This is a genomic window from Enterobacter sp. Ap-867, from assembly GCF_011752855.1.
GTDB lineage: Bacteria > Pseudomonadota > Gammaproteobacteria > Enterobacterales > Enterobacteriaceae > Cedecea.
Genome location: NZ_VWWS01000001.1, coordinates 229,880 through 343,464, shown reverse-complemented (window position 1 = coordinate 343,464; position 113,585 = coordinate 229,880). Strand labels below are relative to the sequence as shown.

Genomic DNA, 113,585 nt, shown 5'->3' with positions numbered 1-113,585 from the left:
CCACCTACTATATGGACGACAACTGGACGTTCCGTACCGGTATCGCGTTCGATGACAGCCCGGTGCCGGCTAACAAGCGTTCTATCTCCATTCCGGACCAGGACCGCCTGTGGCTGAGCGCCGGTACCACCTATGCGTTCAACAAAGACGCGTCTGTGGACGTAGGCGTTTCCTACATGCACGGTCAGAAAGTGAACATTGAAGAGTACCCGTACTCCTTCAAATCTGAAGGTAAAGCCTGGCTGTACGGCGCTAACTTCAACTACGCGTTCTAAGTTACTGCCCCGAAAAGTAAAGCGCCTTCATCAGAAGGCGCTTTTTTTATGCCTGCTCGTTTAGCTTCTCTTCAAACCGCAGTAATCTTCCCGCATTGCCGAGCACCAGCAGCGTGCTGAGATTATGCAACAGCGCAGCGATAACTGCGCCAGAAGCGCCAAGCCAGCCAAAAGCCGCCATCGCGACAATGGCCAGCGTCCAGCCCAGGCCGATAAATACGTTGACCTGCAAAGTCCGGCGGCAGCGGCGGCTCAGGCGCACGCAGGTGCCCAGCCGGCGAAGATCGCTGCCGATCAAGACAATATCCGCCGAAGACATCGCGATGTCGGACCCACCGGCCCCCATTGCCACGCCCACCACGCCAGCCTTTAGTGCCAGCGAATCGTTGATACCATCGCCGATAACCATAGGCCGGTAGCCGCTGTCGATTTGCCGTTTCACCTGCGCCAGCTTGTCCGCGGGCAGCGCCCCGGCCACTACGTCAGCGATCCCCACCTGGTGCGCAATTTTGTCCGCAACCGACTGGCGATCGCCGGTCAGTAAAAGCTGTCGGTTTAGCCCAAGATCGCGCAGCTCGGCCATCGCCGTTGCCGCCTCACTTCGCAGACTATCGGCCAGCAGCAGCCAGCCAAGAAAACGGCCATCCAGCGCCAGCCCGACAATCGGGCCATCGTGCTCAGGGGCTGCAGGTAAGTCGCTCAGAGTGGAGGCTAACAGCTCACGCCTGCCAAGCACCGCTTCTCCCTGCGGTGTAGAGGCGGAAACGCCTAGCCCCTGATGCTCACGCACATTTTCGAGAGGCAGCCAGGCTTCCCGCGAAACAATCTCGCTTACCGCGCGGCTGACCGGGTGATTGCTGGTCGCGCCCAGGCTGGCCGCCAGGGTTTGCAGCAAAGTGGGATCGGTGTCGCCATAAGGCGCCACGGCCTGCAGGTGTAGCCTGCCGTGGGTTAGCGTACCGGTCTTGTCGACCACCACGGCGTTGATCTCCGCCAGCTCCTCAAGAAAGGCCGCGCCGCGAATTAAAATGCCGTGGCGGGCGGCCACCGTCAGCCCGGCAATAGATGATGCCGGGGCGGAAAGCACAAGCGCGCAGGGACAGGCTGCCACCAGGACGGCCAGCATCGCCTGGGCATCCTGCGTCAGGAACCAGGTGCTGGCGGCAATCATCAGCACCAAAAGCAAATAACGCGCCGCGTGGCGCTCGAGCAAACGCGTTATCGGCGGGCTTGCCTGTTCCGCGCTTTGCATCAGGGCGATCACGCGCCCCAGCGTCGAGGTCTCTCCGGTACGCGTAACCCGGATGCGCAGCAGACCATCCAGATTTATCGCCCCGCCAAAAACTTCCGCACCCGGCACAACTTCCTGCGGTACGGACTCCCCGGTAATCGGTGCCGTGTCCAGGCTGGCTTTGCCTTCCAGCACCAGGCCGTCGGCAGGAATATGGTCCCCGGCACGCACTTCAACCACATCGCCAGGTTCGAGATCGTGGTTGTCAATATCCTGTAATTCACCGTCCGCGCTTAAGCGCCGCGCCCGGCTGCGCGTGAGTTTGCTCAGCGCGGCAATAGCTTCCTGCGACCCAATCACGCTGCGCTCTTCGAGAATATGCCCGACGATCATGATCAGCGGCAGCAGCGCGGCGGTCAGAAGATCCCCGGTCGCCCAGGCACCCAGCAATGCCAGCGCGATAAGCTGGTCGGTCAATCCGTGCAGGCTGGGGTAGCGCAGGCTATGCAGCGCGTGACGCAGCACCGGAACAGCCACAACAACCGAGGCTGCGCCCAAAAGTAAATCGCCAACGGCAACCTGCTGAGGCGCCAGCCACCGCCAAAGCAGCCCCAGAATCAGCGCCCCGCTGGCCACCAGCGCCAGCATCAACTGGCGGGTAATATGCCGCTGCTCCTGGCGGGTCAGCGCCCCACCGGCTTGTACAGAAGAAGTCATGGTTTCGTCGCCTCTTGTTGCGCTACACCCTGCAGGATCAAATGCGCATCATCCTGCGGCGACACGGTGATTACCGACCCGGCCTGGGACAGGATCCCGGCTATTCTCTGGCGATAAATACGTCCCAGCAAATCAGGATCGTCATGGTTGCTGGCCAGACGGGCAATTGTCGCCGTGTCCGACTGCGCCTTCGCCACGCTCTCCTGCGCTTTTGCCTGGGCAGTTTGCAGCATCTGGTCGGCCTGTTGAACCGCCTTTTGCCGCGTTAATGAGGCATCGCTTTGCGCCGTCGCGATCGCTTTCGAGGCCTGCTGGCTGGCGGTTAAGACCGCATTGAATGCCGCCACGGTCGTCAGCGGTAAAGCAGACTGCACGGTCACCCGCTCAAGAGTAATCCCCGCATCGCTCCCCGACTGCTGAAGCCGCAGCAAATTCTGTTCGATATTCCGCTGCACGTCGCTCCGCAGCTGTTCGCGCTGCTGAGCCACGTTCATATCGTTGCCGGGCATTTCGGGCCGGGCAACCAGAATGGTATCCAGATCGCGGGAAGCACAAACCGCGACCGCCGCGCGCTCGACCAGCCGGTCCAGCAGCGGCAGGACATGCTTGTCCTGTAACACATAAGCGGTTGGCGTTCTGACCCGATAAAATACGCTAATATCCAGTTGCACAACGCCCGCATCACCGGTGAGCAAGAAACCAGAGCCCGAAACAGCATCATTGCCGGGGCCACCGTTGATATCCAGGCTTTGCGCTTCGGACGAGCGCAGCAGCGCGGTCACCCGGTGTTCAATCACCCGATCCGGTCCCGGCACCATCACTACTTCATTTACCGGCGCGGGCCAGGCAAGCAGCAAGCCAGGCTCGGCCACGCGCTGCTCAGCGCCGAAGCGCAGCACCACGGCCCTGCTGCCCGGCGGAATTTGCCGGACATTCGACAGCAACCACGCCCCGGCGGCAAACAGCGTCAGCACAAAGATCGCGATAAACGCCAGCCGAATCGACTGCGTCCACGGCCCACCGGGCTCAAGTTTTTGCCGTTCAGTCATGGTTTTTTATCCGCCGTTTTATCCATTTGCGGCCCGTCAACCAGCAGGCTGAACGGTTTGGCATCGGTACGCAGCACCAGTCGGGTTTGCGCATTCACCATGCCGCTAAGCGCGTCAATCTGGCGCAACAGGCTATAAAGCTGCGGGGCGCTGGCATAAGCTTTACCGTAAATGGACGCCGTTTGTACCTGGGCCTGGGCTTCGATATCCGCCGCTTTCACTGAGGCCTGAGCTTCGGTGATGCGAGCATCGCGATCGGCGGCGGAACGAATCTCTGCCGCCGCGCGCTTACCTTCCGCCGTGCGCTCAATCGCAATGGTTTCACGCTCTGCTCGCATACGGTCAACCGTGGCGTTGAGCGTCACGGCCGGCAACGTCAGGCGTTCGGTGCCCATCTGCACCAGCCTGATGCCGTAACTTTGCAGCAGCGGCTGGCTGATTTGCTGCTGAAGATGCGATTCAAACTCCGCCAGCTGAACCTGCTTGCCGTCGGTGTTCACCAGTTGAGAAAGCGTGAAGCCGCTGGCGGTGGTTTCCAGCGCTGAGCCTAAGTAGGTGCGAATTTGCCGGGCCGCTTCATCCGGCTGGTTTTGCACCGCCCGCATAAACCGCTGCACGTGTTCAGGCGTGCTGTCCACTTCCCATACCGCGTAGGACTGAACGATGATCCGCAGACCATCGCGCGTGCCGACATCCTGCAGCCCGCTGGACGTCGTCCGCAGGCGCAGATCCACCACCGTTGCCGTTTCAAAAGGGGCAGGCAGGCGCCAGGCAAGCCCCGGCTCCAGCAGCACGCGGACGGGTTTGCCGAAACGGGTGATCACCAGTGATTCACCGGATCTCACCTGCACGAGGCTCGCAGCCGCAAGCAGAATAACGACCAAAACAACGGCGGCGGTAATACGCTTCCAGGCGCCTTTTTTACCCCCTTCCGGGGCGGAAGAGTGGCCATGACTGCAGCCGTGGCCGTGGTGGTGATCATGATGTCCATGAGAGTGGGAATGGCTCACCGGGAAAGCTCCTGTGCGGGTTTAGCGGGCGCGTCACGCCGCGCCGCATCGGTAGAAGTAGGGAAATCACGCAGATCGAGCGTGGGCGGCGAACCGGCACCAATTCGCTGGTCAATGACCAATAATGGGCGGCCGCTGAGGGCCTGCTGAAGCTGTTTAAACCAAAGCTCGTCGATAAAGACCTGCCCTGCCTGCTGGTAAGCATTCTTCTGCGCGGCAAAGCGGATGGCCGTTGCCTGAGCTTCGCTTAGCGCTTCGGTAGCATTAACCTGCGCCGTGTTTTCGCGCACTGCAGCATTGGTCGCGGCAATCGCGGCTTTTTCTGCCGCACTTCCCTGCTCTCTCAGAATCAGCGACTGCGCGGCAATCTGCGCGGCCTGTACACCATGAAAAGCGTCGGCCGCCCCAGCAGGCGGATGAATCGCCTCCACGACGGTAGAAAGGATTTCCACGCCGCTGTGCAGGTTATCCAGTTGCTGCTGCACGGCCTGGTTAATCTGCCCGGCCAGGTCGTCACGCCGCTCGCTCAGGACATCATCCAGCGTTAAAGACGAGAACTGATGTACCAACACCTCATTTGCCGTGCTGCGCACCAGATCAGACAGGTTCACTGCCCGGTAGGTTGCCGCCAGCGCGGCGTTATCAGTCAAGCCAATACGCCACATAAAGCGCACGTCGCTGTTAACGATCTGCAGGCTTTGCCGATCCCCGCTCTGGCTGGCGATGATTTGTGCTTTGTCGAAGTTGTGGGTGGCATCCCAAAGCCTGTCGGCGCTGGCGGGCGCGGGGCCTTCGGCATCGGCGCGTTTTACAGGAGGTTGGCTGGCTGGGTCTTCCCCGGCAGCCAGCTCATGCACCTGCCCATTTTCGGTCAACTGCACCCGACCAAACGGCCAGGGCAGCCCCAGATGCAGCCCCGGCTCAAGCACTGCCACAGAGCGGCCAAAGCGCTCATACACGCCTCGTTCGGTGGCTGAGATTTGCTGCAGCCCGGTCAACAACCAGCCGCAGATCACCATCAGGGTCACCATCGGGATAAACGCGCGCTTCAGGACGCTGAAGGCCCAGACCTGGCGAAGATCGATGCCAAACCGCTGGTGCAGCTCCTGCTGTAAAAATCCGAGCGGGCGCGGCGGCCAGGTTAGCTGGGCGGCAAGCTGGCTTTTGGGGATAAGCCTGGGCTCTGTCGTGCCGTCTCCGGGGGGTGCGAACAGAGAAAACAGCCCGCGCAGCATAAACTCGACGGCAACCAACAGTACCAGTGCAGCGGGCAAGTTTATCGCCAGTGCACTGCTGAGCTGTGGCCAGACAAGTCCCGGTAAACTCAGCACCTGTACCGCCATCACCAGGCGCAGCAGCGGCGCTATCGACCCGGCTTCCGGGGAAGCTTCTTTCGATACCGCACTGAGATGCCGTTCGGCCACCAGCAGCACAAAGACGGATCCTGCCAGGCACGCTACAGCTATCCAGCGGTTATTATTGTCCAGCAGCGGAACGTAGCGGCTACTCCAGCCAGAAAACGCAATATAGAACGCCAGCGCGGCAAGCGCCCCGGACCAGATGCCTTCTGCCTTAAACAAAGCTTCAGCCCGGGCAAAATTTAACGGCACCAGGCCCGTAAGCCAGCTTAAAAGAGGATTCCTGGGCGCTTCTTCCTCCTGAACCGAAGGCTCAATCGGTGGGGAAAACTTAAAGCTTCGCCACTGGCAAATACGCTGCGTCGCGTGCAGCGAAACAACCAATAACAAAAGCGCTGCGGCATTGCTGCAGAGTAAAGCGACCCAGCGGGAAGCTGGCTCCAGAATACTGACCGTCAGCGCCAGCAGGAGCATCATAAACAGCAAGAAGGTTAAGGCGAACACCGCACGCGCGGCGAGTCGGGCCTGCGCGCCGGCCAGCGAATAGCGAGCGGGCAGCGCCTGAGGCAGCAGTTCAGCTTCGGGTAACCGGGTAGGTGGCATGATGTTTTAAGCGTGAGGTGCGCAAGAGTTGCGCAGTATTTTTGGATTGTTATTTTATAACATACCAACACAAAATGCTGGCGAGTAAAGATGTGTCATTTTATGTCAGTGTTATGACAATAAAAAAGCGAACATCAATGTTCGCTTTTTCACATCCAGGTAGCACTTACTGGGAGTCGATATCTTTCAGGTCATCCTGAATCGCGGCCGCGTTCGGGTTCGCCTCTGGCTTAAGCTGGCCGCCGTTAGCCAGGAAGTCATGGCGCTGGAAGTAGGCTTCACGCACGGTGATATAAGGATCGGCTGACTGGCGCAGCAGGCCGTCGGAATCCAGCAACTGGGCGCGCGTTTCGACACCTTCGACCGCCCATTTACCGATGGACATCGGCCAGGTCAGCCAGGAAAGCACCGGATACAGCGTATCGACAAAATCACCGCCGTCTTCGCGCAGCGTGAAGCTGCCATAGCCCGGTAACATCACATAAGGACCGTAGCCTACGTCGTAATGGCCCAGCGTGCTGCCGAAGCGGTGAGGCTCGACGCGCTGAAGTTTAGGGTTAGCCATCCCGGCCACGTCGATGAAGCCCCCCATCCCCAGCAGGGTGTTCAGGAAGAAGCGCGTAAAGTGCACCATCCCCTGGTACGGGTCGCCCTGCACGAAGTAGTTCACCATCGTGGCGGGCTCTTCGAGGTTGCTGGTGAAGTTGCTCAGGCCGTTGCGCGCGGGCACCGGCACATAGTCACGCCACGCTACGGCCACCGGACGTAATACATACGGGTCCAGCACGTTGTAGTTGAAGTTGAACATTGAACGGTTGAACCCTTCGAGCGGGTCCGAACGCCCCTGAGGCTGCTGGCTACCAGAACTGGCACATCCCACTAATACCGTTGTTGCCAGAGCAAGTCCGGTCAGGCGGAAATTCATTAGCGTCTCCCTATTATTGTTTGTCTGCGCTTTCAGTGGTGCCCGGTTCAAGCTGGGCCCTCGCCTGATCGATGCTGCGCTCAATGACGGCGCGGCGCTGGTCGTTTGCCGGTAAAATTTTCAGCATCATGTCCCACGCCCCAATCGCCTCACGGTAGTTCTGGCGCTCAAAAGCATTGAACGCCAGCAGGCTGAGCACGCGAATATTCGTGTGGTCATCTTTTAACATTTCGCGGAGCAGAAGCCCACCAAGCTGGTTATCCTGCGCGTCGGCAGAGCGGGTCAATACTTCAGCATAGCCCAGCTTTACTTCGCCGTTTGTGGGCGCAAGTTTATAGGCGTGAGCAAAAGCCTGTGTCGCCGTTGTGGCGTTATTCAGCACCATGCCAATGCGCCCAAGCATCATCCAGCCTTCAAGATTATCAGGCTGTTGCTGCAATCGCGTGCGTAATCCTAACCCAAGACGCGCCATCTCTTCCATAGTCAGCGGCGCGGCCTGCGGGTCAAGAACACGTTTTAACAACGCTGGCGTCTCGGCCGTCGCCTGCCGCCAGGCCTGCACCTGCGCCAGCCCGGACGTTTTCAGATAACTGCCAGCGCTGACCGCCAGCAGCAGCACGCCCCCCGGCAAAAAGACCCACAGCGAGATTTTCCCTGAGGTTATCCCGCCGTTCAGCGCCGGATTTTCTTCCGTGAGCGAAATCTTTTGCCGCCTGCGGCTGCGCAAGACAATCACCGCCGCACCACCGACAATAAACAGCCCCGGCAACACCCAGAGGATCACCGTGGCTGGCGTCAGCGGCGGCTCATAGGTCACAAAATGGCCGTAACGCTCCACCATATAGTCCACAATCTGTTGCTTGCTTTTGCCCTGCTGCATCAGCTCGTAAACTTTAAGCTTCATGTCTGAGGCAATCATTGCATTGGAATCCGCAATACTGTTGTTCTGGCATTTCGGGCAGCGCAGCGCCTCGGTTAGCTGACGGAACTGCTGCTCCTGCGCTTCATCTTTAAAGGTGAAGGTATCAATGGCCGCCGCCGCATTTAGGCTAAACAGCATCCCGAGCAAAAAGAACATTGCGCGCATCATGAGCCCGCCTCCTGGCTGTATTTCTCCCAAAGCGGCTTCAGCTCCTGCTGCCAGACGCGATCGTTCAGATCGCCCGCGTGGCGGTAGCGGATGATCCCCTTGCCGTCGATCAGGAAGGTTTCCGGCGCGCCGTACACGCCGAGATCCAGCCCCAGCATGCCGTTGCCGTCAAACAGGCTTAGCCTGTACGGGTTACCGAGATCGCGTAGCCAGGTAATCGCTTTATGGCGATCGTCTTTATAGTTCATGCCGACGACGCGGACGCCCTGCGCGGCAAGCCCGTTAAGAAACTTGTGCTCGGCGCGGCAGGTTGGGCACCAGGTCGCCCAGACATTCAGCAGCAGCGGCTTGCCGTCCGCCAGCACTTCCCGCCCCCACTCTTTACCCGGCTCATCGAGCGATTCCAGACGAAACACCGGCACAGGCTTACCAATCAGCGCCGACTCCAGATCCGTGGGCGCTTCGCCCTGGGCATTGCGCGCCAGCTGCCAGAGCAGCAGCGAGGCCAGCAGCAGAAACAGCGCCAGCGGAATAAACAGATAGCGGCGCTTCATGCTGCGGCCTCCGGCTTAACTTTACGGCTGCGATAACGCGGGTCACACAGGCAGCAAAGCCCGCCGAGGGCCATCAGCAGCCCGCCCGCCCAAATCCAGCGCACGAAAGGTTTGTAATACAGGCGTACCGCCCAGCTGCCATCGTCCAGCTCTTCGCCCAGCGCGGCATAAAGGTCACGAGTGAAACCGCCGTCGATGGCCGCCTCGGTCATCATCGCCCGGTTGCTGTTATAGAAACGCTTTTCGGCGTGCAGCGTGGCTTCCGGCTTGCCGTGGCGGGTGACGTCAATCACGCCCACACCGCCGCGGTAGTTAGGGCCGGTGATGTCCCGCACTTCCCGGAACACAAAGTGGTACTGATGAATATCAATGCTGTCGCCGGACTTCATACGCACATCGCGCTCGACGCTGTAGCTCTGGCTAAAGGCGATGCCAACCACCGTCACCGCCAGGCCCAAATGCGCGGAAACCATCCCCCAGTGGCTGGCAGGAATTTTGCGTACCCCATCCCAGAAGCCGTGGCGATGCGTGGCGCGCTGATAAACCTCCATCAGCGCCAGCACAAAGACCCAGATGGCCATCAGCAGGCCGACCACCGTCATCGCCTCTACGCGATCCTGCATCAGCCACGGTAAAAGCAGCGACAGCATCAGCGTGATAACCACCGCCGCCAGCAGATGCTTGCGCAGCTTGCCCGGCTCGTCGCGCCGCCAGCGAACCAGCGGCCCAATGCCGAGCATCAGCGCAAACGGGGCCATCAACGCAGTAAACATCGTATTGAAGAACGGCTCCCCGATGGAAATGCTGCCGAGGCCAAGCTGCTTATGCACCAGCGGCAGCAGCGTGCCCAGCAGAACCACCAGCATGGCGGCAATCAGCAGGACGTTGTTGCCGAGCAGGAAAGACTCGCGCGACCAGAGATCGTTGCTCACGCGGGAGCGGACTTTGCTGCCTTTGACCGCATACAGCAGCAGCGAACCGCCGATAACGACCACCAGGAAAGCCAGAATAAACATGCCGCGCGCCGGATCGGACGCAAAGGAATGCACCGACACTAGCACGCCGGAGCGAACCAGGAACGTCCCCAGCAGGCAAAGCGAGAAGGCGCTTATCGCCAGCAGCACCGTCCAGGCTTTAAAGCTGCCGCGTTTTTCGGTAACGGAAAGCGAGTGGATAAGCGCCGTGCCCGCCAGCCACGGCATAAACGAGGCGTTTTCTACCGGGTCCCAGAACCACCAGCCGCCCCAGCCCAGTTCGTAATAAGCCCACGCCGAACCCAGCACAATCCCCACGGTCAGGAAAGCCCATGCCGCCAGCGTCCACGGGCGAGTCCAGCGCGCCCAGGCGCTGTCCAGCCTGCCGCCCAGCAGCGCCGCAATCGAGAAAGCAAACGCCACAGAAAAACCTACATACCCCATATACAGCAGCGGCGGGTGCAGAATCAGGCCGATGTCCTGTAGCAGCGGGTTTAAATCTCGCCCTTCCAGCGGGTAGTCCGGCAGCGTGCGGATAAACGGATTGGAGGTGAAAATAATAAACAGCAGGAAGCCGAAGTTAATCATGCCCATGACAGCCAGCACGCGGGCGTGATCTTCTTTAGGCATGCTGCGCCCGGTGAGAGCAACGGCAAACGTCCAGCCGCTCATCATCAGCACCCACAGCATCAATGACCCTTCGTGCGCCCCCCAGGTGGCCGCCACGCGATACCAGACCGGCAGCTCGGTATTCGAGTTGTTGGCGACGTAAAGCACGCTGAAGTCGTTCACCACGAAGGCGTTAACCAGTATCAGGAATGATGCGCAAAGGGTGATAAACAGCGCCCAGCTAAACGGCCGCGCGGAGGCCATCAGCCGCTGGTCACCGCGCGCCACGCCCCAGAGTGGATAAACGCTTAATAGCAAAGACCAGCCGAGCGCCAGGCTTAGCAGGAACCCACCGATTTCCGGCATCATGAGGCGTTATCCTTATACACTTCCGGAGCCTGCTGGTGATTTTGCTCCATCGCCGCTTTCACCTCCGGCGGCGTGTAGTTTTCATCGTGTTTCGCCAGCACTTCTTTGGCGTGAATAAGCGTGGCACCTTCCATCACGCCCTGGGCAACCACGCCCTGCCCCTCGCGGAACAAATCCGGCAGAATGCCCTCGTAGGTCACGTCCACCACACCGCGCGCGTCATACAGCTTGAAGCTGACCTTCAGGCTTTGGCTGTCGCGCTTCACGCTGCCCGGCATCACCATGCCGCCGATCCTCAGGCGCTGCCCGGTTTCCGGCATTAAATGACTTTCGCCTTTGCCGTAGATAATTTCGCCGGGGGTATAAAACAGGTCGATATTGCTGCGTAGGGCGTACAGCACGAGCGTTATTGTCAGCCCAAGACCGGCCAGCACCGCCACGGCCAGATAAAGCCGGTTTTTACGACGCGGATTCACTTAAACTTCCTCCTGGCGCTGACGAGCGACACGAATACGCTGCTCTCTGGCCTGCTGGCGCGCCACCGCCCGCAGAATGGCGCGGTGCTGGTAGCGGGTATGAAAAATCAGCCCAAGCAGCGGCAGAAGCGTAAAAGCCACCGCCAGCCAGACGTAAAAGGCGTAGCCGCCCATGGCGAAAAACTCGCCCCAGTGTGTGAACGCCCACGTCATGATTTTGCTCCTTTGCCGTTAGCAAGCGCTAACACCCACGGACGGCGGCTTTCCTGTAACAGCAGCAGGTTACGAAGGCGCATCAGGGTGAGCGTGATAAACAGCGCGAGGAAGCCGAAGATAGTCCAGCGCAGCGGCGTACGCATGGAAGGGTCGATGGACTGCTGCATATTGGTCGAGCCCTGATGCAGCGTGTTCCACCACTCCACCGAGAAGTGAATAATCGGCAGGTTCACCACGCCGACCAGCACCAGAATCCCGGCGGCACGGCCCGCAAGACGGCGATCGTCAAACGCGCTGTACAGTGCGATGGCTCCCACGTAGAGGAACAGCAGCACCAGTTCGGAGGTCAGCCTCGCGTCCCAAATCCACCATGTGCCCCACATTGGCTTCCCCCAGGCGGAGCCGGTGACCAGGGCGATAAAGGTAAATGCCGCCCCGATGGGGGCCATCGCCATCACCGCCAGATCGGCGGTTTTTATCTGCCACACCAGGCCAATAAAGGCGGCAATCGCCATGCTGGCGTAAATGCCCATCGACCACATCGCCGCCGGGACGTGAAGGTACATGATCCGGTAGCTTTGCCCCTGTTGGTAGTCCGCCGGGGCAATACCAAAGCCCCAGACGCAGCCGACCACCAGCAATACCGCGCTGAGGATAGCCAGCCAGGGCAGCAGGCGGCCACAAAAGTGGTAGAGCCGCTCGGGTTTAGCCAGCTGATGTAATGTTTTCCACATAGGTTTTGCTCACAAAACAAAAAATAAAGTTATGCAACGCTTACCCGCAGCGCCGCCGCCGTAGCGAACGGGCTTAGCGTGGCGCTGCCGGCCAGCAGCGCGCCAAGAATTGCCATATAGCCCTCCACCGGCAGATGCATCGAGGCGGCATCCATCGCGGCGGTGGCAAAAATTAAGAGCGGGATAGTCAGCGGCAACACCAGCAGGCTGAGCAGCACCCCGCCCCGCTTCAGACCAACCGTTAACCCCACGCCGGGCGCGCCGAGAAAGCTCAGCGTCGGCGTCCCCAGCAGCAACGTGGTGGCCATCACCTGCCAGCCATAAAAATCCAGCCCGAGCAGCAGGGCCGCCAGCGGTGAAAGCAATAACAACGGCAGCCCGGTCACCACCCAGTGAGCGGTCACTTTCGCCAGCACCACCAGCGGCAAAGGCACCGGCAGCAGCATCAACTGTTCCAGCGAGCCGTCCTGAAAGTCATCCCGGAACAGCCTGTCCATCGCCATTAAAGAGGCCAGCAGAGCCGCCACCCAGATAACCCCCGGCGCAATGCGCGCCAGGAGCTGCGGCTCCGGGCCAATGCCGAGCGGAAACAGGGTTATCACAATCAGGAAGAACCACAGCGGGTTGGCGATTTCAGCCCCGCGACGAAACACGACCTGCAGTTCGCGCCAGAAAATGCGCCTAATCATAAACAGCTTCCTGCAAATGAATCTGCCGTATAGCGCAACTTAGTGGCTGATGGCTGGTGAGAATTACTATCCCGCCAGCTTCGGCGTGCTGCTGCAGGCGCCGGGTCAAGCGCTCAATGCCGGCGGCGTCCAGGGCGGTAAACGGTTCATCCAGAAGCCAAAGCTTTGCCGTGGAAAGCCACAGACGAGCGAGCGCGGCGCGGCGCTGCTGCCCGGCGGAAAGCTGGTTGACGGATAAATCTTCGAAGCCGAGCAGCCCGGTTTGCTCGAGCGCAGCCCACAGCTGTTCTTCAGCTAAATCGGCATGAAAAAAGGTGAGATTTTCAAAAGGGGTGAGAACGGATTTGATCCCCGGCTGATGGCCAATCCACAACAGGTCACCGTGGAAATTATCGCGTTGGCGGCGAAGTGGCTGATTTTGCCAGAAGACTTCGCCCTCATCGGCCTGCGCCAGTCCGGCCAGAATACGTAAAAGCGTGGTTTTCCCCGCGCCGTTTTTGCCCGCCACCTGCACCATTTCTCCCGGCTCAACGCTAAACGACAGCGCGTTGAACAGCGTGCGATCGTCACGCTGGCAGGTCAGTTGTCGGGCTTCTAGCATCAGGAGGCGCTCCTTGTCTCGGGTGACGCTAAGCATATCATATCGCCCTGTTTTCTTCAGGTTACCCCCGACGCCTTCGGCTACTCCATTAGGGTTAATTGGCTTATTCAGATCAAATCTTGGGCGATTATTCCCATTCGTCAAAAACGTGGGATAAAAACCGCTACGCTTAAGTGAACATTTTCCGACCTGGAACCGCCCTGATGGACAAGATCGAGCCCGGTGAAATAGCTAAGAACGATGAGCTGGCAGTGGACAGCGATGAGAAATTGAGCGGCAAGAGAATAGAAGTGGACGAGGATCGCCTGCCCTCCGGCGCGATGGCGATTCACGAGCACATTCGCCAGGACGGGCAAAAAGAGCTGGAGCGCGACGGCATGGCGCTGTTCTGGTCTGCCGTGGCGGCGGGTTTGTCGATGGGCGCCTCGCTGCTGGCGAAAGGGATTTTTCACGTTAACCTGGTCGGCGTGCCCGGCAATTTTCTGCTGGAAAATCTTGGCTACACCTTTGGTTTTATCATCGTCATTATGGCGCGCCAGCAGCTGTTTACTGAAAACACCGTCACCGCCGTGCTGCCGGTGATGCAGCACCCGACCACCAGCAATTTGGGGCTGCTGATGCGGCTGTGGGGCATTGTGCTGTTCGGGAATATCGTCGGCACCGCGATGGCGGCGCTGGCCTTTGAATTTATGCCGATATTCGACGAAGCCACTCGCAAAGCCTTCGACGATATCGGCATGAAGGTGATGGCAAACCCGCCCGGTGAGATGTTCGCCAATGCCATTATCTCCGGCTGGATCATCGCCACCATGGTGTGGATGTTCCCTGCCGCGGGTTCGGCAAAAATCTTTGTTATCGTGCTGATGACGTGGCTGGTTGCGCTGGGTGATTTAACCCATATCGTGGTCGGCTCGGTCGAAATTCTTTATCTGGTGTTCAACGGCACGCTGCACTGGAGCGAGTTCTTCTGGCCGTTTGCCCTGCCCACCTTAGCCGGAAACATTTGTGGCGGAACGTTCATTTTCGCGCTGATCAGCCACGCACAGATCCGCAATGATATGAGCAATAAGAAGAAGGCCGAGGCGAAGCGGAAGCAGGAGGAAATGAGCCGAAACTCAGCGAAGAGCGGAAAATGTGACGGGTAAATTGTTCATCTTCCAGGCAAACGGACCGCCAACCTCTTAACCTGCCTCGAAAAGCGGGTATACTACGCCCGCCGCGTTCCCTTAGTTAAATGGATATAACGAGCCCCTCCTAAGGGCTAGTTGCAGGTTCGATTCCTGCAGGGAACGCCATTTTGATACTCCTCGACGCATACCTCCACAGTCTTCCCTAAAAGATAATCTTGGAGCAATAGTTAGAATACTAAAGGCCCAGCAGTTCCCACCTGTCCATCCAATCAGCAATACGTTTTTTTGAAATGGCATGGTGAGTTGACTCGTCGTTTAGTGGACGACGTCCCCCATGCTTTTCCATAAATAAAGCATGGGCCTTATAAATATCATTTCTAATCCAGAATAACGGCGTCACATAGAAAGAATTTGGCTCTCGCTCAAGATCTATAAATACCCAGAACTCGTTGTCACTTTTGTCAATGGTGCATATGGAACCATAGTTAATTGATGTCTGCCATGTCCCTGATGTTTTCGCTCTAGTTGTCACTTTATATACATTCCCGTTCGGGGAAATGAATTCAATGAATGTTCTATTTCCTTGTTTACTGATGATTGAATTTCTTGCGCCAAGGTTAGTTATTTTTTCTAAAACATTTAACAGCCCTATCGTCGCTGTATTCATACCTATCTCCAATTACATTTAAACGCCCTCAAAAAAATATATTTTTAAATACCATTCAAAAAAAGAAAAAATTAGAATCAATATAAAAAGAGAACCTTTACATACAAAGACTCTCATGTGAATAATTGATTAGTAATTACTCCATTTCTCTTCAAGCCAAGAAGTAACATTTTTATGACTTCTTATTTCACCAGGCAATTTATTTCTAATTAACTTTTCAACCTTCAATCCAGATTCTTTATCTTTAAAGGAATGTTTTTCTGAAAATTTATTTATGAAATAAAGCATTTCATAACCTTCATGTCTATTAAGCAAGACACTATCAGGTTTACCTGTTTTTTTGGGATCGTCATCACCCAATACAGTCCAACTGTAGTTGTATTTCAGATCCGCTTTTGTTAAAAGTCCCATCAGTTCCTCTCTTTTTTATAGCTATAAACAGTGTGTCAATTAAAAAAACAGAAACATCATTTATCTTTTATATCATTAAAAACCAACCCGCACTCACTACTAGAAATAGTAGTTTCCCATATCTTAAATTGTAAAAAAACCATCAATTAACGACCTCATTCACGGACAGAATATAAAAATAGAAAAATCATAACATTACATCAATTATAAAAATAAATAACAGCCTTACATAAAATTATAACCACAGTGACGCATATCACATTGCTCATTGTTCTCAGGTGGTTCTAAAAAATTCAAATAACCATATAAAACAATCGTCATCCAGAGATGAATGAACCCTATAATTTTTTCATATTCATAAAATTAGGCGTGCTGAATTGGCATAAAAGTACAAAGAATATAGAACCTAAAGGCACCTATTAAAGTTATGTTTCATGGAAATGCCCCCCTTCACCAACGCAGTAGACTCTCTTAGAGACCTACTTATTCCATCTACAACACTCGATGGCCAAGGTTAGCTACATAGGAGCACACGTATCAGCAGTTATAACCAGATAAAACCAACTAAAAAATGCAACGAACTTCACTCTTTTCAATTTTCCTCGAAGCATCTCGCAATTAGGTAAACCCACAAAACATGGTTATTGATCCAGTGGTTTGGGTGGGGGATAATTGCTTCACATCCACAAAATTGGATGTTCCAGATTGGCGTCTGGCTTATTTAGAACGATAATACCCCGCCCACAGATAGCTGTGGGGGATCAGCATATTTCCACAATGGTGAGCTGATCGTGGAGTCCTTCGGGACGCCGGGTTCGTTCTTCACCGGTACGCCAATCTGCGATCAGTTCACCACCATTGGGTTGGCGTCTTTTGGTGGTGAGTAAAAATCCTCATTGAAGAACGGAAATATCATGGAAAATCACACCTCCCAAACAACCGTTACTGCTGTTAACTCCCTTAGCGATCTGCTTGTTTCGCCTTCCACATTAGACAACCACGCTTCTATGCAGGCAATCTGGTGGCTGCGCAAACACATTGATGGTTTGCTGTTTGGTTTAGAGTTTGTGGGTAACAGAGTGTTTGACTTGAGCGAAACTGAAGAGCATCCACTCACTCAGGAAGATGCCTTCAATGTCGGGCTGTTTGTTGAGAACACGGCTCAGGTGACTCAGGTACTGACCCAGTATCTATTCGAGTTCTACCTTAACAAATCGCTGGTAGCAGAAGAAAAGCACTAATGTCTTTCGGCGGGTGAATCACCCGCCTCTCTATTGCAACCTAAGCGATTTTTGGTGCTTTTTAACCACACCTAACCTTGCAACAGGTTACCTGGCACTGTTCAAGCGGTTAAGGATATAATCCCTTCAACGATCTCTCAGCCGTCGAAAAGAACATGACAAAACTTACGTTACAAGAGCAGATGCTCAAAGCAGGCCTGGTCAGCAGCAAAAAAGTGGCTAAAGTGCAGCGCACCGCGAAGAAATCACGCGTGCAGGCTCGTGAAGCTCGTGAAGCCGTGGAAGCCAACAAACAGGCTCAGGTTGAGCGCGATAAAGAACTCAGCGAACAGCAAAAGCAGGCCACTTTAGCCAAAGAATATAAAGCGCAGATCAAGCAGCTGATCGAAATGAACCGCATTGTTATTTCGAAGGGTGATATCGGCTATAACTTCACGGACAATAACTTAATTAAAAAAGTCTACGTCGATAAGGTAACCCAGACTCAGTTGATTAAAGGCCGCCTGGCCATCGCCCGCCTGATTTCAGATAAAAATCCCGAAGGTGAATACGCCATTATTCCCGCAGGCGTTGCCGATAAAATTAAACAGCGCGATGCCAGTTTTATTGTGCTGAGCAGCGACCTGGCGCCAGAAGACAAAGACGAAGACGATCCGTATGCGGACTTCGTGGTGCCTGATGATTTGATGTGGTAACGATTCATTGCGTTAAGTCGGCCTGGTTTTCTGGGCCGCCTGGTTAACTTTTTTCAATCATATTGAGGATCAAATCAAGCGGGAAGATGATTTCACTGGTCTGCCTGAGTTCTTCCGTTGTCCACCAGCGGTGCTCCCGAATGACTTTCTTTTCGTTGTCAGTCCACCTCGCACGGTCAATATCTGATTTATCCACATGAAGGGTAAAGAAACGCTCTGCCGCAAGAACCGTTTCACCGCTGGGCAGCATCATTTCGAAGTTTCTGGCTGCTACCTGCTGCCCTGCCGTGATTCTTGTTAACCCCGTTTCCTCAAAGAGTTCTCGCAAAGCGGCCTGTTCATATGATTCACCGTGTTCAAGTCCTCCGCCCGGCGTTGCCCAGTATGATTTTCCACGCAAAGCATCCTCTGTATGGCAGAAATTAAACAGCAAGACATGATTTTCTGGGGAAATAACTATCCAGCGAGAGGATGGTCGAATACGCACAAAACCCCCTGATACAGGTTATTCATCATTATTTGAAAGTGGACTTAGAATCGTGCATAGATTTACGGCAATATAATATCAGAAATGAGGAAGTTAGCCGGAAATCATCCCGCTCCCCCCGCCCTTACATATTTTTTATATCCAGTGATTTTACTGTTACGGCGGTCTGCTGACTGAATACCTCTTTCTGCATAAAGCGGGGGAAAGCACTGCCGGACGGAATCAAAGAGGCAGATCCGCACCCGGTCGTTTTAAAATTGACTACAAAACCTTATGGTTGAAGCGAGCAGGACGATAGCTTGCAGGAATCTCTTCGCGCCTGCCGTCGCGTATTTCTTCAGCAACCAGTCGTCCTATTGTCGCCGCGCAAGTCACCGCCGGATGCATAACAGCGACATACACTCCCCGGCTCTCGTCAGTAAAACCAAGCACTGGATTCCCATCCTGAGGCACAGGGCGCTCTCCCACCGAGTAATGCATCAAAGAGGCCGATTCTGCCCCCCGGAGATGCTTTCTGACTGAGGCCTGAGCGGCGCTCACGGTTTCTGTCACCAGGCCGCTTTCCGGATAATCCTCGGCGGCCAGGAGATCTCCGTTGTGGGCATGCCTGACTTCTATCTCGTCCCCGGCGATTAGCGTGTTGACTACCCGTTGAGGGACGGCAAACCGCAGCAATATAGCGGGGGATGTCAGAACGGGGACGGGAATTCCCACCCGCTGAGCCAGCGTGGGAATACCCGCTCCACAGGCCAGCACCACACAATCTGCCTCCCATTGTCCCTGACTGGTCTGAACGCCTGTGACTTTACCTTCGGTGGTGCAGATAGCCGTCACGGTCGTTTGCTTGTGCAGGACGACGCCCATCCTACAGGCATGTTCCAGTATGGCACGCGTCGCCTCGGCGGCATCCACGGTTCCGTCTTTTGCTGCATAGCGGGCTTCCGGGGGAGGACATACCATCGCAGGTTCAAGGCTGGCTATTTCAGACCTGTCGACCAGGCGTTCGCCCGGTAAGCAGGCCTGAGGGGCTGAGTCGTATTTCAACGAACCACTCCAGCTAATCTGCAGGTCAGGAATTTGGGCCTGCAGTCTGCGCCAGTCGGCAAATGCGGCTCGCCGGAGAAACACATCCGCCGCATCATCACTGACCGCACCGGTCAGCCAGCCAAACGCGCTGCCTGTCGCCCCGGAGGCAGGCTCATTTTGTTCAATCAGAGTGACGTCAAATTCAAGACGGGCCAAATGCCATGCGATTGAAGTCCCGACGATCCCGGCTCCCACTACAACTATTCTTTTTTTGCTTCTGACCAAGCCGGCCTTCTCCTGGGGGTAAGTAATTCAGGCCATGATGCGAAATTTAGGGGGTACGGGCAAGCTACCAGAATTGCGGCCCGTTATCCTCGAGATAAACCGGGCCTGAAAACAACAGCAGATTAAAGATTCGCGCTACGTAAAGCGGTGCAAAAAGCGCAGTTGCAGCCCGCAATCGGGATGATTTTGGTGATGTCGTAGTTGGCTTCGGAGGGAATCGCATGCCCATTGGCGGCGCTATTGTTCACACTAGCCGTCTGTTCAGGGTGAACCGAGGAATTAGAAACGAATGCCGAGGCATGGAATGAGGTCGCTAACAATGTCGCCCCCACGATACTTAATACTTTCATTTTGTCACCCACGCTAAAAACCAGACCATCACTCTAACGTGGGCAGATTTTGAACACCAGATGCCACGACTTAAATAAAGTGTGCATATTTATGTCTAAACGCCCAGCCCTGCACCAGGCCTATTAATGTCATTAATATCAATTAATTACTATAAAAAACAGCCCATCACATTTCTGCAAATAAGCGCTGTCAGCTGCGTAAATCCCGCCGCAGCAGGAGTTTTAATATCATGCTGTTTTTATTCGGCAAATTTCAATAATGCCTCACCATCCAGGCGGTAGCGAACCCATTCCGATTGCGGCAACGCCCCGATGCTCAGATAAAAATCAATCGCGGGCTGGTTCCAGTCCAGGACAGACCATTCCAGGCGGCCACACTGCCGCTGCACCGCGCACTGCGCGATATATTTCAGTAACGACCTTCCCGCTCCCCTGCCGCGATACTCAGGAGAGATGTATAAATCCTCCATGTAGATACCGTTCCTCCCAAGCCAGGTCGAGTAGCTGGTGAAGAAAACGGCGTAACCGATAATTTTGCCTTCTGTCTCGCAGATCAACGCTTCAGTTTTACTGCCTGCGTCAAACAGCGTCGCCCGGATCTCCTCTGGCGTGGTGATCACTTCCTGGGGGGCTTTTTCATACACGGCCAGCTCATAGATCATGTCGTAAATAGCCTGAGCGTCTTCCGGGCGGGCCTGACGAATCGTCATACTCATTGGTTTTCCTGTTATTTCTGGATGGCGTTAACGTTGCTGGCCCCAAGCATAAAGGTTATTGTCAGGCGAATTAAGTGCAATGAAATCACCAGATGATGAATATTATGCATCCAACCTTAAGGCGTCTCGATTTAAACCTTTTGCCTGTTTTTGACGCGATTTATCGCCATCGTTCCGTCCGCCTGGCGGCCGATGAACTGGCGATGAGCACCTCGGCGCTTAGCCACGCGCTGTCGAGACTGAGAGCCTCGCTCAATGACCCGCTGTTTTACCGGGAAGGGCACCGGATGTGTCCCAGCGTGTATGCCACGCAGCTCGCCCCTTCTATTGCTTCGACGTTGAAATACCTGGATCAAGAGCTGACTCAGCAGCCGGAGTTTGACGCATCCCGGACGACAGAGCGCCTGCAGATAGCGATTACGGATTTTACCGCTTTTTGTATTTTCCCTGCCCTGATGCACAAACTGCAGCATGAAGCGCCCGGCCTGAGCTTCGAGTTACTTTACTTGCCTCATACACCGGCACTGACGGAGCTTCTGGCGGGCGAAGTGGATTTGGCGCTGGGGTTCAGTACCTCAGAAGATATCCGGCATCCGGAGCTGGAAGAAATTGGCTGGTTTACAGATGAGTATGTCGTCATCAGTCACCCAAGCCGGACACGGCTGACATTTGAGGATTATCTCGCCGCAAGGCACATCGTTGTCACGCCGTGGAATGAGAAGCAAGGTGTGTTGGACAGGCAGCTTGAGCAAATGGGTTACACGCGGCAAATAGCCATCAAGACGCCATCTATGCTTAGCGCGCCGTTTATTGTGGCAGAAAGCAATCTGCTAATGGCGCTGCCGCGCTTTGCCGCTGAAAAACTGATGCCAGCCACGAATATAAAGATTTTTTCATTACCGTTCGAAATACGTCCGTTTGAAATAAAAATTTATTCACACAAACGAAGCGGGAAGCGGAGCGCGACCAACTGGCTGAAATCGAGGCTGCAAACGCTGGCGAAGGAGATAAACACCGGGCAGTGAAAGCTGTTCGGCGTTTAGCTCATCCCGCTTTACGCAGTCGGGTTACCAGGGCCTGAACCGCCGGGGATGTTTTTCCTGCCGAAGAACACACCAGGCCAAACTCGCGATAAAGCCCCGGCGTCAGCGGCACCACGCACAGGCCGCGCATATCTTCAGGCAGCGTGGACGCAGGCACTATCGCCACACCCATGTCTTCACGCACCAGCATACAGGCGCTGACCCAGTCCCGGACCGTGACGCGTACGTCAGACAAGCGCAAACCGGCCTCTGCCATTAAACTGCCGCCGTTTACCACACAGCCTCCAGTCGCCAGCACGAAGGGCTGCCCCGCCAACGCTTCAAGGGTTATTCCCCGGGATCTGGCCCCACGCGCCATGGCGTGGCTGGCAGGCAACACCGCCATCCAGGCATCCTGCCCGAGAATAACGTCAGCCCGGCCGGGAACGGGGTTCATCACCACACCCAGTTCGACGGTATCTGCGGCAATCCACTGCTCGACTTCTTCATCAATGCCTTCGAGTACCACGACCTCAATGCCGGGATGCAAACGCCTGAAGTCACGCAGCAGGCCGGGCAGCAGCGTCGATGTCACCGACGGGAAGCTGCCGAGGCGAATACGGCTCCCGCTTAAGTCCCGACACGACTCGGTCAGCGAGCGGATCGCCTCGAGATGCAGCTGCATACTCCTGGCATGAGCGATAACCTGCTCCCCCAGCGCGGTAACGCCAATGTTCCTGCGCTCGCGGGTAAAAACCGGGAACCCCAGGGAAGCTTCCAGCTGCGCGATGGCCTGGCTGGCGCCTGACTGAGTCATGCCCACCTCCTCCGCCGCACGGGAAATGTTGCGGGCATCGGCCACCGCGACCAGCAATCGCCAGTGCAAAAGGTTCATCATCGTTATCAGTAGATCAACTAATAGTTATTTAATGAATGATTAATTTTACAGAGATTCCGGGCTAAATCATAGTGCATCCAGGTGCCGGGTCGCGCACTGTACACCTGTTTCCCCATTTTTGGAGATGCCATGAAACTGTATTACGCCCCAAAAGCTTGTTCGCTCTCGCCTCACATTATCCTGCGTGAATTAGAGCTGGAATTCGAACTCATCAAAGTGGATAACAAAACTAAACTCACCGCCGACGGGCGAGACTTTTTCACCGTCACGCCCAAAGGCTATGTTGCCGCGCTGGAGCTGGACAACGGGGAGATCCTGACGGAAGGCACGGCTATCGTGCAATACCTGGCCGATCTCCAGCCGGAAAAAGGGCTAGCGCCTCTGGCAGGAAGCTGGGCGCGGGTGAGATTGCAGGAATGGCTGAACTTCATCACCAGCGAACTTCATACCGCGTCTGCCCCGCTGTTCAACGCCTCGCTGCCGGAAGAGGTTAAAACCATCTTCCGTGAAAAATTCTTCAAGCGGCTCGATTTTGTTCAGGATGCGCTCTCGAAAACTGTGTACCTGACCGGCTCTACTTTTAGCGTGGCTGATGCCTATCTTTATACCGTCCTGAGCTGGGGCAAAATGTTATCAATCGACCTTAACCAGTGGCCCGCTATTACCCGTTATATGACGGCGATAAACGCGCGGCCAGCGGTGCAGGAAGCGCTGCGTGTGGAAGAAACTCACTGATCCCTTTTGCCCGCTGAACAGTGTTATCATCCGGGCCAGGCTAACCAACCCAGAGATAACCATGAACAACGAAATCGACCTGAAATATTACGACATCGCGGACGAGTACTCGACGGAAGCGGCAAAGCCCGTTGCCGAGGATGAGCGTGATGCCGTGGCGCACTATTTCCAGCTGCTGATTACCCGCTTAATGAATAACGAGGAAATCAGCGAGGAAGCGCAGGGTGAGATGGCCGTTGAGGCTGGCCTTGCCGAACAGCGCATTGACGAAATCGCTGAGTTTCTGAATCAGTGGGGCAACGAGTAATGTCTGCCACAACACGTTTCCCCGTCAGAACGGGCTGTCGCACCTGGCCGCCACCGGTTCGCCGCTGACGGGGTGAACAAAATGCAGTTCGCTTGCATGCAGCATCAGCCGAGGCGCTCGTTCGGTGCACGGCAACGCCAGCCCGCCATACAGATCGCAGCCCAGAATCGGGTGGCCAAGATATTGCGCATGGATGCGCAGCTGGTGGGTCCGCCCGGTTTCAGGCGCAAGCTGTACCCTCGTTAACGGCAGCCGAGCACCATTTTCAAGTTCCCGATAAATCCGCTCAATCACCGTGTAACGCGAGCGAGCAGGTTTGCCGCTGACGGCGCAAATCGACATCAGTGGAAACAGCGCCGGATCTTTGGCAATCGCCGCGTCGATCATTCCTTCCTCTTTTTCAAGATGCCCGCACAGCAGCGCGGTATACACCTTGGCAACAGAACGCTGGCTGAACTGCTGGCAGAGCAACGCATTGATCGCCTTATTCAGCGCAATCACCATCAGCCCGGAGGTGCCGAAATCCAGGCGATGCACCAGCGTGCAGCCGGGGAATATCTTCACCAGCCGATGATGCACCGAGTCAAGATTCTGCGGGTTTTTCCCTGAAAGGCTGAGCAAGCCGGAAGGTTTATTGATCAACGCCAGATGCTCGTCCTGATAAAGAATTTCTATCTCATCAAAACAAGGCGGGGCAATAAACGTATCAATAATCGTAGACATTGGGCTGCCCGGCTGGAGAGTGGAGCCGGATGATAGCGAATTTCACGAGCCCAGGCGAATCTAACCCCGAAAAAGAGGGGCCATCAAGGCCCCTGTTTAAACTTATCTGGCTGAACTATTTGCCCTCGCCGGTTATCTTCTTCACCTCAGCTTCGGTTGCCGCAGGCGCACCGTTACCCCAGGAACCACGCACGTAGTTCACCACATCGGTCATCTCTTTGTCCGACAGCACGCCTTTATAGCCGGGCATCATGAACGGAATAGTGCCCTGGGTTTGCGGCGTGTGCGCCCCGTCGGCGATCACGCGGATAAGCGAGGACGGATCTTTCGCCATCACCGCCGAGTTGCCCACCAACGACGGCACGTTAAAGTCAGTCCCCTTCCCGTCCGGGCTGTGGCAGGTTGAGCAGTAGCGCATGTAGAGGGTTTTACCGTCGGACGGCTGAGAAACCACGGCAGCATTCACCGGCGTGGCGGCTGTTTTTTGCGGCTTGAAGTTGGCGATATACAGCGCGATAGCTTCCAGATCGGCATCCGTCAGGTACTGGGTACTTTGGGTGACCACTTCCCCCATTGGCCCGGCAATAGCGTGATGCTGGCTGCGGCCTTTGCTCAGCAAGTCTTTCACTTCCTGGGTGGACATATTCATGCCGCGCAGGGAAGGCGCATACCAGCCGTCGATCATCGCCCCGCTCAGGAATTCCGGGCTGGAATCATCGTAGCCTTTCTCCTGCATCGCCATGCCGCGTGGAGTATGGCAGGCGCCGCAGTGGCCCGGCCCCTGCACCAGATAAGCCCCACGTTTAATTTTCTCCGCGTTATCCCCGCGGGCCTCAACCACCACGCCGCCGGATTTCACGTCATCCACGAACAGGCCGTTCCACACGCGCAGCGGCCAGCGGGCCGACAGCAGCAGCGGAATATCATTCTCTTTATTGGCGATCGCCGCCGGGGCAACGTCCTTCATAAAGTAGTCGTACAGCGCCTTCACGTCTTCATCGGTCATTTTGGCGTAGGAAGGATAAGGCATCGCCGGGTAAAGGGCGTGGCCATCTTTGGCTATCCCCTGGCGAACCGCCTTCTCGAAATCTTCGTAGCTGTAATCGCCAATGCCGTGGGTTTTGTCCGGCGTGATGTTGGTGGAGTAGATATCCCCCACCGGCGTAGAAAACTTTTTGCCTCCGGCCATCGGCTGGCCGCCGTCTACGGTGTGGCAGGCGACGCAGTCTGACGCGCGCGCCACATACTCACCTTGCGATACGGCAGCGTAGCCGCTGGCAGAAAAGAGGATCGAGATAGCCGCTAAAATACCTTTCATTTCCTGGTTACCCCATCGCCACAAGTTCGTTGACCGCACGCCATGCCTGGTCGATAGCCGCGTGGGCGTAAGCGCTCCAGTCTGAGTCAGAGTTAGCAATCGTGATGCGGCCTATCGGCTGGCGGGCACGGTTGATAAGTTCCGGCATTTTCTCCATGTCATCGCTCAGGGCGTTAGCATAGTAGGCATAGCCGTGCGCCCAGCGGTTGACCGTGATGGCCGCAATATCGCGTTCGTGGTCAAAGCCGGTGTGGCCCAGCATCTCCTGCAGCTGAGAGCGGATCATCTGCTCGTGGGCTTCAAAGGTAGATCCCAGCAGGAATGCACGGCCCCGGCGGAACTGCTCGCGCGGAGACATGTTGCTGCCCGGATAAGTCGGCACATACACCATGTGGATACACATCGGGTCGTCCGGCGTTTGCGGGTGATGGTAGTCGCCCATGCTGACCGGGTAATCAAGCTTCACGCGGCTGTACGGCGCTGCCGGGGAATAGAATTCATGCACGCCGGTGTTTTTGAAAGCACGCCAGTTGTTGACCACCACGTTGGTGTAGACCAGCGGCGCTTTGACGTTGAGGCGCAGATCTTCTTTCTGCTGCTCCGGTGCCTCCGGCACGATGTACGGGATCATCATGTTGTAGCCCGCCATAATGGCGTTGCGGCTCTTCACGCGGCGCAGCTTGCCGCTCTGATTGTTGATATAGCTCACCACCACGCCGTTATCGGCATTGGCGGCGTTAATCACGCTGCTGTTGAGCCGAATGCGGGTACCGTTTTCCGGCCTGTCCAGCAGCTCGTAGTGCAGCCTTGCGGTGACGGAATCTTCCATCGTACTGCCCGGCAGCGCGTCAGGAATCAGTTTTCGCACCATCAGGCGCGTCAGCCCGGCGTTGCCGTCCGGGAAGTGGTAGGTGTACGGCTCTTCAAGGTCGGCCAGCGCTTCGCCATCCAGCGGCGGCAACCCCATTGCCTCCATGCCCGGCAGCGCACAGGCGCGCGCGTCGCTGCAGCTCACGCCTTCAATCCCGATGGCAAAAAAGTCGTTTGTACGCTGCTGGAAGTACATCAGCGCCATTTTGCTTAAGCCGACTTTCTGCTCGAGGAACTCATGATAGCTGTGGACATCCAGCCATTCACTTTTCTGCTCGACCGTCATGCCCGGCAGGTAATCGGCAGGGTTGACGTGCAGATCCAGCAGCGCCTTGCGGTCTGCCTCGCTCAGCGGGAAGTCATTGATAAAGGCTTCGATGCTGCGGCCATTGAGCCTGTCTGGCGGAATATCGTCCGACACCGCGCGACCCGGGTCGCCGCTGACGATTTTGGTTTCACCGAAGTTCTTTTTGTCGAAGAACACGCCGCGGCTCAGGTTCTGGTCCGGGTAGAAAGTAGCGTCAAAGCTGCTTTTCATTCGCGTGATGCTGACGCCCAGGGAATCCATCAGGCCGTGAACCACCGGGCTGAAGTTGCTGTTCGGCGACTGGAATGATTCGCTGCCGCCGTAACCCAGCAGCGTTTTGCCGCCGACGTTGAACTGGTTGCGCTTGGCGTGCCCGCCGAAGTCGTCATGGTTGTCGAGGATCAGGATTTTGGCCTTCTTCCCCATTTTTTCGCGCCAGAAGCAGGCTGCCGCCAGGCCGCTGATCCCGCCTCCAACCACCACCAGGTCGTACTCTTCTTCTACCGGCAGCTTACCGAAGTCGAATTTTTCGTGCTCGCGCCCAAGGGCGTGCGCCATTTCGAACGAGCCAGGGTGGTTGCCGCGCAGACCAGTTAGCCCCGGCGGGTAGTAATCTGCATTTATCACGGCGCTGCCGGGTGCTTTGCCGTTTGCCCTCACCAGTTCCAGAGGCGTTAAACCAGAGACAATTGCAATTGCCATCCCGTTAAGAAAGTCACGTCGGGTAATAGACATAGATAACCTTTTTTATCAGTCCTTTATACCCGTCATAATTCAAGTTGCATGTGCGTGACCTGCATCAGTCACATAGTTATCTATGCGCCTGAGGATTCACGGCCTTGGTGCCTTCCTGCAACTCGAATTATTTAGGGTATAGACATATTGTTAACCAAATGATAACAAACTCCCTGCCGCTTCGCTACGTGATAAGCCTGTTAACAATAGTGTCTTTTCTGGTAACGGGTTGCCGGTGCGGCCGCGGGTAACGACCAGTAAGCGGCGTGCTGCGGGCTATTGCCGAGGTTTGAGCTCTTCGTCGAGTTTCTTCGAGTCGTAGTAATCGCCCTGCCAGGTAATTTTGCCGTGGCTGACTTTGATAAAGCTCACGCCTTCAAACTTGATCGGGTTGTTGGTTGCCGGGCTGCCGCCCCACTCGCCGCTGTTGGTGCCGGTGAACGTCCAGCGGAAAGCGATAGTGTCGTGGTTATAAACCGGCTCGCTGGTCATCTGCCAGTGCAGGTCCGGCACCGCTTTAATAAACGCGCCAATCACCTCTTTCTCGGCTTTTTCTTTCCCTTCAACCGGTGTGCCGACGGCGGCGTCGTAATAAACCATATCGCTGGCAAGATACTGGGCCGCCTGCCCGGCCTGGTGGGCATTCCACGCGGCCATATAATTTTTCACGACGGAAAGCGGAGCGCTTTCGGCCAGCGCCAGGGTTGAAAAGAAAAACAGCGACAGCGCAACAGCATTAACTCTTTTCATCGCAGGGATCCTTATTCAGTGATATCGCACATAATGTGTTTGAGGCGGGTGTATTCGTCGAGGGAGTAAGACGAAAGGTCTTTGCCGTAGCCGGACTTTTTAAATCCGCCATGGGGCATTTCCGCGCACAGCGGGATATGGTTGTTGATCCACACGGTGCCGAAATCGAGACGGGTGCTAAAGCGCTGCGCCCGGCTGTGGCTGCTGGTCCAGACGCTTGCCGCCAGGCCGTATTCCACGTCGTTGGCTCTGCTGAGCGCCTCTTCTTCGCTGCTGAAAGACTGGATAGTCATCACCGGGCCAAAAACTTCATGCTGGATGGCTTCATCGCGCTGCTTCAGCCCGGAAATGATCGTCGGCTCAAAGTAGTAGCCGGGGCCCGCGCCCTTTTTGCCGCCGGTTTCAATTTTTGCATGGGCAGGCAGCCGTTCAATAAAGCCCGTCACCTGCTCCAGCTGGTTGCGGCTGTTGAGGGCGCCATACAAAGCCTCGCGATCGTCCGGCTCGCCGAAGGTGATTGATTTGGTTTTCTGAATCAGCTTTTCAAGGAAAGCGTCGTAGGCGGAGGCTTCAACGATGATACGCGTGGCAGCGGTGCAATCCTGCCCGGCATTAGAGAAACCGGCGGCGGTAATCACCTCGACCGCTTTGTTCATGTCCGCATCGGCAAACACCACCACCGGTGCCTTGCCGCCTAATTCGAGATGCGCTTTGGTCAGGTTGGCGGCAGCAGAGGCGGCAACCTGCAGCCCGGCGCGAACGGAACCGGTAATCGACACCAACGAGGCTTCCGGGTTGGATACCACCAGCGAGCCCGTCCCCGCTTTGCCCAGCACCACGTTGAATGCGCCCTGTGGGAACAAAGGTGCCGCAATTTCGGCCAGAATCAGCGTGCTGATAGGCGTCGTATCGCTCGGTTTCAGCACCACGGTGTTGCCCGCCGCAAGCGCCGGAGCGATTTTCCAAACGGCCATCATGAATGGGTAGTTCCACGGCGTCACCTGCCCGACAATCCCCAGCGGTTCACGGCGAATGGTTGAGGTAAACCCGGCGGCATATTCCCCGGAAGCTTTCCCCTCAAGGCAACGGGCCGCCCCGGCAAAGAAGCGGATAGCGTCGCAGGACGCCGCGATTTCATCGCGCTCGATAAAGTGTTTAAGCTGCCCCGTTTCCTGACTTTGCACCTCCACAATCCGCGCGGCATTACGTTCAATTTCATCGGCAAGTTTCAGCAAGGCACGCTGCCGCTCGGACGGCAGGGAATGCTTCCATACCGCGAACGCCGCTTTTGCCGCCGCGTAAGCCTGGTTAACTTCTTCCGCGCCGCCGTCAGGGGATTGCGCATAAACCTCGCCGTTGACCGGGCTGACCAGGTCAAACAATGTGGCTGGCTGGCCCGCCACATAGTGCCCGTTGATAAAATGCTTCAGGGTTTGCATCGCCTTTTCCTCAGATTAAACATAAACAATATTATGTAATATCTTTTGAGTGGCGACTTTTCAATCTGCGCTTGATAGCAACATGATCAACCCCACAATTTAACAATATTTTTACATTGCGATGCCGGGCAAGCGGTGAAAACCGCCGTTTCTGGTAGCCTGTCGATGCCTTTCTTAAAGGCCCGGGCTGTGCTATCAATAACCGTTGATTCAGGGAATTTTAATCAGAGAGCACTATGATTACTCACGCAGTAATATTCGCACCTATAGGACAGGCAAGTCGATCCGATCAAATTGTGCAGCGGCTTTCAAATGCAATTATTACTGGTTTGCTTGAGGCAAATGAGCAGCTTCCTAATGAAGCCGACCTTGCCAAAATGATGGGCGTTTCCCACATAACAATACGCGAAGCCTTAAATACTCTGCGGGCGAATAATTTAATCCACACCGTTCGTGGGCGAAATGGCGGCAGCTTTGTTTGCGAAAATAGCGGCGAATTTCAGACGCCACTCCACCCTTTTAAGACCATCAGCTCAGACTATATTTCTGACCTCGGCGAAATGCATTGCGCCATAATTAGCCACAGCGCCAAACTGGCCTCCAGACGCATGACCAGCGCGGATATCACCCGGCTGCGGGAGTTTGTTGCCGCACTGAAATCGGCCAGCACGCCGGAGCTAAAAACTCAGGCAGATATGCGCTGCCTGCTGGCACTTTCCGCCAGTTCTCAGTCCGCAAGGCTTGCCAACCAGGAACTGCTGCTGCAGGCCGAATGGGCTTCACTGGTGGCCATTCTTTACCGTGATGAAGCCATTCATCGGGAAATGATTGATGTTTATACCGAATTGATCGCCGCGCTAGAAACCCATCACGAGCAGGAGGCGGTGCGATTAGCCACGCAACTCATCGACACCTTCACCTTCTATCTCATTGAAAGCAAATTAAAATATAAATAAAACTGACACAACAACACGGGCATCGCCATGAATGTACCTGCAAGCCTCATCCCTTTTACCCGTAAGATTGACGACATCCTTACCACCACCATCCAGGCAACCATTGCGCTTGCCGGGCAGGTTGAGTCCACGCTGGCAGCGTTTCACGGCGGCGATCATAAATTGCTGCTGGATCCCGCGGTAAAGCGAGCCATCCAGGAACATATCAAAGAGACGCTGAACGAAACGCCTTATTGCTCAGGCTCTGGCTTTGCCAGCCACATTGCAGGCAGCACGGAAGAGAAAGAGTACTGGCTGCTGGAGTGGTGGTACAAAAAGGCCGACGGCGTGAAAAAGATGAATCTCGACCTGGATCAGGCCACCCAGCAGCGGCTGGATTTCAGGACCTTTGAGTGGTTTAAAGATGCTCAGGAAAACGGCCAGGCGTATATTCACGGCCCTTATGTCGATTACGTCTGTAATACGTCTTATACCTTAACCTCTGCGATGCCGGTTTATTTGCACCAGCGTTTTATTGGCGTGGCGGCAATTGATGTGCTGGTCAGCGAAGTAGAGGAAGAATTACTTCCGCTGTTCAATAACCACAGAGTTATGCTGACTAATTTAGATAAGCGGATTATTTTCTCTACTTATCCTAAATACCGCGTGGGTGAATTACTGAATACCGCTGAGGCGGCTGAAGTCTATAACACAGAATACTGCACGTTATATGAGCTGATTAAAAAAGGGTCATAAGACCCTTTAATAGTGTGGATAAATGCATACAAAAAAGGGCCATAAGGCCCTTTGGATTAATACTCGCGGGAAAGATTTAGCCGTTTGGCGTATTCAATGGCGTCATTTTCAGGCGCATCAGAATGGCCGAACGGTCTGGCAATCGTCATGTAAACCAGCCCCGAGCCGATGACCAACGCCAGGCCAATCAGCACCGTCCAGCGGTCAATAAAGGTTGCGCTGTCCGCAGGCTGGGCCAACAGCCAGATCCCGCCGATACCGTAGGCCAGCGCCAGCACATTCACCAGCGTGCCCCATGCCCCCAGCGTCCATTCTCCCGCAGGCTTCCAGCCCTTAAAGCGCTGGCGCAGCGCGGCCAGAATCACCATCTGGAAGGAGACGTATATCCCTATCACGGCAAACGCGGTGATGCGAGCAAGGTTATCCGGCTGGAAGTAGACCCAGACGCAAATCACCATCGGCAGCAGGCAGCTCACCAACATCGCGTTGTCCGGCACGCTATGCTTCGAGATCTTCGCCATCCACTCGCTGCCCGGCAGCATTTTGTCGCGTGAGAACGAGAAGATCAGACGGCTCAGCGCGGCCTGAAGCGACAGGATGCAGGAGAGCATCGCCACAATGGCAATCACGATAAACAGCGTGGCGCCCTTCTCGCCCAGCGCATCGTTCAGAATCGCCGGGATCGGATCGGCTATTTTGCCGTTCACAATGTTCATCAGATCCGGGGATGACAGCAGGTAACCCAGAATGGAGATCACCGCAGAGATCGCGCCGAAAACGATACTGAGGATCATCGCCACCGGGATCTTACGCCCCGGGTTTTTCACCTCTTCCGCCACGTTGCCGCAGGCTTCGAAGCCGAAGAACATAAACAGCCCCATCAGCGACGCCGACATAAAGGCCGTGCCGTAGCTGCCGTCTTTTGCCAGCGCGCCCATGGCGTCAAACACCACGGAGAAAGGCTGATTGCGGTGGAAAATCAGCAGGTAAATGCCGAGCGCAATCACGCTGATAATTTCGCACCAGAAGCCGAAGCGGGCGACCCTCGCCAGGTTTTTCGTCCCGGACATGTTGACGCCCATCATGATGGTGAGCAGCACCACGGAAGTGAGCAGCATCGCAATTGGCGTATCGCCGTAATGGAAAAGCGAGGCGACGAAGGTGGAGGTGTATTCCACGATAGACGTAATGGTCACCACCAGCGCCCAGAGGTAAATCCACGCGGCAATCCAGGCGTATTTCTTCCCCCACAGCCTTCTGGCCCACGGATATAGCCCGCCGGTGATGGGATACTGCGAAGCCACCTCGCCAAACACCAGGGCAACCAGCAGCTGCCCGCAGGCGGCAATCAGGATCCACCAGATGGCTGGCGGCCCGGCGAGGGTTATCGCCAGCGCAAACAGGGAATACACGGCGGTCAACGGCGAGAGGTAGGTAAAACCGAGCGCAAAGTTAGACACCAGGCCGATGGAGCGGTTGAACTGCTGGCCCTTCTCCGGCTGGGAATCGATACTTTTTGTAGCAGATGTCTGTTCCATATGTCTTTCTCTTTAGGGGGCATAGTTGCAGGCAATGGCTACATTTTATAAAACATATTAAGTTATATGTATATTGTGCTTTGTCACAATTTTGTTAGATATAATGTTATTGTATTGTTAACAACAAAAAGCAAAAGAAGAGCGAATGAAAGCAATTTCAGAGGAGGAAAAAACGCCAGCCACACTGTTCGCGGAGAGCCGGTCACCCCGCACTCCGCCTGCAGCGCAAAACGCGTTTATCTGGCAAAAGCCTGTACCTCTATTTCCTGAGAAATAAACAGATTGCGGATTGCCTGCGCCATAGCAAGCGCCCCCGCGCTATCGCCGTGCACACAAATGGAGTCGGCCTGGATGGGGGTAAATGCGCCTTCGATTGACTCCACGCCACCCTCAGTAATCAGCTGCAGCATACGTGCGGCAACCTGCCCGGCATCGTGTAACACGGCACCAGGTTCACGTCTTGACACCAGAGAACCATCAGCGTGATAGGCCCGGTCGGCAAAGGCTTCGCTGACGGTCGCCACCCCTTTTTGCTGCGCCCATGCCAGCAGGGGCGAGCCCGCCAGCACCACCAGCGGCAAGGAGGCGTCAAACGCCAGAATGGCATCCAGCACCGCTTCGGCCTGGCGCTTGTCATGCGCGATGGTGTTATACAGCGCCCCATGCGGTTTCACATACCGGACGCGCGTTCCCACTGCCTGTGCCAGCCCCTGTAGCGCGCCAATCTGGTAAATGACGTCCGCCGTCAGTTCGTCGCTGGCAATATCCATATTGCGCCGGCCAAACCCGACGAGATCCGGATACGCCACGTGCGCGCCCACGGCAACGCCCTGAGCTTTTGCGGCGCGAAGTGTTTCGAGCATGCCCGCAGGCGATCCGGCGTGAAAACCACAGGCCACGTTGGCACTGCTGACAATTTGCAGGATCGCGGCATCATCCCCCATTGTCCACTGCCCGAAGCTTTCACCTAAATCACTGTTTAAATCGATGTTTTTTTTCATAGTCAGCCTTTACGCAGCGGCTCATTTTTCATCAGCAGCGCGAGGACAAAGCCCAGCACCACAACGCTCGCCGAAATTATAAACACGGAATGAATCGCTGAGCCAAAAGCCTGCAGATAATCGTTACGGATCGCCACGGGCAGTTCGTGTACCGCCTGCGCGCCAGGCTGGCGCGGCAATTGAGTCCCCTCCGGGATCAGCGTCTCAAGATTACTGCGCAGCACGGAGGTAAAAACCGCGCCAAACGCAGCCACGCCAATTGAACCACCGATGGAGCGAAACAGCGTCGCGCTTGAGGTCGCTACCCCGATAAGTTTTATTTCCACGCTGTTCTGCACGGCCAGCACCAATACCTGCATCACCATGCCGAGTCCCAGCCCTAAAAGACCAACGTACAGATAAAGCGTGGTCAGCGGCGTCTCCAGCTTTAGCGTACCGAGCAGCGCCATCGCGATAAAACTTAACAGCGTTCCGATAATGGGAAAAATGCGGTAGCGGCCTATTTTACTGATGATGCGCCCGCTGATGATTGAGGTCAGGATAAGTCCCCCCATCAGCGGCAGCATTTGCATCCCCGCCTGGGACGGCGTTGAGAACTTTACCACCTGCAGATAAAGGGGCAAAAAGGTCATCGAGCCAAACAGCGACATGCCGATAATAAACCCAATCAGGCAGCTCAATAAAAAAGTACGGTTGCGGAACAGGTGCAGCGGGATCATCGGCTCAATCGCCAGTCGCTCTTCATAAATAAAGCCAATGAGCGCCACGACAAAGAACGCAAAGATGCACCACAGCTGCGGATCAGTCCACGCCATGACCGTGCCGCCTTCGCTGGTGAATAAAATCAGGCAGGTCAGAGAAATTGTCAGGTAGCCCGCGCCAAGAAAATCAATTTGATGCCTAATTCGCGCCGTCTGGGATTTCAGCACCGCGCCGATAACCAGCAGGGCAAAAATCCCCAGCGGCAGGTTGATATAGAAAATCCAACGCCAGGAAAAATGTTCAACCAGAAAACCGCCAATCAGCGGGCCAATGACCGTCGCCAGGCCGAAAACACCGCCAAAAAGCCCCTGATATTTACCGCGTTCGGCGGGCGGGATCACGTCGCCCACCGCCGCCATGGTGACCACCAGCAGCCCGCCGCCGCCCAGCCCCTGCAGCGCGCGCATTAAAATAAGCTGCGTCATATTTTGCGCGAGGCCGCACAGCGCGGAGCCAAGAAGAAAGACCACAATCGCCGTTTGCAATACAACTTTGCGCCCGAGCAGGTCGCCAAACTTGCCGTAGAGCGGCACGACTATCGTGGAAGCCAGTAGATACGCAGTGACAACCCAGGAAAGCCTGTCCAGGCCGCCCAGTTCACCCACGATAGTCGGCAAAGCCGTAGAAACGATGGTTTGGTCCAGCGCGGCCAGCAGCATGACTAGCATAAGCGCCGCGAACAGCAGGCGGACGGAGGTTGTTTGCGGCGAGCCAGATGAAGCAGTTTCGGTCGTTGTCATGGTCGTTTTCATTAAGGGGAATAAGTTCGCCCTGGCGATTTGCTGAGAGTGTAAAGATACCTGCTTAACCGCCGCCTGAATTGCATCCAAACTCTGAAAAGCGCGATTAATCCGTTACTGGCAAATTCACCCTGTCGCCTCGGGTCGTTGGCTGCGAGATAACAAGAAATTCAACCTCGTTATCGGAATCATTGCGAGCCTGATGTTTTGCCTGCGGCGGAATCGGGATCCCCTTCCCCGCGGGCACAACGTAGCGCTCGCCTTCCAGCTCCATCGTCAATGCCCCGGTTAACACAAAAAAGAATTGCTGCGCCACGGAATGGTAGTGCCTTTGTTCCGTCCGCCCCGGCGGCATACGTTCATGAATCACGCTCAAAGCAGGATCTTTTAACAGATGCCATCCATCACAGTCTGTTCCCCACAAATAGTGTTCCGCATTTTCTTTTGAAACGATCATCTTTCCCCCCTGTTTAGCGAAAAAAATTAATAAAATTTAGCGTAAGCAAAAATACTTATTTTTAGAAAAAAAATATCACTAAAAATGCGATATATCTTAATGTTTTTAATGAAGTAAATAAGGGATCACCCACACCTAATTAAAGTTCAAAAAACAGACAACTGTCACAATTTTGAGACACTTGTTTTCATTTTTAATTTGGGAGTACATTAGCGCCGTCCGGGTAAGGTTTTACCTCCGAATACCAGATGAAGCGGCACCCTAAAAACAGTTTGCGGCTTCAGCTTATTATGTACCTGTTGAGATGCGCGTCAGCGCGGAGCGATGTGAAGTGAAATATTTTCTGATGGGTATTTCTGTGATTGTTGTGTTGTGGGCCGGCACCTTCTTCCTGATGGTTGAATAAGCCTTCACAAACAGCAGCGCAAAAAGAACAGGAGCCAAAGGGCTCCTGTTTTCGTTTCATTATTCGGCGTTTTCCGCCGCGTTTTTCGGCAGCGGTGGCAGCAGCCCGTCAGCCCTGAACATCGCCTTAATACCGCGCACGGCCTGACGGATACGATCCCGGTTTTCAATCAGCGCGAAGCGAACGTGAGTGTCACCGTAGTCGCCGAAGCCAATCCCCGGTGAAACGCAAACTTTCGCTTCCTGCAGCAGCTTTTTGGCGAACTCCAGCGAACCCATCGCCGCGTAATGTTCAGGAATTTTTGCCCAGACGTACATGGACGCTTTCGGGCATTCCACCATCCAGCCTGCTTCATGTAACCCTTTTACCAGTACGTCCCGACGGCGTTTGTATTGCTCCGCGATATCACGCACGCACTGCTGATCGCCTTCAAGGGCAGCAATCGCCGCCACCTGCAGCGGCGTAAAGGTGCCGTAATCGTGGTAGCTCTTGATACGCGCCAGCGCGCTGACCAGTTCCTGGTTACCGACCATAAAGCCGATCCGCCAGCCCGCCATGTTGTAGCTTTTTGACAGCGTGAAGAACTCAACGGCCACGTCGCGCGCGCCGGGCACTTCCATAATGGAAGGCGCTTTCCAGCCGTCATAGACAATATCGGCGTAGGCCAGATCATGAATCACCAGCACGTCGTACTGCTTCGCCAGGGCAACAACCTTCTCGAAAAACGCCAGCTCCACGCACTGGGCGGTTGGGTTAGACGGAAAGCCGAGGATCATCATCTTCGGTTTCGGGTAACTTTCGCGAATCGCCCTCTCCAGCTCGGCAAAGAAGTCCACGCCTTCCACCAGCGGCACGGAGCGAACCTGCGCCCCGGCGATCACCGCCCCGTAAATATGAATCGGGTAGCTTGGGTTCGGCACCAGCACGGTATCCCCGTGATCCAGCGTCGCCAGCATCAGGTGCGCCAGCCCCTCCTTCGAGCCAATGGTCACAATGGCTTCGCTTTCCGGGTCGATATCCACGTCGTAGCGATCTTTGTACCAGCGAGAAATGGCGCGGCGCAGACGAGGAATGCCTCGCGAAGTGGAATACCCGTGCGTGTCTTCACGCTGGGCCACGGTGCAAAGTTTCTCGACGATGTGCGGCGGCGTCGCCCCGTCCGGGTTGCCCATGCTGAAATCAATAATGTCTTCGCCGCGGCGTCGCGCAGCCATTTTCAGCTCGGCAGTGATGTTAAAAACGTAAGGGGGTAAGCGATCGATACGTGAAAAACGACGTTTTGGACTGGAGTCAGCCATAAATTCCTCAGAGTAACGTGAGCGCCCGGACCGTCCGAGCGACGCTGCCACGTGATGTGGCCTGTTTTGAAAATAGCCTGAATAAAAATCGCCTGTCGAGGGGGAAATGAAAATATTTTTTCCGCGACACAAAACGGGAAGTTTCGAATGAAACACATCACTATTTCATTTAATAATTCAGGCATACATTAACCAGGTAGCAACAACTCAGTAACTTATTTTCTGAAAGAGGGCGTCACCTATGCACCTGGACATTAACGATCTGCCAAAAGCTATCCGCGAGATAAAACAAAAGCTGCGCCGCGATCTGCCCCACTATCAATCGGCGTTTACCGAACTTGAAACCAATATTCGCCAGCAAATCGAAACGATCCGCGAAGAAATGGCGCGCGGCGAGAACCCTGTTCCGCAGCTCGACGCCGACGACATTCTTCAGGGCCACGTGAGCGAGCAACAAAAAGCGCTGATTCGCCAGCGCGGCTGCTGCACGATCCGGGGCGTTTTCCCGCAGGAACAAGCTCGTGGCTGGAATGAAGAGATCGGCAATTATCTGGCACGAAATCATTTTGTCGAACGCCTGAAAAATGCGGCGGAAGACAACTATTTCGGCACGCTTGCCGACAGTAAGCCGCAGATTTACGGCATTTACTGGTCTAAACCACAAACCGAAGCCCGCCAGCATGAGCGTATGAAAGCGGTGCAGGTGTTCCTCAATAATCTGTGGCAAACGGAAAGCCACGGCAGGCAACACTTCGATCCAAATCGCGTCGTTTCTTACGCGGATCGCACTCGCCGTCGCCCGCCCCGCTCAAGCTCGCTGGGGCTTTCTCCGCACGTTGACGGCGGATCGGTTGAGCGCTGGCTGGACGAAAACTTCCGCCACGTTTACCGCCACGTATTTTCCGGTAACTGGAAAGATTACGATCCGTTTGCCGCCGAAGGCAGAACGGAAGTAAGGGAGTTCCCGTCCCCTGCGGTCTGTTCGATGTTCCGTACTTTCCAGGGCTGGACGGCGCTCACGCCCCAGCGCAAACACGGCGGCACGCTGAATTTGCTGCCGGTGGCGAATGCCATGGCCTGGATCCTGCTGCGGGCGCTGCAGGACGATGTACCAGAGGAATCGTTGTGCGAAGCTAAGCCAGGCAGAGCATTATCCATTAACAAAGAGTGGCATCCCCTTTTACTGACTGGGATTTCCTCAATTCCCGATATGGAGCCGGGCGATACCGTTTTCTGGCACTGCGATGTGATTCATGCCGTCGAGAACGAGCACCTCGGTGAGTTCGATAGCAACGTGATGTACATCGCCGCCGCGCCGTGGTGCGAGAAGAATGCCGGGTACCTGCCGCGCCAGTGGGACGCATTTGTTGAGGGTAAAACGCCGCCGGATTTCGCCGCCGATGATTTTGAGGTGGATTTTGCTGGTCGTGCGACCACGCAGGATTTGACGCCTGCTGGGCGGGAACAGCTTGGCGGGAAGTAATGATCCTCACCCAGGCCCTCTCCCTGGAAGGGAGAGGCAATCAACCATGTTCCTCGTCACCTATTTTCTCCCTGCCCCTTTGCGGGGAGGGAGTAGACTGCATGCTGTTGTGACCTGGTATTTTCGCCCTCGCCCCCCTGGGGAGAGGGTCGGGGTGAGGGGTGTCCTCAACTGGAAACCCCCGCCAAATTTCCTTATCATTGGCGCTTCCCCTCTGAGCCACGCGAGTGACCCGTGCACGAAATTTTTACTATGCTGCTGGCGGTGTTCGATCGCGCGGCGCTGATGCTTATTTGCCTTTTCTTCCTGATTCGAATTCGTCTGTTCCGCGAATTGCTGCACAAAAGCGCCCATACGCCTAAAGAGCTGCTGGCGGTCACCGCTATTTTCTCAATGTTTGCGTTGTTCAGTACCTGGTCAGGCGTGCCGGTTGAAGGCTCGCTGGTCAACGTGCGTATTATCGCGGTGATGTCCGGTGGGATCCTGTTTGGCCCCTGGGTGGGGATTATTACCGGGCTTATCGCCGGGACACACCGCTACCTGATTGATATCGGCGGCATCACCGCTATCCCCTGCTTTATCACCAGCATCCTGGCCGGTATAATGTCCGGCTGGATCAACCGCAAAGTGCCGAAAGAGAAGCACTGGCGAGTCGGTATCATCGGCGGCATGCTCTGTGAAACGATGACCATGATTCTGGTGGTGCTCTGGGCGCCAAGCACCGCGCTGGGCCTTGATATCGTGTCCAAAATCGGCGTGCCGATGATCCTCGGCTCGGTGTCAATCGGCTTTATTATCCTGCTGGTGCAAAGCGTCGAGGGCGAGAAAGAGGCCAGCGCCGCCCGCCAGGCCAAGCTAGCGCTGGATATCGCCAACAAAACGCTGCCGCTGTTCCGCAAGGTTAACAGCGAGTCGCTACGCCAGGTTTGCCAGATTATTCGCCACGATATCGATGCGGATGCGGTGGCCATTACCGATACCGAAAAAGTGCTGGCCTACGTCGGGCTGGGGGAAAATAACTATCACGAGAACGACCAGGCTTTCAGCCCGCGCACCCGTCAGGCACTGAAAGAGGGGCGCATCATCATTCGCAACGATGACGAAGCCTGGCGAACGCCGGAAATTCACTCCTTAATCATCATCCCGCTGTGGGAAAAAGGCGTGGTGACCGGCACCCTGAAAATCTATTACCGCCATGCCCACCAGATCACCTCCACGCTGCAGGAAATGGCGGTTGGCCTGTCGCAGATTATTTCTACCCAGCTTGAGGTTTCCCGCGCGGAGCAGCTGCGCGAAATGGCCAACAAAGCCGAACTCCGGGCGCTGCAAAGCAAGATAAACCCGCATTTCCTGTTCAATGCGCTGAATGCGATATCCTCCTCAATCCGTATGAACCCGGACACTGCCCGCCAGCTTATCGTCAACCTGTCACGCTACCTGCGCTATAACATCGAGCTGAACGACGACGAGCAGATTGATATCCGCAAGGAGCTGTATCAAATCAAGGATTACATTGCCATTGAGCAGGCGCGCTTTGGCGACAAGCTGACGGTGATTTATAACATTGATGAAGAGGTCAACTGCCGCATTCCCAGCCTGCTTATCCAGCCTCTGGTGGAAAATGCCATTGTGCACGGCATTCAGCCTTGTAAAGGTAAGGGTGTGGTGACGATAAGCATTGAAGAGAGCGGCAACCGGGTGCGCATTGCCGTGCGCGATACCGGCCACGGGATCGATCCTAAAGTGGTCGAGCGCGTGGAGAATAACGAAATGCCGGGGAATAAAATTGGCCTGCTGAACGTGCATCACCGAGTGCAGTTGCTCTACGGCGAAGGACTGATCATCCGCCGCCTGGAGCCGGGGACCGAAATCGCCTTTTACGTGCCGCGCTATGTCCCCACCGCCGCGCCGCGCCCACTGGAAGGGAGAGAAGCATGAAGGTCATTATCGTAGAGGATGAGTTTCTGGCGCAGCAGGAGCTGAGCTGGCTCATCAAAAACCACAGCGAAATGGAGATTGTCGCCTCTTTCGACGATGGTATGGATGTGCTGAAGTATTTGCAGCATCATGAAGTGGACGCCATTTTCCTCGACATCAATATTCCGTCGCTGGACGGCGTGCTGCTGGCGCAGAACATCAGCAAATTTGCCCACAGGCCGTTCATCGTGTTTATTACCGCCTGGAAAGAGCATGCGGTGGAAGCTTTTGAGCTGGAAGCGTTTGACTACATTCTGAAGCCGTATCAGGAGTCACGCATTATTGGCATGCTGCAAAAACTCGAGGTGGCTTATCAGCAGCAAACCTCTCAGCCTGCCGCCAGCCATGAAAACCGCGACGCCACGACGATTAACCTGATCAAAGACGAGCGAATTATCGTCACCGACATCAACGATATTTACTACGCGGAAGCTCACGAGAAGATGACCTTCGTCTATACGCGCCGTGAGTCTTACGTCATGCCGATGAACATCACCGAATTCTGCAGCCGCCTGCCGGAGAGCCATTTCTTCCGCTGCCACCGCTCTTATGTGGTGAACCTGAGCAAAATCCGTGAAATAGAGCCGTGGTTTAACAATACCTATATTCTTCGCCTGCGAGATCTCGATTTTCAGGTGCCGGTGAGCCGCAGTAAGGTGAAAGAGTTCCGGCAGCTAATGCGCCTGTAGAGAAGGGAAACTGGCGGGCGCAATCGCAGTGCGCCCGCGCGGTATTACAGGACGTGGCCCAGCGTCTGACGCAGGTGAGCCCCGGCGCCCAGCAGCCCAGGCTGATCGTGCACGATGAGATAAACGGGAATATCCTTCACGAACGCTTTGAAGCGGCCTTTGTCTTCAAACCCGCCGCGGAAGCCCGAAGCCTTAAAGAACTCCAGGAAGCGCGGCACGATACCGCCGGCGATATACACGCCGCCAAACGTACTCATGTTCAGCGCAAGGTTGCCGCCGAAACGCCCCAGGATCACGCAGAACAGCGACAGCGCGCGGCGGCAGTCGGTGCAGGTATCGTCCACGGCTTTTTCGGTGATGTCCTTCGGCTGGTAGTTTTCCGGTTCACGGCCATCGGCCTTAACGATGGCGCGGTAGAGATTCAGCAGACCTGGCCCGGAGAGAATGCGCTCGTTGGAGACGTGCCCAAGTTCATTGCGCAGCTGCTCCAGGATAATGCCCTCTTCTTCGCTGTTCGCCGCGAAATCTGAGTGGCCGCCTTCGCCCGGCAGACTGATCCAGCGTTTGTCGACGTGCACCAGGTGAGAAACGCCCAGCCCGGTGCCCGCACCGTACACCACCACCGGTTTGCCTGCCACAGGCTCGCCACCGCCGAACTGAATCAGATGCTCTTTTTTCAGCGCCGGGATGGCCATGGAAACGCCGGTAAAGTCGTTGATAATTTCCAGATGATCGAAGCCCAGGTTTTGCTTCATTTCGGCGGTGGAAAATGCCCAGGTGTGGTTGGTCATTTCCACCCAGTCCCCGTTTATCGGGCAGGCAATCGCCACGCAACCTGACTGCACGCTGATGTTATGTTCTTTGAGGTAGTGCTGAATCACCGCTTCCAGGCCTGGAAAATCAAGGCCGGAGTAAGTCTTTGCCTGTGAAATATCACCCGTGTTCAAATCGCATAGCGCCAGACGTGCATTGGTGCCGCCGACATCTCCCACCAAAGCATATTTTGTCATTCTCAAACAGCTCCGCTAAAGTCAGAATAAGTTCTGGCAACACTGTAAAATTAGCCAGCCGAAACAACAACGACCATCATCCAGGTGCGGCGCGATTGTTGAACCAGGTCACATTCTGGCTTTACCGTTTCAGCTCTATTTGCAATGCGGCTTAAGACTTTCCGTTTTTGCGCCGTGCGACTTCCTATTGTAAGGATTGACTATGCTCCATCCGCGAGCCAGAACCATGCTGGTACTTTCCATTCCGGCTCTGATTATCGGCGTCTTATCCAGCCTGGTATTAATTGTCGTGATGAAGGTTGCCGCTGCGCTGCAGGAATATCTGTGGGCCACGCTGCCAGCGGCGCGCGGGTACGATCCCCAGTCCCCATTTTGGATACTGCTTATTTTGACCCTGACCGGCGTCGCGGTTGGGCTGGTTATCCGCTATTTGCCTGGCCACGGCGGGCCCGATCCCGCGACCGAACCGCTTATCGGGGCGCCCGTGCCAACGATGGCTATTCCGGGCCTGGTGATGGCGCTGGTGATTGGCCTTGCCGGTGGCGTGAGCCTGGGGCCGGAGCACCCGATTATGGCGGTGAATATTGCGCTCGCGGTGGCGCTTGGCGCCCGCGTTTTGCCGAAGGTCAGCCCGCTTGACTGGACTATTCTCGCCGCGGCGGGCACCGTCGGCGCTTTATTCGGCACGCCGGTGGCCGCGGCGCTGATCTTTTCGCAAACCCTGGGCGGAAATAATGAAGTCCCGCTGTGGGACAGACTGTTCGCGCCATTGATGGCCGCATCCGCCGGGGCGCTGACCACCAGCATTTTCTTTCAGCCGCACTTTGCACTGCCGGTTGCCAGCTACCCCGAAATGCACATTGAAGACCTGTTCAGCGGGGCGGTTGTCGCGGCTATCGCCATTGCGATGGGCATGGTGGGCGTCTGGTGTCTGCCAAGGCTGCACCGCCTGATGCACCAGCTCAAACATCCGGTGCTTATACTCGGTGCAGGCGGTTTTTTGCTAGGCCTGCTGGGGGTAATCGGCGGTGAGGTGACAATGTTTAAAGGCCTGGATGAGATGCAGCAGCTGGCTATCGCCGATTTCTCCGTGTCGTCGCTGCTGCTGTTTGCCGTGGTGAAGCTGGCCGCGCTGATTATCGCTGCCGCCAGCGGTTTCCGGGGCGGGCGTATTTTCCCGGCGGTGTTTGTGGGCGTGGCGTTAGGCATGATGCTGCACCAGCACGTTGAGGCGGTCCCTGCCGCGATTACCCTCTCCTGCGCCGTCCTTGGCATGGTGCTGGTGGTCACGCGCGACGGTTGGCTGAGCCTGTTTATGGCGATGGCCGTGGTACCGGACGTCAAACTCCTGCCCTTGCTGTGCATCGTGATGTTGCCCGCCTGGCTCCTGCTGGCGGGTAAACCGTTGATGATGGCCGGGCGGCCAAACCGCTAATTAATGTTCCATTTCCGAGTTGCGTTTACCCAGCGAGGTGGTGACCGCTCTGAGCAGCTCGGGAATGTCCTGCTTAGGAAGCACCACTTCCACCAGCGCCAGCCTCTCCGGGCTGGCCAGCTTTTCCAGCACGGCAGCAAGCTGTGATGTTTCCGTGACACGCCAGCATTCGGCCAGGCTATCCACGTTCATTGCCTGCGGCAGGCGGGTCCAGTCCCACGCGGCAATGTCGTTGTAGCGCTGTTCCGGGCCATGGATCGCGCGCTCAACCGTGTAGCCATCGTTATTCAGCACCATGACCACCGGCTTCTGGCCGTCACGCTGCATGCTACCCAGTTCCTGAATAGTCAGCTGGGCGGAGCCGTCGCCTATCAGCAAAAGCACACGCCTGCTCGGCCATGCGGTTTGTGCGCCAAATGCAGCAGGCAGCGTAAAACCAATCGATCCCCACAGCGGCTGGACGATAAAGGTCACACCTGCGGGCAGCGTTAAGGCCGCGGCACCAAAGGCCGCCGTGCCCTGGTCGGCCAGAATGATATCGCCGGGCTGTAAGGCGTCCTGCAGGGTTTGCCAGAAAGCGTGCTGGTCCAGCCGGTCGCTGTCGCAAACGGGAAGCTGCGGTGGCCTTTGCGTGGCCTCCGGCCAGGACGCAGCCTGTTGAGCACACAGCGGCTGCAAAATGGCGATGGCCTGCGCCATCGAGATCCCGCTAAACCAGCGCTCGCCTACCCGCACCGCCTCCGGCTGAACCTCAATTGTCTGCTGCTGACTTAGCTTCTGGCTGAAACCGGCGGTGATGGTATCGGTAAACTTCACACCCACGCAGATAACCAGCTCCGCGCTCTCAATCCCCTGCTTCACCTGCGGCGGACTGGCCGCCCCACTGTAGGTGCCCAGAAAACCAGGCTGGCTTTCATCGAACAACCCTTTCCCCATCAGCAGTGAAGCGTGAGGGATGGGCGTGCTCGCCATCCACTGCTGGAGCGTTTTTTGCTGCCCATAACGCAGGGCCAGAAAATCGGCCAGCAGCGCTACGCTTCGGCTTTCGGCAATTTTTGCCTGCGCACAATGACGAAACGCTTCCAGCGTTGCCGGTTCAGCCACCGTTTCAGGAGCCATTAGCCGTTTTGAAGGCCGCGTTGCTGGCGCCTCCGCCACATCGCTCGGCAATAACAGGTAACCGGGGCGCTGCTGCTTGAGCGCTTCAAGAATTACGCGATCAATTTCGCTGCAGGCATTGGCGGGGGTGAGCGAAGCCTGAGCCACGGAAACTTCTTCGGCAATACGCAGGAAATGGCGGAAATCCCCGTCGCCTAATGTGTGATGAAGCAGTTCACCGCGCTGCTGGGCGCGGCTATTGGGCGCGCCAACAATATGAATGACAGGAAGATGTTCGGCATAGCTGCCCGCTACGCCATTCAGCGCGCTCAGTTCGCCCACGCCAAACGTGGTCAGCAGCGCCGCCGCGCCTTTGCAGCGGGCATACCCGTCGGCGGCGTAGGCCGCATTCAGCTCGTTAGCGCAGCCCACCCAGGCAAGCCTCGGATGCGCAATCACGTGATCCAGGAAAACAAGGTTGTAGTCACCGGGGACGCCGAAGAGGTGCTCGATCCCGCCTTCGTTAAGCCGGTCAACAAGATAGTCTGCCACACAGTAGCGCATAGGATTTTCCTTCTATGAGGGCTTGCTGTGAGTATTAAGTAACCGTGATCGGTGTCGAGAATATATCCGATTTAAGGGGTGGCACGTGGAATTTACAGTGAAATACGGCGTATTCTGAACTGTGAAAGCGTATACACTGATTTCTCTGTTACCTGTAAGGATGACAATAATGACCTGGCAGCCCCACCCTGAACGCTATTCGTCTATGGAGTACCGTCGCTGCGGCCGCAGCGGCCTGAAACTGCCCGCCATCTCCCTTGGCCTTTGGCATAATTTTGGTGATGAAACGCTGCTGGAAACCAGCCGCCAGCTGCTGAGAAAGGCTTTCGATCTGGGCATTACCCATTTTGACCTTGCCAATAATTACGGGCCACCGCCTGGGTCAGCTGAAGCCAACTTTGGGCGCATTTTGCGGGAAGATTTCCAGGCCTGGCGCGACGAGCTGATTATCTCCACCAAAGCGGGTTACACCATGTGGGACGGGCCTTACGGCGACTGGGGTTCACGCAAATATCTGATTTCAAGTCTCGACCAGAGTCTGAAGCGCACGGGGCTGGAGTATGTCGATATCTTTTATCACCACCGCCCGGATCCTGACACGCCGCTGGAGGAGACCATGCGCGCCCTCGACCATGTGGTACGCCAGGGCAAAGCGCTGTATGTCGGGATCTCAAACTACCCGGCCGATCGGGCGGAGAAAGCTATTGATATCCTGAACGATCTCGGTACGCCTTGCCTGATCCACCAGCCGCGTTATTCCCTGTTTGAGCGCTGGGTCGAAGGTGGCCTGCTGGATCTGCTGCAGGAAAAAGGCGTAGGCAGCATCGCTTTTTCCCCGCTTGCCGGGGGCCAGCTAACCGACCGCTATCTGAGCGGCATCCCTGGGGATTCACGCGCTGCCAGCGGCAGCCGTTTCCTGAACCCCGATCAGATTACGGCAGAGAAGCTGGCAAAAGTACGGCAGCTCAACGCGCTGGCGGAGAAACGCGTGCAAAAGCTGTCGCAGATGGCGCTGGCCTGGGTACTCCGCGATGAAAAAGTGACTTCGGTGCTTATTGGCGCGAGTAAAACCAGCCAGATAGAGGACGCCGTGGGTATGCTAAGCCAGCGCCATTTCAGCGAACAGGAACGAGCAGAAATCGAGGCGATCTTAGTGTAAACGTTTAACTTTCCCTCCGGGTTCACGCCAGTGACTTGTGCAATAAGTGCTATGGCCGATGATTTAGGAATTGTGTAATTCATCAGCCCGGTTGTCGGTTTGTAAGATTGTGTTAACAAGCCGCAACACGGCTCTGAGAACCAGGGAGAGAAAGTATGTTCAGGTCACTAATGCTTGCCCTTGCCTTACTGGCCGCGGCGCCGATGGTCGCAAACGCGGGTGAAATCACCCTGCTGCCGTCGGTGAAATTACAGATTGGCGATCAAGATTATCGCGGTAATTACTGGGACGGCGGCAGATGGCGCGACCGTGATTATTGGCACCGCAATTATGAATGGCGCGATCGCGGCTGGCATCGCCACCGTGGCTGGGATCGAGGCTGGGACCGCGGACGGAATAGCTATGAACGCGGCTATCGCGAAGGCTGGAACGACCGCGACGACCATCGCGGCAGAGGCCACGGACACCGTCATTAAATAAAAAAGGGCTGGATAATCCAGCCCTTCGCACTTTCTTTGGCAAGATTAGTTGCCAAACAGCGTACTAAAAATTAACCACAGGTTGAGCGCCACCACCACCGCGACTATCGCCCAGCCAACCAGCTTAACCCAGCGCACGTTAACCAAATCACCCATCAGCTTTTTGTCGCTGGTAAACACCAGCAGCGGCACCAGCGCCAGCGCAATCCCGAAGCTCAACAGCACCTGGCTCATGACCAGAATACGCGTTGGGTCGAGCCCCATCATGATGACCACGAAGGACGGCGCCATGGTAATCGCCCGGCGAACCCACAGCGGAATATAAAAACGGACAAACCCCTGCATCACCACCTGCCCGGCAAGCGTGCCCACCACCGTGGATGACAAACCGGCCGCCACCAGGCTAAGCCCGAAAATCGTGGCTGCGGCATGGCTCAACAGCGGTTCCAGCGTTTTATAGGCATCTTCCAGCTCGGCAACGCCGGTATGCCCGGTGAAGTGAAACGCCGCTGCGGCGGTGGCCATCATCGCCAGGTTGACGAAGCCGGCAATCGTCATCGCTATCGCCACGTCCCATTTAGTGGCGGAATAGCGCTCTGCCCGGTTGCCCGCATGCAGGTGCTGAGTCAGAGAAGAGTGCAGGTAAATCACGTGCGGCATGATTGTCGCGCCCAGAACGCCAGCAGCAAGGTAGACCGCCTCGGACGTCGGCAGACTTGGGATCAGCATCCCTTTGCCCAGCTCAGCTACCTTCGGCTGGGAAAAAATAAGCTCAACGATGTAGGCCGCCGCCACAAACAGCAGCAGCCCGCCGATAACTTTTTCCAGCGGCTTTTGCCCGCGGCTTTGCAGCATCAAAATCAGGAAAGTGGCTATCCCTGTCAGCACCGCTCCCTGGAGCAAAGAGACGCCCAGAATCAGCTTGAAGCCAATGGCCGCCCCGATAAACTCCGCGAGGTCCGTCGCCATGGCAATAATTTCCGCCTGAACCCAGTAAATCCACACCAGCGGGCGCGGGTAATGATCGCGGATTTGCTCGGCGAGGTTCTTGCCGGTAGCGATCCCCAGCTTGGCGGAGAGTACCTGAATCAGCGCCGCCATCAGGTTTGCCCACACCACCACCCACAGCAGTTGATAGCCATAACTCGCCCCGGCCTGGATATTGGTCGCGAAGTTACCGGGGTCGATGTAGCCGATAGCGGCGATAAACGCTGGCCCCATCAACGCCAGCCGCAGCTTACGCGCGGTACGTCCGGTATTGCTGTCAATGCGACTGCTTGTCATCTTCTGCCTCTGAGATATAGCCTTTGCTATGTTTTATGCTATCAAAATGAGAATGGTTATCAAGTTCATTTAGTGCGGGGAAATTGATTTCTCTGATAGCTGAAAACGATGTGCAGGAGGCGTGAGATAGTGAATCTGGATGCCGGTTAACGGATTAACATTTGGCCAACGTGTAAACTGTCGATGAGCCATCTTAACGTAACTTTTAGCTTCTTTACTTAACATAGCAGAAATGTATGGTGGATCACTATTTTTGCGTTCCGTCACAGCTCATCACTATAGTGTGGAATTGATCTCGTTTTCTTATTGCTTGTTACATAGAATGTGCAACGAAATTAAACCTGCCTCATATTTGGAGCAAATATGTCCCGCGTTTTGCACTTTGTTTTAGCGCTTGCTGTGGTCGCGCTGCTGGCTTTGCTGGTTAGCCCTAACCGCAAGCAAATTCGTATTCGCTTTGTCATTCAGCTGTTGGTGATCGAAGTGTTACTGGCCTGGTTCTTCCTGACCTCCGACGTCGGCCTGGGCTTCGTAAAAGGTTTCTCCGAAATGTTCGAGAAACTGCTCGGTTTCGCTAACGAAGGGACAAACTTTGTCTTCGGCAAAATGAACGATGAAGGCCTGGCTTTCTTCTTCCTGAAGGTGCTGTGCCCTATCGTGTTCATTTCTGCGCTGATCGGTATTCTGCAGCACATTCGCATTCTGCCGATTGTTATCCGCGCTATCGGTACCGTGCTTTCTAAAGTCAACGGTATGGGTAAGCTGGAATCCTTTAACGCCGTAAGCTCGCTGATTCTGGGACAGTCAGAAAACTTCATCGCCTATAAGGATATTCTCGGCAAGATGTCGCGCAACCGCATGTACACCATGGCGGCGACCGCTATGTCTACCGTGTCCATGTCAATCGTAGGTGCGTACATGACGATGCTGCAGCCAAAATACGTGGTTGCCGCGCTGGTACTGAACATGTTCAGTACCTTTATCGTGTTATCGCTGATCAACCCGTACCGCGTGGATGAGAAAGAAGAAAATCTGCAGATGACTAACCTGCATGAAGGTCAAAGCTTCTTCGAAATGCTCGGCGAGTACATTCTGGCAGGTTTCAAAGTGGCGATTATCGTTGCCGCCATGCTGATCGGCTTCATCGCCCTGATTTCTGGCCTGAACGCGCTGTTCGCTGCCGTGCTGGGTATCTCCTTCCAGGGCATTCTGGGCTATATCTTCTACCCGGTTGCCTGGGTGATGGGCGTGCCGTCCGCAGAAGCGCTGCAGGTCGGCAGTATCATGGCGACTAAACTGGTGTCTAACGAATTCGTTGCGATGATGGATCTGCAGAAGATTGCCGGCAGCCTGTCGCCGCGCGCGGAAGGCATCCTGTCCGTGTTCCTGGTCTCCTTCGCTAACTTCTCTTCTATCGGTATTATCGCCGGGGCCATTAAAGGCCTGAACGAAGAGCAAGGCAACGTGGTTTCCCGCTTCGGCCTGAAGCTGGTTTACGGCTCTACGCTGGTGAGTATCCTGTCGGCATCTATCGCCGCGCTGGTTATCTAATTTTTGCGTATTAAAAAGCCGGTGCTGGTCACCGGCTTTTTTTATGCCTGCGATTCAGCCTCGCCGCCCCAACACACTCTGTTTCTCCCCTGCTGTTTCGCCCTATACAGGCGAATATCCGCCTGACTCTGGATGTGTTCCAGGTCACCGTCTGGGGCTTCTTCATGGGAAGCCACGCCCAGCGAGGCCGTCACCAGCAGTTCAGACTCGTCCTCCAGCCTGAGCGGCGTGTTCACCAGCATTTTGCGCACCCGCTGCGCCACGGCAATCGCCGCATGCAGACCGGTATTAGGCAGGTAGACACAAAACTCTTCGCCGCCGATACGCCCGACAATGTCCTGGCTGCGGATCGCCTGCTGGATGCAGCGCGTGGCGTGAATAAGCACCCGGTCGCCAACCTGATGCCCGAAGCGGTCATTCACTTTTTTGAAATGATCGAGATCCAGCTGAATCAGAGAGTAATCCACATACTGCGGGCTGATACGCCCGGTTGTTTCAAAGAAGCCACGGCGATTTAGAACGCCGGTCAGATCATCGTGCAGCGCATGCCGGTGCATTTCCTGCTGCAAATGGCCCATGTTGCGAATCAGCCGGCAAATCATGCGGTGTGAACCAAACAGAATAAGGATCACCGTCAGCCACATCACTACCAGCAGCACGCTAAAACGCCCAAAGTCCTCGTGTAGCCCCTGCCGGATGGTCTGGACGCTGACAAGGATTGCCCCCGTCCCCGTGACATGGCCGAAAGTGGCATAAGCATAGCCAAAACGTAGGGTGCCCCGGGATTCATCGACCAACTTTTCAAGAATTGCCTGTCGCTGCTTCTCGCTGAGGCGATAGTCATTCTGCGAGCCAACGGGGCGAGTCAGCGGGTTCATCTGCTCATCAAAAAGCAGATAGGCGCTTTGCGTGTCCTCCGGCAAAGCGCTGGAGAGAAACAGCCGAAGCGTTTCGGTGGTGACCGCGATACCAAACAGCCCAATCCACCGATCGTCAAAGTCCACCGGAAGAGAGCCATTAATCAGCGTTTTGCCGGAATCTGCGATATTTTGCCGGGTCCAGAACGGATCGCGGCGCGGGTTCAACAGCGGAGAGCCAAGCACAAACGATCCCTGCATCGCCAGAGGGTTAGCACTTTCGATAAGCAGTTTGTTCACATCGGGGGAGAGCGACGCAATAAATGCCCCGGAGCGCGACATGTAATAAATGTTCGAAGAGAGACGGTTGCTCCCGCCTGCCAGCGGAAAGAGATCCTGAATGTCGCGCAGGGCCTGATATTCCCGCTGCGTGAGTTTTTCCCTTTCTTCTTTCGGCTTGTTTTTAAAAGGTTGCACGCTATCGGGGATCGGCAGGCTCTGGATATGCAGCGGCGACAGCGTCTCTTTATTGCTGGCCCGGGAAGCCAGCTGCGAGATCGGCGTGAACTGCGGCTCATTCAGCGTTTCAATGAACATGCGGCGGAGATAGCGCAGGTTGTCCATCTGATATTCAGATTTGCTTTCAAGCCTGGCGATCACGCTTTCGAGGTGGCTAAGCTGGCTGGTGCGATAGCCGTGGTTGAACAGCTCCCCCTGCTGCCAGAAAAGAAAGGTGATCAGCAAAAAGAGCGACAGAAAGCACACATGGGTGATGCGCAGTGTTTTTACCATCGGCAGACGAATATGGCTAATCAGCGACGTGCTCACGGTGATTCCTTTTTAGGGTGCAAAGGAGAGCGTCAGTGCTTAAGCTGCTGCAAAGGCTTGGGTCTCCCCACCAGATACCCCTGCAGGTATTGGACGCCAAGCTGCAGCAGGATGTCGCGCTGCTCTTCCGTTTCGACATACTCTGCGACGACGCTGAGCTCTCTGGCCGCCGCCAGTTCGCAAATGGACTTCACGATAAGCTTATCCATCACATCGCCGGTGATATCGCGGACAAAGCAACCATCTATCTTAATGATATCCGCCTGCAGCTTCTTCAGGCGCTCATAGTTAGCGTAGCCTGTTCCAAAGTCATCAATAGCAATCTTAAAACCTTTCTCACGCAGCAGGGCAATATTTTGGTTAGAGGTTTCTGAGTTTGAAAATGCCTGCTCTTCCGTCACTTCAATGACGACCGCGCTGGTCGGCACCTTGTAAACGTCAAACTGGGCAATAATCTGCTGGGCAATCTCTTTTTGCATTAGCGTGAGCGGCATCAGATTGACCGAAAAGCGCGTCTGCTGCACGTTGCCTGGGTGCTTTGCAAGCCAGGTCAGCAGCATCTTCATCACCATCATGTCAAAACGGGTGCTGAGGTTAAATTCGGCAACAATCGGAATAAATTTATCCGGGGTGATGTGCTGCCCATCAATCACCAGGCGGCTGAGGATTTCGTGATAGCCCTTCCCTTCGCAGTCGACAATGGGCTGTGCGTAGAGCTGAAAGGCTTCTTCGTCTATTGCCTGCTTAATCTTTTGCAGCAGCAGCACCCGCTCGGTTGTTTGCCCGGAGACCGCCTGCAGCCTGGCATCAAGGCCAAGTACGCGCTGCGTGTCGCTGGCTTTTTCAGCCAGATAGCTTAATTGCCCGAGCATGCGCTGCAGCTCTTTCGGTGAATCCACAATGCCCCAGGAAGCCCCATATTCAATTTCAAGGGTAACATTGTGCCAGGGGATTTTCTTATTATTCAGGTGTTCAACAAAATAGGTAAGCCGGGCTTCTGTTTCGCCTTCCCGTAAAAACAGAAGCAGCTCACTGCCCGGCAGCTGAAATATTTTTTCCCCTTCCAGCAGCCAGGGTTGTAATTCTCTGGCAATGGTTTTCTTGCAGTAAACACGCATCATCATGCCGTAATGTCGGCTAAGAAACTCAAAGTTCGCCATTCTCAGGCAGCAAAGTGCACCGGTTTGAAAGGTCTGAATATGTTCTTCAAGCGCGCGTAAATTAGGTAATTGCGTTAATGGATCTGTCTGCGCCTGGAGATGATAAACACGCTTCATCCATTCATTTTTATGGTATGAAGTGGCCATATACAACAGACATACGGTAAAGGAGATAAAAACTGACAGAATAAAGGAAAGAGCATATTGCGTATTTACGCCCTGCAAAAAACCCGTGTTGTAAGTCAATAATACCCATGCCGAAATCCCCCACAACAGAGAAACAGGCCTCGCACCAAGGCGACGGATCCCCAGGGTAAACAGCACAAAGACCAGCGGAACCAGATAGCCGGCAATCAGTTCGCTATGCCACGGCGAACACATCAGCAGCAAATACACCATCCAGACAACCAGCCAAAACGGCGTATAGAAACGGTTTTTATCCTGCCTGTAGTGCCGGACACAGCGCCGCCAGAAACCGACCGCAAAATGCGGGTTCAACAGCATACGCAGCGGGTAATAGAAAAGCGTGGTGAAGATAAGCGAGGCCACGACAAGGTTCAGCACATCAACAATCATGTAGATAACGGAACCGCCACCGAAGAATGGCGCCAGTTCAGGTGGGTACTCAATCAGATTGCCAGTGAGGTACATCAGCAGTTTGATGGTAAACGGGGCGACAAAACCAAGCCAAAAAATACGCTGCCCCATGCCTCTATTGGGCAGCCCAAAACGCCAGCGATGGCCTACGTAGTGGCGGGTAATTAAACTGGCAATCAATAAGGGGAATAGCAGACAGAAAATAAAAGCAACCAGCGGCACAACGGCTAAATCAAGCAGCCAGCTGTAAACAACCAGCGACCCTAGCGTGAGCGGAATAATCGCAGACCGGCCATAAATAATAATCATTGCCATTATAAAGCTGAGCGGCAGATAGGCGAGGTAGGTTTTATGTCCATCAACAACGGTTGTCGGTGAAATATAACGAGAAAAGGGAATGAGAAGTAAACACAGCGCCAGGGAAACCGCTATTTTTTTTATCATCTTGTAAATAATCATAGGCCCTGGTGTTAATTTTATGTGATTGCTTAAAAAGGGTTTTTCGCTGGCAAGGTTACGTTTATTTATTGAGCGAATCAAGTTTCAGGCCTGCACAAAAGCAGAACTTACCCTACAGCAGAAATAATAGAACAAGCGGACATAAGTTGAGGTTTTTTTACCGAGGGTAGCCAAAAGCAGGTGTGTTGGAGTCTGAAAAACAAAAACCCCCGCCGAAGCGAGGGTTCAAATTTTGGTGGAGCTAAGCGGGATCGAACCGCTGACCTCTTGCATGCCATGCAAGCGCTCTCCCAGCTGAGCTATAGCCCCACTGACAGGTGCTGATTTTACGGTACCAAATCTGCTGGTGAAGATTTGGTGGAGCTAAGCGGGATCGAACCGCTGACCTCTTGCATGCCATGCAAGCGCTCTCCCAGCTGAGCTATAGCCCCAAACCGTAAAGACCTTGTCGTGTTGACGGGCGGCATAATATGAAACCCCACATAGCGTGTCAACGGCAATTTGTTCTTCCGCGATCAATCGCCTAAAAAGCCATCGCCTTCGGCAATTCTCGGTTGCATATCATCCCGTTGTAGTTAATTCTGTCACAGTTTCGCGTTAGTCAGTTCAATAAAATGAACCACTAATAAAGCCGTTTCGGTCGCAATGAAAAGGAATCACTGTGCTCAAGGAAAGAATGACACCAGAAGAACTGGCCGTGATCACCGGCTACAGCCGCCAGACCATCAATAAGTGGGTGCGTAAAGAAAATTGGGAGACCTCACCTAAACCCGGCGTTCAGGGAGGAAAAGCGAGGCTTATCCATATAGATGAGCAGGTCAGGGAATTTATCAATAGCACCCGACGAGTGACGGAAAATACAGCCCGCTACAGCACAACGGACGCCACCCTGGAAAATCTACTGCTCAACTCAGTGCAGCAAATGTCCGACAGCGAACAGAAAAAGATGTCTGCCATGCTGCTGCGGGACGGGATTGCCGGTTTACTTGCGCGGTTGGGGATCAGCGATAACGAATAATTGCCCGGCTATTGTCCTGTCGGCGTCAGGAAAAATAAAGGATTACTGATGTTCAAGGAAAAAATGACCGCCGATGAACTGGCGGAGATGACGGGTTACACCCGCCAGACAATTAATAAATGGGTACTAAAACATAACTGGGAAACCAGTAAAAAACGAGGCGTACCGGGTGGTAAAGCAAGATTTGTTTATATCTCCGAGCCTGTGAAAACGTTTCTCTCCAACACCAGCAAAATGAGTGAGAGAGTGGCATCTTATAGCGTCCTTCGAACGCCGCTGGAACAGCTGATGCTAAACACCCTGCGTACCTTATCCGAAGAAGAACAGCATAAAATGACCGAGATCCTTGAGAGTGAAGGCAGCGAAGGTTTGCTCAAGCGACTCGGAATTCAAAAGAATAAGTAAATAAAAAAGCCGGTGACTGAGCACCGGCTTTTTGCATCTACATTTGCGATGTTTACTGCTGAGCTTCACGCTCGCTGATGAAATCGAGCGCTTTATTAATGCGCGCCACGGAGCGCTGTTTGCCAATGGCATGCACGGTGACATCAAGGCCAGGAGACTGACCAGCCCCGGTCACGGCGACACGCAGCGGCATCCCCACTTTCCCCATCCCAACTTCCAGTTCATCAGCAGTAGCCTGTATAGCGTGATGAACGTTTTCTGCAGTCCAGTCGCTCAGCGCTGCCAGCTTGTCTCGCACCACTTCCAGCGGCTGACGCGCTACCGGACGCAGGTGTTTCTTCGCCGCATCGGCATCAAACTCGCTGAAATCTTCGTAGAAGTAGCGGCAGGTCTGCGCCATCTCTTTCAGGGTTTTACAGCGTTCGCCCAGCAGTTTCACCAGCTCAGACAGCTGCGGGCCGTTACGGGTATCAATATTTTCCTGCTCGATGTGCCATTGCAGGTGCGTTGCCACGTACTCTGGCTCCAGCGTATTGATGTAATGGTGGTTCAGCCACTGCAGCTTTTCAGTATTGAAGGCGCTGGCAGACTTGCTTACCGCGTTCAGGCTGAACATCTCAATCATCTCTTCGCGAGAGAAGATTTCCTGGTCACCGTGGGACCAGCCCAGACGCACCAGATAATTGAGCAGCGCTTCCGGCAGATAGCCGTCGTCGCGGTACTGCATCACGCTCACCGCCCCGTGACGCTTAGACAGTTTTTTACCGTCGTCGCCGTTGATCATAGAAACGTGAGCATAAAGCGGAACCGGCGCGTTCAGCGCCTTCAGGATGTTGATCTGGCGCGGCGTGTTGTTGATATGGTCTTCACCACGGATCACGTGGGTGATCTCCATATCCCAGTCGTCCACCACTACGCAGAAGTTGTAAGTTGGGGAACCATCGGTACGGCGAATGATCAGGTCGTCCAGTTCCTGGTTACTGAATTCGATCGGGCCACGGATCTGATCATCAAAGATGACGGAACCTTCCTGCGGGTTGGCGAAACGCACAACGCAAGGTTCGTCATCAGCATGATGCTCATGGCTATGGCGGCAGCGACCGTCATAACGAGGTTTCTCGTTATTGGCCATTTGCTCTTCACGCAATGCCTCAAGGCGCTCTTTAGAGCAATAGCACTTATACGCCGTGCCCGCAGCAAGCATTTCGTCGATGGCCTGGTTGTAACGATCAAAACGCTTGGTCTGATAGTACGGGCCCTCATCCCACTGCAGGCTCAGCCAGTTCATCCCGTCCATAATCGCTTCGATGGCTTCCGGGGTTGAACGCTCGAGGTCGGTGTCTTCTATACGCAGCACGAACTCGCCTTTGTTATGACGAGCAAACAGCCAGGAGTAGAGAGCAGTACGGGCACCGCCAACGTGCAGATAGCCTGTTGGGCTTGGCGCAAAGCGAGTTTTGATTTTCATTAAACGGCCTTAGTTACACATATTTGCCGGCAAAGCGGCAATTGCCAGGGAAAATTAACAGGCAACATTCTATCACTGTGCGCTAATTCCTCAATGTTGATGCCTGTAGATAGCGGTAAAGCAGAGAATTTGATGATAAATCAAACGCCAATGCCTGTTTCTTGATCGCATCGTTTAATTTTAAGACGAACGAATAAAAACTTTAGAAAATGCGTTGACTCATTTTCAACTGTCCCTATAATGCGACTCCACAAACCGGGGGTGATTAGCTCAGTTGGTAGAGCATCTCCTTTACACGGAGGGGGTCGGCGGTTCGAGCCCGTCATCACCCACCACTCTTTAGAGTGACCCGGAATGTGAAGTAAGAGATTTAGAGATGGGTGATTAGCTCAGTTGGTAGAGCATCTCCTTTACACGGAGGGGGTCGGCGGTTCGAGCCCGTCATCACCCACCATCTCCTCTTATGAAATTAGCAGTACCGAAGTTTGGGTGATTAGCTCAGTTGGTAGAGCACCTCCTTTACACGGAGGGGGTCGGCGGTTCGAGCCCGTCATCACCCACCATCGGGTCGTTAGCTCAGTTGGTAGAGCAGTTGACTTTTAATCAATTGGTCGCAGGTTCGAATCCTGCACGACCCACCAATGTGGAAAGGCGCCCTAAAGGCGCCTTTTTGCTATCTGCGATTCGGGCAGGGTTCGAGCCTGCTGCAGGTTCGACAAAATCGCTTTTGATTTTGCGCGTCGCTTGCGACGAGCCCGAAGGGCAATACCATCCTGCACGACCCACCAATGTGGAAAGGCGCCCTAAAGGCGACTTTTTGCTATCTGCGATTCGGGCAGGGTTCGAGCCTGCAGCAGGTTCGACAAAATCGCTTTTGATTTTGCGCGTCGCTTGCGTCGAGCCCGAAGGGCAATACCATCCTGCACGACCCACCAATGTGGAAAGGCGCCCTAAAAGCGCCTTTTTGCTATCTGCAGTATCTGAGAATCCCATCGTCAAAAAATTATCAACTTCCTCGCCGCCAGGCCGATAACTCCCTTACCATTCCATCAAAGGAGTTATGATGACTACAATATCCAGTAATGCTCTTCAGGGCTCTCAGCTGACCACCGGCACAGCTACCGGGTCCTCTTCTGCCTCCGGCGGCACTGATAACAGCACAGCCTCGCAGATTGCCCAAATCAGCAAAAAAATTACCCAGCTGACGGAGAAACTGAGAGAAGTCTCCAGCACGCCGGATCGTCCAGCTGAAGAGAAAAAGAAACAGGTCGAGTTACTTCAGACCGAGATTAAAATGCTGCAGGCCCAGCTGGCTCAGCTTCAGCGCAAGCAGGCTGAGGAAGCCCAGCAGAAGCAGGAACAGCAGCAGATCAAGGCCACCGGCGTGAACAAACCTTCCGACGATCACCAGATTGATATTTATATCTAGTCGTCCATAAATAGCGGGTCGCCAATCCGGGCCAGGGTTAACAGCCTGGCCTGTTCCCGCACCTCCTGCCAGATAGCTTCAGCCGCACGGGAAAGCGATCGGTTCTTTCGCCTGACCAGCATCAGCTGTCGGTTTATGACCGGCGTTAACCGCTTCACCACCAGCGGTCTCCCTTGTGGCAAAGGCAGCGCCAACGCGGGCAACACGCTTAAACCAATCCCAGCTTCTACCATCGGGTACAGCGTTGCGGGGTGCCCAATCTGCTGAACAACGCTCACCTCTATCCCCTGCCGGACAAAAGCCTCATCAATCAACGGGCGGCTGCCCGAGGCATAATCTTGCAGCACCAGCTTTTGCCCCTGTAGCGCCAGCCAGTCAACCTGTTCCACTTTAGCAAACGGATGATCGCTGCGGCACAGCAGCAGAAAAGGCTCAGACAACACCGTTTCACACTCCAGATCGCTAGCCTGAACCGGATCGATAACTACGCCAAAATCAACTTCGCCCTGGCGGATACTCTGCAAAACCCACTGCTGGGAAGCATCATGCAGCATAAATCGAATATTCGGATAAGCCTCCGCACTGGCAGCGATAGATTGCGGCATCAGGTGCGCGGATAGCGTCTGGCTGGCGGCCACGCGAACCGTGCCGCTAAGCTGATGCCCAACCACGCGAGCATCCAGCAACGTTGTGGTCAGCTCTTCCAGCAGCCGCTCAAGGCGAGGAGCCAGCAACTCTCCCGCAGGCGTAAGCACCACTTCCCTGGTAGTACGGTCAAGCAGCTTCACGCCCAGCTCGGCTTCCAGCTCCTTCAGGCTGTGGCTTACGGCTGACTGGCTAAGACCAATACTCTCCCCTGCCCGACTGAAACTGCCGGCATGGGCTACGGCCACGAACACGCGAAGCTGACGCAGGGAATAATTCATCTATTTTCTTCATCAATGCATTTAATAAATCAATTTTATTTCTGAAATTAGCAGAAACACAATAGCGCCCTTCACCTTTGAGGAATGGCTATGAAATTGCTCCGCATTGTCGACCCCTTTACGTTAACGCTGGTTTGTACCGTCCTGCTGGCCTCTTTCTTCCCGGCACAAGGCAGTTTTGTCGGTTTCTTCGAGGGGCTGACCACCGCCGCCATTGCCTTATTGTTCTTTATGCATGGCGCCAAACTGTCTCGCGAGGCGGTGATCTCCGGCGGCGGCCACTGGCGGCTTCATCTGTGGGTGATGTGCAGCACATTCGTCCTGTTCCCGGTGCTTGGCGTGTTGTTTAGCTGGTGGAAACCGGTCAATGTCAGCCCCGAACTTTACAGCGGGTTCCTTTATCTTTGTATTTTGCCCGCCACGGTACAATCGGCCATCGCTTTTACCTCTATTGCCGGGGGCAACGTCGCGGCGGCTATTTGTTCAGCCTCGGCATCAAGCCTGCTGGGCATTTTTCTTTCGCCATTGCTGGTTGGCCTGGTGATGCACGTTCAGGGTGCAAGCGGCAGCCTGCATCAGGTGGGCAACATTATGCTACAACTCCTGGTGCCGTTCGTGGCCGGGCATCTGATGCGGCCCTGGATTGGTGCCTGGGTGGCAAAAAACAAGAAATGGATCGGCAAAACTGACCAGACTTCGATTCTTCTGGTGGTCTATTCCGCCTTTAGTGAAGCCGTGACGCACGGCATCTGGCATAAGGTTGGCGCGGGTTCGCTGCTGTTTATCGTAGCTTCCAGCCTCGTGCTGCTGGCCATTGTGATAGCGGTAAATATCTTTGTGGCGCGGCGCTTTGGCTTTAGCAAAGCGGATGAAATTACGATTGTTTTCTGCGGATCGAAAAAGAGCCTGGCCAACGGGATCCCGATGGCTAATATTCTATTTCCGGTTGCTGCCGTGGGAATGATGGTGCTGCCGCTGATGATCTTCCACCAGATCCAGCTGATGATATGCGCCGGTATGGCCCGGCGTTACCAAAGAAAAGCGGCTGCAGCCGGTGAAAAACAGGCCGCAGCCATCAGAACCTAGTGCCGCTTGAGGGGCCGGACCAGGTTGTCCAGCCCTTCCACTTTAATCAGCAGCGTCAGGGCCATCAGCTCACCGAGATGGCCCGCGGGGAACTCCCCTTTGCGGGAAAACCACAGCAAATACTCTTCCGGTAAATCAATCAGCATCCGGCCTTTGTATTTACCAAAGGGCATGGCCGTGTTGGCTATCTCAATGAGCTGTTCTTTGTCCATTTAGTCCCCCAGCAAACGAATCATTTCCGCTTCGTCAATAACCTGAATGCCCAGCTCCTGCGCCTTGACAAGCTTGGAGCCGGCCGCTTCCCCGGCTATGACAAGATCGGTTTTTTTCGACACGCTTCCGGCCACTTTTGCACCGAGCGCGGTCAACCGGTCTTTGGCTTCGTCACGGGAAAGAATGCTCAGCGAGCCGGTGAGCACCACGGTTTTCCCGGCAAACGGGCTGTCGATCTCTTCCGCTTTGACGACCACTGGCGCAGGCCAGTGGACCCCGGCCTCTTCGGTAAGCTGACGGATAACATCCCGGTTGCTCTCTTCGGCAAAGAAGTTAAAGGTATGCGTCGCCACAACAATGCCGACATCCGGCACTTTTTGCAGCTCCTCAATGCTGGCCGAGATAAGCGCATCCAGCGTGCCGAAGTGCGCGGCCAGCCCTGCGGCGGTGGCTTCTCCGACTTCACGAATACCTAAGGCATACAGGAAGCGAGCAAAAGTTGTCTCTTTGGCTTTTTCCAGCGCATCCACAACGTTTTGTGCCGATTTAGGCCCCATGCGATCCAGCCCGGTAAGCTTACCCGCCGTCAGCTTGAACAGATCGGCTGGCGTGTGAACGTACTCTTTCTCCACCAGTTGATCGATGATTTTGTCGCCCATGCCGTCAACGTCCATCGCACGGCGGGACACAAAGTGCTTCAGCGCCTCTTTGCGTTGGGCACCACAAATCAGGCCCCCGGTACAGCGGGCAACAGCTTCGCCTTCCACACGCTCAACGTCTGAACCGCAAACCGGGCACTGCGTTGGGAAGACGATTGCCTGAGTGTCTTCCGGGCGTTCAGACTCCACCACGCCAACAACCTGTGGGATAACATCCCCAGCGCGACGGATCACAACTCTGTCACCAATGCGCAGGCCAAGACGCTCTATCTCATCGGCATTGTGCAACGTCGCGTTGCTTACCAGTACCCCAGCAACCTGCACCGGTTCCAGACGAGCGACGGGCGTAATTGCGCCGGTACGCCCTACCTGGAACTCCACGTCTCGCACGGTGGTCATCTGTTCCTGCGCCGGAAACTTAAACGCAACGGCCCAGCGCGGCGCTCTCGCCACAAAGCCCAGCGTTTCCTGCAGCGCAAGCGAGTCAACTTTGATAACCACGCCGTCAATATCAAAGCCCAGCGTTGGGCGATCGGCCTCTACCTGATGATAAAACGCCAGCACTTCTTCCGGTGTGCTGCACAGACGGATGCGGTCGCTGACCGGCAATCCCCAGGCCTTAAACTGTTGCAAACGCGCCATGTGGCTGCCTGGCAGCTCACCGCCTTCGAGCAGCCCAACACCGTAGCAGAAGAAGGTCAGCGGGCGTTTAGCGGTAATGCGCGGATCTAACTGGCGCAGCGAGCCTGCCGCCGCATTGCGAGGGTTGGCAAACACTTTCCCGCCAGTACGGCGAGCTTCTTCGTTGATTTTTTCGAATCCTGCCTGCGGCAAGAAAACTTCGCCACGCACCTCAACACGACGAGGAATATTATCCCCGTGAAGTTTAAGCGGTATCGCGCGAATGGTTCGGACGTTAGACGTGATATTTTCACCGGTTGTGCCGTCACCGCGCGTTGCAGCCCGCACAAGCACCCCATCTTCATACAGCAGGCTTACCGCCAGACCATCCAGTTTTAGTTCACAGCAAAACGTCAAAGCATCGCTGCTTTTGAGCCTGTCCAGAACCCGCTTGTTAAACGCCAGGTAGCTTGCTTCATCGAAAACGTTATCGAGGGACAGCATCGGCACTTCATGGCGTACCTGGGTGAACTCGCTCAGCGGCGCAGCACCGACACGCTGGGTCGGTGAATCCTGGGTAATCAATTCCGGATGCGCTTCTTCAAGCGCACGGAGTTCGCGCATCAGCCTGTCGTATTCCGCATCGGGAATTTCGGGATTATCCTGCACATGGTACAGATATTCATGATGGCGAAGCGTGGTTCGCAGGTGGTTAAGTTGTTGTTCGATTGAGTCCATATCGCACCATCAATGATAAAAAACCCCCGACAGGCGGGGGTTTAGGGGGAAGATTCAGGCCGGGATTCAGGCGTTGGCTTCAACAACCTCGCGGATCCTGTCCTGGTACTCGCGCAGCTTTTGCGGAGTCATCATGCGACGCTGATCGTCGAGCACCACGCCACCGACTTCATCGGCGATGTGCTGCGCAGACTGCAGCATCAGCTTAAAGTTTTGCGCTGCATTGCCGTAGGACGGCACCTGCATAAAGATGGTCACGCCTGGCGTGGCGAAATCCGCCATGTTCTCAGGGTCGAAAGACCCAGGTTTAACCATATTCGCCAGGCTAAACAGAACTGGACCGCTGCCATCAGGGCTAAGATGGCGGTGGAAAATATTCATTTCACCAAACTTGAAACCGGCCTGCTGAATGCTGTTCAACAGCAACTCGCCGTTTAACATCGTGCCCGCGTGGGCAGCGACGTTCATCACGATCACCGTCTCTTTTTTCACCGGTGCAGGCTGCGGCACTGGTTCAGCAGCCACAGGCTCTGGCGTTGGTTCCGCAGTGAGCTGTGGTGCAGGCTGAACGGGAGCGACCGGCTGTGGCTCAGGCACTGCCGCCGGAGCTGGCGCAGGAGGTGCGACAGGACGCACTGGTTCAACATGCTGAGGCGCGGGCTCAACGTGGTGCGGAGTAACCGGCTCAGGCTGGCGCGATTGCGGGGCAGGACGAGGTTCTGCTGACGCATACGGCGGCTCATAGTTGTGCTGAGGTGCCTGAGGCTGACGTGACGCATTCGCTTCACGAGAGGCAGATTCCGGCACGGGCGCAGTACGACGCACGCGCACTTCACCGACGCCTTCTTCTTCCTCATCATCCTCTTCTTCGTATTCGTCACGCTTCGACTTCATACGTTTCAAAGGGCGATCGCGGAACACGGACGAGCGTTCCTTACGACTGGTCCACAGACCGTGAACCAGTAAGGCTATTATGGCGATTGCGCCAACAATGATTAATATCAGACGCAAATCCTGCATCATTATATTCTCTGTTGTTCTAACACCTTGCCACCGCGGCAAACATTTACTCACTAAGAGTATTTGCCCATCTGCTCAAGTGCAAGTGCGAGCACGGTTTTCTCACCATAAAGATAGCGTAAGCGCACCTTTTAGCTGATTTTTCGACCAATTCCTGGCAAGTTTTTCTGAATGCAGTCAGTTATGATAGCGAAGCAGCTAACTGCATTGACCTGATAAGGAGTCTGCTCAGATTATGGTTTCATCTTCCGGAACCCCGCCGCGCAGTGGCGTGTATTATTTTTCCCAGGGCTGGAAACTGGTCCGCGAACCCGGCATCAAGCGTTTCGTCGTGCTGCCGCTGTTGGTCAATATCATCTTGCTTGGTGGCGCTTTTTGGTGGTTATTCACGCGTCTTGATGTCTGGATCCCGTCGATGATGAGCCACGTGCCAGACTGGCTACAATGGCTGAGTTACGTACTCTGGCCACTGGTAACGCTCTCGGTGTTATTGGTGTTTGGTTACTTCTTTTCGACAATCGCAAACTTGATTGCCGCGCCGTTTAGCGGCCTGCTGGCAGAGCAGCTTGAAGCTCGCCTTACGGGCGCAACGCCGCCGGATACGGGCGTGCTCGATATAATGAAAGATCTGCCACGCATCATGAAGCGTGAGTGGCAAAAGCTAGCCTGGTATCTGCCGCGCGCGCTAGTCCTGCTTCTGCTCTACTTTATTCCCGGCATTGGCCAAACTGTCGCCCCGGTCTTGTGGTTCTTATTCAGCGCATGGATGTTGGCGATTCAATACTGCGACTATCCTTTTGATAACCATAAAGTGCCGTTCAAACAGATGCGAGTGGCGCTTCGCGAGCAAAAGATCGTCAACATGCAGTTTGGCGCGCTGGTGAGCCTGTTCACGCTGATCCCGGTTCTGAACCTGTTTATCATGCCGGTTGCCGTCTGCGGCGCGACGGCCATGTGGGTGGACTGCTATCGGGCAAAACACGCCATGTGGAAATAATGCTCTCAGGAAGGGAAGCGGCTTATGCCATGGCTTATTCCATGTTGCATTGGCTTATTTCCCTTCCACATATAGATATGCTATTTCCTTACTTCCGCATATTTCCTGAGCGGGTATGCTGGACCGGTATCCCAAAATTCAGACAGTTAAGGACGAGCCATGAGCAAAATTTATGAAGACAACTCCCTGACAATCGGCCACACGCCGCTGGTTCGCCTGAACCGTATCGGCAACGGACGCATTCTGGCTAAGGTGGAGTCCCGTAACCCAAGCTTTAGCGTCAAATGTCGTATTGGTGCCAACATGATTTGGGATGCCGAAAAACGCGGCGTGCTGAAGCCTGGCGTGGAGTTAGTCGAACCTACCAGTGGCAACACCGGTATCGCTCTGGCCTATGTCGCGGCAGCGCGCGGCTACAAGCTGACGCTGACCATGCCGGAAACCATGAGCATCGAACGCCGTAAGCTGTTAAAAGCGCTGGGTGCAAACCTGGTGCTGACCGAAGGCGCTAAAGGCATGAAAGGTGCCATCCAGAAAGCCGAAGAAATCGTCGCCAGCGACCCGGCTAAATACTTACTGCTTCAGCAGTTCAGCAACCCGGCAAACCCGGAAATTCACGAAAAAACCACCGGCCCGGAAATCTGGGAAGATACCGATGGTGAAGTGGATGTGTTTATCGCCGGCGTCGGTACCGGCGGTACGCTGACGGGCGTCAGCCGCTACATCAAAAATACCAAAGGCAAAACCTCGCTCATTAGCGTGGCGGTAGAGCCAACGGATTCTCCGGTAATTACTCAAGCGCTGGCGGGTGAAGAACTGAAGCCTGGTCCGCATAAAATTCAGGGTATCGGGGCCGGATTTATCCCTGGTAACCTCGATCTGAAGCTTATCGACAAAGTGGTCACTATCAGCAACGACGACGCCATTGCGACCGCTCGCCGCCTGATGGATGAGGAAGGTATTCTCGCGGGTATCTCTTCCGGTGCCGCCGTGGCCGCCGCGCTGAAACTTCAGGAAGACGAAGCCTTTACCAATAAGAATATTGTGGTTATCCTTCCGTCCTCCGGGGAGCGCTATTTGAGTACTGCTTTGTTTGCCGATCTGTTCACTGAGAAAGAACTGCAACAGTAATGCCAGTATTTGATATATGCTTAAAAAAGCACCCGTGAGGGTGCTTTTTTGTGGCCTGCATCAAACTTTCACCCTCATCGGCATTGCGCTTACCCCCGCAGGTCTGGTATTTAACCAGCAATTATTTTGATGCGCGAAATTAATCAAGCTGTGAGATGCGCTTGCTGAATCGATTTAACGATTTGGTGCCTATCTGGTTTTCACGGCATAATGATGAAGAATCTGTGAAACGCTGTTGGCGTTTTTTTCACGATTCCCATGCATCCAGTGCCTCGTTCCTTTGACGATGGCGCTAACGATACAGGCTAAAGTGTGGCCGCCAGGCTAGACTTTAGTTCCACAACACTAAACCTATAAGTTGGGGAAATACAATGTTCCAGCAAGAAGTAACTATTACCGCTCCGAACGGTCTGCATACCCGCCCTGCTGCTCAGTTTGTTAAAGAAGCTAAAGGCTTCACTTCCGAAATCACTGTGACTTCCAACGGCAAAAGCGCCAGCGCTAAGAGCCTGTTCAAACTGCAAACTCTGGGCCTGACTCAGGGTACCGTAGTGACGCTCTCCGCCGAAGGTGAAGATGAGCAGAAAGCCGTTGAGCATTTAGTAAAACTGATGGCTGAACTCGAGTAAGTTCTGGGTTCTTCGTAAATATCAGTCACAAGTAAGGTAGGGTTATGATTTCAGGCATTTTAGCATCCCCGGGTATCGCTTTCGGCAAAGCACTTTTGCTGAAAGAAGATGAAATTGTCATCGACCGGAAGAAAATTTCTGCCGACAAAGTTGAGCAGGAAGTTGAACGTTTCCTCAGCGGGCGCGCCAAAGCATCCGAGCAGTTAGAAGCGATCAAAATTAAAGCTGGCGAGACCTTCGGTGAAGAAAAGGAAGCTATCTTCGAAGGCCACATTATGTTGCTGGAAGACGAAGAGCTCGAGCAGGAAATCATAGCCCTTATCAAAGACAAGCTGGTCACGGCGGACGCTGCGGCGTACGAAGTGATTGAAGGCCAGGCAACGGCTCTGGAAGAGCTGGATGACGAATACCTGAAAGAACGTGCGGCTGACGTACGTGACATCGGTAAGCGTCTGCTGCAGAACATTCTCGGCCTGAACATTATCGATTTAAGCGCAATTAAGGATGAAGTTATCCTGGTTGCCAAAGATCTGACCCCGTCTGAAACCGCACAGCTGAACCTGAAAAAGGTGCTGGGTTTCATCACCGACATCGGCGGCCGTACCTCCCACACTTCCATCATGGCGCGCTCCCTTGAGCTGCCAGCGATTGTGGGCACCGGTAGCGTCACCTCCGACGTGAAAAACGACGACTATCTGATCCTCGACGCGGTTAACAACAAAGTTTACGTTAACCCAACCAACGAGCAGATCGAAGAGCTGCGCGCCGTTCAACAGCAGGTTGCCTCTGAAAAAGCAGAGCTGGCTAAGCTGAAAGACCTGCCAGCCATCACCCTCGACGGCCACCAGGTCGAAGTGTGTGCCAACATTGGTACCGTGCGTGACATCGACGGTGCTGAGCGTAACGGCGCTGAAGGTGTGGGTCTGTATCGTACCGAATTCCTGTTCATGGACCGTGACTCACTGCCAACCGAAGAAGAGCAGTTTGCCGCGTACAAAGCCGTGGCTGAAGCCTGTGGCTCTCAGGCGGTTATCGTCCGTACCATGGACATCGGCGGCGACAAAGAGCTGCCGTACATGAACTTCCCTAAAGAAGAGAACCCGTTCCTGGGCTGGCGTGCTATTCGTATCGCCATGGATCGCAAAGAGATCCTGCGTGACCAGGTTCGCGCTATCCTGCGCGCCTCTGCTTTTGGCAAGCTGCGCATTATGTTCCCGATGATCATCTCTGTTGAAGAAGTGCGTGCCCTGAGAAAAGAGATTGAGATCTTCAAGCAGGAACTGCGTGACGAAGGCAAAGCATTCGATGAATCTATCGAAATCGGCGTGATGGTCGAAACCCCTGCGGCCGCGACGATTGCTCGTCATCTGGCCAAAGAAGTCGACTTCTTCAGCATCGGCACCAACGATTTAACTCAGTACACCCTGGCAGTTGACCGCGGTAATGATATGATTTCACATCTTTACCAGCCGATGTCACCGTCCGTACTGACTCTGATTAAGCAAGTTATTGATGCTTCTCATGCAGAAGGTAAATGGACCGGTATGTGTGGTGAGCTTGCGGGCGACGAACGTGCTACACTTCTGTTGCTTGGGATGGGCCTGGACGAATTCAGTATGAGCGCCATTTCTATCCCACGTATCAAGAAGATTATTCGTAACACGAACTTCGAAGATGCGAAAGTGTTAGCAGAGCAGGCTCTTGCTCAACCGACAACGGACGAGTTAATGACGCTGGTTAACAAGTTCATTGAAGAAAAAACAATCTGCTAATTCACGAGATGCTGCCCAAATTACTGCTTAGGAGAGAAGGCTAATGGGGTTATTTAGTAAACTGTTCGGTGACAAAGGCAATAGCGACACCGGAACCATTGAGATCGTTGCTCCACTGTCTGGCGAAATCGTTAACATTGAAGACGTGCCGGACGTCGTGTTTGCTGAAAAAATCGTTGGTGATGGCATCGCTATCAAACCAACCGGCAACAAAATGGTTGCTCCGGTTGACGGCACCATCGGTAAAATCTTTGAAACCAACCATGCCTTCTCTATCGAATCCGATAGCGGCATTGAGCTGTTTGTTCACTTTGGTATCGACACCGTTGAGCTGAAAGGCGAAGGCTTTAAGCGCATCGCTGAAGAAGGCCAGCGCGTGAAGAAAGGCGACGTGGTTATTGAGTTCGACCTGCCGCTGCTGGAAGAGAAAGCCAAGTCTACCCTGACACCGGTTGTTATCTCCAACATGGACGAAATCAAAGAGCTGATCAAACTGACAGGTAGCGTGACCGTGGGCGAAACCCCGGTTATCCGCATCAAGAAGTAAGATTCATGCAGAGAAAAAGGCACCCTGGGGTGCCTTTTTTATTGGCTGCGATTCAGCGAGGAAGAATCAGTTCATCTGAGCGCTGCCCCTGAGTCCAGGTCATCACTTCAAACACCCGATGCGCAGCTTCTCCTGCGGCAACCGCCACCTGCTTGCCTGCAAGTATTCGGCTTACCAGCTCGGCGCAGAACAAATCCCCGGTGCCTTTCAGGTCGGTCATCACGCGAGCGTGGCTGGTCACATCGGCTTCATCAGCGGTCACCGTCACCACGGAAATAGTATCCGCGCAGTTCCCCGGCGCACTGGTTATTACCACCCAGCGCAGCGTTTCAGAGAGAAGACTTCTGGCCGCCATCACCGCCTGCTCCAGCGTATCGCAGGGCATTCCGGTCAGAATATGCAGTTCAAAGAGATTAGGCGTGATCCCCTGTGCATGAGGCAGCAGCGCCGTGCGATAAGCTTCAGGAATACCCGCCTTGACGTAAACACCGCTGTCGGTGTCCCCCATTACCGGGTCGACAAGTATCAACAGCTCAGGATGGCTTTTGCGTCTTTGACGCAGCCACTCCGCCAGCAGATGGATTTGCTCCGCACTGCCCATGTAACCCGTCGTCACGGCCTTCAGTTCGCGCAACGCATCCCGTTCTTCGAGCGCTCGCAGATAGCCGCTAAACCAGTCCGCCGGGATCACGCCGCCATAAAACGTATCGTAATGCGGCGTGTTGCTGAATAACACCGTTGGCACCGCCATCACCCGCCACCCATGCTGCTGAATCGCCGGAACCGCGATACTGTTCCCGACGCTGCCGTAAACGACCTGAGATTGTACCGCCACAATATCGGCCTGCAGCGCCCGGCCTGCATCGTGAAACAGTACAGACTGTATATCGTTATCCTGACTCATATTTTCCCCTTGCCCGCCAGACAGCTAAGGTCTGAACTGCGAAGCGGCCATTATAGCCAGACCCGGGCGGTACAACCATGCTAAGAGCGCCCTCTTTATTCCGGCAATAGCAGAGATACAGCTACCATCCTTCAGATTTATCAAATCAACGACAAAAGTAATATTTTCTTTCAGCCGTTACACCTTGAAAATGTATCACCTGAATGATGAAGAAAACATTATTACCGATTAGTGCTGGATACCTGGAAATTAATAACTACCACTTAAACATCACATCAACAAAATATCCATTACATCATAAGGATATATCTTCTCCACCCGCTGTTTACATTGTCGACTCATGCCTGTCTTACAATTCCACAAGGTCAAACTCCATAATTTCACCTATAACAAAAGTTCCCTCCGGAGAATAAACCTCACTCTGCATGAATATAAGGAAGCTATTATATGAAAGATATATCCAGAAGAAGCTTCATGGCTTTTGCCGCAGGCGGTACCGTCGTATTAGCCGCCGGGCAGGCCCATGCCCACGATGACAAAGTAAAATCCTATCCGGCAAGCGTGCGCGATCCGGGCCCTCACGACCCCATCCGGGAAGCTGAAAACCCTGACATTGTTAACCCGCCCGCTACCGACAGCGGCACGTTGCCGAACCTGCGCTACTCCTTCAGCGATGCCCATGTCAGAAAAGGCACCGGCGGCTGGACCCGACAAGTCACCAAGCGGGAGCTGGGGATTTCAACCACCATCGCCGGGGTAGACATGCGCCTGAATGCCGGAGGCATCCGCGAACTTCACTGGCACAAAGAGGGTGAATGGGCCTACATGACCTACGGCAATGCGCGGGTAACGGCCTTCGATGCAAAAGGAGGCTGGTTTGTGGATGATATCGGCGTCGGTGATTTATGGTATTTCCCGCCGGGTATTCCTCACTCCATTCAGGGTATCGGGCCTGACGGCTGTGAGTTTCTTTTGGCCTTCGACGACGGCGGATTTGATGAAGACAGTACGTTCCTGTTATCCGACTGGTTTAAACATATCCCTCCGGAGATATTAGCAAAAAACTTCCAGGTGCCCGTGTCTACATTTTCTAAACTGCCTTCACCTGCTGATGAATATATTTTCGCGGGTACAGTACCCGGCAGCCTTGCCTCAGACAGTATTAATGGCGCAGCTAAATCAGAGATTAATTTCACCCACCATATGCTGGCTCAGGATCCGATCAAAGCCCCTGGCGGCACCGTCAGAATAACGGATTCATCTAATTTCCCGGTGTCGAAGACTATTGCGGCAGCCCTGGTGGAAATAGAGCCCGGCGGGCTGAGAGAACTTCACTGGCACCCAAATAACGATGAATGGCAGTACTATCTTGAAGGGGAAGGCAGAATGGGCGTTTTCGCCTCTTCGGGTCAGGCCAGAACCTTTGATTACCGCGCCGGGGATGTCGGCTACGTTCCCTTTGCGATGGGGCATTATATCGAGAATACCGGCACCACAACCCTGCGTTTCCTGGAACTGTTTAAAAGCGACTATTACGCGGATATTTCGCTTAACCAGTGGCTGGCCAGCACGCCGCCTGAGCTGGTGAAACAGCATTTACAGCTTGATGATACCTTTATGAAGGCGTTGAGCCTGCATAAAAACCCGGTTGTGAAGTAAGCCTGTTCTCAGGAAAAGATCGCCTCAGGCGACCTTTTCCTGGCTTACAGCGTCAGATGCCAGCGCCCTGAACGTAGCTCTCTTCCCCGAACACGCCGGTAGAAAGATAGCGATCGCCTCTGTCGCAAATAATAGCGACCACTACGGCCCCCGGATTTGCTTTGGCTACGCGCAACGCACCCGCCACTGCCCCGCCGGAACTTACGCCGCAGAAAATCCCCTCTTCCATCGCCAGGCGGCGCATCGTCTGCTCGGCTTCGGTCTGCGCCATGTCGATGACTTCATCCACCAGTGTCGGGTTGAAAATTTTCGGCAACCACTCTTCTGGCCAACGGCGGATCCCCGGGATGCTGCTGCCCTCTTCCGGCTGCAGCCCGACAATTCTCACCGGCTTGCTTTGCTCGCGCATAAAACGACTCACGCCGGTTATCGTGCCCGTCGTGCCCATGCTGGAGACAAAATGCGTGATTCGCCCTTCGGTCTGCCGCCAGATCTCCGGCCCGGTCGTCGTGTAATGCGCCAGCGGGTTATCCGGGTTATTAAACTGATCGAGGATCTTGCCTTCGCCACGGTCGGCCATTTGCTGAGCCAGCTCACGCGCGCCTTCCATGCCCTGAGCTTTGCTGACCAGAATCAGCTCGGCGCCGTAAGCCTGCATCGCCGCCTTGCGCTCCATGCTCATGTTGTCCGGCATCAGCAGCTTAATACGGTAGCCTTTGAGCGCAGAGATCATCGCCAGCGCAATGCCGGTATTGCCGCTGGTTGCCTCAATCAGCGTATCGCCGGGTTGTATTTCCCCTCGCTTTTCCGCCTGAACAATCATCGACAGCGCCGCGCGATCTTTAACCGACCCTGCCGGGTTATTCCCTTCGAGTTTGACCCAAATCTCGCTGCCGTTCGTCAGCCCGCTGCGCTGCAGCCGGACCAGAGGAGTATTACCAATAGTGCTTTCTAAAGTGATCACTTGCCTGCCCGCAATAAATGAAAAAGCGGCCTCGGTGGGCCGCTAGTGCGTGTCCTGTCGGGGTAAATTATCAGGCGGACTGCGCCAGGTCTACACCCTGAATACGGTTGGCACCTTCATACAGGCGCGCGTTTTGTAATCCCACAAACAGACGCTCACCGCGCTGCGGAATTTGCTGTTCCTTCAGAACCACCGTCAGCGGTTCGTCATACCAGCCCAGCGGCTGCACAACCAGCTGCATGTAATGCCCGCGAGGGCTTACTTCCAGCACCTGCACCGGCAGAGGTGAATCTAGATTCGTGCGGCGGCTGACGTCCACTTCCCACGGACGCAGGAACAAATCAACATCCCCCTGATAGGCCGGCGTGAACCCCAGCGGCCAACGATGCGCGCCGACGTGGAACTGGCTCCCACGGATCACGCCTTTCAGGCGGTTAACTTCGCCGAGGAACTCCAGCACGAAGCGGGTCGCGGGCTCACGCCAGACCTGCTCAGGCGTATCGACCTGCTCGATATTGCCCTGGCTCATCACCACCACGCGGTCGGCAACTTCCATCGCTTCTTCCTGATCGTGCGTCACAAACACGCTGGTGAACTTTAACTCTTCGTGCAGCTCGCGCAGCCAGCGGCGCAGCTCTTTACGAACCTGTGCGTCCAGAGCGCCAAACGGTTCATCCAGCAGCAGGATTTGCGGCTCCACCGCCAGCGCACGCGCCAGGGCAACGCGCTGCTTCTGCCCGCCGGACAACTGCGCCGGGTAGCGGTCGGCCAGATGGGAAAGCTGCACCATTTCCAGCAGTTTCGTCACTTTCTGTTTGATCGCAGAGGCGGAAGGCCGTTCGCGACGCGGCAGCACCGTTAAGCCAAAGGCGATATTGTCGAATACCGACATATGGCGGAACAGCGCATAGTGCTGAAACACAAAGCCGACTTTGCGATCGCGGGCATGCATCCGGCTGACGTCGGTGCCGTGGAAGCTGATGCGACCGCTGTTCTGGTGCTCCAGCCCGGCAATAATACGCAGCAGCGTAGTTTTACCAGAGCCGGACGGACCAAGCAGCGCCACCATCTGACCAGAAGGGATATCCAGCGAGATATCGTTCAGCACCTGGGTGCGTCCAAATGACTTCTTAATATTGGCAATATCAATGCTCATGATTTTCCTCCTGCTTCAGGCGTTTTTCCTGATTATTCAGACGCCACTGCACCGCACTCTTTAAGAACAAGGTCAGGACTGCCATCAGGGTCAACAACGCCGCGGCGGTAAACGAACCAACGGTGTTGTAATCCTGCTGCAGTAACTCAATCTGTAACGGCAACGAGAACGTCTCGCCGCGAATCGAACCGGACACCACCGACACCGCGCCAAATTCACCGATGGCGCGGGCGTTGGTCAGCACCACGCCATAAAGCAGGGCCCAGCGAATATTGGGCAGCGTCACGCGGCGGAACATCTGCCAGCCGGAAGCGCCCAGTAAAATCGCGGCTTCATCTTCCTGGCTGCCCTGGCTTAGCATCACCGGCACCAGCTCACGCACCACAAACGGGCAGGTGACGAAGATAGTCACCAGCACCATGCCCGGCCAGGCAAACATGATTTGCAGGTTGTGGGCATCGAGGAACCCCGCCAGCGGGCCGTTAGAACCATAAAACAGCAGGTAAACCAGGCCCGCAACCACCGGGGAAACGGCAAATGGGATATCCAGCAGCGTCAGCAACAATTGGCGGCCAGGGAAGTTAAAACGCGTCACCAGCCAGGCCAGCAGCGTGCCGAACACCAGGTTTACCGGCACGGTAATCAGGGCAATCATCACCGTCAGCCAGATGGCGTGCAGCATGTCCGGGTTAGCGATATTTTGCAGCGCGGGCATCAGCCCTTTGGAAAAGGCTTCTACAAAAATAGACGCGACCGGCACCACCAGAATCAGGAAAGAGACGAGCACACCGATGGCGATCAGCGCCCATTTTCCCCAGTTAATGCGGGAGCGGGTATAGTTTTTCAAAGCAGTGACGTCCGTCATCAGTGACCTACCACGCGTCGACCAAAGCGACTCTGCAACGTGTTAATGGTGAACAGCAGCAGCAGCGACGCCGCCAGAATCACTGACGCAATGGCGCTGGCCGCCGGGTAATCAAACTCCTGCAGGCGCACGAAGATCATCAGCGAGGTCACTTCCGTCTTCCAGGCGATGTTTCCGGCGATAAAGATAACCGCGCCAAACTCCCCCAGGCTGCGGGTGAAGGAAAGCGCTACGCCCGCCATCAGTGCCGGAGAAAGCTCCGGCAGCACTACGCGGCGGAAACTCTGCCAGCGAGTCGCGCCGAGCGTTTCAGCGGCTTCCTCGTATTCTGGCCCCAATTCTTCCAGCACGGGCTGAACGGTGCGCACCACAAACGGAATGCTGGTAAACGCCATCGCGACGGCAATACCCAGCCAAGTGTAAGTCACCTTAATGCCAAACTGCGCCAGCCACTCGCCGTACCAGCCGTTGACAGAAAACAGCCCGGCGAGGGTTAAACCTGCCACCGCGGTGGGCAGCGCAAAGGGTAAATCCATCAGCGCATCTAGCAGGCTGCGCCCCGGAAACTGATAACGCGTCAGGATCCACGCCATTAACAGGCCGAACACGCCGTTAAACACGGAAGCCAGCGCGGCGGAAAGCAGCGTGACTTTATAGGCGGCCACCACCTGCGGGTTGGTAATCACGTCCCAGTACTGGGAGAACGACATTTGCGCCAGCTGCATCACCAGCGCGCTCAGCGGCAGCAGCAGGATCAGGCAAACAAACAGCAGGCTGGTGCCGAGGCTAAGCGTAAACCCCGGCAATACGCGTTTTGAACGGCTGGCAAACATTAACTACGCCCCGTCGCTAACAGCTTGTCCAGCTCCCCGCCGGTAGCAAAATGCGTTTTCATCACTTCCAGCCAGCCGCCGAACGCATCTTCCACGCGGAACAGCTCGGTCTGTGGGAATTTATCTTTCAGCTTATCCATTACCTGCGGGTTATTCACGCGGTAGTAGTAATCGGTAATGATGGTCTGCGCCTGAGGGCTATAGAGATAGTTCAGGTAGGCTTTGGCCGCTTTTTCCGTGCCGTTGGCCTTCACGTTTTTATCCACCCAGGCAACCGGGAACTCGGCCAGAATGTTGACCTTCGGCACTACGACTTCATAACCGTCTTTGGCGTACTGGTTGCGGATATTGTTCACTTCTGATTCAAAAGAGATCAGCACGTCGCCCAGCCCACGCTCGACAAAGGAGGTTGTCGCCCCGCGGCCGCCGGTATCAAACACTTCGACGTTTTTCAGGAATTGCGTCATGAACTGCTCGGTTTTGGCTTTATCGCCGCCGTCAGCTTTGTCTGCCGCCCCCCAGGCTGCCAGATAGGTATAACGAGCGTTACCAGAAGTTTTCGGATTCGGGAAAATGAGCTTCACGTCCGGGCGCACAAGATCGCTCCAGTCGTGGATGTTCTTTGGGTTGCCTTTGCGCACCAGGAAAGCCATGGTGGAGTAGAAAGGCGAGCTGTTGTTGCCCAGACGGCTCTGCCAGTCCGCCGGGATCAGGTTGCCTTTGTCGTGCAGGATCTGCACATCGGTCACCTGGTTATAAGTTACAACGTCAGCTTTTAAGCCCTGCAAAATGGCCAGTGCCTGTTTTGATGACCCGGCATGAGATTGTTTTATCGTCAGCTTGTCGCCGTTATTCTCCTGCGCCCACTGTTTTTCAAACGGCGGGTTAAGCGCGGCAAACAGCTCGCGGGACACATCATAAGAGCTATTCAGCAGCTCGGTTGCATGGGCAGAGCCTGCCAGCAGCAAAGAGACAGCGAGCGCGTTCCATACTTTTTTAACTGACCTGATTGCCATGCTTCGCCCTTATAAATGTGATGAATACCATAAAGTCATGACAGTCAGTGTATTTATAACGAGCGATAAAGCTGTAACGCTTTTATATACCGTTTGGCGATTTACAAGAAGAAAGGGATATAAGAAAGCGGCGTAGCAAACGCTACGCCGGAGGGTATTACAGGCTCAGTAATTTATCGAGCGACGGCGCAAAGTAGTAACCGCCGGTGACCGGCTTAGTGAAGCGCAGCATACCGTCACGCTTCCCGTCAGCGTCGCCAAACATGCTCAATAGCTGCTGTTCAATGTTATGCAAACGCGCGCAATAGGCGATGAAATAGAGACCGTGCACGCCGCTGGCGGTACCGTAAGGCAGGCTCTGACGCACAATTTTCAGCCCCTTGCCGTCTTCTTTCAGATCGACCCGGCTCAGGTGAGAAGTGGCTGGCCGCGCGTCGCCGTCAATCTCTTCGTTTTCCTGTTTGGTACGGCCGAAGATCATCTCCTGGTCGTGCACACTCAGGCGGTTAAGCTGCTTGAGGTTGTGTTCCCAGCGCTGAACCAGCACGTAGCTGCCCCCGGCATCCACGCCTTCGTTGATCACCGCCACCTGGCGACGATTTTCTTCGCCCTGTGGATTTTCGGTCCCGTCAACGAAGCCGCTGAGATCGCGCTCTTCTACCCAGCGGAAACCGTGAATCTCTTCTTCAATTTTCAGCGCATCGCCAAACGCGGCCAGCGCGGCCTGAGCCACGGAGAAGTTCACGTCATGGCGCAGAGAAAGAATGTGGATCATCACATCGTGCTGGGTCGCGGGCGCCAGGCCTTTGCCTAGTGGCGTAAAGTTTTTCAGCTCTGCGGCACCTTTGCCTTTGCTGAGGTCGCGCCACAGGTCGTGCCCGAAGCCAACGGTCGCCCCCAGCATCGCGTCAGGGAATTGTTCCTGGAAAGCATTCAACGCTTCAATAAAGGTTTTGCACCCTGCGCTCAGCGCGCTGAAGTCGCCCTGGACAGAAGCTTCCAGCCAAACGGCGGCACGACAATGTTCCGGCAGAATGCCGCTTTGAACCCGAGACATGATTCCTCCTGAAAAAAATGCCACCAAAGGTGGCACATAACTATGATGACTCCGAACGGAGGCATTTATCGGGCTATTCTAACCTGATTTATTCACGCCGACTTGCGACGGCGCAAACCCGGCGCAAATTTTATCGACGCCAGATAATTTTGTTAAGCGTCCATTTCTTCAGCGTATCATCCGACGGCATCAATCCTTCCGGCCCGTGCCACTCGCCTGTAAACAGATAGCTGATGTGCTGGCTGTTCGGCGCCTGGCAGAGAACGCCTGCCGCATCGTCGCTGGTCGCTTTTTCGCAGGCCCCAAACGCTTTCTGATACAGATCGCTGAAAGGCGTGCCGATTTTCACGCCGCTGGCGGTTTTGATGTCAGCATCCATCACATCTACGCGACTCACGGTGCCTTTTTCGCCGTTCACCACCAGCTTAACGTCTTTGTCTTTCATCGCCTCAAAGTAGCGCACGATGGTGCCGTTTTCAGTTTTCATGCCGCTGCGCAGACGATAATTGTCATTCAACCCCTCGCTCACGGCCTTCTCATCCATCGCGGTGGCTGAAGTCAGTTTCCCCACGCCCTGCTCGCTCACCTCAACGGAAGAGCCAAACCAGTTCCACGGATAAGCCGCAGACCAGTTAACGGAGGACAGCGTGGAACACCCGCTCAGAACCAGCGGCAGGCCTAGCATCATCAGGCGCAGAGATTTCATTGATCATTCCTTTTCAAAAAATGGTAACGGCCTTTGGAGTACGGGGACGTCAAAAAGTGCCGCTTAACTCGTTTTTCAGGGCAAAGTAATCCCGCAGCCGGCGGTTAGTCAGCAGCCACCAAAGCGCGAACAGATCGATAATCAGCAGAACAACGGTGGTACCGGTCAGCGTTTCATCCCCGGCCAGCAGCGCCAGTTGCCACGCCAGCAGCCCAACCTGGGCGGCAATCAATATCCAGCGAAACGCCCGCCAGAACCGGGGCCAAAGGTGGCGACGTCCGCTGAGCAAAAAGGCCAGCGCAGCCGGAATACCGGGGATCAGCCCCAGCCAGAAGTTATCGCGATCGGGATAAAACAGGCCCAGCAGCGCATCGCCCTGCTGACGAGAAGCCCCCGCCAGCACCAGCAAAACCCAGGTGCGGGCCTGTAACAACAACACCGCCCAGAACAGTAGCGGTGCTTTTAAGTTGCCCTGTGAATCATAATCAGCAGGCAAATACATGGCATGAACACATTTGAAAATTAATATTCCTGATCTTCTATCAGCCGTTTGCCGAGCAAAATGGTGTCCTGATGCTCGTAATCGAGCTTTTCATAAAGGCCGATAACCAGATCGTTCTCTTCGCGCACCATGATGTGGATCTTCGGGCAACCGCGGGCAATCAGCTTCTTTTCCAGCCGGTTCAGCAAGGCGTTAGCAATGCCGCGGCCCCGAAACTCCGGGTGCACGCCCAGGTAATAGGCTGACCCCCGATGGCCGTCATACCCGCCCATCAACGAACCGACGATCTCGCCGCCCACCTCCGCGACTAAAAACAGGTCCGCATCGTGATGCAGCTTACGTTCAATGTCCATTTCCGGGTCATTCCATGGGCGCAGTAAATCGCAGCGCTCCCAAAGGGTAATGACCTCTTCGAAATCTTCCTGGCGAAAAACGCGAATTTCCATGGTATTAGCCACCTTAAGCCGTAAAAGGTTGATTATGGCGTTAACCGTCCGTTAAGCCAATAACTGCCGCAAAAGCGCGAAAAAAATGGCATAATCTCCGACCAGTCATGAAATGAAACGAATGGATATACATTTCTGACGCCAGAGTGTCGTTTGCATGAAGCCGATACGTTATAACTTCCCATCTGGACTCCATAAGATAAATAATTCATCCGCATGAGCAAAATTAAATCGCTAACGCAACTTACGACGCGCCGCCAGGTCCTGCTCACGGGTTTAGCAGCGTTGACGCTAACCGGTATGAACCAAGCGCTGGCAAAGGAAGAAGCCAAATCGCTGAAAACCACCAATTCCCACAGTAAAGTGGCCAAAAAATCCGGGGCAAAACGCATTGTTATGCTCGACCCGGGCCACGGTGGGATTGATACCGGCGCCATCGGTCACAACGGCTCGAAAGAAAAACACGTGGTGCTGGCCATTGCCAAAAACGTGCGCAGCATCCTGCGCAGCAACGGGATCGATGCCAGGCTGACTCGCACCACGGACGAATTTATTCCGCTGTACGATCGCGTTGAAATCGCCCACCAGCACGGCGCAGATCTGTTTATGTCGATCCACGCGGATGGCTTCACCAGTCCAACCGCCGCAGGTGCCTCCGTATTCGCCCTGTCTAACCGAGGCGCAAGTAGCGCCATGGCGAAATATCTTTCAGACAGAGAGAACGCCGCGGATGACGTAGCGGGTAGCAAAGTGAAAGACAAAGATCACTACCTGCAGCAGGTGCTGTTTGACCTGGTGCAGACCGACACGATTAAAAACAGCCTGACGCTCGGCTCGCATATTCTGAAACAGATAAAGCCGGTGCATAAGCTGCACAGCCGCAACACGGAACAGGCAGCCTTCGTCGTTCTGAAGTCGCCGTCCATTCCGTCCGTGCTGGTTGAAACGTCGTTCATCACTAACCCGGGCGAAGAAAAGCTGCTCGGCACCACCGCCTTCCGCCAGAAGATTGCCACCGCCATCGCCTCCGGCGTGATGAGCTATTTCAACTGGTTTGATAACCATAAAGTCCACGGTAAGAAGCGTTAATTTTTATGACTGAGCCCGATATCCACGCCGTAAAACAGTTCCTGCTCTCCCTGCAGGATACGATATGCCAGCAGCTTTCCGCCCTTGATGGCGCCGTCTTCCAGGAAGACAACTGGCAGCGAGAAGGCGGCGGCGGCGGGCGCAGTCGAGTTTTGCGCGGCGGCGCGGTGTTCGAACAGGCTGGCGTGAACTTTTCTCACGTTCACGGTGACGCCATGCCGGCGTCTGCCACGGCCCACCGCCCGGAACTGGCGGGCAGAAGCTTTGAGGCCATGGGCGTTTCGCTGGTGGTACACCCGAACAACCCTTATGTGCCGACCAGCCACGCCAACGTGCGTTTCTTTATTGCCGAAAAACCTGGCGCCGATCCGGTCTGGTGGTTTGGCGGCGGCTTCGACTTAACGCCTTACTACGGCTTCGAAGAAGATGCGGTGCACTGGCACCGCACGGCGCGTGACCTGTGTCAGCCGTTTGGTGACGACGTTTTCCCGCGTTATAAAAAGTGGTGCGATGACTACTTCTTTATCAGACACCGCAACGAGCAGCGCGGCATCGGCGGGCTGTTTTTCGACGATCTGAACAAGCCAGACTTTGACTACGGCTTCCGCTTTATTCAGGCCGTCGGACAGGGATTCCTGGATGCTTATCTGCCGATTGTTGAACGCCGCAAGGATCATCCCTTCGGCGAGCGTGAGCGTGACTTCCAGCTGTATCGTCGTGGGCGCTACGTTGAGTTCAACCTGGTGTGGGATCGCGGCACGCTGTTTGGCCTGCAAACCGGCGGGCGCACCGAATCGATTTTAATGTCGATGCCGCCGCTGGTGCGCTGGGAGTATGACTATCAGCCTGAAAAAGGCAGCCCGGAGGCTGCGCTGTATCGTGATTTCCTGCCAGTGAAGGAGTGGGTGTAGCTTTCGCGTTTTTGCCCTCATCCTCTCCCTAAAAGGGAGAGGGGATTTTTAGTGCTCGCTGTCCCCCCTATCCCTTTGGGGAAAGATGACTCTATTATCCGCTTTACTCGGTTTTCCCCCTCGCCCCTTCGGAGAGAGGGCGAGGGGGAGTTCAATCACAGCGGTGCGGTTTGCGCCTCCACAACCGCCAGCGCCACCATATTCACAATGCGGCGCACAGAAGCAATCGGCGTCAACACGTGAACCGGCTTCGCCACGCCCATCAGGACCGGTCCAACGGTCACCCCTTCAGAACTCGACACGCGCAGCAGGTTGTAGCTAATACGCGCCGCCTCAACGTTCGGCATGATCAGGATATTGGCAGAGCCTTTCAGCGGGCTGTCCGGCATACGCTCATGGCGAATACTTTCAACCAGCGCGGCGTCTCCGTGCATCTCCCCGTCAATTTCCAGGTCAGGCGCACGCTCACGCACCAGATCCAGCGTTTTGCGCATTTTGCAGGCGGCTTTGCTGTTGGAAGAACCGTAGTTGGAGTGGGAAAGCAGCGCGACTTTCGGCTCAATGCCGAAGCGGCGCACCGTTTCCGCCGCCAGCAGCGTGATTTCCGTCAGTTCTTCCGGCGTAGGGTCATCGTTCACATAGGTATCCGCGATAAAGGTGTTGCCGCTCGGCAGCAGCAGCGCGTTCATCGCCCCGGCAGCCTTCACGCCTTCGCGGTAGCCAAACAGCTTCTCTACCACGTCAAAGTGCTCGTGATATTCGCCGATTGTCCCGCATATCAGCGCATCCGCTTCACCACGATGCACCATGATCGCCCCGATCACAGTCGTGTTGCTGATCACCGCCCGCTGCGCCTGCTCCTGAGTGATCCCACGGCGCTTCATGATGTTGTAGTACTCGTGCCAGTACTCTTTGAAACGCGGATCCGATTCGTTATTCACGATCTCAAAATCTTTGCCCGGCTGAATTTGCAGGCCCAGCTTTTTGATACGCATTTCGATAACGCTTGGGCGACCAATCAGGATAGGCTTCGCCAGCCCCAAAGTGATCAGCTCCTGTGTGGCATGCAGCACGCGCGCTTCTTCCCCTTCGCTTAACACCACGCGCTTCGGCTCTTTGCGCGCCTGGGAGAAGATCGGCTTCATAAACAGGTTGGTTTTGTAGACAAACTCTTCCAGCTTCTCGCTGTAAGCATTGAAATCCTGAATCGGGCGCGTGGCCACGCCGGAGTCCATCGCTGCTTTGGCTACCGCCGGGGCAATTTTCACGATCAGGCGCGGGTCAAATGGCTTAGGAATGATGTATTCCGGGCCGAACGTCAGTTCCTGCTCGCCGTAGGCGGAGGCCACCACGTCGCTTTGTTCAGCGTGAGCCAGTTCGGCTATCGCATGTACCGCAGCCAGCTTCATCTCTTCGTTAATTGCCGTGGCGCCCACGTCCAGCGCGCCACGGAAGATGAACGGGAAGCACAGCACGTTGTTCACCTGGTTCGGGTAGTCCGAACGGCCGGTACAGATAATGGCTTCCGGGCGCACCTCTTTCGCCAGCGGCGGCAGAATTTCAGGCTCAGGGTTAGCCAGCGCCAGAATCAGCGGCGCTTTGCCCATCTTCTTCACCATCTCCTGAGTCAGCACTTTCGGGCCGGAGCAGCCGAGGAAAATGTCCGCGCCTTCAATCACGTCGTCCAGCGTCCGCTTGCCGCTGTCTTCTACGGCATAGGCGGCTTTGGTTTCGGCCATGTTCTCTTCGCGGCCTTTATAAATAACGCCCTTCGAGTCGCAAACCACGATGTTGTGTTTTTGCATTCCCAGCGCGACCAGCAGGTTCATACAGGCGATTGCCGAAGCCCCCGCGCCGGAAACCACCAGCCGTACATCGGTAATGTTCTTTTCAACCACGCGCAGGCCGTTCAGCACCGCGGCGGTACAAATAATCGCGGTGCCGTGCTGGTCGTCGTGGAACACCGGAATGTTCATGCGCTCGCGCAGCTTCTGCTCTATGTAGAAACACTCCGGTGCCTTGATATCTTCCAGGTTAATGCCGCCGAAAGTGGGTTCCAGCGCGGCCACCACGTCGATAAGCTTGTCCGGATCCATCTCATCAATTTCGATATCGAAGACGTCGATACCGGCGAATTTTTTAAACAGGACGCCCTTACCTTCCATGACCGGCTTGCCTGCCAGCGCACCGATATTGCCTAGCCCGAGCACCGCGGTACCGTTAGAAACCACGCCCACAAGGTTGCCACGCGCGGTGTATTTGTAGGCGGCGAGCGGGTCCTTTTCAATTTCAAGGCAAGGTGCCGCTACGCCCGGCGAATACGCCAGCGCCAGGTCACGCTGGGTAGCAAGGGGTTTGGTCGGAGAAACCTGGATTTTCCCCGGAATTGGAAACTCATGGAAATCGAGGGCACTTTGCTTCAGTTGTTCATCCATTGCATCGTTCCTTTTTGGGTCTTCTTTATTGTTACGTCAGCCGCCTAGTATCACGCGGGCACGTTTCGCAAACTTTGAAGGTAGCCATACTATTAAGATTAGGCGTGATTATTGTTAGCTAACTATAGAACCGATGTTAGCGGCTGCCCCGTCATCGCCCCCATCTGCTATGCTTTTGGGTTATGCAAAGCGTAAGTTTTCACGGCGAGCGACACGGAACGCTCAGGTAAGACGTTGCTTTTTCAAGGAGATAGTAATGAATCAGTTAGACAGCATTAAACAGTACACCACCGTGGTTGCAGACAGCGGTGATATCGACTCTATTCGCCACTACCAGCCTGAAGACGCCACCACCAACCCTTCATTGTTGTTAAAAGCCGCGGGGCTTGAGCAATATCAGCCGCTGATTGATGACGCGCTGGCCTACGGCAAACAGCGCGGCGGCAGCAGGGAACACATTGTGGCCGAAGCCAGTGACAAACTGGCGGTCAATGTCGGTGCGGAAATTCTGAAAAGCATTCCAGGTCGCGTGTCTACCGAAGTGGATGCCCGCCTCTCCTACGACAAAGAAAAGAGCATCAGCAAGGCTCGTCGCCTGGTGGACCTGTACGCCGAACAGGGGATCGATAAATCCCGCATTCTCATCAAGCTGGCGTCAACCTGGGAAGGCATCCGCGCGGCGGAAGAGCTGCAAAAAGAAGGCATCAACTGCAACCTGACACTGCTGTTCTCTTTTGCTCAGGCGCGTGCCTGTGCGGAAGCGGGCGTTTTCCTGATTTCCCCGTTCGTGGGCCGTATTTACGACTGGTATCAGGCGCGTAAACCGATGGATCCGTATATCGTTGAAGAAGATCCGGGCGTGAAATCCGTGCGCAATATCTACGACTACTTCAAGCAACATAACTATGAAACCATCGTCATGGGCGCCAGCTTCCGTCGTAAGGAACAAATCCTCGCCCTGGCGGGCTGCGACCGGCTGACCATCGCCCCTAACCTGCTGCAGCAGCTGCAGGACAGTGAAGAAGAAGTTATCCGTAAACTGATCCCATTCTCACAGGGCTTCCGCCGTCCGGCCCCCATGAGCGAAGCGGAATTCCGTTGGGAACATAGCCAGGATGCTATGGCCGTGGAAAAACTGGCCGAAGGGATCCGCCTGTTCGCCATAGATCAACGCAAACTGGAAGACCTGCTCGCCGCCAAACTTTAACAAGACCTGGAGTGAAACATGTCATCACGTAAAGAGCTTGCCAACGCCATTCGCGCCCTCAGTATGGATGCGGTCCAGAAAGCCAATTCCGGCCACCCCGGAGCGCCCATGGGCATGGCCGATATCGCCGAGGTGCTGTGGAATGATTTCCTCAGCCATAACCCGTCTAACCCGCACTGGGCCAACCGCGACCGCTTTGTGCTGTCGAACGGCCATGCGTCGATGCTGCTTTACAGCCTGCTGCACCTGAGCGGCTATGACCTGCCGCTGGAGGAGTTGAAAAACTTCCGCCAGCTTCACTCCAAAACGCCCGGCCACCCGGAAGTGGGCTATACCCCCGGCGTGGAAACCACCACCGGCCCGCTGGGCCAGGGGTTAGCCAACGCCGTGGGGATGGCGATTGCCGAGCGCACGCTGGCCGCGCAGTTTAACCAGCCGGGCCATGACATCGTTGACCACTACACCTATGTGTTCATGGGCGACGGCTGCCTGATGGAGGGCATTTCCCATGAGGTATCTTCCCTTGCCGGGACGCTGGGTTTAGGCAAGCTGATCGGCTTCTATGACCATAACGGGATTTCCATCGACGGGGAAACCGATGGCTGGTTTACCGACGACACGGCCAAACGCTTCGAGGCCTATCACTGGCACGTGATCCATGAGATTGACGGCCACGATCCGGCAGCGCTGAAAAAAGCCATCAAAGAAGCCCAGAGCGTGAAGGACAAACCGTCCCTCATCATCTGCCGCACCGTGATCGGTTTTGGTTCGCCAAACAAAGCGGGCAAAGAAGAGGCTCACGGCGCACCGCTGGGTGAAGAAGAAGTCGCCCTGGCGCGCAAGCAGCTCGGCTGGAAATACTCGCCGTTTGAGATCCCAAAAGAGGTCTATCACGCCTGGGACGCCAAAGAGGCAGGCGAAAAAGCGGAGGCCGCCTGGAAAGAGAAGTTTGCCGCTTACGCAAAGGCTCACCCTACCCTGAGCGCCGAATTTAAACGCCGTACCGAAGGTAAACTGCCGGATAACTGGCAGAAAACAGCCCAAAGCTACATTGAACAACTGCAGGCGAACCCGGACAAAATCGCCACCCGCAAAGCTTCGCAGAATACCCTTAACGCCTTTGGTCCGTCGCTGCCGGAACTGCTTGGCGGCTCCGCAGACCTGGCCCCGAGTAACCTGACCATCTGGAAAGGCTCGAGATCGATTAAAGAGGACACCGCCGGGAATTATATCCACTACGGCGTACGCGAATTCGGTATGACCGCCATTGCCAACGGCATCGCGCTGCACGGCGGTTTTATCCCTTACACCGCCACCTTCCTGATGTTTGTGGAGTACGCCCGTAACGCGGCGCGTATGGCGGCGCTGATGAAAGCGCGGCAGATCATGGTTTATACCCATGATTCCATCGGCCTTGGGGAAGATGGCCCGACACACCAGGCCGTCGAGCAGTTAGCCAGCCTGCGCCTGACGCCCAACTTCAGCACCTGGCGGCCTTGCGATCAGGTTGAGGCCGCCGTGGCCTGGAAATCCGCACTTGAGCGCCAGACCGGCCCAACTGCGCTGATCCTGTCTCGCCAGAATCTGGCCCAGATGGACCGTACGCCCGAGCAACTGAAAGCGATCGGCCGAGGGGGTTATATTCTGAAGGACAGCGACGGCAAACCAGACCTCATCCTGATTGCCACAGGCTCTGAGATTGAAATCACCGTCGAGGCCGCGGCAGCATTGAGCAAAGAAGGGCATAAGGTTCGCGTCGTGTCTATGCCGTCCACCGACGTGTTTGATGCTCAGGATGAGGCGTATCAGGAGTCCGTCCTGCCTTATGCCGTGCGGGCTCGAGTGGCGGTAGAGGCCGGTATTGCCGACTACTGGTACAAATACGTCGGTCTCAAAGGCGGGATTGTGGGTATGACAACCTTCGGCGAATCCGCGCCTGCCGGGAAGCTGTTCCCGTTCTTTGGCTTCACGGTAGAAAACATCGTAGCCGTAGCGAAAAAATCACTCGGCAAGAAATAGCCCACGCTGCCAGCCCTCTCCTTGCGGGGAGAGGGTCTCTTTTATTCAGTGAATCCAACTATTTGGTGACCCACAGCGTCGGCCAGCCGCCCGCTTTATGCCAGCTATCACAGGCAGATTCAGCGGCATAACGCACAAGCCGGAAGCGCTGTCCGTCATAGCGCCAGCGCGTGGCCACGCCGCAGTCGCCAGGCCCACGCCCTTTCGCCAGGGTGGTTAACACTTTATCGTGCTCATCAAATCCCGCGTTCATTAGCTCCAGCTCAGCGCTGCCGCCGTCCGGTATAAAGGGTAATCGCAGGTGAATCGTCCTGGCGACAAACGGCTTTTGCCGGGAGATGACCCAGGCCAGATAAACCACGTTATAGGCACCTGCTTCACAGCTGGTAAGCATCAAGGCTTTATCGTCAGTCAGAGGGAAAACGCGCACTTCCCGGCGCTGCGGATCGAGCGAGCACTGGCTGTTATTCATCCGCCATGTGCCGTAATCCAACAGGTCGTTCAGTTCATCGTGTGAAAGTGGCGTTGTTGGTGCCGTAGCTGCAGCCACTTCTTTGAGCGGTGGAGCCGGAGGCACGCTGAGCGGAGGCCCGTCGCCTTTTTTAATCCATGCGGTTTCGCTGCCGATACGCTTTTGCTGGCTGTCGATAAAGAGTAGCGCCGCTTTGAGCCCGCTGAGTGAAATGATGCCCCTGCCGTCGGCAAGGGTAATTTTATCGCCGTTCATAACAGCGTCTAGCAGACCGTTAATCGCCTCCGGATTATTGGTCATCAAATGATGAGGCGACACTTTCCACTCGCTGGGCTGGATAGCAAGCGGCGCGTCGTCAAACCGCAGCCTCGGTGCTACAGGCGAGACTGTAACGTCCGCACTCTCCATATTCCCCAGGTCGATGCGCAAACTGGCGTCAGTGCGAGCCCCGGCACCCCGGGTAATCGTCATCACCAACCCCTGATGCAGTCCGGTATTACGGGTGCTGCAAAAGTTCTGGTTATTGCAGGTTACCTGCCAGTCGGAAAACTGCTTTTGCGCTGGCGCGGCAAATGCAGCATTGGCTACCAGCAATGCAAGCATAAGCAAGGAGGATGTCCGATAGAACATTGAAGGCTGCCCTAAAAAGCGAAGCGTGAAAAACGTACGATGGTGCGACGTATCTTCGGCCCACGAGACAGCCTGCTCAATCGGATTTGTCGGATAGCTTTATATCAATATTAAAAATCGCAATAACATGATTTTATGGAGTTTTACCCCATAATATTGCGCAACTGTAGCTGTTGAAGCAGTATCACTGTCTTCCCGTCGCGAATTTCCCCATTCTTCACCATCGCCATTGCCTGGCTAAACGGGATTTCCAGCACGTCGATATCTTCATCTTCCACGCCGCCGCCGGCCCCTTCTCGCTGAGAATCACTGTATTCTGCCAGATAGAAATAGACGATTTCGGTCACGCCGCCGGGAGACATATACAACTCAAAGACTTTCTCAATCTCTCCTACCTGAAAGCCCGTTTCTTCCATCGCCTCTTTGCGGGCGCAGACTTCCGGCTCGTCGGCATCCAGCAGCCCAGCACAGGCTTCTATCAGCATGCCGTCTTCATTCCCGTTAACCCAGGTCGCGACGCGGAACTGGCGTGTTAGCACCACACTTTTCTTTTCGCGGTTATAAAGCAGAATGGTCGCCCCGTTGCCCCGGTCATAAACTTCGCGCTTATGACGCACGCTTTCGGCCCCGTTACGAGACAGGTCATAGGTAATATTGCGCAGGATGAAGTAGTTATCAGACAGGACTTTATCTTTGATGACTTCGATACGTAACGACATACGGTCTCCACAAGGCGGTAAGGGAGCCGACAATCATATGCCGTTCTGTGAGCATTGTCGCGTGGCGTTAGGTGTGTTTGTTGGGTGTGTTTTTTGGGGGTGATTTTATTTATGTTAACCAGATAGTAGCTCCGTTCACTTCCAGCCCTTTTTTATATGTAACCCGGCATAGGTGAACGTCTTAGGGGAGTCACCGTCACTCCCCTAAGAACCCGGACTCCCGGCCAAATAAATCGACCGCTGAAGCGGCAGACCTCCGTTTTATCTCCCAGTCCTGGGTCGGCTGAGATGCGTTCCCGACGCTCTCAGCCTCCGGCCGTTCCCGACGGCCGGACCCTGGCCAGTCGGAGAGAAAACGCAGGCGATTTAAGCCGGAACCGTGCCTCGCTTTAAACCCGCAGCCACACGGAACGTTAACGTTGCTGCAAGTCCTACAAGCCACTCCCTTGTTCCCGGCTCTCATCGCCCCCGGCTATGACCCAACTCAGGCGGGGTTGAGCTGTCGGGAACAGCGAAAGAGAGCGATCGTCGGGAACGAATCGCGAACGACCCCGAATGTTTGGGTGATAGCCGGTGGGTTTACCGCTTCAGCGGCGATGAGCTCGCCGGGCGCCGGGGGGTGTCAGGGGGCATGGCGTAATGCCCCCTGACACGTTCACCGTGCTATGAGCGTACATGGGGAATCGATCTACGGGTGAACGGAAATATGCCTGGCTTACAGAAATAAGAAATCCAGAATATTAATCAAAACCCCGCCTCAACCTCTCGCATATCCGGCAGCTTATGCGCTATGCCTTTATGGCAATCAATACAGGTTTTTCCGTCTTTGATCGCCTCATCATGCATTTTGGCCGCCACGGTTTTCTGTGCGGTGAAATCCATATAGTCGAAGTTATGGCAGTTTCGACACTCCTGGGAGTTATTGTTTTTCATCCGCCGCCACTCGTTTTGCGCCATCGCCAGGCGGTGATCGTCAAACTTCTGCGGCGTGTCTATCAGCCCAAAGGCCTTAGCGTACAGCTCCTTGCTGGCCTGAATTTTACGGATCATTTTCGGCACCCATTCGTGCGGCACATGGCAATCCGGGCAAGTCGCACGCACGCCACTGCGGTTGTTGTAATGCACCGTGCCCATGTATTCCTCATACACGTTATTGCGCATTTCATGGCAGCCGATGCAGAACTCTTCACGGTTGGACATTTCCATCCCGGTGTTGAAACCGCCCCAAAAAATTATCCCGGCAGCAAAGCCAATCAGCAGCAACGTGCCTAGCGCTAACCGACTCGGCCTGCGCCACCACTGCCACACGCGTTTAATGATGCCGGGTTGACGAGTTGATTTATCCATAACTTATTTCCCAAACCCTTTGGATGGCTCGAAGGTATTTTCAACAATCGGGGCAACATCCGCCTGGGGCACGTGGCATTGCAGGCAGAAATAGCGGCGAGGCGCCACGTTCGAAAGCACCTTGCCGTCGCTATCCATAAAGTGCGTTGGGCTGACGCGCGGAGCCCCCGTGGTGCGGTAACTTTCAACGCCGTGGCACTGCAGGCAGCGGTTGCTGGTCGGCGTGACCTGGTAACCGTCCACGCTGTGCGGGATCATCGGCGGCTGGTTAACGTAGTTCAGCGCCATCCGCTGCTGCTGCTTTGGCATCAGCACAGCCCCTTCCGGGGTGCCGGACACTTCAGGCGATTGCTTAAGATCCACGCCAGTTGCCGCCCAAAGCGCACCGCTGACAACCAGAGTGAATGCCGCTCCCCATTGAAACAACGCCTTCATCAGGCCTTGGTTATTCATGATTTAGCTCCCAGGCTCCATCGAATTGTTATTCTGAAAATACCCTCCGGGCACTTAGCGATGCCGCGACCGAAGGGCATTGCACGTTACACCTTCGCCAGCTTTACGGCGCACTTCTTGAAATCCGCCTCTTTGGAGAGCGGGTCGGTGGCGTCGAGCGTCAGGTTATTCACAAGCTGCGCGGCGTCGAAGAACGGCATGTAGACCAGGCCTCGGGGCGGCTTATTGCGGCCACGGGTTTCGACGATGGAAACCACTTCACCACGGCGAGAAATCACCTTCACTTTGTCGCCACGGCGCAGACCGCGCGCCTGGGCATCCAGCGGATGCACAAACGTGACGGCCTCGGGGAAGGCACGATGCAGCTCCGGCACGCGGCGCGTCATGCTGCCGGTATGCCAGTGCTCGAGCACACGCCCGGTAGATAGCCACAGGTCGTACTCCTGGTCCGGGGCTTCTGCCGCCGGCTCGAACGGCAGCGCGAAGATCACCGCTTTCCCATCCGGTTTACCGTAGAACTTGAAGCCTTCCCCGGCCTTAACGTACGGATCGTGGCCCTCGCTGTAGCGCCACTGGGTTTCTTTCCCGTCGACCACCGGCCAGCGTAAGCCCCGGGCTTTGTGATACTCGTCAAACGGGGCCAGATCGTGCCCGTGCCCGCGGCCAAAGCTGGCGTATTCCTCAAACAGGCCTTTTTGCAGGTAGAAGCCCAGCTCGCGGGATTCGTCGTTTAGCTGCTCTGCTGCCAGTTCGGTCACCGGGAACTTGCGGACCGCATCGCTGGCAAACAGCACGTCGAACAGGGTTTTGCCCCGGTATTCTGGTTTTTTCTCGAGAAGCTCAGCAGGCCAGACATCCTCGACCTTGAAGCGTTTTGCGAAGGTCACAAGTTGCCAGAGATCGGACTTCGCCTCGCCCGGCGCGCTCACCTGCTGACGCCAGAACTGCGTACGGCGCTCGGCGTTACCGTAGGCGCCCTCTTTCTCAACCCACATTGCCGTCGGCAGGATCAGGTCCGCCGTTAACGCGCTGATGGTCGGATAAGGATCGGAGACGATGATGAAATTACGCGGATCGCGCCAGCCCGGCATACGCTCTTCGGTGATATTCGGCCCGGCCTGCATGTTGTTGTTGCACATCACCCAGTACACGTTGAGCTTGCCGTCTTTCAGCGCCCTGTCCTGCGCCACTGCGTGCAAACCCACTTTGGCTGGAATAGTGCCGGCGGGCAGCTGCCAGGTTTTTTCGACGATCTCCCGGTGCTTTTCGTTGGTGACGACCATGTCTGCCGGTAAGCGGTGTGCAAAAGTGCCCACTTCACGCGCGGTGCCGCAGGCGGACGGCTGCCCCGTCAGCGAGAATGGCCCGCAGCCTGGCTGAGAGATTTTCCCGGTCAGAAGATGCAGGTTGTAAACCAGGTTATTCGCCCAGACGCCGCGCACGTGCTGGTTAAAGCCCATCGTCCAGTAGGAAATCACTTTCTTATTCGGGTCAGCGTAGAGCTTCGCGAGCGCTTCAAGCTGGTCTTTCGGCACTCCGCTCATTGCAGCGGTTTTCTCCAGCGTGTACTCGGCGACAAACGTTTTGTATTCGTCGAAGCTCATCGGCTCGGAAGCGTCAGATCCCGGATTCTTCGCGGCCTTTTCCAGCGGGTGCGTCGGGCGCAGCCCATAGCCAATATCCGTCACGCCACGGCGCAGGTTTACGTGCTGCTTAAAGAACGACTCGTTCACCGCGTTGTTCTGAATGATGTAGTTGGCGATGTAGTTCAGGATCGCCAGATCGCTTTGCGGCGTGAAGACCATACCGTTGTCCGCCAGCTCGAAGCTGCGGTGCTGGAAGGTCGAAAGCACGGCAACCTTGACGTTTTCATCGGACAGGCGGCGGTTAGCGATGCGTGACCAGAGCACCGGATGCATCTCCGCCATGTTGGAGCCCCAAAGCACAAAGGCGTCCGCCTGCTCAATATCGTCATAGCAGCCCATCGGCTCATCCATGCCGAAGGTGCGCATAAAGCCCACGACGGCAGACGCCATGCAGTGACGCGCGTTCGGATCGATGTTGTTCGAACGGAAGCCTGCCTTGAACAGCTTCGCGGCGGCGTAGCCTTCCCACACCGTCCACTGGCCGGAGCCAAACATGCCGATGCCGTCCGGGCCTTTCTCTTTCAGGGCGTTCTTGAATTTATCTTCCATCACGTCGAAGGCTTTTTCCCAGCTTACCGGCTGGAACTCGCCCTCTTTGTGGTACTGCCCGTCTTTCATGCGCAGCAGCGGCTGGGTGAGACGATCTTTTCCGTACATGATTTTTGGCAGGAAGTAGCCCTTAATGCAATTCAGCCCTCGGTTGACCGGCGCTTCCGGGTCGCCCTGGCTTGCGACGACGCGGCCGTTTTGGGTCCCCACCAGCACGCCGCAGCCGGTACCGCAGAAGCGGCACGGCGCTTTGTCCCATTTAATGGCATCGGGTTTGCCGACCACCGCACGAGCCACGCCCGGTGCGCTGAGGCCCGCCGCCGCGGCAGCTGCGGCAACGGCATTCGCTTTCATAAAGCTACGACGACTGAGTTTCATGGTGCTTCCTCACCTTGTTCATTCTGCTGGTGATAAACCAGCGACACCGCCAGCACGCCGGAGATATTGCGTGCCCGCTCAATTTGTTCCAGCAGCGTGTTGCTTTCGGCGGCTTCAATAACCACCGCAAGTTTGCCGCTGTCGATATCGTCAACCGCAACCTCGCTGCCGGGCAGCGAGTTGATCGCGCTGCGTACGGCAGCAACATGTTCAGGTCTGGCCTGAACCACCAGGCCGCATACGTGCCAGTCAGTGTGCATTTTGTGGCCTCAGAGTGATGGCTGACGTTGGGCACCCGGCAACACAAGCGCCGCAGCCGTGACAGGCAGACAAAGAAATCTGTGGACGGGAAACGTCCTGCAAAGTGGGGATGAACCGGATGGCCTGCGGTTCACAGGCATCTTCGCAGCTGCGACATTCCACCTGATGCCAGGCCAGACAGGTTTCGGCGAGCTGTAAAGTCAGTGCCCAGGGTTGCGCTGATTGCGGGGCAAAAAGCCGCTGAGGGCAGGCGTCCGCGCACGCGTAGCAGAAAGTGCACTCCCCCCGGCTAAAGTCGATTTCGGGGTAGCCGCCCTGGCCACGGCGAAGCACCCGGCTCTGACAGGCGGTCACGCAGCTATCGCAGCGCGTGCAGTCCAGAAGAAAATGGTTTTCATCGCCGCTCCATGGAGGGCGAACAGCGGGAGTAGAACTGTGCCAGCCCCCGGTCAGCAGGCCGCGACGGGTCAGTTTAGCCATTGGGCAGATCCTTGCTCAAAATGCCCGGCCAGGTCGCCACCGGGTAGAAACGTTATTCTTTTTATCCGCGTATTCTCTGCGGTTTTTACGGCACTTAAGGTATGTGATGAGGGGTTACAAAAGCATCCCCATAAAGGGGTAAATGCCGTTGTCGGATCAAAGAGGTGTACGGTTTCGGCGTGACGAGGAGGAATCAGCAGATGTAAGGCAGACGTTATGCTGTCGCAAAGCTTGCGTTAAATACGGCTGCATTTTTCGCGCTGGGGCGAAAAAGTCACCGCCAGGCGTTTGCGTCTCAGGCAGATTCTGGTAGGTTTCGCTCCACCGCATACTTTAAAGGGTTATTCCCCCGTGACAGTCAAACGCTCGGTCTCCACCAGCCTTGCCCGCGCTTTCTTTTCGATTGTTTTGCTGTCATTGCTTTCCACCGGCATCGCAATGCTGACGCTCGCCAGCAGCCTGAAAGACGCAGAAGCGGTGAACATTGCGGGCTCGCTGCGTATGCAGAGCTACCGTCTGGGCTACGATCTTCAGAGTAACCCCAGGGCTATTCCGGCACATTTACAGCAGTTTCAACAGTCGCTGAACGCCCCAACATTGCTGCAGCTTAACCGGTTTTGGGTGCCTGCTGAGGTGCAAGCCCGCTATAACGCTCTGCAGCAGGCCTGGCAGCAAATGCAACAACATATTCAGAACGAAGACATCGACTGGTACCGCTATAACATTGCCGCCTACGTGGAACAAATCGACCTGTTTGTGCTGGCGCTGCAGCATTATGCCGAGCGAAAAATGATGCAGGTTGTCGCGGCTTCGGTGGTCGGTTTTATCGCTATTTTTACCCTGGTATTCTTCACTTTGCGCCGCATCCGCCAGCAGGTGGTCATGCCGCTCAATACCATGGTGGAAGCGAGTAAAGCTATTGAGCGCGGCGAATTTACCCTCCCGAACCTTGACCGCTCTCTGCCCAATGAGCTGGGCGCCCTGGCACAGGCTTTTATCCGCATGGCGGATGAGCTGCAAAAACTTTATCGTTCCTTAGAGCAGCAGGTGGAGCAAAAGACCCTGCGCCTGCAGGAAGCCAACCGCATGCTTGAAGTGCTGTACAGCTGCTCCCAGGCGCTGAACGTCAGCACCATCAATCGCGACTGTTTCATGCAGATCCTGCAAATCATCCACCAGCATGAGGCGGTCAGCGCCCTGGAAATGCAGGTGGGTGAAAACTGGCGGCTGACGGAAGGCTCCCCGGTCCCGGACGAAAAATGGCATACCCTGCCGCTGGTTCAGCAGGACAGCGCTTTTGGCACGCTGCGCTGGCAGTCACCGGATAAAGCCCCTTCCCAACAGCTGATGAAAAGCGTGGCCACCATGCTGGGGCGAGGTGTGTACTTTAATCAGGCACAAAAACACTACCAGCAACTGCTGTTAATGGAGGAACGGGCTACGATTGCCCGCGAGCTGCATGACTCTCTGGCCCAGGTGCTCTCATATCTTCGTATCCAACTGACGCTGCTCAAGCGCGCCGTTCCCGAGGAAAACCTGCCCGCACAGCGAATTGTCGGGGATTTTTCACAGGCCTTAAACGACGCCTATCGCCAGCTACGTGAGCTGCTCACCACCTTCCGCCTGACGCTGCAGCAGGCAGATTTACCCGCCGCGCTGCAGGAGCTGCTTGAACCGCTGCGCGAGCAAACCCAGGCAGACATTAGCCTGAAATGCAGCATGCCGACTCAGGTTCTGGACGCTTCGCAGCAAATCCACCTGCTGCAAATCATCCGGGAGGCGGTACTGAATGCGATTAAACACGCCAATGCGAGCCATATTGAGGTGGTTTGCCGCTCAGAAAGCGGCGGCGAGCATTTCGCTTCGGTATTTGACAACGGGCACGGGATCGCCAGCCTTGAAGAGCCGGAAGGTCACTACGGGCTGAATATCATGCACGAACGCGCAGGCCGACTTGGCGGCCAGCTGACAATATCCCGTCCGCCAGAGGGCGGAACGCGAGTAGAAGTCCACTTTACCTCTGCGCCTCCGGCTGACGCCGGGAGCCATAACAATAATTAGCTTTAGTCAGGAGTTAGCAATGTCTGAGAAAACGGTATACCAGGTTTTAATCGTGGACGATCACCCGCTGATGCGGCGCGGAGTGCGCCAGCTACTTGAGCTGGACAGCACGTTTACGGTCGTCGGTGAAGCCAGCAGCGGTGCGGAGGCCATCAGTTTAGCGAATCGCCTTTCGCCGGATTTGATTCTGCTCGACCTGAACATGAAGGGCCTGAGCGGCCTCGATACGCTCAACGCCCTGCGCCGGGACGGGATCAGCGCCCGTGTGGTTATCCTGACCGTGTCCGACGCCCGCAGCGATATCTTTACGCTGATTGATGCCGGGGCCGATGGTTACCTGCTGAAAGACAGCGATCCGGAGGTTTTATTACAGGACATTCACCGCTGCCTGACGGGTGAAAAAGCATTTAGCGAGCAGGTACGCGAGTATCTGACCAACCGTGGGAGTGAGCGGCAGAGCAGCGATCCGTTTGCTATTCTCACTGAGCGTGAGCTGGACGTGCTGTCAGAGGTGGCCCGTGGGCTGTCAAATAAGCAAATTGCCAGCGGGCTGCATATTTCAGAAGAGACGGTAAAAGTGCATATCCGTAACCTGCTTCGTAAGCTGCAGGTAAGGTCACGCGTCGCGGCCACGGTATTATTTTTGGAAAGCCGGGGTTAAAACGACCCAATAAACGGTATGGTTACAAATCCTGCCAATTCCAAAGCATATTTACACTATCTCCTAGATTTCTCCACGTTTGACTAAGCGGTTAAAGCTACAGTGATGCGGTTATTGATAACAATTAGAAGCTTTTAAGGGGTCCTGACCGCATGGCGAATTTTTTCATTTCTCGCCCCATTTTTGCCTGGGTGCTGGCAATTTTACTTTGCCTGACCGGGGCACTGGCTATTTTTTCACTGCCCGTCGAACAATATCCCGATCTTGCGCCACCCAACGTAAGGATCACCGCCAACTATCCAGGTGCTTCCGCGCAAACCCTGGAAAACACCGTCACGCAGGTGATAGAGCAAAGCATGACCGGCCTGGACAACATGATGTACATGTCGTCCCAAAGCAGCAGCGCCGGTCAGGCCACCATTACCCTGAGCTTTAAGGCCGGGACGGACCCGGACTCTGCGGTACAGCAGGTGCAAAACCAGCTGCAGTCTGCGGTAAGAAAGCTGCCGCAGGACGTGCAGACTCAGGGCGTCACGGTGAACAAGACCGGTGACACCAATATTCTGATGGTGGCCTTTGTTTCCACCGACGGCAGCATGGATAAGCAGGACATCGCTGACTACGTGGCCAGTAACGTACAGGACCCGATGAGCCGCGTGAACGGCGTCGGCAGCGTCGATGCTTACGGCTCGCAGTATTCCATGCGTATCTGGCTCGACCCGAATAAGCTCATCAACTACCAGATGACCACCCAGGACGTGGTCACCGCCATCAAATCCCAGAATGCGCAAATTGCCGTGGGCCAGCTTGGCGGCACGCCGTCGCTGGATAAACAGGCGCTGAACGCCACCATCAATGCCCAGTCGCTCCTGCAAACACCGCAGCAGTTCAAAGACATTACGCTGAGGGTGAATCAGGACGGTTCGCTGGTCACGCTGGGGGATGTGGCGGACGTTGAGATGGGGGCGGAGAAATATGACTTCCTGAGCACCTACAACGGGCAGCCCGCTTCCGGGCTTGGCATTAAGCTGGCTTCCGGTGCCAACGAAATGGAAACCGACAAGCTGGCCCGCGCCAAGATCGAAGAGCTTTCGCAGTTTTTCCCACACGGTCTGGAAGCTAAAATCGCCTACGAAACATCCCCGTTCGTTAAAGCCTCAATCACCGACGTGGTGAAAACGCTGCTGGAAGCGATTCTGCTGGTGTTCCTGGTGATGTACCTGTTCCTGCAAAACTTCCGCGCCACGCTTATCCCGACGATTGCCGTACCGGTGGTGCTGCTCGGCACCTTTGCCGTGCTGTATGTCTTCGGCTACAGCATTAACACGCTGACGATGTTCGCCACCGTGCTGGCTATCGGCCTGCTGGTGGATGACGCCATCGTGGTGGTAGAAAACGTCGAGCGAATTATGAGCGAGGAAGGCCTCTCCCCTCGGGAGGCGACACGCAAATCCATGGGCCAAATCCAGGGAGCGCTGGTCGGCATCGCCATGGTGCTCTCCGCCGTGTTCGTGCCGATGGCGTTCTTTGGCGGCACAACCGGGGCGATTTACCGCCAGTTCTCGGTCACTATCGTCGCCGCCATGGTGCTCTCGGTGCTGGTGGCGATGATCCTCACCCCAGCCCTGTGTGCAACCATTCTTAAGCCGCTGCATAAAGGTGAGCATCACGGCCAGAAAGGCTTCTTTGGCTGGTTTAACCGCACCTTCAACCGCAGTGCCGAACGCTACGAAAACGGCGTGGCAAGAATCCTCTCCCGTAGCCTACGCTGGATGCTGATTTATGCCCTGCTGCTTGGCGGCATGGTGTTCCTGTTCCTCAAACTGCCGACGTCATTCCTGCCCCAGGAAGACCGCGGCGTGTTCACCACGTCAGTACAGCTTCCGAGCGGCGCAACGCAGCAGCAGACAACCAAAGTAGTGCAGCAGGTGGAGCAGTATTACCTCACCAAAGAGAAAGACAACGTCGTGTCGGTGTTCTCCACCATTGGCGCAGGCCCGGGCGGGAACGGGCAAAACGTGGCGCGCATGTTTATTCGCCTGAAGGACTGGGACGAACGCAGCGCCGACGGCAGTTCGTTTGCCATCATTGAACGGGCCACCAAAGCCTTTAATAAGATCAAAGAAGCGCGCGTCATTGCCAGCAGCCCGCCCGCGATTAACGGTTTGGGCAACGCCGCAGGCTTTGATATGGAGCTGCAGGATCATGCCGGCGCGGGGCACGATGCGCTCATGCAGGCGCGTGACCAGCTGTTGGAAATGGCCGGCAATAACCCGCAGCTCACGCGAGTGCGCCACAACGGCCTGGACGACAGCCCGCAGCTGCAAATCGATATCGACCAGCGTAAGGCTCAGGCGCTGGGCGTCTCCATCGATGATATCAACAACACCCTGCAAACGGCCTGGGGCTCAAGCTATGTGAATGACTTTATGGATCGCGGGCGCGTGAAGAAAGTGTATGTCCAGGCTGCGGCCAAGTACCGCATGCTGCCGGACGATATCAATAGCTGGTACGTGCGTAATAAAACAGGCGGCATGGTGCCGTTCTCCGCCTTTGCCACTTCCCGGTGGGAAACAGGCTCGCCTCGCCTGGAGCGATACAACGGCTATTCCGCGCTGGAAATTGTCGGGGAAGCGGCACCTGGGTTAAGTACCGGTACCGCCATGGACATTATGGAAGATCTGGTCAGCAAGCTGCCGAACGGCTTTGGTCTCGAGTGGACGGGCATGTCCTACCAGGAACGCCTCTCCGGCGCGCAGGCACCTGCCCTGTATGCCATTTCATTGCTGGTCGTATTCCTGTGCCTTGCGGCGCTTTACGAGAGCTGGTCCGTGCCGTTCTCCGTCATGCTGGTGGTACCGCTTGGGGTGATTGGCGCCCTGCTCGCCACCTGGATGCGAGGCCTTGAGAATGACGTTTACTTCCAGGTCGGGCTGCTAACGGTGATCGGCCTTTCGGCGAAAAATGCCATTTTAATCGTCGAATTTGCCAACGACCTGAACGCCAAAGGCCAGGACCTGGTTGCCGCCACGCTTGAGGCCTGCCGCCAGCGACTGCGCCCGATATTAATGACGTCCCTGGCGTTTATTTTCGGGGTTCTGCCGATGGCGACCAGCACCGGGGCAGGCTCCGGCAGCCAGCATGCGGTAGGCACCGGCGTGATGGGCGGGATGATTTCCGCCACCGTGCTGGCCATCTTCTTTGTGCCGCTGTTCTTTGTCCTGGTGCGCAGACGCTTCCCGCTCAAAGAGCACCACGACTAAACTCTCGGGCAATAAGCCACAAAAAAGGCGGCCTTTTCAGGTCGCCTTTTTGCTGATGTTCGCAGAGTATTCAGTACCAGAATATCGCGCCGTTGCTTTTTATGCCGGAACGCTTATTTGCGCAACATACCTTCGATGAAGTCTTTCCACTGCCCTAATTCGTGCTCGATCATAACCGCCTCTCTTGATGTTGGCGCAAGTATACGCGGATATATCCTGCAGTTGAACCTTTTTTGAGCGGTCAACTATTGAGCGCCATCACAAATATATCGTTAGCAGAATAACGGTTTAGCACTGAATCGCGGCTCGATAATTCCCCTCACCTGCGGCAGAATGGTTGCCCTATGGCAAACTAAAACGGAACCGACCGCCACTATGATCACCATGTACGGCATTAAAAATTGCGACACCATCAAAAAGGCGCGCCGCTTTTTAGAAGCTCAGGGCGTGGATTACCAGTTTCACGACTATCGAGCTGACGGGCTGGATGCCGCGCTGCTGAACAGTTTTATCTCTGAGCTTGGTTGGGAAGCGCTACTAAATACGCGGGGCACAACCTGGCGCAAGCTGGATGAGGCCCATCGCGCATCCATTAATGACGCACAAAGCGCGGCGGCGCTGATGCTGGAGATGCCGGCAATCATCAAACGCCCATTGCTCTGCGCGCCCGGTCAGCCTATGCTGCTGGGTTTCAACGAAACTCATTATCAGCAGTTTATCAACGAGGTATAGTCCTATGTCCTGCCCGGTTATTGAGCTGACGCAACAGCTTATTCGTCGTCCTTCCCTGAGCCCCGATGATGCCGGTTGCCAGGCGCTGCTGATTGAGCGCCTGCGCGCGATTGGTTTTACCGTTGAACACATGGATTTTGGCGACACCCAGAACTTCTGGGCCTGGCGTGGGCAGGGTGAGACGCTGGCGTTTGCCGGGCACACCGACGTGGTGCCATCAGGGGATGCCGACCGTTGGATTAACCCGCCGTTTGAGCCCACGATTCGCGACGGAATGCTGTTTGGTCGTGGCGCGGCGGACATGAAAGGTTCGCTGGCGGCGATGGTAGTAGCGGCTGAACGTTTTGTCGCCCAGCACCCCAATCATAAAGGCCGTCTGGCATTCCTGATTACCTCCGACGAAGAAGCCAGCGCAACCAACGGCACCGTGAAGGTTGTTGAAGCGCTGATGGCGCGCCGCGAGCGTCTGGACTACTGCCTGGTTGGCGAGCCGTCCAGTACCGAAGTCGTTGGCGACGTGGTGAAAAATGGCCGTCGCGGCTCCCTGACCTGTAACCTGACCATTCACGGCGTCCAGGGCCACGTTGCCTACCCGCATCTGGCCGATAACCCGGTACATCGCGCAGCGCCAATGCTGGCAGAGCTGACGGATATTGAGTGGGATAAGGGCAACGAGTTCTTCCCGGCCACCAGCATGCAGATTGCCAACGTTAAAGCCGGCACCGGCAGCAACAACGTTATTCCGGGCGATATGTTTGTGCAGTTTAACTTCCGCTTCAGCACCGAGCTAACCGATGAAGACATCAAACAGCGCGTCGTCGCCCTGCTGGATAAGTACGAACTGCGCTACACCGTCGAGTGGTGGCTTTCCGGCCTGCCGTTCCTGACGTCACGCGGTAAGCTGGTGGATGCGGTAGTGAACGCCGTTGAGCACTATAATGAAATTAAACCGCAGCTGTTAACCACGGGCGGTACATCTGACGGGCGCTTTATCGCCCGCATGGGTGCTCAGGTTGTTGAGCTTGGGCCGGTGAATGCCACCATTCATAAAATCAATGAATGCGTTAACGCCGCCGACCTGCAGCTGCTGGCCCGGATGTATCAGCGCATTATGGAACAGCTTGTCGCCTGACGGGCAGCCAACTGAAGAGGTATCAGCATGGAATGGCTATCGCATTACTGGTGGATTATTGTCCTGGTGTTATTACTGGGGATTTTTATTAACGTCATTAAAGACCTGAACCGAATCGATCCGAAGAAGTACATGGCAGACAAGCCTGAGCTTCCGCCGCATCGTGACTTTAACGATAAGTGGGATGACGAGGACGACTGGCCTAAGAAGAAATAGCAGTCTGTCTCACTCCGGGCGATTCCGGAGTGAGACGGATATTTACAGCAGCTCAATCAGATCATCATCTTTCGGTGCCGCGCCGCCGCTCAAAGCCTCATCAAAATAGTGCTTCGGCACGGTGTAGCGCAGGTGATCCAGCGCCGCCTTCATGCTGCGGTCGTCTATCGCATGCCCCAGATCGTCAATCAAATCCAGCGTCACGTCCCCGCCCAGGCTAAGTAACTTCTCGGCGGCATCCACCGCGTGTGTCGCGTGGATCACTTTGTCGTTGTCGCCATGGATAAGATGGATTGTGGTGCTGGTGGAGGCCTGCTGCGGCAGCTCCGCATAACGCCCGCTAAAAGCAATGACCCGAGCCGCAAGACCCGGCTGAGCCTTAATGCTCTCCAGCGCCATAATAGCCCCCTGCGAGAAGCCAATCAGCGCCGTCGCCGTGGGCGGCACGCCGCTTTGCCGCTGCCAGTCACGCACAGCGTCAATAAACTCAGGCATCGCGGCATCCACGCGCTGCTGACGGTTTTCTTCCGTCACGCCTGCCACCGAAAACCACTCCCGGCCTGCGCCACTTTGATTCGGCCCGCTAATACTGACCACCAGAGCATCAGGAAACTCTGGTGCAAACCAGCTCCCGATTTCGCCCATGGCTTTAGCCGTGTCGCCTACGCCGTGGAACAGCAGTACCAGCTGGCTGGCTGGCGTTGCGGGGCTTTGGACAACAAAATGGTCATGTTTCATGGTTTTCTCCTGGTTAATGGAGACAACTATACGCCGCTGCATGGGGATGACCATGCCGTTTCATTGAACAAGTTAGTGGAATTTTTGCAATTGCATAATGCCGTGGTGCAGCTCAGCCGTGCGATTCCGATCGAGATTTTCCAACGCACTTTGGGCTTCCTCACGCATCAGTGCAAGCAGGGCTTTTTTGCCGGGAAGCCCCAGCCGCTGGCTGAGCGCCTCGTTGCTTTCATGTTGCTGCAGGCGCCCGCGAAGCGCATGCAGCGGTAAAACGGACGCCAGCAAAAGGCGATTCAACGCCCCCAGACAGGCTTCCAGCGGACGATGCGCGAAAGCAAAACCGGATAACTCTTCCCAGTCTTCGGAACGCAAAGCAAATGAAGCATTCTCGGGTAAAGACAAAGCCAGCTCGAGCCACGTTTTCTGCCACGGCCAGTCTCGCTGTAACCGCTGCTGCTCATTTTCCATCAGCGACTGGCCTTCTGGCGTCAGCGGCAATAACGCCATGGCGCTGTAGCAGCCGCTGCTGGCTTCTTTATGGCTGCCGATTCGCACCAGCTCAAAACCACAGCGTTGCCAGAAGCGCCACAGTTCATCGGTATAGCCGAAGCTGACCGAAAGATAATCACATTGATGATTCACCGCCTGCCGCGCATGTTCAATCATGCTGGCACCAATATGCTCGCGCTGACGCAGAGGATGAACCGCAATGCGGCTGACGCGCAATCCGCGAAGCGTAGCGGCCAGCGGGCTTCCACCGTGCGCCGCCAGCGATTGTGCCACCAGATTACCTCTCGGGCGCCGGAACCCGGCCCACACGCAACGGCTTAACGTTGCATCGAGTCCACCTTCTTCAACCAGCCACAAAGCGCCTGCACACTGCTCTTTGATAATGGCCGCGATAAAATGCTGGCCGGGCGCATCAAGCATTCGCCGCCAGTCGAGCGGCGAGGTACGGTAATGTGCGCCCGAAAGCAGCCGATACATCTGCTTTAATTGCTCAGGGTTACTAAGCCAGTCTGCCTGCTCAACAACCTGTAAAACGGGATTGCCTTGCGGGAATTGCGCCAGATCCGGCTCATCAAAAAGCATGATCTTGTCAATCACCTGCTCCAGCGGATCGTTCGGCGCCCAGCGGATCGGCGTATTCAGCGTGAAAAGCTTGAGGGACGGAAATGTCGCACAGAATTTCAGTAAAAATCCGCGCCCGGTTCCCTCGTACCCCTGCACCGTCGTGGTCAGTAACACGCGGGGGAAACGCTCTATTAGCTGGCGTAGCAGCGGGGTCGGAATAGCGGCGGCCTCGTCCACAATCAGCCAGTCATATGCCGCGAATTCACGCTCTGCGGCCAGCGCGTCCGGGGCCATAAACTGAAATGATTCGCCCGCATAGCTTGCCAGCACGTCGGTGGCGGCCTTCGCGGGCGCTGTCACGAGACAAGCACCTGGTGTCCGGTCAACGAGCATGCCCGCCAGCGCAGATTTCCCCCGGCCTCTGGCCGCCGTTACTACCGCCACGCCGCGCGCCATCCCGGACAAATTATCAAGGATAGCGGCCTGCTCTTGCTCCGGCGCACCGCTGGCGGGCTGCCAGACCGGGCGGTGAGCAAAAGGATTCAGGGTGAATGATTTATGCTGCTGCCACAGCACGGCTTCTGAATCTTGCCGTATGCAGCGCTGAAGATGGGAAACAAAATGGGGGGTCGGAATCGCCTGTGGCGCATCGCTCCAGCGGCCGGAATCTTCATCCGGAAGCGAAGCCCAGCGCGACCACTCAGGCGTCAATAGCAGCAACCAACTGCCCGCTTTGAGCATCCCGGAAAGCGCAGCGAAGGCGGCGGCATCCAGGCCTCGCCTGGCATCAAAAACGGCATGCTGAAACTCACGCCCAAGCATGCTGCGCACTGCCGAGGGCGCGCAATGCAAAGGCAACTCAGGGGAAGAGCCAACCCACAGCCAGTCTCCGGGTAAAGAAGTCGACAGCGTTGCAACCTGCTCGCTGCTCCACGGACTATCACCGGCCAGCACCATCAGCCGGCGGATGCCCGTCTGCCGCATATGCGCCGTTGCCTGCTGCATCGGCGCGATGAAAGTTGCTGCGGTCATCGATTAACGGAGCGTATTGCCGAAGGTGTTGCACTGGGCCGGATCGCCGCTGTCAAAACCCCGTTTGAACCAGGTATAGCGCTGCTCGGAAGTGCCGTGGGTAAAACTGTCCGGCACCACTCGGCCCTGGCTTTGCTGCTGCAGGCGGTCGTCCCCAATGGCTTCAGCAGCATTGAGCGCTTCTTTCAGGTCACCTGAATCAAGCACCTGCTGTTTCTGCATGCTGTTCCCCCAGACGCCGGCGAAGCAGTCGGCCTGAAGTTCCATTTTTACCGACAGGCGATTAGCTTCGGCCTGAGAAGCATTCTGCTGTAGCTGGCGCACTTTCGGTTCAATACCCAACAGCTTCTGCACGTGATGCCCCACTTCGTGAGCAATGACGTAGCCCTGGGCAAAGTCGCCGCCCGCCCCAAGTTTGTTGCGCATATCATCGTAGAAGGAGAGGTCGATATAAACGGTGCTGTCCGCCGGGCAATAGAACGGCCCCATCACGGACTGGCCGGTACCGCAGCCGGTGCGCGTTGCCCCGCGGTACATCACCAGCTTAGGCTGCTGGTAGGTACGCCCCATCTTCTGGAAAATTTCACCCCATGTATCTTCGGTTGTCGCCAAAATGACCGAGGTAAATTTGGCGGCTTCGTCGTCTTTCGGGCTGATGGAGCGCTGCTGGGAAGACTGCTGAGAAACCTGCGGCTCGCCGGACAGGAAGGAAGTAAGATCGACGCCGTAATAGCTTGCCACAATGACCACGACCAGCAGCACCAGCCCGCCTTTTCCGCGTGGGATGCGAAAACCGCCGCCGCCCATGCTCATTCCAGGGCCAGAGGCGTCATTGCGCCTGTCTTCTACATTGTCGCTTTCGCGACGTCCTTGCCAACGCATACGCTCGTCCTCATTAACAATCACAACATGTAATGGATAGATCGTAGGTGGTTACCGGCAGGATTACCATAAGAACAGACAGCGAAAAAACAGGGTGCGCAAAAACGCACCCCATTGCGCAACGTAAACGATTGCGTAGTTAGTCTAATTTAACGCCGAGACGGTGAGCAACTTCCTCGTACGCTTCAATCAGGCCACCCAGACTCTGGCGGAAACGGTCTTTGTCCATTTTATCAAGCGTTTGCTTGTCCCACAGGCGGCTGCCGTCCGGGGAGAATTCGTCACCCAGCACCACTTCGCCTTTGAACAGCCCAAACTCCAGCTTGAAGTCAACGAGGATCAGGCCAGCGTCATCAAACAGTTTGCTCAGTACGTCGTTAGCTTTGTAGCTCAGTTCACGCATGCGGGCCAGATTCTCTTTGCTCACCCAGCCAAAGGTTTCGCAGTAAGATTCATTGACCATCGGGTCATGCATGGCGTCGTTTTTCAGGAACAGATCGAACAGCGGCGGGTTCAGCTCAATACCTTCTTCAATACCAAGGCGCTTCACCAGTGAACCCGCGGCGCGGTTACGAATCACGCACTCTACCGGCACCATGTCGAGCTTCTTCACCAGCACTTCGTTGTCAGAAAGCAGCGCTTCCATCTGGGTCGGGATACCCGCTTCTTCCAGTTTGGCCATAATGAAATGGTTAAACTTGTTGTTTACCATGCCTTTACGGTCGAACTGCTCGATGCGCGCCCCGTCACCTGCTGACGTATCGTTACGGAATTCGAGCACCAACAGATCCGGATTTTCGGTACTGTAAACGGTCTTCGCTTTGCCGCGATACAACTCAGCTTGCTTTTGCATCTTTCTTACTCCAGGTATAGCGATCGCTTGCGCAATCGAGGGGGGTTAATACATAAGGCTTAAATAACAAGGGCCGGAATTAACCGGCCCTTGAGTATTACTTGCTGAATGCTGCCTGGAAGACAGCGACCAGTGCATCGTTCTGAGACTGCGTCAGCGGGTGCCCTTTCGGATCGATGAACTGCAGGCTGCTGCGGTTATCGAGGTCGCCAACCTGCAGCTTATAGTCGCCGTTGGTGAGCCCAGGATCTTTCGCCCCCAGATCACTCCAGCTGCTGTCAGACAGCGCTTTGTAGGTTACCGCGATATTGCCCTGAGAGCGGGTTGTATCGGTGACCTTCATGCCCACTTTTTCAAGCGCGGCCGGCAGGCGGTTCCACACGACGTTGAACGGCGCACGAACGACCAGCATTGGCAGCCCGGTATCATCCGCGGCACTCTGCACGTCAAGCTGTGCTGAGCTGCGGTTGTCCAGCGCATTCTGGCGGGTCGTTTCAGACTTATCGAGACCGGCACTGATGATGTTCAGCATTTGCGCGCTATAGCGCTGCAGAGATGAAGCATCCGCCACCGGCTTGCCGCCCTGCTCCAGGTTCAGCAGCTTAACGACGACTGACTGCTGGTAGCCCTGAGGCTGCACGCTAATCTGGTAGCGGCCACGATACTGGACGTCTTCGTCAGCGCGGTTCCACTGAACCCAGTCGGTTGTCAGGGTCTGGCTGGCATCGTTGCGCTGGGCAATAGCGTAGTTCCCGGCTTGCAGGATACTGACCACCTGAGGCCAAAGGCCGCTTGCCTTGTTAGCTTCAACCTGCAGCGTGGCGGTATCACCGGTGAACTGAGTACGAGCCCCGTTCACCAATGCCAGCGCCTGCGCCGGCGGGCGAATATCCAGCTGCTTGCCTACAGCACCGCTGCCGTTGGTGACCGGAATGTTGTAGTCGCCATTCTGAATCGGCAGGATCATCCCGGCCGGAGAGTGGATTTCCGCAAGTGGGGTCGCATCCAGGTAGGACTCATCGCCGCTAACCTGACGCTTGTAACGCTGATCGGAACTGCACGCCGCTAACAGCATGGCGAGCGAAACAACAGCAACTTTTGCCACCGTCGACTTCTGTACTGAGTAAGCCATCAAATCTCCCTAAGCTTTACAGCAGACCGGCATGCTTAAGCGCGCTGATAATCACCGGGCGACTGGCGTCGGTCAGCGGCGTCATCGGCAGGCGTAAGGTGTCGGTTGCCACAAGACCCAACTCCCTCGCGGCCCATTTCACCGGGATAGGGTTAGGTTCTACAAACAATTTATGGTGCAGCGGCATCAGACGCTGGTTAATTTCGCGAGCCTGTGCAAATTGCCCTGAGGTGGCAAGTTTACACATTTCTGCCATTTCACGCGCGGCTACGTTTGCCGTCACGGAAATCACGCCGTGGCCGCCAAGCTGAATGAAGTCCAGCGAGCTGGCGTCATCACCGCTCACCAGGATGAAGTCATCTTCAACCAGCTCTTTGATCTGGTTTACGCGGCTTAAGTTCCCGGTGGCTTCTTTGATACCGATAATATTTTTGATTTTCGCCAGGCGGCCAACGGTTTCCGGCAGCATGTCACAGCCGGTACGCGACGGCACGTTATACAGCATCTGCGGCAGATGGGTGCTTTCAGCAATCGCTTTAAAGTGCTGGAACAGGCCTTCCTGAGTAGGACGGTTGTAATACGGGGTGACCGTCAGGCAGCCCACAATGCCGCTGTCCTGCAGGTGATGCGTCAGGGAAATCGCTTCGGAAGTGGCGTTAGCCCCGGTACCGGCAATGATCGGGATACGCCCGTCCGCCAGTTCCACGGTAAGCTTCACTACGTCGACGTGTTCGTCGTGGCTTAAGGTAGCCGATTCGCCGGTAGTCCCTACCGAGACAATCGCCGATGTTCCGCTGGCGACATGGTAATCAATCAGTTTTTTCAGGCTGGACCGGCAGACATTACCTTTCTCATCCATCGGCGTAATTATCGCGACAACACTTCCCGTAAACATTAGCCACCCTCTGTGCAAACATGTTCTCCAATGTTACGTTTGGTGCCATAGCAAAAGCAAGCCGCCAGAAGGCGCTAAGCGGTTGGCAGCATACTTTTTTTATGCTTTCCTAATGTGAATCTCACCGATTGACAGGAAGAACACGTTTGACACCCTCATCACACCATTATTTGGTTATCACAGCCCTGGGGGCGGACCGTCCGGGTATCGTCAATACCATCACACGTCACGTAAGCAGCTGCGGCTGTAATATCGAAGACAGCCGGCTGGCGATGCTGGGTGAAGAGTTCACCTTTATCATGCTGCTTTCCGGCACCTGGAACGCGATAACCCTGATCGAATCCACTCTGCCGCTAAAGGGCGCCGAACTCGATCTGTTAATTGTGATGAAACGCACAACCGCGCAGGAAAGACCGGCCACGCCGGCCACGGTTTGGGTGCAGGTTGAAGTGGCAGACTCGCCGCACCTGATTGAGCGATTTACCCATCTGTTTGATACCCATCAAATGAACATTGCCGAGCTTGTTTCCCGCACTCAGCCCGCTGAAAACGGCGTGGGGCCACGTCTGTATATTCAGATCACGGCCCACAGCCCCGGTTCACAGGATGCGACAATTATCGAGCAAGCGTTTAAAGCCCTATGTACAGAACTGAAAGCAGAAGGCACTATTAACGTGGTTAACCCACAGCAAGATGATTAAAGACGGAGAGTAGTGATGAGCCCACTGAAAGCCGGTGATATTGCACCGAAATTTAGCTTGCCCGATCAGGACGGCGAACAAGTAAATTTAACCGACTTCCAGGGACAGAGAGTTCTGGTTTATTTCTATCCAAAAGCGATGACACCAGGCTGCACCGTGCAGGCATGTGGTTTGCGCGACAACATGGATGAGTTGAAAAAGCGTGGCGTGGAAGTGCTGGGCATCAGCACCGACAAGCCGGAAAAACTTTCCCGTTTTGCCGAGAAAGAGCTGCTTAACTTCACCCTGCTTTCTGATGAAGACCACGAGGTTTGCAATCAATTTGGCGTGTGGGGCGAGAAATCTTTTATGGGTAAAACCTACGACGGCATTCACCGCATCAGCTTCCTGCTGGACGGCGACGGTAAAGTGGAAAAGGTGTTTGACGATTTCAAAACCAGCAACCACCACGATATCGTTGTGAACTGGCTGACCGAAAACGCCTAAGTACAGATAAAGAACAGATAAAAAAGCCGACATCTTAGTCGGCTTTTTTCTTCCTGTTATTCCCGACTCGTCGCGTCATCCACCGCTGAAGCATCCGGCCAGGCGTGAACCACGGCTTTAATCAGCGTTGCCAGCGGGATTGCAAAGAACACGCCCCAGAATCCCCACAGCCCGCCAAAAATCACCACTGACAGAATAATCACCAGCGGATGAAGATTCACCGCCTCCGAGAACAGCACCGGCACCAGCAGGTTGCCGTCCAGCGCCTGAATAATGAGATACACGCCAAAGAGCGTCCAAAACTCAGTGCCCAGGCCAAACTGGAACAGCGCCACGCAAATCACCGGAATAGTGACCACAAACGCGCCGATGTAAGGAATTAGCACCGAGAAGCCAACCAGCACCGCCAGCAGCAGCGAGTAATTCAGCCCGAAAATAATAAAGCCGATATAGGTCGCCACGCCCACGACAATCATCTCCAGCACTTTGCCGCGAATATAGTTGGTGATTTGCTGGTTCATCTCCAGCCAGACTTGCCCGGCCAGACCACGGTTGCGCGGCAGAACACGGCGCACGGCATTCAGCATCTGCTCTTTGTCCTTCACCAGGAAGAACACCATCAGCGGCACCAGAATCAGGTAAATAGCCAATGTCAGCAGCCCAACCAACGACGCCAGCGAGAATTTCACCACCTGGTCGCCCATGCCGGAAAGCCGACTGCGAACGTTTTCGGCCATGGCGTCAATAATGCCCGCATCCACCAGCGCCGGATAACGCTTCGGCAATGTGGCGGCAAAATCGGAAAGTTTGTTGAGCATCCCCGGCATATCACGAATCAGGTTGATGCCCTGCTGCCAGGCGACGGGCGCCACAAACAGCACCATCAGCAGCAAAATGCCGACAAACAGCACCAGCACAATGGTGGTGGCCCACGTTCGGGAACAGCCAATACGCTCGAGGCGTACCGTAGGCCACTCAAGCAAATAGGCCAGAACGATGGCAACCAGCAGCGGTGCCAGCAGACCGTGCAGGAAGAACAGGATGCAAAAACCCGCCACCAGAATAACCAACAGGGCAATCGCCTCCGGGTCGCTGAAGCGACGGCGATACCACTGCAACAACATGTCGAGCATACATCCCTTCCGTGAAGTTTTTTTTGATGCCGAATTGTATCGAAATGTCACCGCAAAGACTTTGCTTTTTACGGCGGATTACAAAGGAGAATCCACCAAATAAAATCTTCGCAGCTTCAACGCCCTACAGTACACTTCTTTAAGCGAACAAACTTGTACTCATCGTGTCAAAATCTGACAACGACTAAACGGGACAGTAGTTATGGTTAGGCAGTTGAAAAAGACCCTGATTGCAACACTTACGGCCTCGCTGCTGGTAGGAACCCTACTGCCAGCGCGCGCGGATGTGACTGACCAACTCCCAGATATGGGAACATCCGCGGGCAGCACGCTGTCTATCGCGCAGGAAATGCAGATGGGCGATTTTTACGTCCGCCAGCTGCGCGGTAGCGCCCCGCTGATTAACGATCCGCTGCTGACGCAGTACATCAACTCACTGGGCATGAGGCTGGTTAGCCACGCCAATTCGGTGAAGACCCCGTTCCACTTCTTCCTGATCAACAACGACGAAATCAACGCCTTCGCCTTCTTCGGCGGCAATGTGGTACTGCACTCGGCGCTGTTCCGTTATGCCGATACGGAAAGCCAGCTGGCTTCTGTTATGGCTCACGAAATCTCCCACGTCACCCAGCGCCACCTCGCGCGTGCGATGGAAGATCAAAAGAAAAATGCGCCGCTGACCTGGGTGGGAGCCTTAGGCTCAATTCTGCTGGCGATGGCCAGCCCCCAGGCCGGGATGGCCGCCCTGTCCGGAACGCTGGCCGGGACGCAACAAGGCATGATCAGCTTTACGCAGCAGAATGAGCAGGAAGCTGACCGCATCGGTATTCAGGTACTCCAGCGTTCGGGGTTTGATCCTCAGGCGATGCCCGGCTTCCTCGAAAAGCTGCTCGATCAGGCCCGCTACTCCTCTCGTCCACCGGAAATTCTGCTGACCCACCCATTGCCGGAAAGCCGCCTGGCGGATGCCCGCAACCGCGCCAACCAAATGCGTCCGGTGGTGGTTCAGTCCTCGGAAAGTTTCTACATGGCAAAGGTTCGCACCCTGGGGATGTATAACTCGGGCCGCAATCAGCTAACCCCGGATCTGCTGGATGCCTGGTCAAAAGGCAACGTGCGTGAGCAAAACGCGGCGCAATATGGTCGCGCGCTGCAGGCTTTGCAGGCGGATAAATACGACGAGGCAAGAAAAACGCTTCAGCCACTGATTAACGCCCAGCCGGGCAACCCGTGGTATCTCGATCTGGCCACCGATATCGATCTCGGCCAGCACAAAGCCAACGACGCGATCAACCGGCTGAAAAACGCCCCGGACCTGAAGAATAACCCGGTGCTGCAGCTGAACCTCGCCAATGCTTATCTGGAAGGCGGGCAGACCGCCGAGGCAGCAACGCAGCTTAATCGCTACACGTTCGCTCACCCTGACGACACCAACGGCTGGGATTTATTGGCTCAGGCTCAGGGGAAACTGGGCAACCGCGATCAGGAGTTAGCGGCTCGCGCTGAAGTCATGGCGCTCAATGGCCGCCTGGATCAGGCCATTTCAATGCTCAGTAGCGCCAGCTCGCAGGTGAAACTCGGCAGTCTGCAGCAGGCGAGGTACGACGCCCGGATCGATCAGCTGCGCCAGCTTCAGCAGCGCTTTAAACCTTATATGAAGATGTAACAGGAGTCCGTATGTCCACGAAGGTCGAAATTTATCACAACCCGCGCTGCTCCAAGAGCCGTGAAACGCTGAACCTGTTGAAGGAAAAGGGCGTCGAGCCAGAAGTGGTGCTCTACCTTGAAACGCCGCCGGATGCAGCCACCGTCAAATCGCTGCTGAAGAAACTGGGCTTTACCAGCGCCCGGGAGCTGATGCGCCGCAAAGAAGACTTGTACAAAGCACTGAAGCTGGACGACGCCAGCCTCAGCGAAGAAGCGCTCATTCAGGCGATGATTGAGCACCCGAAACTTATCGAGCGCCCAATCGTACTGGCCAACGGCAAAGCCCGCATTGGCCGCCCGCCGGAACAGGTGCTCGAGATCCTCTGACCTGCCCCGCCCGTTCCCTCTCCGGGAACGGGTTAGCCGCTCACCGGCACAATTTTCAGCTCAGCCAGCCCCACGCCAATCTTACGCGGTTCATGCCCCAGAATATTGCCTTCGTTGGACAGCTGCGGCTTCGGCGGCTCAATAGTCAGCACTTTGCTGCCTGCCGGGTTATCAAAACGCAGCGTGACGGTAGAAAGCTGGTCGCCAAAAGTAATGGTTTGCTCTTCATCACCCACCTTAACCGAAACCGGCTCGCCGACGTTTGGCCCAAAGGCTTTGGCCACCAGCACCAGATCAAACGTGGTCGGCAGCGGATCCTGATACTCAATGGTCACCACGGGCGCCATATTGGCGTTCGACCAGCGGCCCCAGGCTTCCGGGCGTGAAATGCCGCTGTACTGCTTCACGCTCTGCGGTGCTCCGGCCACGTTAAAGATAAAGCTGTCCGCCTGGTAGCGAATGTTGTTCTCATCCGCCTTCAGCAGAGCCACATTATTTTTGAAACGATCGTTACTCAGCGTTTGCTCGTCAAACTGCACGTTGTATTCATCCAGCGGTTTGTCCACCAGCCGCACAGTTGGCTCTCCACCAAGCTGCCCCTGGGCCACGCACAGCCCGGTAGAAAGCGCGAGCTGCGGTTCCCACAGGCGCGCCATTTTGTAGCAGCGGTCAGCCCAGATAAACCGGTCATCGCTTTTAAAATCCGCCAGCTGATAGCGCAGCGGCGCGGAGTACTCGCTTTCCGGCAGCGGTTCAATTTTGCCTTTACCGATTTTCAGCAATAACGGCAGCTTGAAGTGCGCGCCAGAATAACTGAACGTGTTCTTCTTCTGATCGATGCTGTAGCGGCTGATGGTTTTCGGGAAGTTCCACAGATCGATCACGTCCGGTTTCCACTCGGTAACCTTCTCTTTCAGGTTGGTAAAGACCATCGACAGAGACTCGCCCGACAGGCTGCTGCGCCCCAGGCCGATGTAGTTCCCTCCGCCGAGGATATCCAGCACCGTCGCGCCGTTATCCATCGTGTTACGCTTCACGGCTTTTATTTCCGCCTGCGGTTTATCGCCGCGAATGACAAAGAA

At 55.5% G+C, this 113,585-nt stretch carries 108 protein-coding genes and 7 tRNA genes (2 of these 115 running past the window's edge); 46 read left to right on the top strand and 69 right to left on the bottom strand.

Going from position 1 to position 113,585, the window contains the following annotated elements:
• Positions 1-275: the 3' end of a long-chain fatty acid transporter FadL gene (fadL, locus tag F3J26_RS01630; protein WP_166990856.1), read on the top strand. It extends 1,066 nt beyond the left edge of the window; the window shows 275 of its 1,341 coding nt (coding positions 1,067-1,341); the start codon falls outside the window, past its left edge; the stop codon is at positions 273-275.
• Between the two features lie 46 nt (positions 276-321).
• Here fadL and F3J26_RS01625 read toward each other — a convergent pair whose 3' ends face one another.
• The 13 genes from F3J26_RS01625 to ccmA all read right to left on the bottom strand — a co-directional run bounded on the left by F3J26_RS01625 (position 322) and on the right by ccmA (position 13,480).
• Positions 322-2,223, bottom strand: a complete 1,902-nt coding sequence (locus tag F3J26_RS01625) for a heavy metal translocating P-type ATPase (RefSeq protein ID WP_166990852.1) — start codon at positions 2,221-2,223, stop codon at positions 322-324.
• Complete coding sequence (hflK, locus tag F3J26_RS01620; protein WP_008459674.1) at positions 2,220-3,272, bottom strand: protease modulator HflK; 1,053 nt, start codon at positions 3,270-3,272, stop codon at positions 2,220-2,222. Before hflK (F3J26_RS01620) ends, F3J26_RS01625 begins: the two co-directional genes overlap by 4 nt.
• The gene (gene hflC / locus F3J26_RS01615) at positions 3,269-4,282 is read right to left on the bottom strand and encodes a protease modulator HflC (protein WP_166990849.1); all 1,014 of its coding nucleotides are present in this window, start codon (positions 4,280-4,282) and stop codon (positions 3,269-3,271) included. Before hflC ends, hflK (F3J26_RS01620) begins: the two co-directional genes overlap by 4 nt.
• Positions 4,279-6,243, bottom strand: a complete 1,965-nt coding sequence (hflK, locus tag F3J26_RS01610) for a protease modulator HflK (RefSeq protein ID WP_166990846.1) — start codon at positions 6,241-6,243, stop codon at positions 4,279-4,281. The genes hflC and hflK (F3J26_RS01610) overlap by 4 nt, the downstream gene beginning before the upstream one ends.
• Positions 6,244-6,409: 166 nt before the next feature.
• Positions 6,410-7,168 (bottom strand): phospholipid-binding lipoprotein MlaA, encoded by a 759-nt coding sequence (gene mlaA / locus F3J26_RS01605; protein ID WP_008459669.1) that lies wholly within the window; start codon positions 7,166-7,168, stop codon positions 6,410-6,412.
• Between the two features lie 13 nt (positions 7,169-7,181).
• Positions 7,182-8,246, bottom strand: coding sequence for a cytochrome c-type biogenesis protein CcmH (locus F3J26_RS01600; protein ID WP_166992875.1), 1,065 nt, complete (start codon positions 8,244-8,246; stop codon positions 7,182-7,184).
• Positions 8,247-8,254: 8 nt separating this feature from the next.
• Positions 8,255-8,812: a DsbE family thiol:disulfide interchange protein gene (locus tag F3J26_RS01595; RefSeq protein WP_166872115.1), complete on the bottom strand. Its 558-nt coding sequence runs from the start codon at positions 8,810-8,812 to the stop codon at positions 8,255-8,257.
• Entirely contained in the window at positions 8,809-10,764 is a 1,956-nt protein-coding gene (locus F3J26_RS01590; protein WP_166990843.1) for a heme lyase CcmF/NrfE family subunit, read from the bottom strand. The genes F3J26_RS01595 and F3J26_RS01590 overlap by 4 nt, the downstream gene beginning before the upstream one ends.
• Positions 10,761-11,240 (bottom strand): cytochrome c maturation protein CcmE, encoded by a 480-nt coding sequence (ccmE, locus tag F3J26_RS01585; RefSeq protein WP_008459665.1) that lies wholly within the window; start codon positions 11,238-11,240, stop codon positions 10,761-10,763. Before ccmE ends, F3J26_RS01590 begins: the two co-directional genes overlap by 4 nt.
• Positions 11,241-11,453 (bottom strand): heme exporter protein CcmD, encoded by a 213-nt coding sequence (gene ccmD / locus F3J26_RS01580; RefSeq protein WP_008459664.1) that lies wholly within the window; start codon positions 11,451-11,453, stop codon positions 11,241-11,243.
• A complete protein-coding gene (locus F3J26_RS01575; protein ID WP_008459663.1) occupies positions 11,450-12,190 on the bottom strand; it encodes a heme ABC transporter permease in 741 nt (246 codons plus the stop codon). Before F3J26_RS01575 ends, ccmD begins: the two co-directional genes overlap by 4 nt.
• 29 nt (positions 12,191-12,219) lie before the next feature.
• Positions 12,220-12,879, bottom strand: coding sequence for a heme exporter protein CcmB (ccmB, locus tag F3J26_RS01570; protein ID WP_166990840.1), 660 nt, complete (start codon positions 12,877-12,879; stop codon positions 12,220-12,222).
• Positions 12,872-13,480 (bottom strand): cytochrome c biogenesis heme-transporting ATPase CcmA, encoded by a 609-nt coding sequence (gene ccmA, locus F3J26_RS01565; RefSeq protein WP_166990837.1) that lies wholly within the window; start codon positions 13,478-13,480, stop codon positions 12,872-12,874. The genes ccmB and ccmA overlap by 8 nt, the downstream gene beginning before the upstream one ends.
• Before the next feature lie 203 nt (positions 13,481-13,683).
• On the opposite strand from ccmA, the gene F3J26_RS01560 reads away from it, so the two are divergent.
• On the top strand, positions 13,684-14,625 hold the full coding sequence (locus F3J26_RS01560; protein WP_166990834.1) for a formate/nitrite transporter family protein: 942 nt from the start codon (positions 13,684-13,686) through the stop codon (positions 14,623-14,625).
• Between the two features lie 75 nt (positions 14,626-14,700).
• Positions 14,701-14,775, top strand: a tRNA-Arg gene (locus F3J26_RS01555).
• A 70-nt stretch (positions 14,776-14,845) separates the two neighbouring features.
• Here F3J26_RS01555 and F3J26_RS01550 read toward each other — a convergent pair.
• Entirely contained in the window at positions 14,846-15,277 is a 432-nt protein-coding gene (locus tag F3J26_RS01550) for a hypothetical protein (protein ID WP_166990831.1), read from the bottom strand.
• Between the two features lie 129 nt (positions 15,278-15,406).
• A complete protein-coding gene (locus F3J26_RS01545; protein ID WP_166990828.1) occupies positions 15,407-15,688 on the bottom strand; it encodes a hypothetical protein in 282 nt (93 codons plus the stop codon).
• 914 nt (positions 15,689-16,602) lie between these two features.
• On the opposite strand from F3J26_RS01545, the gene F3J26_RS01540 reads away from it, so the two are divergent.
• The gene (locus F3J26_RS01540) at positions 16,603-16,929 is read left to right on the top strand and encodes a hypothetical protein (protein WP_166990825.1); all 327 of its coding nucleotides are present in this window, start codon (positions 16,603-16,605) and stop codon (positions 16,927-16,929) included.
• 155 nt (positions 16,930-17,084) lie between these two features.
• Positions 17,085-17,624, top strand: coding sequence for a DUF2058 domain-containing protein (locus tag F3J26_RS01535; protein WP_166862509.1), 540 nt, complete (start codon positions 17,085-17,087; stop codon positions 17,622-17,624).
• A gap of 43 nt (positions 17,625-17,667) precedes the next feature.
• Here F3J26_RS01535 and F3J26_RS01530 read toward each other — a convergent pair whose 3' ends face one another.
• The 4 genes from F3J26_RS01530 to F3J26_RS01515 all read right to left on the bottom strand — a co-directional run bounded on the left by F3J26_RS01530 (position 17,668) and on the right by F3J26_RS01515 (position 20,488).
• Positions 17,668-18,111, bottom strand: coding sequence for an NUDIX domain-containing protein (locus tag F3J26_RS01530; RefSeq protein WP_166990821.1), 444 nt, complete (start codon positions 18,109-18,111; stop codon positions 17,668-17,670).
• Positions 18,112-18,372: 261 nt separating this feature from the next.
• Complete coding sequence (locus F3J26_RS01525) at positions 18,373-19,422, bottom strand: NAD(P)/FAD-dependent oxidoreductase (protein WP_166990818.1); 1,050 nt, start codon at positions 19,420-19,422, stop codon at positions 18,373-18,375.
• 122 nt (positions 19,423-19,544) lie between these two features.
• Positions 19,545-19,772 carry a hypothetical protein gene (locus F3J26_RS01520; RefSeq protein ID WP_166990815.1) on the bottom strand — a complete coding sequence of 76 codons (228 nt, stop codon included), beginning with the start codon at positions 19,770-19,772 and terminating at the stop codon, positions 19,545-19,547.
• Positions 19,773-20,011: 239 nt separating this feature from the next.
• On the bottom strand, positions 20,012-20,488 hold the full coding sequence (locus tag F3J26_RS01515; RefSeq protein ID WP_166872092.1) for a GNAT family N-acetyltransferase: 477 nt from the start codon (positions 20,486-20,488) through the stop codon (positions 20,012-20,014).
• A gap of 92 nt (positions 20,489-20,580) precedes the next feature.
• Here F3J26_RS01515 and F3J26_RS01510 point away from each other — a divergent pair, with 92 nt between their 5' ends.
• Positions 20,581-21,513 carry a LysR family transcriptional regulator gene (locus F3J26_RS01510; protein WP_166990811.1) on the top strand — a complete coding sequence of 311 codons (933 nt, stop codon included), beginning with the start codon at positions 20,581-20,583 and terminating at the stop codon, positions 21,511-21,513.
• Between the two features lie 19 nt (positions 21,514-21,532).
• Here F3J26_RS01510 and F3J26_RS01505 read toward each other — a convergent pair whose 3' ends face one another.
• Positions 21,533-22,408, bottom strand: coding sequence for a LysR family transcriptional regulator (locus F3J26_RS01505; RefSeq protein ID WP_166990808.1), 876 nt, complete (start codon positions 22,406-22,408; stop codon positions 21,533-21,535).
• Positions 22,409-22,537: 129 nt separating this feature from the next.
• On the opposite strand from F3J26_RS01505, the gene gstA reads away from it, so the two are divergent.
• On the top strand, positions 22,538-23,143 hold the full coding sequence (gstA, locus tag F3J26_RS01500) for a glutathione transferase GstA (RefSeq protein WP_166990805.1): 606 nt from the start codon (positions 22,538-22,540) through the stop codon (positions 23,141-23,143).
• Positions 23,144-23,204: 61 nt separating this feature from the next.
• A complete protein-coding gene (locus F3J26_RS01495; RefSeq protein ID WP_008459646.1) occupies positions 23,205-23,450 on the top strand; it encodes a DUF2543 family protein in 246 nt (81 codons plus the stop codon).
• A gap of 24 nt (positions 23,451-23,474) precedes the next feature.
• Here the strand turns inward: F3J26_RS01495 and F3J26_RS01490 are convergent, their stop codons facing one another.
• The 5 genes from F3J26_RS01490 to F3J26_RS01470 all read right to left on the bottom strand — a co-directional run bounded on the left by F3J26_RS01490 (position 23,475) and on the right by F3J26_RS01470 (position 29,592).
• The gene (locus F3J26_RS01490) at positions 23,475-24,173 is read right to left on the bottom strand and encodes a pseudouridine synthase (protein ID WP_166990803.1); all 699 of its coding nucleotides are present in this window, start codon (positions 24,171-24,173) and stop codon (positions 23,475-23,477) included.
• 115 nt (positions 24,174-24,288) lie between these two features.
• The gene (locus tag F3J26_RS01485) at positions 24,289-25,491 is read right to left on the bottom strand and encodes a c-type cytochrome (protein ID WP_166990800.1); all 1,203 of its coding nucleotides are present in this window, start codon (positions 25,489-25,491) and stop codon (positions 24,289-24,291) included.
• Positions 25,492-25,498: 7 nt separating this feature from the next.
• A complete protein-coding gene (locus F3J26_RS01480) occupies positions 25,499-27,403 on the bottom strand; it encodes an NAD(P)-binding protein (RefSeq protein WP_166990797.1) in 1,905 nt (634 codons plus the stop codon).
• Between the two features lie 276 nt (positions 27,404-27,679).
• A complete protein-coding gene (locus tag F3J26_RS01475) occupies positions 27,680-28,153 on the bottom strand; it encodes an ester cyclase (protein WP_008459641.1) in 474 nt (157 codons plus the stop codon).
• Between the two features lie 11 nt (positions 28,154-28,164).
• Complete coding sequence (locus F3J26_RS01470; RefSeq protein ID WP_166990794.1) at positions 28,165-29,592, bottom strand: aminobutyraldehyde dehydrogenase; 1,428 nt, start codon at positions 29,590-29,592, stop codon at positions 28,165-28,167.
• Positions 29,593-29,828: 236 nt separating this feature from the next.
• Between F3J26_RS01470 and F3J26_RS01465 the strand changes: the two genes are divergently transcribed.
• Complete coding sequence (locus tag F3J26_RS01465; protein WP_166990791.1) at positions 29,829-30,548, top strand: FadR/GntR family transcriptional regulator; 720 nt, start codon at positions 29,829-29,831, stop codon at positions 30,546-30,548.
• A gap of 27 nt (positions 30,549-30,575) precedes the next feature.
• Positions 30,576-31,283 (top strand): cache domain-containing protein, encoded by a 708-nt coding sequence (locus F3J26_RS01460; protein ID WP_166990788.1) that lies wholly within the window; start codon positions 30,576-30,578, stop codon positions 31,281-31,283.
• Between the two features lie 56 nt (positions 31,284-31,339).
• Here the strand turns inward: F3J26_RS01460 and F3J26_RS01455 are convergent, their stop codons facing one another.
• The 4 genes from F3J26_RS01455 to F3J26_RS01440 all read right to left on the bottom strand — a co-directional run bounded on the left by F3J26_RS01455 (position 31,340) and on the right by F3J26_RS01440 (position 35,781).
• Positions 31,340-32,821: an APC family permease gene (locus F3J26_RS01455; RefSeq protein WP_166990785.1), complete on the bottom strand. Its 1,482-nt coding sequence runs from the start codon at positions 32,819-32,821 to the stop codon at positions 31,340-31,342.
• Positions 32,822-33,057: 236 nt separating this feature from the next.
• Positions 33,058-33,822, bottom strand: a complete 765-nt coding sequence (locus F3J26_RS01450) for a LamB/YcsF family protein (protein WP_166990782.1) — start codon at positions 33,820-33,822, stop codon at positions 33,058-33,060.
• Positions 33,823-33,824: 2 nt separating this feature from the next.
• Positions 33,825-35,324, bottom strand: coding sequence for an MDR family MFS transporter (locus F3J26_RS01445; RefSeq protein ID WP_166990779.1), 1,500 nt, complete (start codon positions 35,322-35,324; stop codon positions 33,825-33,827).
• Positions 35,325-35,430: 106 nt separating this feature from the next.
• Positions 35,431-35,781, bottom strand: coding sequence for a cupin domain-containing protein (locus F3J26_RS01440; protein WP_008459634.1), 351 nt, complete (start codon positions 35,779-35,781; stop codon positions 35,431-35,433).
• A 304-nt stretch (positions 35,782-36,085) separates the two neighbouring features.
• Here F3J26_RS01440 and ypdK point away from each other — a divergent pair, with 304 nt between their 5' ends.
• On the top strand, positions 36,086-36,187 hold the full coding sequence (ypdK, locus tag F3J26_RS22755; RefSeq protein WP_034809579.1) for a membrane protein YpdK: 102 nt from the start codon (positions 36,086-36,088) through the stop codon (positions 36,185-36,187).
• A 59-nt stretch (positions 36,188-36,246) separates the two neighbouring features.
• On the opposite strand, the gene alaC is transcribed toward ypdK, so the two are convergent.
• A complete protein-coding gene (gene alaC / locus F3J26_RS01430; protein ID WP_008459632.1) occupies positions 36,247-37,485 on the bottom strand; it encodes an alanine transaminase in 1,239 nt (412 codons plus the stop codon).
• A gap of 241 nt (positions 37,486-37,726) precedes the next feature.
• Here alaC and F3J26_RS01425 point away from each other — a divergent pair, with 241 nt between their 5' ends.
• The 3 genes from F3J26_RS01425 (at position 37,727) to F3J26_RS01415 (ending at position 41,634) form a co-directional block, all read left to right on the top strand.
• Positions 37,727-38,968: a DUF1479 domain-containing protein gene (locus F3J26_RS01425; protein WP_166990776.1), complete on the top strand. Its 1,242-nt coding sequence runs from the start codon at positions 37,727-37,729 to the stop codon at positions 38,966-38,968.
• Positions 38,969-39,202: 234 nt separating this feature from the next.
• Entirely contained in the window at positions 39,203-40,906 is a 1,704-nt protein-coding gene (locus F3J26_RS01420) for a sensor histidine kinase (RefSeq protein WP_034809573.1), read from the top strand.
• Positions 40,903-41,634: a LytR/AlgR family response regulator transcription factor gene (locus F3J26_RS01415; protein WP_166990773.1), complete on the top strand. Its 732-nt coding sequence runs from the start codon at positions 40,903-40,905 to the stop codon at positions 41,632-41,634. Before F3J26_RS01420 ends, F3J26_RS01415 begins: the two co-directional genes overlap by 4 nt.
• A 44-nt stretch (positions 41,635-41,678) precedes the next feature.
• Here F3J26_RS01415 and glk read toward each other — a convergent pair whose 3' ends face one another.
• Positions 41,679-42,644: a glucokinase gene (gene glk, locus F3J26_RS01410; RefSeq protein ID WP_166990770.1), complete on the bottom strand. Its 966-nt coding sequence runs from the start codon at positions 42,642-42,644 to the stop codon at positions 41,679-41,681.
• A gap of 202 nt (positions 42,645-42,846) precedes the next feature.
• Here glk and F3J26_RS01405 point away from each other — a divergent pair, with 202 nt between their 5' ends.
• Positions 42,847-44,079: an ion channel protein gene (locus F3J26_RS01405; protein ID WP_166990767.1), complete on the top strand. Its 1,233-nt coding sequence runs from the start codon at positions 42,847-42,849 to the stop codon at positions 44,077-44,079.
• On the opposite strand, the gene F3J26_RS01400 is transcribed toward F3J26_RS01405, so the two are convergent.
• Positions 44,080-45,741, bottom strand: a complete 1,662-nt coding sequence (locus tag F3J26_RS01400) for an alpha-keto acid decarboxylase family protein (RefSeq protein ID WP_166990764.1) — start codon at positions 45,739-45,741, stop codon at positions 44,080-44,082. It abuts the gene before it with no gap.
• Positions 45,742-45,910: 169 nt separating this feature from the next.
• Between F3J26_RS01400 and mgrA the strand changes: the two genes are divergently transcribed.
• Positions 45,911-46,900, top strand: a complete 990-nt coding sequence (gene mgrA / locus F3J26_RS01395) for an L-glyceraldehyde 3-phosphate reductase (protein ID WP_166990760.1) — start codon at positions 45,911-45,913, stop codon at positions 46,898-46,900.
• A gap of 155 nt (positions 46,901-47,055) precedes the next feature.
• Entirely contained in the window at positions 47,056-47,376 is a 321-nt protein-coding gene (locus F3J26_RS01390; protein WP_008459618.1) for a DUF2502 domain-containing protein, read from the top strand.
• A gap of 48 nt (positions 47,377-47,424) precedes the next feature.
• Here the strand turns inward: F3J26_RS01390 and F3J26_RS01385 are convergent, their stop codons facing one another.
• Entirely contained in the window at positions 47,425-48,681 is a 1,257-nt protein-coding gene (locus tag F3J26_RS01385; RefSeq protein WP_286130863.1) for an Nramp family divalent metal transporter, read from the bottom strand.
• A gap of 345 nt (positions 48,682-49,026) precedes the next feature.
• On the opposite strand from F3J26_RS01385, the gene F3J26_RS01380 reads away from it, so the two are divergent.
• Positions 49,027-50,214 (top strand): NupC/NupG family nucleoside CNT transporter, encoded by a 1,188-nt coding sequence (locus tag F3J26_RS01380; protein WP_008459614.1) that lies wholly within the window; start codon positions 49,027-49,029, stop codon positions 50,212-50,214.
• Positions 50,215-50,255: 41 nt separating this feature from the next.
• Here the strand turns inward: F3J26_RS01380 and F3J26_RS01375 are convergent, their stop codons facing one another.
• The 4 genes from F3J26_RS01375 to F3J26_RS01360 all read right to left on the bottom strand — a co-directional run bounded on the left by F3J26_RS01375 (position 50,256) and on the right by F3J26_RS01360 (position 54,546).
• Positions 50,256-51,899 carry a diguanylate cyclase gene (locus F3J26_RS01375; protein ID WP_166990757.1) on the bottom strand — a complete coding sequence of 548 codons (1,644 nt, stop codon included), beginning with the start codon at positions 51,897-51,899 and terminating at the stop codon, positions 50,256-50,258.
• A 32-nt stretch (positions 51,900-51,931) separates the two neighbouring features.
• Positions 51,932-54,100 carry a sensor domain-containing phosphodiesterase gene (locus F3J26_RS01370; RefSeq protein WP_502706576.1) on the bottom strand — a complete coding sequence of 723 codons (2,169 nt, stop codon included), beginning with the start codon at positions 54,098-54,100 and terminating at the stop codon, positions 51,932-51,934.
• A 248-nt stretch (positions 54,101-54,348) separates the two neighbouring features.
• Positions 54,349-54,424, bottom strand: a tRNA-Ala gene (locus tag F3J26_RS01365).
• 46 nt (positions 54,425-54,470) lie between these two features.
• Positions 54,471-54,546, bottom strand: a tRNA-Ala gene (locus F3J26_RS01360).
• Between the two features lie 230 nt (positions 54,547-54,776).
• Between F3J26_RS01360 and F3J26_RS01355 the strand changes: the two genes are divergently transcribed.
• Positions 54,777-55,133, top strand: coding sequence for a YfeC-like transcriptional regulator (locus F3J26_RS01355; protein ID WP_166990751.1), 357 nt, complete (start codon positions 54,777-54,779; stop codon positions 55,131-55,133).
• Between the two features lie 48 nt (positions 55,134-55,181).
• The gene (locus tag F3J26_RS01350) at positions 55,182-55,538 is read left to right on the top strand and encodes a YfeC-like transcriptional regulator (RefSeq protein WP_008459606.1); all 357 of its coding nucleotides are present in this window, start codon (positions 55,182-55,184) and stop codon (positions 55,536-55,538) included.
• 52 nt (positions 55,539-55,590) lie between these two features.
• Here F3J26_RS01350 and gltX read toward each other — a convergent pair whose 3' ends face one another.
• The gene (gene gltX / locus F3J26_RS01345) at positions 55,591-57,006 is read right to left on the bottom strand and encodes a glutamate--tRNA ligase (protein WP_008459604.1); all 1,416 of its coding nucleotides are present in this window, start codon (positions 57,004-57,006) and stop codon (positions 55,591-55,593) included.
• 259 nt (positions 57,007-57,265) lie between these two features.
• On the opposite strand from gltX, the gene F3J26_RS01340 reads away from it, so the two are divergent.
• From F3J26_RS01340 to F3J26_RS01320, 5 genes are all read left to right on the top strand, one after another.
• A tRNA-Val gene (locus tag F3J26_RS01340) sits at positions 57,266-57,341 on the top strand.
• A gap of 43 nt (positions 57,342-57,384) precedes the next feature.
• Positions 57,385-57,460 (top strand) — tRNA-Val (locus F3J26_RS01335).
• Positions 57,461-57,493: 33 nt separating this feature from the next.
• Positions 57,494-57,569 (top strand) — tRNA-Val (locus F3J26_RS01330).
• Between the two features lie 2 nt (positions 57,570-57,571).
• Positions 57,572-57,647 (top strand) — tRNA-Lys (locus tag F3J26_RS01325).
• A gap of 422 nt (positions 57,648-58,069) precedes the next feature.
• On the top strand, positions 58,070-58,435 hold the full coding sequence (locus tag F3J26_RS01320; protein WP_008459602.1) for a FlxA-like family protein: 366 nt from the start codon (positions 58,070-58,072) through the stop codon (positions 58,433-58,435).
• On the opposite strand, the gene F3J26_RS01315 is transcribed toward F3J26_RS01320, so the two are convergent.
• On the bottom strand, positions 58,432-59,361 hold the full coding sequence (locus F3J26_RS01315) for a LysR substrate-binding domain-containing protein (RefSeq protein ID WP_166990748.1): 930 nt from the start codon (positions 59,359-59,361) through the stop codon (positions 58,432-58,434). The genes F3J26_RS01320 and F3J26_RS01315 overlap by 4 nt on opposite strands.
• Before the next feature lie 90 nt (positions 59,362-59,451).
• Between F3J26_RS01315 and F3J26_RS01310 the strand changes: the two genes are divergently transcribed.
• Positions 59,452-60,447, top strand: a complete 996-nt coding sequence (locus F3J26_RS01310) for a bile acid:sodium symporter (RefSeq protein ID WP_166990745.1) — start codon at positions 59,452-59,454, stop codon at positions 60,445-60,447.
• Here the strand turns inward: F3J26_RS01310 and F3J26_RS01305 are convergent.
• The 3 genes from F3J26_RS01305 to zipA form a co-directional block, all read right to left on the bottom strand.
• On the bottom strand, positions 60,444-60,659 hold the full coding sequence (locus F3J26_RS01305; protein WP_039295779.1) for a DUF3820 family protein: 216 nt from the start codon (positions 60,657-60,659) through the stop codon (positions 60,444-60,446). The two genes, F3J26_RS01310 and F3J26_RS01305, sit on opposite strands and share 4 nt — an antisense overlap.
• A complete protein-coding gene (ligA, locus tag F3J26_RS01300) occupies positions 60,660-62,678 on the bottom strand; it encodes an NAD-dependent DNA ligase LigA (protein ID WP_166990742.1) in 2,019 nt (672 codons plus the stop codon).
• 66 nt (positions 62,679-62,744) lie between these two features.
• Positions 62,745-63,701 carry a cell division protein ZipA gene (gene zipA, locus F3J26_RS01295; protein ID WP_205246335.1) on the bottom strand — a complete coding sequence of 319 codons (957 nt, stop codon included), beginning with the start codon at positions 63,699-63,701 and terminating at the stop codon, positions 62,745-62,747.
• A gap of 232 nt (positions 63,702-63,933) precedes the next feature.
• On the opposite strand from zipA, the gene cysZ reads away from it, so the two are divergent.
• From cysZ to crr, 5 genes are all read left to right on the top strand, one after another.
• On the top strand, positions 63,934-64,695 hold the full coding sequence (gene cysZ / locus F3J26_RS01290) for a sulfate transporter CysZ (RefSeq protein WP_008459591.1): 762 nt from the start codon (positions 63,934-63,936) through the stop codon (positions 64,693-64,695).
• A 159-nt stretch (positions 64,696-64,854) separates the two neighbouring features.
• Positions 64,855-65,826 carry a cysteine synthase A gene (cysK, locus tag F3J26_RS01285; RefSeq protein ID WP_008459590.1) on the top strand — a complete coding sequence of 324 codons (972 nt, stop codon included), beginning with the start codon at positions 64,855-64,857 and terminating at the stop codon, positions 65,824-65,826.
• Positions 65,827-66,197: 371 nt separating this feature from the next.
• Positions 66,198-66,455, top strand: a complete 258-nt coding sequence (gene ptsH / locus F3J26_RS01280) for a phosphocarrier protein Hpr (RefSeq protein ID WP_002913505.1) — start codon at positions 66,198-66,200, stop codon at positions 66,453-66,455.
• A 44-nt stretch (positions 66,456-66,499) separates the two neighbouring features.
• Positions 66,500-68,227: a phosphoenolpyruvate-protein phosphotransferase PtsI gene (gene ptsI / locus F3J26_RS01275; RefSeq protein WP_045783391.1), complete on the top strand. Its 1,728-nt coding sequence runs from the start codon at positions 66,500-66,502 to the stop codon at positions 68,225-68,227.
• A 43-nt stretch (positions 68,228-68,270) separates the two neighbouring features.
• Entirely contained in the window at positions 68,271-68,774 is a 504-nt protein-coding gene (crr, locus tag F3J26_RS01270; protein ID WP_008459580.1) for a PTS glucose transporter subunit IIA, read from the top strand.
• Between the two features lie 52 nt (positions 68,775-68,826).
• Here crr and pdxK read toward each other — a convergent pair whose 3' ends face one another.
• Positions 68,827-69,678 carry a pyridoxine/pyridoxal/pyridoxamine kinase gene (pdxK, locus tag F3J26_RS01265; protein ID WP_166990736.1) on the bottom strand — a complete coding sequence of 284 codons (852 nt, stop codon included), beginning with the start codon at positions 69,676-69,678 and terminating at the stop codon, positions 68,827-68,829.
• 447 nt (positions 69,679-70,125) lie between these two features.
• Here pdxK and F3J26_RS01260 point away from each other — a divergent pair, with 447 nt between their 5' ends.
• Positions 70,126-71,337, top strand: a complete 1,212-nt coding sequence (locus F3J26_RS01260; RefSeq protein WP_034809565.1) for an oxalate decarboxylase family bicupin — start codon at positions 70,126-70,128, stop codon at positions 71,335-71,337.
• A 52-nt stretch (positions 71,338-71,389) separates the two neighbouring features.
• On the opposite strand, the gene cysM is transcribed toward F3J26_RS01260, so the two are convergent.
• The 9 genes from cysM to F3J26_RS01215 form a co-directional block, all read right to left on the bottom strand.
• Complete coding sequence (gene cysM / locus F3J26_RS01255; RefSeq protein WP_039295805.1) at positions 71,390-72,301, bottom strand: cysteine synthase CysM; 912 nt, start codon at positions 72,299-72,301, stop codon at positions 71,390-71,392.
• A gap of 70 nt (positions 72,302-72,371) precedes the next feature.
• Positions 72,372-73,457, bottom strand: a complete 1,086-nt coding sequence (gene cysA / locus F3J26_RS01250; protein ID WP_166990733.1) for a sulfate/thiosulfate ABC transporter ATP-binding protein CysA — start codon at positions 73,455-73,457, stop codon at positions 72,372-72,374.
• A complete protein-coding gene (gene cysW / locus F3J26_RS01245; RefSeq protein WP_008459574.1) occupies positions 73,447-74,322 on the bottom strand; it encodes a sulfate/thiosulfate ABC transporter permease CysW in 876 nt (291 codons plus the stop codon). The genes cysA and cysW overlap by 11 nt, the downstream gene beginning before the upstream one ends.
• Positions 74,322-75,155 carry a sulfate/thiosulfate ABC transporter permease CysT gene (gene cysT, locus F3J26_RS01240; RefSeq protein ID WP_008459572.1) on the bottom strand — a complete coding sequence of 278 codons (834 nt, stop codon included), beginning with the start codon at positions 75,153-75,155 and terminating at the stop codon, positions 74,322-74,324. Before cysT ends, cysW begins: the two co-directional genes overlap by 1 nt.
• Positions 75,155-76,171 (bottom strand): sulfate ABC transporter substrate-binding protein, encoded by a 1,017-nt coding sequence (locus F3J26_RS01235; RefSeq protein WP_166990730.1) that lies wholly within the window; start codon positions 76,169-76,171, stop codon positions 75,155-75,157. Before F3J26_RS01235 ends, cysT begins: the two co-directional genes overlap by 1 nt.
• A 157-nt stretch (positions 76,172-76,328) precedes the next feature.
• Positions 76,329-77,228 carry a Dyp-type peroxidase gene (locus F3J26_RS01230; protein WP_166990727.1) on the bottom strand — a complete coding sequence of 300 codons (900 nt, stop codon included), beginning with the start codon at positions 77,226-77,228 and terminating at the stop codon, positions 76,329-76,331.
• Between the two features lie 130 nt (positions 77,229-77,358).
• Complete coding sequence (locus F3J26_RS01225) at positions 77,359-77,934, bottom strand: RpoE-regulated lipoprotein (RefSeq protein WP_166990723.1); 576 nt, start codon at positions 77,932-77,934, stop codon at positions 77,359-77,361.
• Positions 77,935-77,983: 49 nt separating this feature from the next.
• Positions 77,984-78,436 carry a DUF2919 family protein gene (locus F3J26_RS01220; protein WP_166990720.1) on the bottom strand — a complete coding sequence of 151 codons (453 nt, stop codon included), beginning with the start codon at positions 78,434-78,436 and terminating at the stop codon, positions 77,984-77,986.
• 20 nt (positions 78,437-78,456) lie between these two features.
• Positions 78,457-78,882: a GNAT family acetyltransferase gene (locus tag F3J26_RS01215; RefSeq protein WP_008459564.1), complete on the bottom strand. Its 426-nt coding sequence runs from the start codon at positions 78,880-78,882 to the stop codon at positions 78,457-78,459.
• Between the two features lie 216 nt (positions 78,883-79,098).
• On the opposite strand from F3J26_RS01215, the gene amiA reads away from it, so the two are divergent.
• Both amiA and hemF read left to right on the top strand, forming a co-directional pair.
• Positions 79,099-79,971 carry an N-acetylmuramoyl-L-alanine amidase AmiA gene (gene amiA / locus F3J26_RS01210; protein WP_008459562.1) on the top strand — a complete coding sequence of 291 codons (873 nt, stop codon included), beginning with the start codon at positions 79,099-79,101 and terminating at the stop codon, positions 79,969-79,971.
• Positions 79,972-79,976: 5 nt separating this feature from the next.
• Positions 79,977-80,882 (top strand): oxygen-dependent coproporphyrinogen oxidase, encoded by a 906-nt coding sequence (gene hemF, locus F3J26_RS01205; RefSeq protein ID WP_166990717.1) that lies wholly within the window; start codon positions 79,977-79,979, stop codon positions 80,880-80,882.
• 155 nt (positions 80,883-81,037) lie between these two features.
• Here the strand turns inward: hemF and maeB are convergent, their stop codons facing one another.
• The gene (gene maeB, locus F3J26_RS01200) at positions 81,038-83,317 is read right to left on the bottom strand and encodes an NADP-dependent oxaloacetate-decarboxylating malate dehydrogenase (protein ID WP_008459558.1); all 2,280 of its coding nucleotides are present in this window, start codon (positions 83,315-83,317) and stop codon (positions 81,038-81,040) included.
• 256 nt (positions 83,318-83,573) lie between these two features.
• On the opposite strand from maeB, the gene tal reads away from it, so the two are divergent.
• Positions 83,574-84,524 (top strand): transaldolase, encoded by a 951-nt coding sequence (gene tal, locus F3J26_RS01195; RefSeq protein WP_008459557.1) that lies wholly within the window; start codon positions 83,574-83,576, stop codon positions 84,522-84,524.
• A gap of 18 nt (positions 84,525-84,542) precedes the next feature.
• Positions 84,543-86,543 carry a transketolase gene (gene tkt / locus F3J26_RS01190; protein WP_166990714.1) on the top strand — a complete coding sequence of 667 codons (2,001 nt, stop codon included), beginning with the start codon at positions 84,543-84,545 and terminating at the stop codon, positions 86,541-86,543.
• A 58-nt stretch (positions 86,544-86,601) separates the two neighbouring features.
• Here the strand turns inward: tkt and F3J26_RS01185 are convergent, their stop codons facing one another.
• The 7 genes from F3J26_RS01185 to napF all read right to left on the bottom strand — a co-directional run bounded on the left by F3J26_RS01185 (position 86,602) and on the right by napF (position 93,478).
• A complete protein-coding gene (locus tag F3J26_RS01185; protein WP_166990711.1) occupies positions 86,602-87,645 on the bottom strand; it encodes a DUF1176 domain-containing protein in 1,044 nt (347 codons plus the stop codon).
• Between the two features lie 143 nt (positions 87,646-87,788).
• Positions 87,789-88,364, bottom strand: coding sequence for a GDP-mannose pyrophosphatase NudK (gene nudK / locus F3J26_RS01180; protein ID WP_166990705.1), 576 nt, complete (start codon positions 88,362-88,364; stop codon positions 87,789-87,791).
• A 744-nt stretch (positions 88,365-89,108) separates the two neighbouring features.
• Entirely contained in the window at positions 89,109-89,711 is a 603-nt protein-coding gene (gene napC, locus F3J26_RS01175; protein ID WP_008460173.1) for a cytochrome c-type protein NapC, read from the bottom strand.
• 3 nt (positions 89,712-89,714) lie between these two features.
• Entirely contained in the window at positions 89,715-90,164 is a 450-nt protein-coding gene (gene napB / locus F3J26_RS01170; RefSeq protein ID WP_166990701.1) for a nitrate reductase cytochrome c-type subunit, read from the bottom strand.
• A gap of 86 nt (positions 90,165-90,250) precedes the next feature.
• A complete protein-coding gene (napA, locus tag F3J26_RS01165; RefSeq protein ID WP_166990697.1) occupies positions 90,251-92,737 on the bottom strand; it encodes a nitrate reductase catalytic subunit NapA in 2,487 nt (828 codons plus the stop codon).
• On the bottom strand, positions 92,734-92,997 hold the full coding sequence (gene napD, locus F3J26_RS01160; RefSeq protein WP_039295845.1) for a chaperone NapD: 264 nt from the start codon (positions 92,995-92,997) through the stop codon (positions 92,734-92,736). Before napD ends, napA begins: the two co-directional genes overlap by 4 nt.
• Positions 92,987-93,478 (bottom strand): ferredoxin-type protein NapF, encoded by a 492-nt coding sequence (napF, locus tag F3J26_RS01155; RefSeq protein WP_008460180.1) that lies wholly within the window; start codon positions 93,476-93,478, stop codon positions 92,987-92,989. The genes napD and napF overlap by 11 nt, the downstream gene beginning before the upstream one ends.
• A 351-nt stretch (positions 93,479-93,829) precedes the next feature.
• On the opposite strand from napF, the gene narQ reads away from it, so the two are divergent.
• The 3 genes from narQ (at position 93,830) to acrD (ending at position 99,463) form a co-directional block, all read left to right on the top strand.
• Positions 93,830-95,539: a nitrate/nitrite two-component system sensor histidine kinase NarQ gene (gene narQ / locus F3J26_RS01150; RefSeq protein WP_166990694.1), complete on the top strand. Its 1,710-nt coding sequence runs from the start codon at positions 93,830-93,832 to the stop codon at positions 95,537-95,539.
• A 19-nt stretch (positions 95,540-95,558) separates the two neighbouring features.
• Positions 95,559-96,200, top strand: coding sequence for a nitrate/nitrite response regulator protein NarP (gene narP / locus F3J26_RS01145; protein ID WP_166871949.1), 642 nt, complete (start codon positions 95,559-95,561; stop codon positions 96,198-96,200).
• A gap of 152 nt (positions 96,201-96,352) precedes the next feature.
• Positions 96,353-99,463 carry a multidrug efflux RND transporter permease AcrD gene (gene acrD, locus F3J26_RS01140; RefSeq protein ID WP_008460186.1) on the top strand — a complete coding sequence of 1,037 codons (3,111 nt, stop codon included), beginning with the start codon at positions 96,353-96,355 and terminating at the stop codon, positions 99,461-99,463.
• 113 nt (positions 99,464-99,576) lie between these two features.
• Here the strand turns inward: acrD and ypfM are convergent, their stop codons facing one another.
• The gene (ypfM, locus tag F3J26_RS01135; protein WP_139827443.1) at positions 99,577-99,636 is read right to left on the bottom strand and encodes a protein YpfM; all 60 of its coding nucleotides are present in this window, start codon (positions 99,634-99,636) and stop codon (positions 99,577-99,579) included.
• Between the two features lie 202 nt (positions 99,637-99,838).
• Here ypfM and F3J26_RS01130 point away from each other — a divergent pair, with 202 nt between their 5' ends.
• Genes F3J26_RS01130 through F3J26_RS01120 form a run of 3 tightly spaced genes read left to right on the top strand, consistent with a single transcriptional unit; the run spans position 99,839 to position 101,543 of the window.
• The gene (locus F3J26_RS01130; protein ID WP_166990691.1) at positions 99,839-100,195 is read left to right on the top strand and encodes an ArsC family reductase; all 357 of its coding nucleotides are present in this window, start codon (positions 99,839-99,841) and stop codon (positions 100,193-100,195) included.
• Positions 100,196-100,199: 4 nt separating this feature from the next.
• On the top strand, positions 100,200-101,327 hold the full coding sequence (dapE, locus tag F3J26_RS01125; RefSeq protein ID WP_166990688.1) for a succinyl-diaminopimelate desuccinylase: 1,128 nt from the start codon (positions 100,200-100,202) through the stop codon (positions 101,325-101,327).
• Positions 101,328-101,354: 27 nt separating this feature from the next.
• The gene (locus F3J26_RS01120) at positions 101,355-101,543 is read left to right on the top strand and encodes a YpfN family protein (protein WP_008460189.1); all 189 of its coding nucleotides are present in this window, start codon (positions 101,355-101,357) and stop codon (positions 101,541-101,543) included.
• 42 nt (positions 101,544-101,585) lie between these two features.
• Here F3J26_RS01120 and ypfH read toward each other — a convergent pair whose 3' ends face one another.
• The 6 genes from ypfH to dapA all read right to left on the bottom strand — a co-directional run bounded on the left by ypfH (position 101,586) and on the right by dapA (position 108,149).
• The gene (ypfH, locus tag F3J26_RS01115) at positions 101,586-102,281 is read right to left on the bottom strand and encodes an esterase (protein WP_008460190.1); all 696 of its coding nucleotides are present in this window, start codon (positions 102,279-102,281) and stop codon (positions 101,586-101,588) included.
• 72 nt (positions 102,282-102,353) lie between these two features.
• Complete coding sequence (locus tag F3J26_RS01110; protein ID WP_502706575.1) at positions 102,354-104,387, bottom strand: tRNA(Met) cytidine acetyltransferase TmcA; 2,034 nt, start codon at positions 104,385-104,387, stop codon at positions 102,354-102,356.
• Positions 104,388-104,390: 3 nt separating this feature from the next.
• On the bottom strand, positions 104,391-105,269 hold the full coding sequence (ypfJ, locus tag F3J26_RS01105) for a KPN_02809 family neutral zinc metallopeptidase (protein ID WP_034809797.1): 879 nt from the start codon (positions 105,267-105,269) through the stop codon (positions 104,391-104,393).
• Between the two features lie 139 nt (positions 105,270-105,408).
• Entirely contained in the window at positions 105,409-106,122 is a 714-nt protein-coding gene (purC, locus tag F3J26_RS01100) for a phosphoribosylaminoimidazolesuccinocarboxamide synthase (RefSeq protein WP_008460193.1), read from the bottom strand.
• Positions 106,123-106,219: 97 nt separating this feature from the next.
• Entirely contained in the window at positions 106,220-107,254 is a 1,035-nt protein-coding gene (gene bamC / locus F3J26_RS01095) for an outer membrane protein assembly factor BamC (RefSeq protein ID WP_008460194.1), read from the bottom strand.
• Between the two features lie 16 nt (positions 107,255-107,270).
• Complete coding sequence (gene dapA, locus F3J26_RS01090; RefSeq protein WP_008460195.1) at positions 107,271-108,149, bottom strand: 4-hydroxy-tetrahydrodipicolinate synthase; 879 nt, start codon at positions 108,147-108,149, stop codon at positions 107,271-107,273.
• A gap of 146 nt (positions 108,150-108,295) precedes the next feature.
• On the opposite strand from dapA, the gene F3J26_RS01085 reads away from it, so the two are divergent.
• Both F3J26_RS01085 and bcp read left to right on the top strand, forming a co-directional pair.
• Positions 108,296-108,850 carry a glycine cleavage system transcriptional repressor gene (locus F3J26_RS01085; RefSeq protein WP_008460196.1) on the top strand — a complete coding sequence of 185 codons (555 nt, stop codon included), beginning with the start codon at positions 108,296-108,298 and terminating at the stop codon, positions 108,848-108,850.
• Between the two features lie 15 nt (positions 108,851-108,865).
• Positions 108,866-109,336: a thioredoxin-dependent thiol peroxidase gene (gene bcp, locus F3J26_RS01080; RefSeq protein ID WP_008460197.1), complete on the top strand. Its 471-nt coding sequence runs from the start codon at positions 108,866-108,868 to the stop codon at positions 109,334-109,336.
• Positions 109,337-109,392: 56 nt separating this feature from the next.
• On the opposite strand, the gene F3J26_RS01075 is transcribed toward bcp, so the two are convergent.
• The gene (locus tag F3J26_RS01075) at positions 109,393-110,469 is read right to left on the bottom strand and encodes an AI-2E family transporter (protein WP_008460198.1); all 1,077 of its coding nucleotides are present in this window, start codon (positions 110,467-110,469) and stop codon (positions 109,393-109,395) included.
• A gap of 202 nt (positions 110,470-110,671) precedes the next feature.
• Here F3J26_RS01075 and bepA point away from each other — a divergent pair, with 202 nt between their 5' ends.
• Together bepA and arsC are read left to right on the top strand one after the other, a co-directional pair.
• Positions 110,672-112,135, top strand: coding sequence for a beta-barrel assembly-enhancing protease (gene bepA, locus F3J26_RS01070; protein ID WP_166990684.1), 1,464 nt, complete (start codon positions 110,672-110,674; stop codon positions 112,133-112,135).
• An 11-nt stretch (positions 112,136-112,146) separates the two neighbouring features.
• Complete coding sequence (arsC, locus tag F3J26_RS01065) at positions 112,147-112,503, top strand: arsenate reductase (glutaredoxin) (protein ID WP_166990681.1); 357 nt, start codon at positions 112,147-112,149, stop codon at positions 112,501-112,503.
• A gap of 32 nt (positions 112,504-112,535) precedes the next feature.
• Here arsC and opgB read toward each other — a convergent pair whose 3' ends face one another.
• Positions 112,536-113,585: the final stretch of a phosphatidylglycerol--membrane-oligosaccharide glycerophosphotransferase gene (opgB, locus tag F3J26_RS01060; RefSeq protein WP_166990678.1), read on the bottom strand. It continues 1,239 nt past the right edge of the window; 1,050 of the gene's 2,289 nt are visible here — the last part of the coding sequence; its start codon lies beyond the right edge, outside the window; it ends in the stop codon at positions 112,536-112,538.

What these genes read in the sequence shown, in the direction of transcription:
- F3J26_RS01130 (WP_166990691.1), top strand. Translation starts at nt 99,839, where the DNA reads ATGATCACCATGTACGGCATTAAAAATTGCGACACCATCAAAAAGGCG.
- zipA (WP_205246335.1), bottom strand. Translation starts at nt 63,701, where the DNA reads ATGATGCAGGATTTGCGTCTGATATTAATCATTGTTGGCGCAATCGCC.
- F3J26_RS01225 (WP_166990723.1), bottom strand. Translation starts at nt 77,934, where the DNA reads ATGAAATCTCTGCGCCTGATGATGCTAGGCCTGCCGCTGGTTCTGAGC.
- napB (WP_166990701.1), bottom strand. Translation starts at nt 90,164, where the DNA reads ATGAATAACCAAGGCCTGATGAAGGCGTTGTTTCAATGGGGAGCGGCA.
- napC (WP_008460173.1), bottom strand. Translation starts at nt 89,711, where the DNA reads ATGGATAAATCAACTCGTCAACCCGGCATCATTAAACGCGTGTGGCAG.
- cysT (WP_008459572.1), bottom strand. Translation starts at nt 75,155, where the DNA reads ATGTTTGCCAGCCGTTCAAAACGCGTATTGCCGGGGTTTACGCTTAGC.
- F3J26_RS01505 (WP_166990808.1), bottom strand. Translation starts at nt 22,408, where the DNA reads ATGATGAACCTTTTGCACTGGCGATTGCTGGTCGCGGTGGCCGATGCC.
- F3J26_RS01315 (WP_166990748.1), bottom strand. Translation starts at nt 59,361, where the DNA reads ATGAATTATTCCCTGCGTCAGCTTCGCGTGTTCGTGGCCGTAGCCCAT.
- F3J26_RS01440 (WP_008459634.1), bottom strand. Translation starts at nt 35,781, where the DNA reads ATGATCGTTTCAAAAGAAAATGCGGAACACTATTTGTGGGGAACAGAC.
- F3J26_RS01510 (WP_166990811.1), top strand. Translation starts at nt 20,581, where the DNA reads ATGATGAATATTATGCATCCAACCTTAAGGCGTCTCGATTTAAACCTT.
- F3J26_RS01260 (WP_034809565.1), top strand. Translation starts at nt 70,126, where the DNA reads ATGAAAGATATATCCAGAAGAAGCTTCATGGCTTTTGCCGCAGGCGGT.
- F3J26_RS01305 (WP_039295779.1), bottom strand. Translation starts at nt 60,659, where the DNA reads ATGGACAAAGAACAGCTCATTGAGATAGCCAACACGGCCATGCCCTTT.
- F3J26_RS01310 (WP_166990745.1), top strand. Translation starts at nt 59,452, where the DNA reads ATGAAATTGCTCCGCATTGTCGACCCCTTTACGTTAACGCTGGTTTGT.
- hemF (WP_166990717.1), top strand. Translation starts at nt 79,977, where the DNA reads ATGACTGAGCCCGATATCCACGCCGTAAAACAGTTCCTGCTCTCCCTG.
- F3J26_RS01460 (WP_166990788.1), top strand. Translation starts at nt 30,576, where the DNA reads ATGAATGTACCTGCAAGCCTCATCCCTTTTACCCGTAAGATTGACGAC.
- napF (WP_008460180.1), bottom strand. Translation starts at nt 93,478, where the DNA reads ATGGCTAAACTGACCCGTCGCGGCCTGCTGACCGGGGGCTGGCACAGT.
- F3J26_RS01520 (WP_166990815.1), bottom strand. Translation starts at nt 19,772, where the DNA reads ATGAAAGTATTAAGTATCGTGGGGGCGACATTGTTAGCGACCTCATTC.
- ccmA (WP_166990837.1), bottom strand. Translation starts at nt 13,480, where the DNA reads ATGCTAGAAGCCCGACAACTGACCTGCCAGCGTGACGATCGCACGCTG.
- F3J26_RS01425 (WP_166990776.1), top strand. Translation starts at nt 37,727, where the DNA reads ATGCACCTGGACATTAACGATCTGCCAAAAGCTATCCGCGAGATAAAA.
- F3J26_RS01600 (WP_166992875.1), bottom strand. Translation starts at nt 8,246, where the DNA reads ATGTTCTTTTTGCTCGGGATGCTGTTTAGCCTAAATGCGGCGGCGGCC.
- dapE (WP_166990688.1), top strand. Translation starts at nt 100,200, where the DNA reads ATGTCCTGCCCGGTTATTGAGCTGACGCAACAGCTTATTCGTCGTCCT.
- ypfH (WP_008460190.1), bottom strand. Translation starts at nt 102,281, where the DNA reads ATGAAACATGACCATTTTGTTGTCCAAAGCCCCGCAACGCCAGCCAGC.
- F3J26_RS01625 (WP_166990852.1), bottom strand. Translation starts at nt 2,223, where the DNA reads ATGACTTCTTCTGTACAAGCCGGTGGGGCGCTGACCCGCCAGGAGCAG.
- F3J26_RS01470 (WP_166990794.1), bottom strand. Translation starts at nt 29,592, where the DNA reads ATGCAAACCCTGAAGCATTTTATCAACGGGCACTATGTGGCGGGCCAG.
- F3J26_RS01485 (WP_166990800.1), bottom strand. Translation starts at nt 25,491, where the DNA reads ATGAAAGGTATTTTAGCGGCTATCTCGATCCTCTTTTCTGCCAGCGGC.
- mlaA (WP_008459669.1), bottom strand. Translation starts at nt 7,168, where the DNA reads ATGAATTTCCGCCTGACCGGACTTGCTCTGGCAACAACGGTATTAGTG.
- arsC (WP_166990681.1), top strand. Translation starts at nt 112,147, where the DNA reads ATGTCCACGAAGGTCGAAATTTATCACAACCCGCGCTGCTCCAAGAGC.
- purC (WP_008460193.1), bottom strand. Translation starts at nt 106,122, where the DNA reads ATGCAAAAGCAAGCTGAGTTGTATCGCGGCAAAGCGAAGACCGTTTAC.
- F3J26_RS01370 (WP_502706576.1), bottom strand. Translation starts at nt 54,100, where the DNA reads ATGATAAAAAAAATAGCGGTTTCCCTGGCGCTGTGTTTACTTCTCATT.
- F3J26_RS01545 (WP_166990828.1), bottom strand. Translation starts at nt 15,688, where the DNA reads ATGGGACTTTTAACAAAAGCGGATCTGAAATACAACTACAGTTGGACT.
- acrD (WP_008460186.1), top strand. Translation starts at nt 96,353, where the DNA reads ATGGCGAATTTTTTCATTTCTCGCCCCATTTTTGCCTGGGTGCTGGCA.
- cysK (WP_008459590.1), top strand. Translation starts at nt 64,855, where the DNA reads ATGAGCAAAATTTATGAAGACAACTCCCTGACAATCGGCCACACGCCG.
- ccmD (WP_008459664.1), bottom strand. Translation starts at nt 11,453, where the DNA reads ATGACGTGGGCGTTCACACACTGGGGCGAGTTTTTCGCCATGGGCGGC.
- F3J26_RS01380 (WP_008459614.1), top strand. Translation starts at nt 49,027, where the DNA reads ATGTCCCGCGTTTTGCACTTTGTTTTAGCGCTTGCTGTGGTCGCGCTG.
- F3J26_RS01120 (WP_008460189.1), top strand. Translation starts at nt 101,355, where the DNA reads ATGGAATGGCTATCGCATTACTGGTGGATTATTGTCCTGGTGTTATTA.
- F3J26_RS01390 (WP_008459618.1), top strand. Translation starts at nt 47,056, where the DNA reads ATGTTCAGGTCACTAATGCTTGCCCTTGCCTTACTGGCCGCGGCGCCG.
- glk (WP_166990770.1), bottom strand. Translation starts at nt 42,644, where the DNA reads ATGACAAAATATGCTTTGGTGGGAGATGTCGGCGGCACCAATGCACGT.
- ccmB (WP_166990840.1), bottom strand. Translation starts at nt 12,879, where the DNA reads ATGATTAGGCGCATTTTCTGGCGCGAACTGCAGGTCGTGTTTCGTCGC.
- napA (WP_166990697.1), bottom strand. Translation starts at nt 92,737, where the DNA reads ATGAAACTCAGTCGTCGTAGCTTTATGAAAGCGAATGCCGTTGCCGCA.
- F3J26_RS01455 (WP_166990785.1), bottom strand. Translation starts at nt 32,821, where the DNA reads ATGGAACAGACATCTGCTACAAAAAGTATCGATTCCCAGCCGGAGAAG.
- bcp (WP_008460197.1), top strand. Translation starts at nt 108,866, where the DNA reads ATGAGCCCACTGAAAGCCGGTGATATTGCACCGAAATTTAGCTTGCCC.
- F3J26_RS01540 (WP_166990825.1), top strand. Translation starts at nt 16,603, where the DNA reads ATGGAAAATCACACCTCCCAAACAACCGTTACTGCTGTTAACTCCCTT.
- ypfJ (WP_034809797.1), bottom strand. Translation starts at nt 105,269, where the DNA reads ATGCGTTGGCAAGGACGTCGCGAAAGCGACAATGTAGAAGACAGGCGC.
- F3J26_RS01400 (WP_166990764.1), bottom strand. Translation starts at nt 45,741, where the DNA reads ATGCGCTACTGTGTGGCAGACTATCTTGTTGACCGGCTTAACGAAGGC.
- F3J26_RS01475 (WP_008459641.1), bottom strand. Translation starts at nt 28,153, where the DNA reads ATGAAAAGAGTTAATGCTGTTGCGCTGTCGCTGTTTTTCTTTTCAACC.
- bepA (WP_166990684.1), top strand. Translation starts at nt 110,672, where the DNA reads ATGGTTAGGCAGTTGAAAAAGACCCTGATTGCAACACTTACGGCCTCG.
- F3J26_RS01235 (WP_166990730.1), bottom strand. Translation starts at nt 76,171, where the DNA reads ATGGCAATCAGGTCAGTTAAAAAAGTATGGAACGCGCTCGCTGTCTCT.
- ligA (WP_166990742.1), bottom strand. Translation starts at nt 62,678, where the DNA reads ATGGACTCAATCGAACAACAACTTAACCACCTGCGAACCACGCTTCGC.
- F3J26_RS01560 (WP_166990834.1), top strand. Translation starts at nt 13,684, where the DNA reads ATGGACAAGATCGAGCCCGGTGAAATAGCTAAGAACGATGAGCTGGCA.
- F3J26_RS01075 (WP_008460198.1), bottom strand. Translation starts at nt 110,469, where the DNA reads ATGCTCGACATGTTGTTGCAGTGGTATCGCCGTCGCTTCAGCGACCCG.
- tal (WP_008459557.1), top strand. Translation starts at nt 83,574, where the DNA reads ATGAATCAGTTAGACAGCATTAAACAGTACACCACCGTGGTTGCAGAC.
- F3J26_RS01550 (WP_166990831.1), bottom strand. Translation starts at nt 15,277, where the DNA reads ATGAATACAGCGACGATAGGGCTGTTAAATGTTTTAGAAAAAATAACT.
- F3J26_RS01350 (WP_008459606.1), top strand. Translation starts at nt 55,182, where the DNA reads ATGTTCAAGGAAAAAATGACCGCCGATGAACTGGCGGAGATGACGGGT.
- F3J26_RS01590 (WP_166990843.1), bottom strand. Translation starts at nt 10,764, where the DNA reads ATGATGCCGGAAATCGGTGGGTTCCTGCTAAGCCTGGCGCTCGGCTGG.
- ypdK (WP_034809579.1), top strand. Translation starts at nt 36,086, where the DNA reads ATGCGCGTCAGCGCGGAGCGATGTGAAGTGAAATATTTTCTGATGGGT.
- mgrA (WP_166990760.1), top strand. Translation starts at nt 45,911, where the DNA reads ATGACCTGGCAGCCCCACCCTGAACGCTATTCGTCTATGGAGTACCGT.
- crr (WP_008459580.1), top strand. Translation starts at nt 68,271, where the DNA reads ATGGGGTTATTTAGTAAACTGTTCGGTGACAAAGGCAATAGCGACACC.
- F3J26_RS01445 (WP_166990779.1), bottom strand. Translation starts at nt 35,324, where the DNA reads ATGACAACGACCGAAACTGCTTCATCTGGCTCGCCGCAAACAACCTCC.
- F3J26_RS01415 (WP_166990773.1), top strand. Translation starts at nt 40,903, where the DNA reads ATGAAGGTCATTATCGTAGAGGATGAGTTTCTGGCGCAGCAGGAGCTG.
- cysW (WP_008459574.1), bottom strand. Translation starts at nt 74,322, where the DNA reads ATGACGGACGTCACTGCTTTGAAAAACTATACCCGCTCCCGCATTAAC.
- hflK (WP_008459674.1), bottom strand. Translation starts at nt 3,272, where the DNA reads ATGACTGAACGGCAAAAACTTGAGCCCGGTGGGCCGTGGACGCAGTCG.
- F3J26_RS01320 (WP_008459602.1), top strand. Translation starts at nt 58,070, where the DNA reads ATGACTACAATATCCAGTAATGCTCTTCAGGGCTCTCAGCTGACCACC.
- gstA (WP_166990805.1), top strand. Translation starts at nt 22,538, where the DNA reads ATGAAACTGTATTACGCCCCAAAAGCTTGTTCGCTCTCGCCTCACATT.
- napD (WP_039295845.1), bottom strand. Translation starts at nt 92,997, where the DNA reads ATGCACACTGACTGGCACGTATGCGGCCTGGTGGTTCAGGCCAGACCT.
- F3J26_RS01575 (WP_008459663.1), bottom strand. Translation starts at nt 12,190, where the DNA reads ATGTGGAAAACATTACATCAGCTGGCTAAACCCGAGCGGCTCTACCAC.
- dapA (WP_008460195.1), bottom strand. Translation starts at nt 108,149, where the DNA reads ATGTTTACGGGAAGTGTTGTCGCGATAATTACGCCGATGGATGAGAAA.
- ptsH (WP_002913505.1), top strand. Translation starts at nt 66,198, where the DNA reads ATGTTCCAGCAAGAAGTAACTATTACCGCTCCGAACGGTCTGCATACC.
- F3J26_RS01490 (WP_166990803.1), bottom strand. Translation starts at nt 24,173, where the DNA reads ATGTCTACGATTATTGATACGTTTATTGCCCCGCCTTGTTTTGATGAG.
- F3J26_RS01110 (WP_502706575.1), bottom strand. Translation starts at nt 104,387, where the DNA reads ATGACCGCAGCAACTTTCATCGCGCCGATGCAGCAGGCAACGGCGCAT.
- pdxK (WP_166990736.1), bottom strand. Translation starts at nt 69,678, where the DNA reads ATGAGTCAGGATAACGATATACAGTCTGTACTGTTTCACGATGCAGGC.
- F3J26_RS01405 (WP_166990767.1), top strand. Translation starts at nt 42,847, where the DNA reads ATGCTCCATCCGCGAGCCAGAACCATGCTGGTACTTTCCATTCCGGCT.
- cysZ (WP_008459591.1), top strand. Translation starts at nt 63,934, where the DNA reads ATGGTTTCATCTTCCGGAACCCCGCCGCGCAGTGGCGTGTATTATTTT.
- F3J26_RS01450 (WP_166990782.1), bottom strand. Translation starts at nt 33,822, where the DNA reads ATGAAAAAAAACATCGATTTAAACAGTGATTTAGGTGAAAGCTTCGGG.
- narP (WP_166871949.1), top strand. Translation starts at nt 95,559, where the DNA reads ATGTCTGAGAAAACGGTATACCAGGTTTTAATCGTGGACGATCACCCG.
- bamC (WP_008460194.1), bottom strand. Translation starts at nt 107,254, where the DNA reads ATGGCTTACTCAGTACAGAAGTCGACGGTGGCAAAAGTTGCTGTTGTT.
- F3J26_RS01480 (WP_166990797.1), bottom strand. Translation starts at nt 27,403, where the DNA reads ATGTCTATTACCCGACGTGACTTTCTTAACGGGATGGCAATTGCAATT.
- F3J26_RS01515 (WP_166872092.1), bottom strand. Translation starts at nt 20,488, where the DNA reads ATGAGTATGACGATTCGTCAGGCCCGCCCGGAAGACGCTCAGGCTATT.
- F3J26_RS01595 (WP_166872115.1), bottom strand. Translation starts at nt 8,812, where the DNA reads ATGAAGCGCCGCTATCTGTTTATTCCGCTGGCGCTGTTTCTGCTGCTG.
- alaC (WP_008459632.1), bottom strand. Translation starts at nt 37,485, where the DNA reads ATGGCTGACTCCAGTCCAAAACGTCGTTTTTCACGTATCGATCGCTTA.
- F3J26_RS01495 (WP_008459646.1), top strand. Translation starts at nt 23,205, where the DNA reads ATGAACAACGAAATCGACCTGAAATATTACGACATCGCGGACGAGTAC.
- cysA (WP_166990733.1), bottom strand. Translation starts at nt 73,457, where the DNA reads ATGAGCATTGATATTGCCAATATTAAGAAGTCATTTGGACGCACCCAG.
- hflK (WP_166990846.1), bottom strand. Translation starts at nt 6,243, where the DNA reads ATGCCACCTACCCGGTTACCCGAAGCTGAACTGCTGCCTCAGGCGCTG.
- F3J26_RS01220 (WP_166990720.1), bottom strand. Translation starts at nt 78,436, where the DNA reads ATGTATTTGCCTGCTGATTATGATTCACAGGGCAACTTAAAAGCACCG.
- tkt (WP_166990714.1), top strand. Translation starts at nt 84,543, where the DNA reads ATGTCATCACGTAAAGAGCTTGCCAACGCCATTCGCGCCCTCAGTATG.
- F3J26_RS01185 (WP_166990711.1), bottom strand. Translation starts at nt 87,645, where the DNA reads ATGTTCTATCGGACATCCTCCTTGCTTATGCTTGCATTGCTGGTAGCC.
- ptsI (WP_045783391.1), top strand. Translation starts at nt 66,500, where the DNA reads ATGATTTCAGGCATTTTAGCATCCCCGGGTATCGCTTTCGGCAAAGCA.
- amiA (WP_008459562.1), top strand. Translation starts at nt 79,099, where the DNA reads ATGAGCAAAATTAAATCGCTAACGCAACTTACGACGCGCCGCCAGGTC.
- F3J26_RS01215 (WP_008459564.1), bottom strand. Translation starts at nt 78,882, where the DNA reads ATGGAAATTCGCGTTTTTCGCCAGGAAGATTTCGAAGAGGTCATTACC.
- F3J26_RS01230 (WP_166990727.1), bottom strand. Translation starts at nt 77,228, where the DNA reads ATGTCTCGGGTTCAAAGCGGCATTCTGCCGGAACATTGTCGTGCCGCC.
- maeB (WP_008459558.1), bottom strand. Translation starts at nt 83,317, where the DNA reads ATGGATGAACAACTGAAGCAAAGTGCCCTCGATTTCCATGAGTTTCCA.
- nudK (WP_166990705.1), bottom strand. Translation starts at nt 88,364, where the DNA reads ATGTCGTTACGTATCGAAGTCATCAAAGATAAAGTCCTGTCTGATAAC.
- F3J26_RS01465 (WP_166990791.1), top strand. Translation starts at nt 29,829, where the DNA reads ATGATTACTCACGCAGTAATATTCGCACCTATAGGACAGGCAAGTCGA.
- F3J26_RS01535 (WP_166862509.1), top strand. Translation starts at nt 17,085, where the DNA reads ATGACAAAACTTACGTTACAAGAGCAGATGCTCAAAGCAGGCCTGGTC.
- gltX (WP_008459604.1), bottom strand. Translation starts at nt 57,006, where the DNA reads ATGAAAATCAAAACTCGCTTTGCGCCAAGCCCAACAGGCTATCTGCAC.